This window comes from Tumebacillus permanentifrigoris (assembly GCF_003148565.1).
Lineage (GTDB): Bacteria > Bacillota > Bacilli > Tumebacillales > Tumebacillaceae > Tumebacillus > Tumebacillus permanentifrigoris.
The window spans coordinates 301463-416805 of sequence record NZ_QGGL01000001.1 but is presented as its reverse complement, the minus strand read 5'-3'; the positions used below and the strand labels follow the sequence as shown (position 1 = coordinate 416805).

The 115343-nt window shown below is 54.4% G+C and carries 106 protein-coding genes and 1 riboswitch (1 of these 107 cut by a window edge); of the genes, 79 read left to right on the top strand and 27 right to left on the bottom strand.

Annotated features, from left to right (window positions below):
• The first annotated feature begins 116 nt into the window (after positions 1 to 116).
• The 12 genes from C7459_RS01825 (at position 117) to C7459_RS01775 (ending at position 14389) form a co-directional block, all read left to right on the top strand.
• Positions 117 to 458 (top strand): zinc ribbon domain-containing protein YjdM, encoded by a 342-nt coding sequence (locus tag C7459_RS01825; protein WP_109685666.1) that lies wholly within the window; start codon positions 117 to 119, stop codon positions 456 to 458.
• A 141-nt stretch (positions 459 to 599) separates the two neighbouring features.
• Positions 600 to 2249, top strand: a complete 1650-nt coding sequence (locus tag C7459_RS01820) for a glutamine--tRNA ligase/YqeY domain fusion protein (protein WP_109685664.1) — start codon at positions 600 to 602, stop codon at positions 2247 to 2249.
• Between the two features lie 109 nt (positions 2250 to 2358).
• Positions 2359 to 3450, top strand: a complete 1092-nt coding sequence (locus C7459_RS01815) for an MBL fold metallo-hydrolase (protein ID WP_109685662.1) — start codon at positions 2359 to 2361, stop codon at positions 3448 to 3450.
• Between the two features lie 36 nt (positions 3451 to 3486).
• A complete protein-coding gene (locus C7459_RS01810) occupies positions 3487 to 5001 on the top strand; it encodes an SWIM zinc finger family protein (RefSeq protein ID WP_109685660.1) in 1515 nt (504 codons plus the stop codon).
• Entirely contained in the window at positions 4998 to 7892 is a 2895-nt protein-coding gene (locus C7459_RS01805; protein ID WP_109685657.1) for a DEAD/DEAH box helicase, read from the top strand. The genes C7459_RS01810 and C7459_RS01805 overlap by 4 nt, the downstream gene beginning before the upstream one ends.
• A 10-nt stretch (positions 7893 to 7902) precedes the next feature.
• A complete protein-coding gene (locus C7459_RS23080; protein WP_170119202.1) occupies positions 7903 to 8076 on the top strand; it encodes a hypothetical protein in 174 nt (57 codons plus the stop codon).
• 337 nt (positions 8077 to 8413) lie between these two features.
• Positions 8414 to 9001, top strand: a complete 588-nt coding sequence (locus tag C7459_RS01800; RefSeq protein ID WP_109685655.1) for a zinc metalloprotease — start codon at positions 8414 to 8416, stop codon at positions 8999 to 9001.
• Positions 9002 to 9022: 21 nt separating this feature from the next.
• Positions 9023 to 9646: a hypothetical protein gene (locus C7459_RS01795; RefSeq protein WP_146200923.1), complete on the top strand. Its 624-nt coding sequence runs from the start codon at positions 9023 to 9025 to the stop codon at positions 9644 to 9646.
• A gap of 214 nt (positions 9647 to 9860) precedes the next feature.
• Entirely contained in the window at positions 9861 to 11585 is a 1725-nt protein-coding gene (locus tag C7459_RS01790) for an ABC transporter ATP-binding protein (RefSeq protein ID WP_109685651.1), read from the top strand.
• On the top strand, positions 11578 to 13440 hold the full coding sequence (locus C7459_RS01785) for an ABC transporter ATP-binding protein (RefSeq protein WP_109685649.1): 1863 nt from the start codon (positions 11578 to 11580) through the stop codon (positions 13438 to 13440). The genes C7459_RS01790 and C7459_RS01785 overlap by 8 nt, the downstream gene beginning before the upstream one ends.
• Positions 13441 to 13597: 157 nt before the next feature.
• Positions 13598 to 14023, top strand: a complete 426-nt coding sequence (locus C7459_RS01780; RefSeq protein WP_425450704.1) for an SRPBCC family protein — start codon at positions 13598 to 13600, stop codon at positions 14021 to 14023.
• Positions 14024 to 14389: an ArsR/SmtB family transcription factor gene (locus C7459_RS01775; RefSeq protein WP_109685647.1), complete on the top strand. Its 366-nt coding sequence runs from the start codon at positions 14024 to 14026 to the stop codon at positions 14387 to 14389. It begins immediately after the preceding gene.
• 905 nt (positions 14390 to 15294) lie between these two features.
• Here the strand turns inward: C7459_RS01775 and C7459_RS22915 are convergent.
• The gene (locus C7459_RS22915) at positions 15295 to 15951 is read right to left on the bottom strand and encodes a hypothetical protein (RefSeq protein WP_146200922.1); all 657 of its coding nucleotides are present in this window, start codon (positions 15949 to 15951) and stop codon (positions 15295 to 15297) included.
• A 262-nt stretch (positions 15952 to 16213) separates the two neighbouring features.
• On the opposite strand from C7459_RS22915, the gene C7459_RS01765 reads away from it, so the two are divergent.
• The 6 genes from C7459_RS01765 to C7459_RS01745 all read left to right on the top strand — a co-directional run bounded on the left by C7459_RS01765 (position 16214) and on the right by C7459_RS01745 (position 21950).
• Entirely contained in the window at positions 16214 to 17281 is a 1068-nt protein-coding gene (locus C7459_RS01765; RefSeq protein ID WP_109685643.1) for a DNA sulfur modification protein DndB, read from the top strand.
• A gap of 1 nt (position 17282) precedes the next feature.
• Entirely contained in the window at positions 17283 to 18368 is a 1086-nt protein-coding gene (locus C7459_RS01760) for a DNA sulfur modification protein DndB (RefSeq protein ID WP_109685641.1), read from the top strand.
• Positions 18369 to 18501: 133 nt separating this feature from the next.
• On the top strand, positions 18502 to 19500 hold the full coding sequence (locus C7459_RS01755; RefSeq protein WP_109685639.1) for a glycosyltransferase: 999 nt from the start codon (positions 18502 to 18504) through the stop codon (positions 19498 to 19500).
• Positions 19501 to 19654: 154 nt separating this feature from the next.
• Positions 19655 to 20830: a hypothetical protein gene (locus C7459_RS01750; RefSeq protein WP_109685637.1), complete on the top strand. Its 1176-nt coding sequence runs from the start codon at positions 19655 to 19657 to the stop codon at positions 20828 to 20830.
• A gap of 379 nt (positions 20831 to 21209) precedes the next feature.
• Positions 21210 to 21353, top strand: a complete 144-nt coding sequence (locus C7459_RS23075) for a hypothetical protein (RefSeq protein ID WP_170119201.1) — start codon at positions 21210 to 21212, stop codon at positions 21351 to 21353.
• 18 nt (positions 21354 to 21371) lie between these two features.
• Positions 21372 to 21950, top strand: coding sequence for a hypothetical protein (locus C7459_RS01745; protein WP_109685635.1), 579 nt, complete (start codon positions 21372 to 21374; stop codon positions 21948 to 21950).
• Positions 21951 to 22106: 156 nt separating this feature from the next.
• Here C7459_RS01745 and C7459_RS01740 read toward each other — a convergent pair whose 3' ends face one another.
• On the bottom strand, positions 22107 to 22526 hold the full coding sequence (locus C7459_RS01740; RefSeq protein WP_109685633.1) for a hypothetical protein: 420 nt from the start codon (positions 22524 to 22526) through the stop codon (positions 22107 to 22109).
• Between the two features lie 16 nt (positions 22527 to 22542).
• The gene (locus tag C7459_RS01735) at positions 22543 to 23544 is read right to left on the bottom strand and encodes a hypothetical protein (RefSeq protein WP_245884360.1); all 1002 of its coding nucleotides are present in this window, start codon (positions 23542 to 23544) and stop codon (positions 22543 to 22545) included.
• 530 nt (positions 23545 to 24074) lie between these two features.
• Here C7459_RS01735 and C7459_RS01730 point away from each other — a divergent pair.
• The 3 genes from C7459_RS01730 to C7459_RS01720 all read left to right on the top strand — a co-directional run bounded on the left by C7459_RS01730 (position 24075) and on the right by C7459_RS01720 (position 26571).
• Positions 24075 to 24650 (top strand): hypothetical protein, encoded by a 576-nt coding sequence (locus C7459_RS01730; RefSeq protein WP_109685628.1) that lies wholly within the window; start codon positions 24075 to 24077, stop codon positions 24648 to 24650.
• A gap of 78 nt (positions 24651 to 24728) precedes the next feature.
• Positions 24729 to 25019, top strand: a complete 291-nt coding sequence (locus C7459_RS01725) for a YgiT-type zinc finger protein (RefSeq protein ID WP_109685626.1) — start codon at positions 24729 to 24731, stop codon at positions 25017 to 25019.
• Positions 25020 to 25443: 424 nt separating this feature from the next.
• Positions 25444 to 26571 (top strand): NADH-dependent flavin oxidoreductase, encoded by a 1128-nt coding sequence (locus C7459_RS01720; protein WP_109685624.1) that lies wholly within the window; start codon positions 25444 to 25446, stop codon positions 26569 to 26571.
• Between the two features lie 53 nt (positions 26572 to 26624).
• Here C7459_RS01720 and C7459_RS01715 read toward each other — a convergent pair whose 3' ends face one another.
• Positions 26625 to 27437, bottom strand: coding sequence for an alpha/beta hydrolase family protein (locus C7459_RS01715; RefSeq protein WP_109685622.1), 813 nt, complete (start codon positions 27435 to 27437; stop codon positions 26625 to 26627).
• Between the two features lie 171 nt (positions 27438 to 27608).
• On the opposite strand from C7459_RS01715, the gene C7459_RS01710 reads away from it, so the two are divergent.
• Positions 27609 to 29612, top strand: a complete 2004-nt coding sequence (locus tag C7459_RS01710; RefSeq protein ID WP_109685620.1) for a methyl-accepting chemotaxis protein — start codon at positions 27609 to 27611, stop codon at positions 29610 to 29612.
• Between the two features lie 151 nt (positions 29613 to 29763).
• Positions 29764 to 30309: a histidine phosphatase family protein gene (locus C7459_RS01705; RefSeq protein WP_109685618.1), complete on the top strand. Its 546-nt coding sequence runs from the start codon at positions 29764 to 29766 to the stop codon at positions 30307 to 30309.
• Positions 30310 to 30340: 31 nt separating this feature from the next.
• Here the strand turns inward: C7459_RS01705 and C7459_RS01700 are convergent, their stop codons facing one another.
• Positions 30341 to 31336, bottom strand: a complete 996-nt coding sequence (locus C7459_RS01700) for a metallophosphoesterase family protein (RefSeq protein ID WP_109685616.1) — start codon at positions 31334 to 31336, stop codon at positions 30341 to 30343.
• A 141-nt stretch (positions 31337 to 31477) separates the two neighbouring features.
• On the opposite strand from C7459_RS01700, the gene C7459_RS01695 reads away from it, so the two are divergent.
• Both C7459_RS01695 and C7459_RS01690 read left to right on the top strand, forming a co-directional pair.
• The gene (locus C7459_RS01695) at positions 31478 to 31939 is read left to right on the top strand and encodes a MarR family winged helix-turn-helix transcriptional regulator (protein WP_109685614.1); all 462 of its coding nucleotides are present in this window, start codon (positions 31478 to 31480) and stop codon (positions 31937 to 31939) included.
• Entirely contained in the window at positions 31936 to 35109 is a 3174-nt protein-coding gene (locus tag C7459_RS01690; protein ID WP_109685612.1) for an MMPL family transporter, read from the top strand. The genes C7459_RS01695 and C7459_RS01690 overlap by 4 nt, the downstream gene beginning before the upstream one ends.
• Before the next feature lie 27 nt (positions 35110 to 35136).
• Here the strand turns inward: C7459_RS01690 and C7459_RS01685 are convergent, their stop codons facing one another.
• Positions 35137 to 36498, bottom strand: coding sequence for an MFS transporter (locus C7459_RS01685; protein ID WP_109685610.1), 1362 nt, complete (start codon positions 36496 to 36498; stop codon positions 35137 to 35139).
• 84 nt (positions 36499 to 36582) lie between these two features.
• Complete coding sequence (locus tag C7459_RS01680) at positions 36583 to 37029, bottom strand: MarR family winged helix-turn-helix transcriptional regulator (RefSeq protein ID WP_109685608.1); 447 nt, start codon at positions 37027 to 37029, stop codon at positions 36583 to 36585.
• Between the two features lie 148 nt (positions 37030 to 37177).
• Here C7459_RS01680 and C7459_RS01675 point away from each other — a divergent pair, with 148 nt between their 5' ends.
• The 5 genes from C7459_RS01675 (at position 37178) to C7459_RS01655 (ending at position 44404) form a co-directional block, all read left to right on the top strand.
• On the top strand, positions 37178 to 38410 hold the full coding sequence (locus C7459_RS01675; RefSeq protein WP_146200921.1) for a C39 family peptidase: 1233 nt from the start codon (positions 37178 to 37180) through the stop codon (positions 38408 to 38410).
• A gap of 166 nt (positions 38411 to 38576) precedes the next feature.
• Positions 38577 to 40019, top strand: a complete 1443-nt coding sequence (locus C7459_RS01670; RefSeq protein WP_109685604.1) for an AAA family ATPase — start codon at positions 38577 to 38579, stop codon at positions 40017 to 40019.
• A 5-nt stretch (positions 40020 to 40024) separates the two neighbouring features.
• Positions 40025 to 40951 (top strand): hypothetical protein, encoded by a 927-nt coding sequence (locus tag C7459_RS01665; protein ID WP_109685602.1) that lies wholly within the window; start codon positions 40025 to 40027, stop codon positions 40949 to 40951.
• A gap of 111 nt (positions 40952 to 41062) precedes the next feature.
• Entirely contained in the window at positions 41063 to 41893 is an 831-nt protein-coding gene (kynA, locus tag C7459_RS01660) for a tryptophan 2,3-dioxygenase (protein ID WP_281272717.1), read from the top strand.
• A 99-nt stretch (positions 41894 to 41992) separates the two neighbouring features.
• On the top strand, positions 41993 to 44404 hold the full coding sequence (locus C7459_RS01655) for a penicillin acylase family protein (RefSeq protein ID WP_245884359.1): 2412 nt from the start codon (positions 41993 to 41995) through the stop codon (positions 44402 to 44404).
• Between the two features lie 47 nt (positions 44405 to 44451).
• Here the strand turns inward: C7459_RS01655 and C7459_RS01650 are convergent, their stop codons facing one another.
• Positions 44452 to 46356 carry a peptidoglycan recognition protein family protein gene (locus tag C7459_RS01650; protein WP_109685600.1) on the bottom strand — a complete coding sequence of 635 codons (1905 nt, stop codon included), beginning with the start codon at positions 46354 to 46356 and terminating at the stop codon, positions 44452 to 44454.
• A 129-nt stretch (positions 46357 to 46485) separates the two neighbouring features.
• Between C7459_RS01650 and C7459_RS01645 the strand changes: the two genes are divergently transcribed.
• From C7459_RS01645 to C7459_RS01635, 3 genes are all read left to right on the top strand, one after another.
• The gene (locus C7459_RS01645; protein WP_109685597.1) at positions 46486 to 47766 is read left to right on the top strand and encodes a cytochrome P450; all 1281 of its coding nucleotides are present in this window, start codon (positions 46486 to 46488) and stop codon (positions 47764 to 47766) included.
• Positions 47767 to 48067: 301 nt separating this feature from the next.
• Complete coding sequence (locus C7459_RS01640) at positions 48068 to 48544, top strand: hypothetical protein (RefSeq protein WP_109685595.1); 477 nt, start codon at positions 48068 to 48070, stop codon at positions 48542 to 48544.
• A gap of 56 nt (positions 48545 to 48600) precedes the next feature.
• Positions 48601 to 49716: a type II toxin-antitoxin system PemK/MazF family toxin gene (locus C7459_RS01635; protein ID WP_109685593.1), complete on the top strand. Its 1116-nt coding sequence runs from the start codon at positions 48601 to 48603 to the stop codon at positions 49714 to 49716.
• A gap of 164 nt (positions 49717 to 49880) precedes the next feature.
• On the opposite strand, the gene C7459_RS22910 is transcribed toward C7459_RS01635, so the two are convergent.
• From C7459_RS22910 to C7459_RS01615, 5 genes are all read right to left on the bottom strand, one after another.
• Entirely contained in the window at positions 49881 to 50072 is a 192-nt protein-coding gene (locus C7459_RS22910; protein WP_146200920.1) for a hypothetical protein, read from the bottom strand.
• A gap of 167 nt (positions 50073 to 50239) precedes the next feature.
• On the bottom strand, positions 50240 to 51214 hold the full coding sequence (locus C7459_RS01630; RefSeq protein WP_109685591.1) for an ABC transporter ATP-binding protein: 975 nt from the start codon (positions 51212 to 51214) through the stop codon (positions 50240 to 50242).
• Positions 51215 to 51227: 13 nt separating this feature from the next.
• Positions 51228 to 52013, bottom strand: coding sequence for an ABC transporter permease (locus C7459_RS01625; protein ID WP_109685589.1), 786 nt, complete (start codon positions 52011 to 52013; stop codon positions 51228 to 51230).
• 4 nt (positions 52014 to 52017) lie between these two features.
• Positions 52018 to 52800 carry an ABC transporter permease gene (locus tag C7459_RS01620; protein ID WP_109685587.1) on the bottom strand — a complete coding sequence of 261 codons (783 nt, stop codon included), beginning with the start codon at positions 52798 to 52800 and terminating at the stop codon, positions 52018 to 52020.
• A 98-nt stretch (positions 52801 to 52898) separates the two neighbouring features.
• On the bottom strand, positions 52899 to 54179 hold the full coding sequence (locus C7459_RS01615) for a sensor histidine kinase (RefSeq protein ID WP_109685585.1): 1281 nt from the start codon (positions 54177 to 54179) through the stop codon (positions 52899 to 52901).
• 218 nt (positions 54180 to 54397) lie between these two features.
• Between C7459_RS01615 and C7459_RS01610 the strand changes: the two genes are divergently transcribed.
• From C7459_RS01610 to C7459_RS01595, 4 genes are all read left to right on the top strand, one after another.
• The gene (locus tag C7459_RS01610; protein ID WP_109685583.1) at positions 54398 to 56095 is read left to right on the top strand and encodes a methyl-accepting chemotaxis protein; all 1698 of its coding nucleotides are present in this window, start codon (positions 54398 to 54400) and stop codon (positions 56093 to 56095) included.
• A gap of 268 nt (positions 56096 to 56363) precedes the next feature.
• Entirely contained in the window at positions 56364 to 57542 is a 1179-nt protein-coding gene (locus tag C7459_RS01605; RefSeq protein WP_109685581.1) for a hypothetical protein, read from the top strand.
• A 313-nt stretch (positions 57543 to 57855) separates the two neighbouring features.
• On the top strand, positions 57856 to 58416 hold the full coding sequence (locus C7459_RS01600) for a class I SAM-dependent methyltransferase (RefSeq protein WP_109685910.1): 561 nt from the start codon (positions 57856 to 57858) through the stop codon (positions 58414 to 58416).
• Between the two features lie 12 nt (positions 58417 to 58428).
• The gene (locus C7459_RS01595) at positions 58429 to 59859 is read left to right on the top strand and encodes a DUF4832 domain-containing protein (protein WP_109685579.1); all 1431 of its coding nucleotides are present in this window, start codon (positions 58429 to 58431) and stop codon (positions 59857 to 59859) included.
• Positions 59860 to 59938: 79 nt separating this feature from the next.
• Here the strand turns inward: C7459_RS01595 and C7459_RS01590 are convergent, their stop codons facing one another.
• Positions 59939 to 60433, bottom strand: coding sequence for a lecithin retinol acyltransferase family protein (locus C7459_RS01590; protein ID WP_146200919.1), 495 nt, complete (start codon positions 60431 to 60433; stop codon positions 59939 to 59941).
• Between the two features lie 114 nt (positions 60434 to 60547).
• Here C7459_RS01590 and C7459_RS01585 point away from each other — a divergent pair, with 114 nt between their 5' ends.
• The 7 genes from C7459_RS01585 (at position 60548) to C7459_RS01555 (ending at position 70521) form a co-directional block, all read left to right on the top strand.
• Positions 60548 to 61243, top strand: coding sequence for a DNA alkylation repair protein (locus C7459_RS01585; RefSeq protein WP_109685575.1), 696 nt, complete (start codon positions 60548 to 60550; stop codon positions 61241 to 61243).
• A 91-nt stretch (positions 61244 to 61334) separates the two neighbouring features.
• The gene (locus C7459_RS01580; RefSeq protein WP_109685573.1) at positions 61335 to 63218 is read left to right on the top strand and encodes a 3'-5' exonuclease; all 1884 of its coding nucleotides are present in this window, start codon (positions 61335 to 61337) and stop codon (positions 63216 to 63218) included.
• 99 nt (positions 63219 to 63317) lie between these two features.
• Positions 63318 to 65813, top strand: coding sequence for an ATP-dependent helicase HrpB (gene hrpB, locus C7459_RS01575; protein WP_109685572.1), 2496 nt, complete (start codon positions 63318 to 63320; stop codon positions 65811 to 65813).
• Between the two features lie 230 nt (positions 65814 to 66043).
• The gene (locus C7459_RS01570) at positions 66044 to 67414 is read left to right on the top strand and encodes an APC family permease (protein ID WP_245884358.1); all 1371 of its coding nucleotides are present in this window, start codon (positions 66044 to 66046) and stop codon (positions 67412 to 67414) included.
• 21 nt (positions 67415 to 67435) lie between these two features.
• Positions 67436 to 68194 (top strand): SDR family NAD(P)-dependent oxidoreductase, encoded by a 759-nt coding sequence (locus tag C7459_RS01565; protein ID WP_109685570.1) that lies wholly within the window; start codon positions 67436 to 67438, stop codon positions 68192 to 68194.
• A gap of 167 nt (positions 68195 to 68361) precedes the next feature.
• Positions 68362 to 69255: a C39 family peptidase gene (locus C7459_RS01560; protein ID WP_109685568.1), complete on the top strand. Its 894-nt coding sequence runs from the start codon at positions 68362 to 68364 to the stop codon at positions 69253 to 69255.
• A gap of 66 nt (positions 69256 to 69321) precedes the next feature.
• Positions 69322 to 70521 (top strand): hypothetical protein, encoded by a 1200-nt coding sequence (locus C7459_RS01555; RefSeq protein WP_109685566.1) that lies wholly within the window; start codon positions 69322 to 69324, stop codon positions 70519 to 70521.
• Positions 70522 to 70638: 117 nt separating this feature from the next.
• On the opposite strand, the gene C7459_RS01550 is transcribed toward C7459_RS01555, so the two are convergent.
• Positions 70639 to 72096: a SulP family inorganic anion transporter gene (locus C7459_RS01550; RefSeq protein ID WP_109685564.1), complete on the bottom strand. Its 1458-nt coding sequence runs from the start codon at positions 72094 to 72096 to the stop codon at positions 70639 to 70641.
• Positions 72097 to 72332: 236 nt separating this feature from the next.
• A riboswitch (purine riboswitch) is annotated at positions 72333 to 72430 on the top strand.
• A 14-nt stretch (positions 72431 to 72444) separates the two neighbouring features.
• On the opposite strand from C7459_RS01550, the gene C7459_RS01545 reads away from it, so the two are divergent.
• The 8 genes from C7459_RS01545 (at position 72445) to C7459_RS01510 (ending at position 80543) form a co-directional block, all read left to right on the top strand.
• Complete coding sequence (locus C7459_RS01545; protein ID WP_109685562.1) at positions 72445 to 73872, top strand: NAD(P)/FAD-dependent oxidoreductase; 1428 nt, start codon at positions 72445 to 72447, stop codon at positions 73870 to 73872.
• Between the two features lie 177 nt (positions 73873 to 74049).
• The gene (locus tag C7459_RS01540) at positions 74050 to 74895 is read left to right on the top strand and encodes an alpha/beta hydrolase family protein (protein WP_109685560.1); all 846 of its coding nucleotides are present in this window, start codon (positions 74050 to 74052) and stop codon (positions 74893 to 74895) included.
• 201 nt (positions 74896 to 75096) lie between these two features.
• Complete coding sequence (locus tag C7459_RS01535; protein WP_109685558.1) at positions 75097 to 75729, top strand: FMN-binding protein; 633 nt, start codon at positions 75097 to 75099, stop codon at positions 75727 to 75729.
• Between the two features lie 37 nt (positions 75730 to 75766).
• A complete protein-coding gene (locus C7459_RS01530; RefSeq protein ID WP_109685556.1) occupies positions 75767 to 76693 on the top strand; it encodes an FAD:protein FMN transferase in 927 nt (308 codons plus the stop codon).
• Positions 76690 to 77550 carry an RnfABCDGE type electron transport complex subunit D gene (locus C7459_RS01525; protein ID WP_109685554.1) on the top strand — a complete coding sequence of 287 codons (861 nt, stop codon included), beginning with the start codon at positions 76690 to 76692 and terminating at the stop codon, positions 77548 to 77550. Before C7459_RS01530 ends, C7459_RS01525 begins: the two co-directional genes overlap by 4 nt.
• 2 nt (positions 77551 to 77552) lie before the next feature.
• Positions 77553 to 78227 carry a response regulator transcription factor gene (locus tag C7459_RS01520; protein ID WP_109685906.1) on the top strand — a complete coding sequence of 225 codons (675 nt, stop codon included), beginning with the start codon at positions 77553 to 77555 and terminating at the stop codon, positions 78225 to 78227.
• Between the two features lie 5 nt (positions 78228 to 78232).
• The gene (locus C7459_RS01515; RefSeq protein WP_109685552.1) at positions 78233 to 79480 is read left to right on the top strand and encodes a sensor histidine kinase; all 1248 of its coding nucleotides are present in this window, start codon (positions 78233 to 78235) and stop codon (positions 79478 to 79480) included.
• A 115-nt stretch (positions 79481 to 79595) separates the two neighbouring features.
• Complete coding sequence (locus C7459_RS01510) at positions 79596 to 80543, top strand: ATP-grasp domain-containing protein (RefSeq protein WP_109685550.1); 948 nt, start codon at positions 79596 to 79598, stop codon at positions 80541 to 80543.
• Between the two features lie 53 nt (positions 80544 to 80596).
• Here C7459_RS01510 and C7459_RS01505 read toward each other — a convergent pair whose 3' ends face one another.
• Positions 80597 to 81550, bottom strand: coding sequence for an alpha/beta hydrolase (locus C7459_RS01505; protein ID WP_109685548.1), 954 nt, complete (start codon positions 81548 to 81550; stop codon positions 80597 to 80599).
• A 156-nt stretch (positions 81551 to 81706) separates the two neighbouring features.
• Between C7459_RS01505 and C7459_RS01500 the strand changes: the two genes are divergently transcribed.
• The 3 genes from C7459_RS01500 to C7459_RS01490 all read left to right on the top strand — a co-directional run bounded on the left by C7459_RS01500 (position 81707) and on the right by C7459_RS01490 (position 83961).
• Positions 81707 to 82501 carry a thymidylate synthase gene (locus C7459_RS01500; RefSeq protein ID WP_109685547.1) on the top strand — a complete coding sequence of 265 codons (795 nt, stop codon included), beginning with the start codon at positions 81707 to 81709 and terminating at the stop codon, positions 82499 to 82501.
• Positions 82498 to 82971, top strand: coding sequence for a dihydrofolate reductase (locus C7459_RS01495; protein WP_109685545.1), 474 nt, complete (start codon positions 82498 to 82500; stop codon positions 82969 to 82971). Before C7459_RS01500 ends, C7459_RS01495 begins: the two co-directional genes overlap by 4 nt.
• A gap of 72 nt (positions 82972 to 83043) precedes the next feature.
• Positions 83044 to 83961, top strand: coding sequence for a dCTP deaminase domain-containing protein (locus tag C7459_RS01490; protein WP_109685543.1), 918 nt, complete (start codon positions 83044 to 83046; stop codon positions 83959 to 83961).
• Positions 83962 to 84003: 42 nt separating this feature from the next.
• Here C7459_RS01490 and C7459_RS01485 read toward each other — a convergent pair whose 3' ends face one another.
• Both C7459_RS01485 and C7459_RS01480 read right to left on the bottom strand, forming a co-directional pair.
• Entirely contained in the window at positions 84004 to 84780 is a 777-nt protein-coding gene (locus C7459_RS01485; RefSeq protein ID WP_109685541.1) for an SDR family oxidoreductase, read from the bottom strand.
• Positions 84777 to 86201, bottom strand: coding sequence for a bifunctional metallophosphatase/5'-nucleotidase (locus C7459_RS01480; RefSeq protein WP_109685539.1), 1425 nt, complete (start codon positions 86199 to 86201; stop codon positions 84777 to 84779). The genes C7459_RS01485 and C7459_RS01480 overlap by 4 nt, the downstream gene beginning before the upstream one ends.
• Positions 86202 to 86361: 160 nt before the next feature.
• On the opposite strand from C7459_RS01480, the gene C7459_RS01475 reads away from it, so the two are divergent.
• Positions 86362 to 86841 (top strand): DUF3291 domain-containing protein, encoded by a 480-nt coding sequence (locus C7459_RS01475; RefSeq protein ID WP_109685537.1) that lies wholly within the window; start codon positions 86362 to 86364, stop codon positions 86839 to 86841.
• 60 nt (positions 86842 to 86901) lie between these two features.
• Here the strand turns inward: C7459_RS01475 and motB are convergent, their stop codons facing one another.
• Both motB and motA read right to left on the bottom strand, forming a co-directional pair.
• On the bottom strand, positions 86902 to 87684 hold the full coding sequence (motB, locus tag C7459_RS01470) for a flagellar motor protein MotB (RefSeq protein ID WP_109685535.1): 783 nt from the start codon (positions 87682 to 87684) through the stop codon (positions 86902 to 86904).
• 3 nt (positions 87685 to 87687) lie between these two features.
• Complete coding sequence (motA, locus tag C7459_RS01465; RefSeq protein ID WP_109685533.1) at positions 87688 to 88476, bottom strand: flagellar motor stator protein MotA; 789 nt, start codon at positions 88474 to 88476, stop codon at positions 87688 to 87690.
• 245 nt (positions 88477 to 88721) lie between these two features.
• On the opposite strand from motA, the gene C7459_RS01460 reads away from it, so the two are divergent.
• The 4 genes from C7459_RS01460 to C7459_RS23925 all read left to right on the top strand — a co-directional run bounded on the left by C7459_RS01460 (position 88722) and on the right by C7459_RS23925 (position 92263).
• The gene (locus C7459_RS01460) at positions 88722 to 90083 is read left to right on the top strand and encodes a cytochrome ubiquinol oxidase subunit I (RefSeq protein WP_109685531.1); all 1362 of its coding nucleotides are present in this window, start codon (positions 88722 to 88724) and stop codon (positions 90081 to 90083) included.
• Positions 90076 to 91110 (top strand): cytochrome d ubiquinol oxidase subunit II, encoded by a 1035-nt coding sequence (locus tag C7459_RS01455; RefSeq protein ID WP_109685529.1) that lies wholly within the window; start codon positions 90076 to 90078, stop codon positions 91108 to 91110. Before C7459_RS01460 ends, C7459_RS01455 begins: the two co-directional genes overlap by 8 nt.
• A gap of 119 nt (positions 91111 to 91229) precedes the next feature.
• Positions 91230 to 92051, top strand: coding sequence for a GNAT family N-acetyltransferase (locus tag C7459_RS01450; RefSeq protein ID WP_170119200.1), 822 nt, complete (start codon positions 91230 to 91232; stop codon positions 92049 to 92051).
• A 77-nt stretch (positions 92052 to 92128) separates the two neighbouring features.
• A complete protein-coding gene (locus tag C7459_RS23925; RefSeq protein WP_281272715.1) occupies positions 92129 to 92263 on the top strand; it encodes a hypothetical protein in 135 nt (44 codons plus the stop codon).
• 99 nt (positions 92264 to 92362) lie between these two features.
• Here C7459_RS23925 and bcbE read toward each other — a convergent pair whose 3' ends face one another.
• Entirely contained in the window at positions 92363 to 93628 is a 1266-nt protein-coding gene (gene bcbE, locus C7459_RS01445; RefSeq protein WP_109685525.1) for a bacillibactin exporter BcbE, read from the bottom strand.
• A gap of 114 nt (positions 93629 to 93742) precedes the next feature.
• On the opposite strand from bcbE, the gene deoD reads away from it, so the two are divergent.
• The 3 genes from deoD to C7459_RS01430 all read left to right on the top strand — a co-directional run bounded on the left by deoD (position 93743) and on the right by C7459_RS01430 (position 95895).
• Complete coding sequence (gene deoD / locus C7459_RS01440; protein WP_109685523.1) at positions 93743 to 94456, top strand: purine-nucleoside phosphorylase; 714 nt, start codon at positions 93743 to 93745, stop codon at positions 94454 to 94456.
• 4 nt (positions 94457 to 94460) lie between these two features.
• A complete protein-coding gene (locus C7459_RS01435; RefSeq protein WP_109685521.1) occupies positions 94461 to 95144 on the top strand; it encodes a YdeI/OmpD-associated family protein in 684 nt (227 codons plus the stop codon).
• A 361-nt stretch (positions 95145 to 95505) separates the two neighbouring features.
• Complete coding sequence (locus tag C7459_RS01430; RefSeq protein WP_109685519.1) at positions 95506 to 95895, top strand: VOC family protein; 390 nt, start codon at positions 95506 to 95508, stop codon at positions 95893 to 95895.
• A gap of 62 nt (positions 95896 to 95957) precedes the next feature.
• On the opposite strand, the gene C7459_RS01425 is transcribed toward C7459_RS01430, so the two are convergent.
• Positions 95958 to 96608: an NAD(P)-dependent oxidoreductase gene (locus C7459_RS01425; protein ID WP_109685517.1), complete on the bottom strand. Its 651-nt coding sequence runs from the start codon at positions 96606 to 96608 to the stop codon at positions 95958 to 95960.
• Between the two features lie 153 nt (positions 96609 to 96761).
• Between C7459_RS01425 and C7459_RS01420 the strand changes: the two genes are divergently transcribed.
• Both C7459_RS01420 and recQ read left to right on the top strand, forming a co-directional pair.
• Positions 96762 to 97580, top strand: coding sequence for an undecaprenyl-diphosphate phosphatase (locus tag C7459_RS01420; protein WP_109685515.1), 819 nt, complete (start codon positions 96762 to 96764; stop codon positions 97578 to 97580).
• A gap of 130 nt (positions 97581 to 97710) precedes the next feature.
• Complete coding sequence (gene recQ / locus C7459_RS01415) at positions 97711 to 99855, top strand: DNA helicase RecQ (protein WP_109685513.1); 2145 nt, start codon at positions 97711 to 97713, stop codon at positions 99853 to 99855.
• 35 nt (positions 99856 to 99890) lie between these two features.
• On the opposite strand, the gene C7459_RS23070 is transcribed toward recQ, so the two are convergent.
• From C7459_RS23070 to C7459_RS01400, 4 genes are all read right to left on the bottom strand, one after another.
• The gene (locus C7459_RS23070) at positions 99891 to 100034 is read right to left on the bottom strand and encodes a hypothetical protein (protein ID WP_170119199.1); all 144 of its coding nucleotides are present in this window, start codon (positions 100032 to 100034) and stop codon (positions 99891 to 99893) included.
• Between the two features lie 61 nt (positions 100035 to 100095).
• A complete protein-coding gene (locus C7459_RS01410; protein ID WP_109685510.1) occupies positions 100096 to 100641 on the bottom strand; it encodes an N-acetyltransferase in 546 nt (181 codons plus the stop codon).
• Between the two features lie 13 nt (positions 100642 to 100654).
• On the bottom strand, positions 100655 to 100879 hold the full coding sequence (locus C7459_RS01405; RefSeq protein WP_109685508.1) for a hypothetical protein: 225 nt from the start codon (positions 100877 to 100879) through the stop codon (positions 100655 to 100657).
• Between the two features lie 159 nt (positions 100880 to 101038).
• On the bottom strand, positions 101039 to 101800 hold the full coding sequence (locus C7459_RS01400) for a DUF4931 domain-containing protein (protein ID WP_109685904.1): 762 nt from the start codon (positions 101798 to 101800) through the stop codon (positions 101039 to 101041).
• Positions 101801 to 101921: 121 nt separating this feature from the next.
• On the opposite strand from C7459_RS01400, the gene C7459_RS01395 reads away from it, so the two are divergent.
• Positions 101922 to 102215 carry a hypothetical protein gene (locus C7459_RS01395; protein ID WP_109685902.1) on the top strand — a complete coding sequence of 98 codons (294 nt, stop codon included), beginning with the start codon at positions 101922 to 101924 and terminating at the stop codon, positions 102213 to 102215.
• Between the two features lie 51 nt (positions 102216 to 102266).
• Here C7459_RS01395 and C7459_RS01390 read toward each other — a convergent pair whose 3' ends face one another.
• Positions 102267 to 102842 (bottom strand): beta-class carbonic anhydrase, encoded by a 576-nt coding sequence (locus C7459_RS01390; RefSeq protein WP_109685506.1) that lies wholly within the window; start codon positions 102840 to 102842, stop codon positions 102267 to 102269.
• 222 nt (positions 102843 to 103064) lie between these two features.
• On the opposite strand from C7459_RS01390, the gene C7459_RS23065 reads away from it, so the two are divergent.
• The 13 genes from C7459_RS23065 to C7459_RS01330 all read left to right on the top strand — a co-directional run.
• The gene (locus tag C7459_RS23065; RefSeq protein WP_170119198.1) at positions 103065 to 103208 is read left to right on the top strand and encodes a hypothetical protein; all 144 of its coding nucleotides are present in this window, start codon (positions 103065 to 103067) and stop codon (positions 103206 to 103208) included.
• Positions 103209 to 103425: 217 nt separating this feature from the next.
• Positions 103426 to 104136, top strand: a complete 711-nt coding sequence (locus tag C7459_RS01385) for a gamma-glutamyl-gamma-aminobutyrate hydrolase family protein (protein ID WP_109685503.1) — start codon at positions 103426 to 103428, stop codon at positions 104134 to 104136.
• A gap of 34 nt (positions 104137 to 104170) precedes the next feature.
• The gene (locus C7459_RS01380) at positions 104171 to 105763 is read left to right on the top strand and encodes a glutathione ABC transporter substrate-binding protein (protein WP_109685501.1); all 1593 of its coding nucleotides are present in this window, start codon (positions 104171 to 104173) and stop codon (positions 105761 to 105763) included.
• Positions 105764 to 105839: 76 nt separating this feature from the next.
• On the top strand, positions 105840 to 106763 hold the full coding sequence (gene nikB / locus C7459_RS01375) for a nickel ABC transporter permease (protein ID WP_109685499.1): 924 nt from the start codon (positions 105840 to 105842) through the stop codon (positions 106761 to 106763).
• 14 nt (positions 106764 to 106777) lie between these two features.
• Positions 106778 to 107674 (top strand): ABC transporter permease subunit, encoded by an 897-nt coding sequence (locus C7459_RS01370; RefSeq protein ID WP_109685497.1) that lies wholly within the window; start codon positions 106778 to 106780, stop codon positions 107672 to 107674.
• Between the two features lie 13 nt (positions 107675 to 107687).
• Positions 107688 to 108677 carry an ABC transporter ATP-binding protein gene (locus C7459_RS01365; protein WP_109685495.1) on the top strand — a complete coding sequence of 330 codons (990 nt, stop codon included), beginning with the start codon at positions 107688 to 107690 and terminating at the stop codon, positions 108675 to 108677.
• A complete protein-coding gene (locus tag C7459_RS01360; RefSeq protein WP_109685494.1) occupies positions 108670 to 109644 on the top strand; it encodes an ABC transporter ATP-binding protein in 975 nt (324 codons plus the stop codon). The genes C7459_RS01365 and C7459_RS01360 overlap by 8 nt, the downstream gene beginning before the upstream one ends.
• A gap of 204 nt (positions 109645 to 109848) precedes the next feature.
• Complete coding sequence (locus tag C7459_RS01355; protein ID WP_170119197.1) at positions 109849 to 110334, top strand: helix-turn-helix domain-containing protein; 486 nt, start codon at positions 109849 to 109851, stop codon at positions 110332 to 110334.
• Between the two features lie 234 nt (positions 110335 to 110568).
• The gene (locus tag C7459_RS01350) at positions 110569 to 111738 is read left to right on the top strand and encodes an ROK family transcriptional regulator (protein WP_109685490.1); all 1170 of its coding nucleotides are present in this window, start codon (positions 110569 to 110571) and stop codon (positions 111736 to 111738) included.
• Between the two features lie 101 nt (positions 111739 to 111839).
• Positions 111840 to 113162, top strand: coding sequence for an extracellular solute-binding protein (locus C7459_RS01345; RefSeq protein ID WP_109685488.1), 1323 nt, complete (start codon positions 111840 to 111842; stop codon positions 113160 to 113162).
• Positions 113159 to 114040: a carbohydrate ABC transporter permease gene (locus tag C7459_RS01340; RefSeq protein ID WP_109685486.1), complete on the top strand. Its 882-nt coding sequence runs from the start codon at positions 113159 to 113161 to the stop codon at positions 114038 to 114040. Before C7459_RS01345 ends, C7459_RS01340 begins: the two co-directional genes overlap by 4 nt.
• On the top strand, positions 114027 to 114860 hold the full coding sequence (locus C7459_RS01335; RefSeq protein WP_109685484.1) for a carbohydrate ABC transporter permease: 834 nt from the start codon (positions 114027 to 114029) through the stop codon (positions 114858 to 114860). The genes C7459_RS01340 and C7459_RS01335 overlap by 14 nt, the downstream gene beginning before the upstream one ends.
• A 16-nt stretch (positions 114861 to 114876) precedes the next feature.
• A protein-coding gene (locus C7459_RS01330) for a glycoside hydrolase family 130 protein (protein WP_245884357.1) crosses the window boundary here: on the top strand, positions 114877 to 115343 show its beginning. The gene runs 496 nt beyond the window's last position; the window shows 467 of its 963 coding nt (coding positions 1-467); the start codon lies at positions 114877 to 114879; the stop codon falls past the right edge of the window.

Here is a 115343-nt window from a genome sequence, read left to right as displayed (position 1 = left end):
ACGTGGTTTTTTGTACTTTCAAGTTCACAATTGCTACTCTTACAAACTTGTAAAAAGCGAAATCAAAAATAGATTTCATATCGGATCGTATGATCTCGAGTGGGGGAAATAAAAGTATGTCTACGTTGCCAAATTGCCCAAGTTGTCATTCGGAATACACCTACGAGGATGGCGGAGTTTTTATCTGCCCAGAATGTGCGCATGAGTGGAGTTTAGAAGTAGAAACTCCGAATGGTGAAGAGGCAAAGGTTGTCAAAGATGCAAATGGCAATGTCCTGACCGACGGTGATTCGGTAACCGTCATCAAAGACCTGAAAGTAAAAGGCAGTTCGTCCACTCTGAAAATGGGCACAAAGGTAAAAAACATCCGTCTGGTGGATGGCGACCATGATATTGATTGCAAGATCGAGGGGTTCGGCGCGATGAAATTAAAGTCCGAATTCGTTAAGAAGGCCTAGCTTCGTTTTTGATACAAAGGAAACCGTTTGAACCGGTTCTGGAGAGGGGAGAGTACAAAAGGGGATGGCTAAAAAATGCCTTTCCCTTGCTCACCCTTTTTTTGTATGATAGAGGAAATACATTGCCGAGAGGTTGGTACTATGGAAACCACATCGAATTCTTCCGACTTCATTCGGGAGATTGTCAAAGAAGATCTGCAAGCGGGCAAGGTCCAACAGGTTGTGACCCGCTTCCCGCCAGAACCGAATGGGTACTTACATATCGGACATGCCAAATCGATCTGCATCAACTTTGAGATCGCCAAGGATTTCAACGGCAAAACCAACTTGCGCTTTGACGATACGAACCCGCTCAAAGAAGATGTCGAGTACGTGAATGCGATCAAAGAAGATGTCGCGTGGCTTGGGTTTACCTGGGACGGGCTGTTTTTTGCCTCCGACTATTTTGAGGAAATGTACGACCGCGCTGTGGTGCTGATCAAAAAGGGGAACGCATTTGTCGATGATCTGTCTGCCGAAGAGATCCGCCAAACGCGCGGAACCTTGACCGAACCAGGTCAGAACAGCCCATTCCGCGATCGCACGGTCGAGGAGAATCTCGATTTGTTTGCTCGTATGCGCGCGGGTGAATTCAAGGACGGCGAAAAAGTCCTGCGCGCCAAAATCGACATGTCCTCCCCGAACATCAACTTGCGCGACCCGGTCATCTACCGCATCGCGCACGCGACTCACCACAACACGGGTGACAAGTGGTGCATCTACCCGATGTACGCGTTTGCCCATCCGCTAGAGGACGCGATCGAGGGCGTCTCGCACTCGCTTTGCACGCTCGAATTCAAAGACCAACGCCCGCTGTACGATTGGGTGATCCGTGAATGCGAGATGCCGCATATCTCGCACCAATACGAATTCGGCAGATTGAGCCTCACCGATACGATCATGAGCAAGCGCTACCTGAAAAAACTGGTCGACGAAGGCGTCGTCGATGGGTGGGATGACCCGCGGATGCCGACGATCTCCGGCCTGCGCAGACGCGGATTCACGCCGGAGTCGATCCGCACGTTCGTGCGTGAACTGGGCGTGACGGTCGGCAGTGGCGAAGTCGATTACAAGATGCTCGAACATTACATCCGCGAAGACCTCAAGCTCAAAGCACCGCGCACGATGGGTGTGATCCGACCGCTGAAAGTCGTGATCACCAACTACCCGGAGGATCAAGTGGAACTGCTGGATGCCGAAGTGAATCCCGAAGTGCCGGAGATGGGCACGAAGCAGATCCCGTTCTCGCGTGAGATCTACATTGAACAGGACGACTTCATGGAAGTCCCAGCTGCGAAATACTTCCGCCTGTTCCCCGGCAACGAAGTCCGTTTGAAAAACGCCTACTTCATCAAGTGCCATGATGTGGTGAAGGATGAAAACGGCCAAGTCGTAGAACTGCATTGCACCTACGACGTGGAAACCAAGAGCGGCAGCGGCTTCACGGGCCGCAAAGTGAAGGGCACAATCCATTGGGTCGATGCCAAAAGCGCGGTTCCCGTTGAATTCCGCCTGTACGAATCCTTGCTGACCGGGAGCAAGGAGGACGGAGATTTCATCGACCGGATGAATCCGAACTCGCTGGAAGTGGTACACGGCTATGTCGGAGCAGACCTGCAAACGGCACAGCCGCAGGACAAGTTTCAATTTTTCCGTCATGGCTACTTCAATGTCGACCCGAAGGACAGCACGCCGGAGCACAAAGTGTTCAATCTAATCGTTTCCTTGAAAAGTTCGTTCCAGATCAAGTAGAGCGGACGGCGGGAAATAGGAAAAGACCTCGCCGCGTAACGGATCGCGGTAGAGGTCTTTTTTGTAAAAAACCAAGTACAAGATCCTAGTGGATGGAAGAGGTATCGGTATGATCGCGATCATCAGTACGGTTGTTGGGCTCGTGCTTGTCGTATGGCTCGTGTTGAACTATCATCCCGTTTTCGGAAGCAAAGTAACGAAGGCGAAGTTGCAGGCTTACGAGCAATCTGCGAACTTCCGCGCCAAGAAATTCATCAATCAAATTCCCACAGCGATGAACTCTGACTTCGAGACGACACGGACCATGCTGCGAGACTTGCTAAGAGGAAACCCCAACCGCAGACCGGCTAAGTCGTTCCCGCTGGGGTCTGTGGAGTTCCCACGCGCTCAAAGCCAGAACCAAACCAAGGTCACATGGTTCGGGCATTCCGCGCTCATGTTGGAAGTGGACGGGAAAACGCTCTTGCTCGACCCGATGTTTGGAAAAGCGCCGTCGCCCTTCCCGGTCATCGGCGGCAAACGGTATAGCCGCGAACTCCCTTTCAAAATTGACGAACTGCCGATGATCGATGCGGTCGTGCTCTCCCACGATCATTACGACCATTTGGATTACGGCTCGATCAAGAAAATCAAGGACAAAGTCAGGCAGTTCATCGTCCCACTAGGTGTGGGGGGTCACCTCGAACGATGGGGTGTCGACCCGAACCTGATCCAAGAGCATGATTGGTGGGACGAATTCGACTATGAAGGAATCCAACTCGCGTGTACCCCGGCAAGGCACTTTTCTGGCAGAAGTTTGAGCGACCGCAACGCCACACTTTGGTGTTCATGGGTCATTGCCGGCACGCAGACCAAGGTCTATTTCAGTGGAGACAGCGGCTATGGGCCGCATTTCCAAGAGATTGGCGACAAGTACGGACCCTTCGATCTGACCTTCATGGAATGCGGCCAATACGATGCACGCTGGGCGGCGATCCATATGATGCCGGAGGAGACGGTGCAAGCGCATCTCGATGTACGAGGGAACGTCATGATCCCGATCCATTGGGCCGCCTTCACGCTAGGATTTCACGAGTGGACAGACCCGGTGGAACGCGTCACGAAATCGGCACGGGAGCGAGACGTCGAGGTTGCGACACCGATGATTGGCGAAACCGTCACGTGGGGGGCGAAGTACCCGACCGCCACTTGGTGGAAATAACAGTATCACGTTCTTCCGCAGAAAGGGGCAAGTAGGGTGATCAGTTTAGACCACGTGGATTTCACCAGAATTCACGCTTCTTTCCCAGAGATGATCTTGAAACGCGGCTGGAACTACTATCTGGATCGTGTCGTGAGCGACCTGACCTTCGAAAACGCAACCCTGCGGGCCATCGTCGGGGAACGGGCTCGCTACCGGGTCGAGATTGAACTCCAGGACTTTCCCGCCAGCACCTGTACCTGCCACGATGGCGACTATTGCAAGCACATGGCGGCGGTGCTGTTCGAGGCCTTGGACCAAGGCGGACGCTCGCCAACTGAATTGTTACGACCTCTAGCGAAAAAACAACCGGCCCATTTCCCGAAAGAAAGCGATTCGGTTGCGGACTGGCCGCCTTTTTTTGCTTCCGTCATAAAAATGCCGGCCTATAACGGGCCCTATACGTTGGATACATACGTCAACAATGGGAAAGCCACACTGCTTCCACTCAGTCAAGGCTGGGACCTTGCCAAGAAATCGCTCTATCGCTTACATGTCTGGCTCTATCTGATGCAGGGCGTCGATGAGATCCACGAGCAAGCGAAGGGCCGCTACTTGCACTACGACAAGCGCTGGATGCTGGAAATCCAGCAACTGCTGGAGAACCTGAACCAACCGCGCATTCAGGAAAAGTACGAACCCGATCTGCTCAGCACGATTGAGTATCTGTCGCAACATGCGTTCCCTGCACACGATACGATCACCGATTGGTCTGCAATCTATGGCAGCGTCTGGGCGCATCTGCTTGCACACGAGCCTTGGCTCCAAGCGGAGCGACACCGCGTGCAAGCCGAACTGGAGCAGGAGTTGGGCTTCACAACCGCGCCACCCGAACCCATTCGCAAAAAATCGCTCCATCAGGCCCTGCTACATCTCGAAATCATCATGGGTGACGACCGCCACGCGATGGAACTGGCAGATGCGATCACACCTGCACTCCAGCCGTCGTGGTTTTTCCCCTACCTGCGATCCTTCGGTGCGCAGGAACGGTGGAGCAGACTGACCGAGTGGTTGAACTGGATGCAACCCAAGATGCAGAGCCTCCCGCCAATCGAGCAGGTCAGCTACCTGAGTTTCTGGCGACAACTCTACGAGCGCGGGGAGCTTGCGGGTCAGGCTTGGGAACAGATCTTGGTCGACCTGTTACCGAATAGCTTCACGGAGTACGCCCGAACGCTGCTCGAACATGAGCAGTATCAGGGGTGGGTGGACCTGCATCTATTCTATGAGGTAGAACTGACGGCCTTGAAATCAGAGGATGTAAAAAAAGTCGAGGCCGCCAACCTCGCCTACATGTTCCCGCTCTATCATCAGGCCGCCGAGCGCTACATTCTAGAAAAAAACCGACCGTCCTACAAGCGGTCCGTTCGGTATTTGAAAAAGCTGAAGACCCGCTACAAAAAACTCAAAGACCAACTGCGCTGGGATCGCTACATCGAAACGCTGAGCAACAAATACAAGCGGTATCGTGCGTTTCAGGAGGAACTGAGGAAGGGGAAATTGATTCCATGAGGGCACCGGGCACCATCGTCTTGCAGGGCAGGAGACAACCGACAGGCGAGCTGTTTCTCTGGGCAACGGGGGAATCCGGGGAGTACATCCCCCCACAGCGTTGCAAATCCCTCCTGTTCGCGTGGGACAAGCGCTCGTTTTACGGAACCCTGATCGAGATCGCGGACATAGGCGAGACGTCGGGTCTGCTCCTGCCGCCTTTTACAGCGGTGCTGTTCCTCGCACAGCCCCAACCTTCACGCCTCGCTGCGATCTCTTGGAGCCCAGAACTTCTGCACGAACAACAACTGGCGCGACTCTATGTGGAAGCGCTTGAGCAAGGCTGGTTTGTCCCTTCCTATGAGAGATGGCTGGCAGGAAGCAATGGGTGGAAGTTGCGAATTCCCGATGAGGTCGATCGATCCGCGCTCGATGCCGTCTCAGACGCCAACGAGTGGTTTCAGGCGGTCGTGCTGGATCTGGTGAGTCAGGATACAGCGGTGGCAGATTCATTTGCCGAACTGCTTCGCGCGTACAGCATCTTGGATCTCCAAGTCGAACCTGAGGTTGGGTGGGTGGACGAGGAGCAATGGCTGGTGGCGATCGGCTGGCAACGAGATGAAGTTCCCTTCCGCACCTCGATTCAATTGGTAGAACCGGAGGAGGGGCAGGAGTCGTGGCATCTGCGTCTGTTGCTCCAAGACGTGGACAATCAAGACCTGATCGTTGAAATGGATTTCCAAGGGAGACCGCTCGCCGGGCAACTGCCTGAGCATTGGCAGGCAGACCTCGAACCACGCATCGCGCTGGAAGCCGCCAAACTCAAGCAGATCGTGCCTTGGTTGCCAGAGGCAACGTTTACAGAGCAATCGCTGTGGGAACTCGACGACGAGCAGGCGTGGAGCTTCATGAACGAGGACAGTCTGCAGTTGATTCGGACGGGGAGCTCCGTTTTTTTACCCGCTTGGTGGGAAGACTTGCGATCGCGCAAACCACGGTTACGAGCAAAAATCACCTCCTCCGTAGGCACATCCGGCCGCACGCGCTTGGGGCTCCAGCAACTCGTCGACTTTGACTGGAAGCTGGCCGTCGGGGATCTCGAACTTTCTGAGGCCGAGTTTAGCCGCATCCTCGCGGAGAAAAAACGCTTGGCGTTCATCCGGGGCCAATGGATTCAACTGGACCGCGAATTTTTGCACCAAATGACGCAAACCTTCAACCGCGTGAACAAAAAAAAGGGACTCTCCCTGCGCGATGTGTTGGAGATGTACTGGCTTCAAGAGGGTCGCGAAGAGGGTCGAGCACGCGGACAGGCTGACCCTACAGCAACTGCCAACGAGGAGAGCGAATGGAACGAACTGCTACTTGAAGTCGAGCTCAACGCCCATCTCCAAGAGTTCGTCGACCAGTTGCAACAGGTCTCCTCGCTTCCGCTGGTCACACCGCCCGCTGAACTCCATGCGACGCTACGACACTACCAGCAAGAGGGTGTATCGTGGCTTTTGTTTCTGCGCAAGTACGGTCTCGGCTGTTGTCTCGCGGACGACATGGGACTTGGCAAAACCATTCAATTCATCACCTACTTGCTCTGTGCCAAACAAGAGGGGACGACAGGTCCGTCGCTGCTCGTGTGCCCGACATCGGTCATGGGCAACTGGGAAAAAGAACTGCATCGGTTCGCGCCAGGCCTCACCGTCCACGTCCACTATGGGGCACAGCGCGCCAAGGGGGAGGAGCTTCGGGAGCGGGCTGGGGCTGCCGATCTCGTGATCACCTCCTATACCTTGGCGCATCTCGATCAGGAGGAATTGTCGCAGATCCACTGGGATGCGCTCTGCCTCGATGAGGCGCAAAATATCAAAAACGCCTACACCAAGCAGCGCATCGCCATCCGCCAACTGGAGGCCAACCACCGCATCGCGTTGACGGGTACGCCGATTGAGAACCGACTGACTGAGCTGTGGTCGATCTATGATTTTCTCAACCCCGGCTTTCTCGGCAGTTTGAAGTCCTTCACCGAGACCTATGTCAACCAGATCGAGCGACATAACGACCCGCAGCTCATCGAACAGGTGCAGAAGCTCATCCGGCCCTTTTTGTTGCGACGGGTGAAAAAAGACCCGGCGATCCAGTTGGATCTCCCTGAGAAAAACGAGATGAAAGTCTACGTCTCCCTGACTGCTGAGCAGGGGGCGCTGTATGAAAATGTGGTACAGGATTTGTTTGAGAAACTCGACACCTTGAGCGGCATGGAGAAAAAAGGACTGATCCTCTCCTCGCTGACGAAGCTCAAACAACTCTGCGACCATCCCGCGCTTTTTCTAAAAGACGCCAGCGGCGGACTGCTCGACGAACGTTCCAACAAGCTCGACCGGCTCTTGGAGATGGTGGAGGAACTGCGCGAGGAGGGCGACCAGTGCTTGATCTTCACCCAATACGTGGAGATGGGGCATCTGTTGCAAAACGTGATCGAGGAGCGCATGGGGGAATCGGTGCTGTTCCTGCATGGAGGCGTGCCCAAAACCAAGCGCGACCAACTCGTGGCGCGTTTTCAAGATCCAGAGGTGGCGCGGCAGGAGCGACCTGGGATCTTCGTGTTGTCGCTGAAGGCGGGGGGCACGGGGTTGAACTTGACGGCGGCCACGCATGTGTTCCATTTTGACCGCTGGTGGAATCCGGCCGTCGAGGATCAGGCGACAGATCGTGCCTTCCGCATCGGGCAGACACGGGATGTGCAGGTCCATAAATTCGTGACGCTCGGGACACTGGAGGAGCGCATCGACGAAATGATCGAGCACAAGCAAGGGCTGAGCCGCCAGATCGTCGGTGGCAACGAACAGTGGATCACCGAGATGTCGACCCAAGAGTTGAAAGACCTGTTCGCACTGCGAACGGAGTGGATCGGGAAGTGAGGGGGAAGGGATGGCTACAACGAAAGCGAGCACAGCGGAACCGAAGCCCAAACGGTCTCGTAAGCAACCTAAACCAGCAGCAGCAGAACCGCTGATCGAGTTGAACCCTGCGTTTCAGAAGCAAGGGATGTCCACCGCTTGGCAACAGTTTTATGCCCAAGTGAAACAAGCGGTCACGGAATAGAAAGGAAGCCTGTCAGGAGCTGACAGGCTTCCTTTTTTTCGAGCGTCTCTGACCAAGAACAAAAACCATCAACACGCTCGTGACTCCGGTCGTCATCGCCGAGCTGGAATGCCTCCTGATCGAGTTAGGTCGGACGATAGAAACTCAACCGAAGATCATAGCGAATCAAAACATGTTCAGTGAACTGTCGATCTATAACGATAACGATATGGCAACGGCAATCACGAAATGGATCGAATTGGTGTATTTTATGAAATTAAAAAAATGTTGACAATTAAAATTATAATGGTAATATAGGGAAATCTGGTAAATTTTATTTAGAAATGGAGGGCTTATCGTGTTGCGAAAACGTAAGATGGCTACCTTGATCATTCTCAGTACAACGATGCTCCTCACCACAAGTTCTGCGAACGCTGTACTCGTAGACTCGGCTGCGTTTTTCTCGGGTAATGGGTTACCTGATTCAATCATTAACAATTGTCCTTACTATGAGGATCAAACAGCGATTGATTGGGGCTATAGTTGGTACGGATCTGAAACACGTTTTCGTTACGATATCATTGAAAACGCTGATATCGATTTTTATAAGGCGACAAGCAAGTCAGAAGCCAGAATTCGAGTCTATGCTTCCGACTATGGTGACCGTGTGGGGTGGTGGGGACACACTGAGCCCCATGCGCAGGATGGATCAAGTCGAACTGAATATGACGCTTGGTACTACGTAGATATTCTCTATAATGACGGAAAAATGGATCGAGAGAACTTCAGCAGTGCAAACCGGTTGTATAACACCTTACACGAATGGGGTCATGCATTGAGCCTTGCTCATCAAACAGACGATGCAATTTCTGTGATGACTCAGGGGCAAGGCACGCTGACTGAGCCCGCATTTCTGGACAAATCCAATCTGGCGTATATGTATTAAAGTCAGAGCGAGGAGAGAGATATGCTAATTAAGAAAGTACTAGTCGCATTGGGTGTGACCATTGCGATAACTGGAGTACTGGTTTTCTCAATCACAGGAAGCGCAGACCCGAACTTGGCGAAGACAAAAGTAGCTTCCTCAGAGGCGAACTATCCTCTTTATAAGGATCTCGAGGAAGTAGAAAAAGCCTCAAGTGTCGTTGTAGTTGCTCGATATCAAGGTGAACGTGAAAATTACGAAGTCAAACCAGCAGGTCTGCCAGGCGTCACGCTGTCCAAGACACAAGTGCATGTGGAACGAGTGATCAAGGGCGACCTTGAAAAAGGAAAAAAGCTGACCGTATATGAAGAAGGTGCGATTGTCAAAGGCACCTATGTCAACACGGAAGGCTATAAGTGGATGGATAAAAAAGGTGAGTATCTGTTGTTCCTACGGAAAATTTCCGATGAGCAAGCCTTTGCAATCGTTGGGATATATCAAGGTAAGTTTGATCTGAGTAACCATTCGAAAAAGCAGGCTGGTGAAACCATCACGCAATTGACTGCGGCCCTGTCTGATCAAGAGGTGGAGTTTCTCGGTGATGCACAGGATTTTGAACGTTTTACGAAGTTGAAGGATCAAGCAGTCAAGAAATATCAGGAATAGCAAAAAGCTCCGGAGCATGCTTCCGGAGCTTTTTTTTATCCAGATAGAGCGCACCCCGAAGCAACGACAGTACCCATAACACACCGATCACGCCAATATCAATTTGAAAAACAGGAGTCGTATTTAGGGACACGAAATTAAATCAGCCAAATCGAAAGGAAGTGACACCGGAGACCTCGAAAAGGGTAGGCTAGGAACGGAATGGAGGTACACGATGAACTTTCTCAAACCTTATATAAAAAAATATGCCAAGCCCTTCAGCGTGGGGGTGCTCTTTCTCACGTTTGAAGCGATTTGTGACCTCATGCAGCCGACGATCATGTCCAAGATCATCGATATCGGCGTGGCGAACCAAGACTTGAACTACGTGTTCAAAATGGGCGGGTTGATGCTGTTGATCACCGCGTTCGGAGCGCTCTCCGCTTCTGTGCGCAACGTGGTGGCCAGCAACGTGTCCCAAAACTTTGGGATGGGCTTGCGTTCCGATCTCTTTCGGAAAATCCAATCTCTCTCCGCACGCAACCTCGACAAATTCGACTCGGCGTCGCTGATCACCCGACTGACCAACGACGTGACCCAAGTCCAAGTGTTCACCAACGGTCTGATGCGGATCTTTGTAAAAGCGCCGTTGCTCTGTCTCGGCGGTCTGATCATGGCGACCCGCTTAAATTCGCAACTGGCTGTGGTGCTCGCCATCGTCGTCCCCATCGTGGCGTTGCTGATTGTCATCAACATGCGAGTTGGGTTCCCTTTTTTCAAAAAAGTCCAAAAAGCCCTCGACCGCGTCAACGGCGTGATGCGGGAGTATCTGTCGGGCGTGCGGGTGGTCAAAGCCTTCAACCGCTTCGATTACGAAGTGAACAAATTCAACGGAGCCAACGAAGAATTCCAAAGCACCTCGATTGCCGCCACGCGTGTCATGGCGGTTTTTAGCCCGGCGATCATGCTGACGGTCAACATCGGGATCGTGGTCGTGCTATGGGTAGGCGGCGTGCGCGTCAGTGAAGGTCACATGCAAGTTGGGCACATCATCGCCTTCACGAATTACATGACGCAGATCCTGTTCTCGCTGATGCTGATCTCGATGGTCTTCAATATGTTTGTACGCGCGCGCGCCTCCGCTGCCCGAATCGGGGAGGTATTTGCCGAGGAGAACCAGATGACGTGGAGCGACCAGCTCCCGGCAACCACCACGCGGGGGAGAATTGACTTCGAGCAGGTCTGCTTCTCCTACGACGGTGAACCCGTGCTGAAAAACATCACGCTCACCTGTCTCCCTGGCGAGACCGTCGGGATCATCGGCTCGACGGGTTCCGGGAAAAGCAGCATGGTCTCCTTGCTTCCACGCTTCTACGACGTGAATTCAGGCTCGATCCAAGTGGATGGGGTGAACATTCAACACCTCGACCCGAAAAAACTCCGCGAGAAGATCGCGATCGTTCCGCAGAAAACCACGCTGTTCACCGGCTCGATTTTGGAAAATATCAAATGGGGCAATGAAAACGCGACCCAAGCGGAGATCGAGCGAGCGGCGCAGATGGCGCAGGCGCATGACTTCATCGCCAACACGCCAGATGGCTACCACACGCGACTCGGACAGGGGGGCGTCAACCTCTCCGGCGGGCAAAAACAGCGCGTGTCGATCGCCCGCGCCTTGGTGCGCAATCCGGAGATCTTGATCTTGGACGACAGCACCAGCGCCGTGGATGTGGCGACAGAAGCTCGCATCAAGGAAGCGCTGAAAACCTACGCCCGAGGTCTCACCTGCCTCTTGATCGCGCAACGCATCACCTCCGTGATCGACGCGGACAAGATCGTGGTCTTGGACCAAGGCGAAATCGTCGGCACGGGGACACATGAAGAGCTGATGAAGACCTGTGACGTCTACCAGCAGATCTTCCAATCCCAAGTCGGAAAAGAGGTGCAAGCGGATGTCTAAATCCAAAGACCAAGCAGCACCGCCGCTCGTGTCGAGTGGCCCCGGACCTCGCGCCGGATTTGGTGGACAGGGTCGCGGCGGACCCGTCGTCAAACCGAAAAACTTCAAAGCCACGCTGCAACGACTCTGGCAGTACTTTGGGAAGGAGCGCAAGATCCTGACCTTGATCTTGCTGTTCATCGTGCTCGATTCGGTGCTGATGCTGTCTGCCCCGTATCTGCTCGGGAAATCGATTGATGCGATGTCGCTGACCCGCGGAACGGTCGATTTTGGCCTGCTGGAGCTGACGGTATTCGCTCTGCTGGTCGCGTATCTGACCGATGCGGTTTTGACGTTTTTACAGGGCTGGCTGATGGCGGGCGTCTCCCAGCGGATCGTGAAAAACCTGCGCAGGGCGCTGTTTGCAAAATTGCAGAAGCTGCCTGTCGCGTTTTTTGATACCCGCACGCACGGAGAATTGATGAGTCGCCTGTCCAACGACATCGACAACGTGAGCAATACGATCTCGCAATCGACGACCCAATTGATGTCCGGCGTGATCGTGATCCTCGGGACGCTGGTGATGATGATCGTGCTGAGCCCGATCCTGACGCTCGCGAGTCTGGTCACGATCCCGCTGGTTTTCCTGCTGACGCGCACGATTGCGCGCAAGACGTCGGTGTTGTTCAAAAACCAGCAGATTCAACTCGGCAAACTCAACGGGCACATCGAGGAGACGATCACCGGTCTGCACGTGGTCAAAGCGTTCAACCATGAGGAAAAAGTGATCGAACAGTTCGATCTCGTGAACAGCAAGCTCAGTGAAATCGGGGTGAAGGCCCAGATCTGGTCGGGATTCCTGATGCCGATCATGAACGTGATCAACAACATCGGGTTCACCGTGGTGGCCGTCGTCGGCGCGATGCTGGCGATCAAAAGCCTCGTCACGATCGGGGTCATCGCCAGTTTTTTGAGCTATTCGCGGCAATTCGTGCGCCCGCTCAACGACCTCGCGAATATCTTCAACGTCTTGCAGTCGGGTGTGGCGGGGGCGGAGCGCGTCTTTGAAATCTTGGATGAGCAGGAGGAGCCGACCGACCCACCGGGTGCGATCGAGTTGACTCAACCCAAAGGCCATGTCGTGTTCGAGGATGTCAGGTTTGGCTATCGACCGGACGTGTCGATTTTTGAAAACGTCAGCTTCGAATCGGAGCAGGGGAGCAGTACAGCGCTGGTCGGCCCGACGGGTGCTGGGAAGACGACGATCGTGAACCTGCTTACGCGGTTCTACGATGTGACCGGCGGCACGATCTATCTCGATGGGCGCGATATCCGGGATTATACGCGGGATAGCCTGCGGAGGAGTTTTGGGATCGTGTTGCAGGATACGTATTTGTTCTCAGGGACGATCAAGGAGAACATCAAGTACGGCAACCCCGAGGCGACAGATGCGGAAGTAGAGGCGGCTGCCGCGATGGCGAATGCGGACGTTTTTATCAAACGCTTGCCCAAGCAGTACGACACGCTGTTGTCGGAGAACGGTAGCAACTTGAGCCAAGGGCAACGACAATTGTTGGCGATCGCCCGCGTGATTCTCGCGAAACCGGCACTACTGATCTTGGATGAAGCGACGAGCAGTATCGATACGCGGACGGAGTTGCACATCCAAGAGGCGCTGTTGCAGATCATGAAGGGGCGCACGAGCTTCATCATCGCGCACCGACTGAACACGATTCGTGACGCGGATACGATTATGGTCGTCGACCAAGGCCAGATCGTCGAGCAGGGCAGTCATGATGACTTGATCGAGTTGCAGGGCAGGTATCACAGCATGTTCGTCAACCAGTTCAAGAACTTGGAGGGCGCGAACGAGTGAAAAAAGACACGGACTCTGAGGAGTCTGTGTCTTTTTTTGGGAACCCTAGTGTTGATCGGTCGATGGTGGACTTGCAGGGCTTGACATGCAACCAAATGGTGTCGTATCATGAATGCGAAACCAAACGGTGTCCTATTATTCAATTGGAGGTTTTACAGTGACTGCACACAACCAAGAAATGCTTCCAGATGTTCGTCATATGCAGGTATTCAACGCACCGATTCAAAAAGTGTGGGACGCGGTCTCCACGCCGGAGGGCATTGCTACGTGGTTTATGCCGACGAGCAATTTTGAGGCGGTTTTGGGCAATGAGTTTACGTTGCAATCTCCGTATGGAGTTTCGCCTTGCAAAGTGCGTGAAATCGACCCGCCGACTCGTCTGGTATTTAATTGGGGCGAGACGTGGATCGTTACATTTGAATTGAAGGAAGTGGAAGGCAAGACGGAATTCACGCTGACCCATGCAGGGTGGATTGCGGGCGTCATGGACAATGGGATGGAGAGTGCTGTGGCTCGCGAACGTATGGATCATGGCTGGCGGACGGGCGTATTGCCGAGACTTGCCGAGTACGTCGAGGCGTAAATGGCGGACTCCGCGCCGAAGCATGATGTTTTTCAGGCGATCGCCGATCCGACACGTCGGGAGTTGTTGAAACTGCTCGTGGACAAAGAGCTGCCGGTGACGGTGATCAGCGGGTATTTTCCGATGACCCGGACAGCGGTTTCCAAGCACCTGCGGATCTTGTCCGAGGCCGGGCTGGTTCGGGAGCAGAAGGTCGGGCGGGAGACGAGGTACAGCCTCCAAGCGGAGCCGCTGCTGGAATTGAAGCACTGGCTCTCTCCCTACGAGCGCTTCTGGGAGAACAAGTTGAATCTCCTGAAACAACTCGTCGAGTCTGATGATGCGGCAGGACCGAGTACGATGGGACCGAGGCGAGTGGAGGAGTAGTTGAGTTCGGGGAGTCCTCTGTGCTAGAATAATCCTACAAGCACTTCGTACACTAAAAAATGACCGCAGGTGCTGGTAACACCTACGGTCGTTTGCACAACTGACACCCTTCAAGGGTGTCGGCTCAATTTTGTGGTGGAAATAGATCGCCTGAGCTACCACAACTCAAGGGGCGATCTATTTCTTTTTGGTTTGAATGTCTATCAGGAAGTTCAGTATTCTCACAACCAGAGCAAGAACTGTGAGGAACAGTCCCACTTGGAGAATGAGCAAGAGAATTTCATGTTTCGACATGGCGTCACCCCCTTTCATGAGGGGATGAGCCGACCGCCCTTGAGGAGCCTATTCAATTGTGTTATCTGTATTCTATCATAGGAGAATCAAGAGAGGAACACCTGTTCTTGAGTTGGAGATCATGATATGAGTCAGGTTGCATGCGAGGCGTTATCGAACACATGATTGAGTTTGCACTCCCTCCTGTGCTAGAATAATCCTACAAGCACTACGTACACTAAAAAATGACCGCAGGTGCTGGTTACACCTACGGTCGTTTGCACAACTGATACCCTTCAAGGGTGTCGGCTCTATTTGGGGAAATAGATCGCCGAGTGGTCAACTCTAGGGGCGATCTATTTCTTTTTGGTTTGAATGTCTACCAAGAAGTTCAGTATTCTCACGACCAGAGCAAGAACTGTAAGGAACAGTCCCACTTGGAGAATGAGCAAGAGAATTTCATGTTTCGACATAGCGTCACCCCCTTTCATGAGGGGATGAGCCGACCGCCCTTGAGGAGCCTATTCAATTGTGTTATCTGTATTCTATCATAGGAGAATCGGGTGAGGAACACCTGTTCTAGAAGTTTGGGATACTAATTTTACTCTCTATCACGACGGAAAGTTATTGGACTATTCCTTACGCACAGTACCTTCTTTAGAGACCCAGTACACCTCGAAAGGTATTGTTTGTTTCAACCACTCTACTCTAGGCAATAGGTTACCATATGTAACGAATCCATCGGGGAAAGCAACAGCTAGATGCACTTTTGGGTTTTCTCCACGGTAGAGCACGAGGTCGAATATAGCTCCAGAAAACCAATGACGGGCTTGTGTGTTGGAGTTTTTTTCAGGGTAGCCCTTCACGCTTACCCAAAGTTCTTGACCAGTCGGTGTGACCGCCACGATGTCAATACCAGGTGCACGCGAAGCTGTGTCTGTTACACGACGGATCGTATAGCCGTTCTGGGTCAGGTAGCTCACTACTTTCTCCTGGACGTTGCCTTCCCAGAACCAAGGTGCTGTTCCGCCTGTTTCACTCGTTATGAAATGTGGTGAAGCTACTCCCTCCAAAGTGGAGGCCTGATCATCATAGTGACGACTTACAAGTTTGGATTTTAGGCAGTGGGTGCAAATCCCTTGTTGACGCAGAATGACAAAGGAGTCAGACAATGAGCGGCAAACTATATAGACTGTTTGTCTTGGAAGAACACCTGATAAGTGTGATAAGCAGTCGTCGCAAATCTCCGCGGTTGTAAGAACTGATAGAATTTTTTGTTTGTTGTTCACAATGTCCCCCCCTAAGAATGCAATGGTAAGTAATATTGTATACTAAGTTACAAGGGATTAGTGTGATTATATTTAAGTGTAGACTACGGGCACCCACCAGTTACTTTGGTGGGTGTTTTTTATCACCACGAACTGAGGAAAACCTCCTTTATATAACATGTCGAAGAATATGTTAAGTAGAATAAACTAATTAACCAATAACTAAAATGCAAAGATTACTTTATAATTATTTTAAATAGTGCCGTTAGGGGGAATATTGTAGATGTTCGGACAAAGCAAGCCAATTGGATTATCGATACCTGCAACGGAAGGGGTGCAATTCGGCAAGCGTGTAGTTTCATTGCAATGTAAGGTTGAGGACATCCTGAAAATCTATGGTTTAGATAAATCTGTACAGCGACAATTGGACAAGGATCGAGTTTCTGGTATAGCTCGTTATATTCAATACGGTCTGGAGGGCAACGACATATATTTCTCACCAATCCTATTTTCTGCACGATGCGTCGGTGAATTCTCAGACGAACAGTCTGCTTATATCATTAACATGTCAGATCAGCTTTTTTTATTGGATGGACAGCATCGAATAAGTGCCTTCGAAGAACTCAAGAGACAGTTACTTGAGGGCATTGATGAAAATCCTGATAATGGCGAGCTACTTGGTAGGCTCATGTCATTTCCCTTATCAGTTCAAATCTACCGAGATCTAAATCAGGATCAGGAGCGGCAATTGTTCACTGATATTAATCGGAACTCATTAAGGGTTCATAAGACTTTAGGAGTGCTTTATCGATCTAATGATTTATATAGCACGATGGTTCGTGAGATCATCGATTCACACCCAACCATCCCATCAAACTTGTTTGAAACAAGAGCAAAATATACTCGTAAGAAGCTAATGACGGCTGCAACTCTTTATGATATGGCCCAGATGCTCAACGAAGGTTTTGTGGATAAGCGTAAAGGGATAAAGAAAGGGAATTACAACAGATATAAAAGCAGGACTGAGGCATTTTTGAGTTCTTTTTTTAGGTATTCTCCTAAAGACGCAAGTGATCGTGAGAAGTATATTGTTTGGCAAGCGAAAACAATCGTTGCAATTGCTAAGTTCGTTTATGAAGTTAGGGAAGAAAACCAAAGTATTAAAGTTGATCATCTGTTTAGGGATGTCGTACATCAAGTCGATTGGACATACCATAATCAGGAATTTCTAAATGTTGCTGCAAAATATAACAAGCAAACCAAACGTTATACATTAGGCTCAACTGCCCGCGTACACAAACTACTTTCAGAATACCTAGTACAAAAATTTAATGAGAGAAGGCTAAGTTAGCATGTCTAATACGAACATACAGGGTTTTGTAGACTCGATCAATAACTCAGATAAAAAGGGGATGATGACTGCGAATATGAGTGTGAAAGAAGTTTTTGAAGTTTATGAATTGGATGATCAGGTGAACCGTGAACTCTCTAAAACACGGATTCCAAGTTTGGTGAAATATATCGAAGGGTGGAAAGATTCAATAGGGATATATTTCCCGGCATTGGTCTTTTCTTATCGTGGAGATTTCCGAAGTAATTTTCAAAATGAACATTCCCAATTGCACTTAGGGATAGACGACAAATTGACTGTATTGGACGGTCAACATCGCATTCATGCCATGGTGAAGTATTATTCAGGGGAACAGGATGAAAAACTTAGAGAAGAGTTTTTGCAAAATCATTTGACGGTTCAGATTTACATAGGGCTTACCATTGATGAAGAAAAAACATTGTTCTCTGACATAAACTCTCATGCGAAACGAGTACATGCATCATTGATCACACAGTATGATTCTAGAGACCCAATCAATGTCCTAGTACGCCATCTGTACAACGGGTCACCTGCTTTACAAAAAGCAGGTATTGAAATGAACAAAAAATTAGTGTTGCGCCCTAACAATACATACTTTTGCCATGTAACCAGATTAAAACAGATCGTGACCTACCTACTATTTAATAAACGAACGTTGCAAAAGAAAGAAGAGAAGTATTTGGAGTGTAAGCATGATAAGGTACTTAGCTTTTTAGTTCAGTTGTTTGATGTTTTCTTTCGCATTCTCCCAGAAACCCCAGGTGATGTGAATCACTACGTTTTAGGGCACGAAGCCATCCAATCTGCAATTGCCCAATTCTTGTTCAAAAAAATAATTGTTTTAGAAGATGGGCAGGTTGGATGGAAACGTAATTGGGAACGAGAAGTCTTATCTTTGCAGTCGGTGGACTGGTGTATTGAAAATCCAGACTGGGAGCGTTGGATGGTTGTAAGTAATGCGTTAAACGGAAGGGAACATAAGGAATTTCCTTATCCCCACATTCGAGGTCTTCTTGAATACATTGAATCAAAAGCTAGTCTCAGAACACAAAATAGACAATACTAGTGCTTTATGCGGTTTATTCAATGGAAAGATAGTTTGGTAATTACATACATTGAGTTTGAGTTCGAACTCCCTAATGTGCTAGAATCATTTGGATTGCGCTACCATGAGACAAATCCATCTGAGGTGCCTACCTATGACAAAAGTCGGCTTGGTCATGAGAAAGATCCAATTCACAGAGGCTCAGGGTCCCCGAGTCTTTGCCGATCGATTGCAACAAATCTCCCGTGAGTTAGGTGTGGAGATCGTGTTCATCTCGCCAGAACGCCATGTCAGCGGGTATGATTGGCTACCCGGCTATGAGCATGAAAAAGGCGATCTCGTCAACTATGACATCGTCCTCGACCAGATCTATAAGGAAAATATCGACCATGTCATCTATACAGTTTCTGGTTTCACGTATCTCAAAATGTTCCTCAAAAACAGCGTGCTGTTCCCACATAGCTTCCCCGACCCTGCACTGACCGGGTATGAGATGATGAAACCGTTCTATCAAATGGTCGACAAAGCCGTCGTCCAAACCGAGTTCCTCAAGCGCGAACTCAACCGCAACTTTGGCGTCACCGATGTTCGCGTGATCCCGATCGGTTTCAATGAAGGACTCGCAGAGCGGCACTTCGATCCTGCTCGTGTCGTCGAGAACCGCGTGCTGTGGATCGGGCGAGATGAGGAGAACCGCCGTCCTGATCTCGTGTTGGAGTATGCGCGGCAGAATCCGGACAAGGAAGTCTTTATGGTCTTCGGCGGGAAGCGCTATGAGGAGAGCATGAAGAAGTACGACATCCCGCACAATGTGCAGTTGAAATTCGCGTTGACGCAGGATGAGATTTTTGCCCTGATGAACTCGGCTAAGGTCTATTGGAGCTGTTCGAAGTTCGACACCTACGGCATGCCACTCACCGAAGCCTTGGCGATGGGCAAGATTGTCGTGAAGCCGGAGCATCCCTGTTATGACCACATCTCCTCCAGACACTCCTTCTCCGGCAACGAGCGGAATTGGTTTGAATTGGTCAACATGGCCGTCGCCTCCCCGCACCGTGTTTCGGCAGAGAACCGCGACTATGCATTTGAGATGTTTTCCAGCCATGTGATGAAACAAGGCTACCGGGCTTTTTATGAAGACTGGTTGCGGTAAAAGAGACCTCGCCCGCTTGGGCAGAGGTCTTTTTTTTCATCCCGTAACCATCAAGACACAACTCCGCCAATTTATTCAAATCGAATTCAAAGAGAGATCTTGCATAATGAAGTTGTAAAGAACAACCACCCCCTAAACGAGAGGATGACGGTACATGAAAAAGTACACGAAATATGCAGTCGCGTTGGCAACGGTAGTAGCACTCGGAGGTTCGGCAACCTTCGCAATGGCAGCGACGACCGACAAGTCGGCAACGACCACTACGCAAGGCACTCAACAAAACCAACAAGGCAAGGGCAAAGGCCACGGCGGCCCGCAACAAAAAGAGATGGTACAACAAAACACCGAGCTCCAGGCGCTCCTGAAACTCACCGCTGACGAACTGACCACGCAACTGAAAGCAGGCAAGTCGCTGGCTGACATCGCAACAGCACAAGGCGTCGACAAGCAACAAGTGATCGACCTGCTCGTCAAGCAAGACGCAGCTCGAATCGACCAAGATGTGAAGGACGGCAAGCTGACCGCCGACAAAGCAACGGAGATGAAGGCGAACAGCACGCAGCGCGCAACCGACCGGGTCGATGGCAAGGGCGGCTTCGGCGGCGGTCCGGGTGGAGACAAAGGCTTCCACGGTGGGGGTCACGGGTTCGATGTCGCGCAGAATACCGAACTCACCAGCCTCCTGAAACTCACTGCTGACGAACTGACCACGCAACTGAAAGCAGGCAAGTCGCTGGCTGACATCGCAGCCGCGCAAAGCGTTGACAAGCAACAAGTCATCGACCTGCTCGTGAAGCTAGAAGCGGCACACTTCGACCAAGAAGTGACGGATGGCAAAATGACCGCCGAACAAGCGGCGGCGTGCAAAGCCAACAGTGTTCAGCATGTGACCGATCAAGTGGATGGCAAGGGCGGCTTCGGCGGCGGTCCGGGTGCTCCGGGCGGCGAGCGCGGTGGGCGTGGAGGTCACGGATTCGGTGAGTTCGATCAAGCGACCGCAGACTTCTTGAAAGTGACCCAAGACGAGCTGAAAACGCAACTGCAAGCGGGCAAGTCCCTGCTCGAGATCGCAACGGCTCACAGCGTGACCAAGGAACAACTGACCAGCTTCCTCGTGGACAAACAAACCAAGCAACTGGACCAAGACCTGAAGGATCAAAAGATCACGCAAGCGCAATATGATGAGATGAAGACCCACATCGCTGATATGGTCGAGCACATGCTCGCTGGCAAACCGGCGAAGGGCGACCGTGGCCCGCGCGGCCAGAAGCAAGGCCAAGCACAAGATCAAACCCAACAACCGGCCCAACAACCGACAACCCAGCAATAGAAACTGGTAAGCCAAGCACCAGCCTAGCATCACCGTCCGATCTACCAGCCCCCCTACCTACACATAAAAAAGACAGGCAGCCACTGCCTGTCTTTTTGCGTGCTTGATTTGCTTGAACCCACCAAACCGCTAAGCTACAAGTAAGAGAAATGAACGAACAGTCTAGGGGGAACCTCCGATGGAATGGCAAGAAGCCTTGATGGAGCATCGGGATCTTGCTCTCGTATTACCGTATTTGTACTTGTAGCGGTTGTCTTGATCTGGAGAGACAGAGCTTCGTAAAAAAAGGGAGCCTTGGTGGCTCTCTTTTTTTGTTGCGGTCTCAAATTGGTTTCTAATCTTTCTGAGCTATACTAAGAGCACAAAGGAGTTGGCGCATATGAAAAAGCTCGTCAACACGGTGATCATCGCCGTCTGGGTCGTCGTCGTAGCCGGAGCCGGGTATCTGGCCGTCACGATCCAACCGCAACCGGATCAACATGGTCCTGGGCCGATGCACGATCGACCCCCCGCGAACAATTAAGGAAAGGAGGCGAACACCTTGAAATCAACAACTACACCCACACAGCTTCAAAAACAACCGTTGGTACTCCGCATCCTCCGGGCCCGTGCCCTTTATCTGATTCTTGCACTTATCTTCTTGACGTTCGGGTTGTGGTTCAACCCGTCGCAACTCACGGCGATGTGGTCGACTGACCGGATGGCCAAAGGCTTCTGGGATAACTTCGGCATCGTCTCGACGGTGGCGGGTGGGTTCTCGCTGATCCTCTACTTGTTCCGGCTGGTCTGGACCCGGTACAAACAAGGAGCCGCGCCTTCGACCAACCTCGTGGAAATTGGCCTGCATCTGTTGAAGTGGCTTCGGGCGCAGCATGTGTTTTTTGGTTGGTTGATGTTTGGTCTGGCGATGCTGCATTCGCTTTACTTCGTGGTCTTCCCCAAGGGAACATCGCTCAACATCTACACCGGACTGATCGCGACTGCCGTGATGTTTTTCCTCGTCGGCTTGGGGATCATGTATCAATACAAGACCGTCTCCGCCACCAAATCAGCCCGCAAGTGGCACCTGTACATCGGCCTCGCCTTTGCCGTGGCGGTTACGTTGCATATCTTGCTGTAGGAAAAACGTGGATCGCGCAGGAAAAAATGCGAAGGGCCGGGAGTTGGTCGAGAAGTTTTGAATCGAAGCGTATTCGATTGCGATACAGTCCAGCGACCGTCCTTTTTAGCGTGCGGAGGTATTTGAAGGCGTATTCTGATGGCTTGGTACTGTCTATCAGATCTCAATAATTCGATCGCTTTCAAGACACCTAGATAACTCCTGCATATTTGCGAAGGGGCTGCTGGAGACAATCTTGCTAAGGCTCTGCATGCCTAAACCGATCAGTTCACGATCACCTTCGAGGAGCCCTTTGTCGATGATTTCAAAAGATTTGTTGACCGCCGATTGACGTTCATCAAAAACGCGTTGGAAGATTGTGTGGTAGAGATCGTATTTGTTTTCGATCTCAGTTAAAAGAATTTCCTTCTGTGCTTCGATTGCAGCCATTTCTCGTGTAGTAATCAGAGACTCGCGATACGCATCCGAAAGCTTCCCAAAGAAGTCTAGAACATCGGGAGTTGGCATGATATGCTGGACGGTTTGCAATTTTGAGAGCCCTTTGGTGAGTTTGTTTTTATTGAAAAAAGATAACATTCGGGTGTCCTCCAATCTATTCAAAAACCTTGGTGTCAATTAGAGTGGCAAATTCATTTGCAATACTGCCTATGTAGGCGATATTTTGAAGATCCTGATTTGAGAAGTAGTTCCTTCGGAGGAGTCGTTTTCTCAGTGTTTTTGCTAACTTGGAGAAGAGTGGAATCGGGTAGACCTGTTTATATATCACAGCCAATTCGTGTGTAAAGGCCTCTTCAGCTTTTTTGATGGAAACAATGAGTTCCTGACTTCGCATCTCAATGACTTCTAATTTGAGAATATTGTCATTTAGTTGCTCGTTGATCTGCACTACTTGTAACATATTTTCCTCGATCTCTTTTATCTGTTTGTTGGCTTTGAGGTGACTGAATACACCTGCCAAGGCCAACGCTGGAAGAACAACTATACCCCCGAGAACAGCAGTTCCTGCCATCATGCCCCCGCCGCCAGCGGCGAGTGCACCACCACCAAACCACGCCAGCGTTGCATTGGTTGCTGCTGCGCCAGACAAGCCAGCGATGGCCGAACCGGTTGATGCGGTCCCAATACTGGAGACTAGTGCCCATGCACCTAGCGCAGTTCCTACTCCTGCAGACACACCCTTTGTGAGATTGATTGCTGCATCAGCTGCTGTAATGGTTTCTCCAATTCTCTCAAAGTGAACATCTTCTACATCGTTGCCGACTTTATGATCGGGCAATTCTCGGTCCTTAGTTTTTAGATTCTGGGAAATCTTATTGATTTCTTTTAGTGATTCTACGGCGGACAATTTGACTTTAATGACTTGTTCCAGAACAGAGTTGACGCTCGCTCTTTTCGATTCCGTTTTCATAAATAACTGTTCGTACTCGAATTGGAGGTCTTCAAATTCATGTAGCTTTTTTTCGATTCGGCCGGAAGCTCCGAACGTTACGATATTACGAAGCAAACTCATGTTGTAGTCACCACACCCTGTGTCGTTTGATAAAAAAGTTGACGGGAAAATACCATTATCTGAAGTGGCTAATTTGTGCTGCATTTCACTACGTTTCTCAACGTATCAACGGAAGTGCTTAGGTCTGAGCGCCGGGAATTTCTGTCAATTGGTGAGCTGTCTACTTGAAAGAGTCGTTATCAACTCGGATCATCACGTCCGTCACCAATCTGATGGATTCATTCGATAGTTTTGTAATTTTTTTGTACCACCTTCTTTCCAATTATACCTTTCTACACATGAGTAAAATCCACCTGCAAATGAGTTTAATTAATGAAAATGTGAGATTATCTCATGATGCATATGTATTTGCTCAGAAAGCAGCTCAGTCGAACTGAGACATTGCATATGTAATTTGAATGTAAGCGTTTTTTAGATCAGGTAAATGTAAGTTGGTTGATGTGATATTTTTCATCTAAATAAAGAGGCGATGAGCGAACAAAGTAGAATTATATGTAACAGAGGTAGTTAACCTTGATATTTCGTCATATTTCGCTATTTGCTAGTAGTTTATTCCATATGATAGAGTAAACCTCATTACTCCGTTACATAATGTCACCGCTGGAGGGTCGTCCATGGATACTAGCTCTGCTCCACAGGTCGGAAGTAAGCAGCACAGTTTCGTCTCAGCAGACAGCACGATATACAAGTGGTTTGAACGACAAGAGACAGCTATGACTCTTGAAGAAGAAGAGATCATCGATCTTCGCCAGGCGATTGAAAACATGTCTGACGAAGCAATTCAAAATGATGTATCTGGGAATGGCATGAAAATGGGGGTTCCTGTTCAGTTATCACGCGATCGTCTGGATGCGTTCCTCGAAGTTGTACTTAATGTCATTAAATTCAAGAAAATCAGACTTACATCTCATGCTTTAGATCGACTTCAAGACGACCTCGTGAATGGAGCAGAACACCCTAATTTTAGAGGTTGGCTTTCTGAAGAAGATGTACACCACTGTGTGTGCACAATCAATCGGGTAGACGGAGTAAGGTTAACTGTCAACAAAGCAACAATTAACAGCGCCGAGGTTCATTTCAATCAAAGTCTCGCGCTTGAAGTTCGCGGTCAACGTCCCGATGGAATAGAGGGGACGCTGGCGCTAGCTATTATAGAATCAAACAGAATTCGAATCATCACGTTGTTGTGATTTTTGACGGTTGGTTATAAACTTGTCGAAAAACGATAAATATGATAGAACAGCAAAGTACCTTAGGAGGAATGGATCATGATGGTGATGGATAGCAGAGATTCCACGAACAAGACTTGTATCTGCGCTTGTGGCGGAGTTATGCTTTATAAGGTGGGTACGATTACTCGTACGATCCGCAACACCGAGATCCGTATCCACAAGGTGCCTCACTTTGACTGTACTTCATGTGGAGAGTTAGAGTTTGATCTGGACACAAAGATCCCTACATTGACTGTTTATGCTTATCAAGCAGAGATTTCTGAGGCGGTCTGGAGTGAAGATCTCTTGGAGGACATGAAACAAGGAAACCCTTGGCTGCCTCGATAAACGAATTCAAAAAACCGAGAGAGGATGGACTCGCGCCCTCTATCTTTTTTGTCAAAAAAGATAGATACAATAGCCTAGCGTTGTCAGTGAGTATTACAATGATCTGTTTGTTCCCAAGTTGAAACTTAAGAGAGGCTGAAGATGATATCTTCGCCTCTCTTTTGTTGTGATTTTGATGAGCCGATCCCGTGCAGCAAGACCCGTTTATGAATCAACCCGAATTTTCATCCTGATTCCGATTGTCTCGAATAGGGAATCGTAGAAACAGTCCTGCATGGCCCGACGGTTGTTGGGGATGAGTAGGGTGCCAGACAGAACCCTTTTTTCCATTAGGTAAGCTCCATCACTTTCTTTTGACAAGGCGCTTTATAAAATGAAGCCTAAGCAGTCTGAATGAAAAGATGAACTGGAGGAACGACTACTCATGAATGAAAAGTACATACCGCTATTCGAGCGTTTCGCCCTGCGCTCGGGTGTTGAACTCAAAAACCGCATCGTCATGGCCCCGATGACCCATTTCTCTTCGAACCAAGACGGCACCGTCTCTGATGTGGAATTGGAATACTACCAACGCCGTTCGAACGGGGTCGGCCTCGTGATCACCGCTTGCACCTATGCAACCCCCAGCGGCAAAGGATTCCCCGGGGAATTCTCCGCCGAATCGGATGACATGATCCCCGGCTTGAAACGCCTCGCGAGCGCGATCCAATCGCGTGGGGCCAAAGCGGTGCTGCAAGTCTTCCACGGTGGAAGCCAGTGCCCGCCAGATTGTGTACCGAACGGCGAGACGGTCAGTGCAAGCGCTGTCGCTCCTGCGGCGGAGGGTGCTCCAACCCCACGCCCGTTGACCGATGCGGAAATTCTGGAGATCATCCGCGACTTTGGCGAAGCGACCCGCCGGGCGATCGAAGCTGGGTTTGACGGTGTCGAAATCCACGGAGCGAACGGCTACCTGCTCCAACAGTGCTTCTCCGCGCACACCAACCGTCGCGAAGATCGTTGGGGCGGCAGTCTGTCCAACCGCATGGCGTTCCCGCTGGCTGTGGTCGACGAAGTGCAAAAGGTCGTCGCCGCACATGCGAAAACGCCGTTCGTCGTCGGCTACCGCTTCTCCCCGGAGGAGCCGGAAACCCAAGGCATCACGATGGAAGATACGCTGGTGCTCGTCGACGCGCTCGCTGACAAGTCGCTCGATTATCTCCACGTCTCGCTGATGGACTTCTGGTCGGCCCCGCGCCGTGGTGTGGAGGAGGATTCCCGCACGCGTCTGGACTGGATTCAGGAGAAAGTAGGCGACCGCGTCCCCGTGATGGGCGTCGGATCGATTCAAACCGCAGACGATGCGCTGCGTGCGATCCAAACCGGTGTTCCGCTGATCGCCATCGGTCGCGAACTGATCATGGAACCGGACTGGGTGGAGAAAATCGTCGAAGGTCGCGAGTCGGAGATCAAGACGCAACTTTCCAAGCAAGAGCAGGAGCGTCTCGTGATTCCCGACCTGCTCTGGCAAGCGATCCTCAACTCGCCGGGCTGGTTCAAGGTCGCGGACTGATCGTCTGAGGAGAAAAAGAGAGAGTGCCGCGACGGCACTCTCTCTTTTTTTGCCTACAAAAAGCGGTCGAACCAGTCAAAAATTTCACGGTCGCGATCGGGCGCAACTTCCATCAGGTGATGGTCCGCCTCGGGGTAGCAGATGAACTTGTGCGTGTAGCCTCGCTCTTGTAGCGCGGCCGCTAACAACTCCGACTCTGCGGGATCGACGCGTCGATCGAGAGCGCCGACCTGTAGCAGCAGCGGTACTCGCAACTGCTCGGGCCAGCAGAGGGCGGAACGCTCGCGATAGTCGGTCGGGTTCTGCTCAGGGTCTCCGAAAAGGTCGTGGTAGAGATGCGCAATCGCCGGAGGGAGCGGTCGGCGGAACAGGTCGCTCGGAGCGCTCGTGGTGGCGGCGGCTCGGAGAGGCAGGCCGTGCCGGATGCAGAGATACGTCATCATGCCACCGCGCGAATGTCCAAACATCACCATGCGCGAAGCATCTGCCTGTGGCAAGGACTCGGCTAGCCAGGCGAGGGCAAATAGGTCTTTGAGATCAGCGCCGCCGTATTCATCCTGCCCTTCGCCACCGTCATTGCCACGGTATTGCGAGGCGAGCACCACATAGCCACGGGCGGCATAGCTGGCGAGGCGGGCGAGTGTTTCTTCCTTGATCTTGCTGAACGACCGGAATCCGCCGCGGTTGTAGATCAGGACGGGGAACTGTCGGGGTTCGGTCGAGGTCGGCGTGGCGATAAATCCAACGACTTGCAGGCCGTCGACCCGATAGCGGATGCGCTCGATCCGGACTTGCTCGCGATACGCAGGGGGGACGGTAAGCAGTTGTCGAGAAACGATCGTACCATCGTCGGGCAATCGTAGCATACCTAGCTCCTTTACTGTTGTAAATTTGCACTACAACATTTATAATAGATGCAATTTATTTTTTCGACAATCTGTGAAGGGAAAGTGTCGAACTCAATCGAATAATATGTATCAGTCACCTTTCAAAGGTGAATTGGAAAAATTGAATTAACTAATAATAGAGGTGTTCATGTGGGGAAATTATCGATCAAGTGGAAGTTGATCTTGCCGAGTTTATTGGTGATGACCTTGGTTGTCGCATGCATCGCGTTCCTGATCTACAAGGAGACGGAGAAAAGCCTAGAGCGGCAAGGTCTAGCCTTGACGGAAACGGTGCGCATGGGCATGGAAAATGCGATCGTCGCACGCGCCACGACGGAGCAAGTGTTGGAAAAGGAAATGATCGGGCAAGCGTCGATGTTGTCGCTGCTCGCTGCCAAGGGCACCACGTATGAGGAACTCGCGGCGTTGTCGAAGCGCTCCGGGATCGATGAATTCTGGATCACCGATGAGAAAGGCTACACCAAGCTGACGAACATGGCGCCCAAGGTTGATTTCAATTTTGGCGCGGATGCCAACTCGCAGGCGTATGCGTTCATGGATCTGGTCACCCAAAAGCGTGATGTCGTCACACAACCGGCGCAGGTCCGCACGCTCGACAACAAGATGTTCAAGTTCGTCGGCGTCACAGGTTGGAACAAGCCTGGCATCGTCCAAATCGGTCGCGATGGCAAGCAGTTGGCCGAACTGGAAAACAAAGTCGGGGCGAAACCGTTGATTGCCCAGATGAAAACGCATCTGAGCGACGAGGTGTTGCTCGCCGCCGTGCTGGAGCAGGACGGCAAGGCGATGGTCGCGACCGATGACAAGTTCAAAGCGTTGCCACTTGATTTGAAAGCTTCCTATCAAGCGGCCATCCAGAGCAAGCAAACGGTCACGCTCGGTGGCGATCTGAACGGAACGCCCGTCACCTACTACTTCACAGCCCTCACCAACGGGCAAGGGATGGTGCTGGCGCTCTCCACAGAAATTCTCACCAAACTGCGCAACATCACGATCATCGCGGCGGGGGTGGGGATTCTGATCATCACCGTGGTGACGATGCTCGTCATGGCCGCGATGTTCAAGCGCCTCAAGGAACTTCAGGACTCGCTGCAATCGATCTCTAGGGGCGATGGTGACCTGACGAGTCGCTTGCCGATCACCACGCAGGATGAATTCGGTCAGTTGGCGATGGCGGCGAACCAGATGCTGGAGCGTCTGCAAGAGACGATCTCCGATGTGGGTCGAGCTGTCGAAGGCTTCCACGGGGCTTCTGCACAACTGCGCGCCACCACGCAAGGGGTGCGGGATGCGTCCCACCAGATCGCCGAAGACGCGCAGATCGTCTCGCACGAAGCGCAAGAGTCTGACAGAGAGCTCGCCTCGATGGGCACGCAGATCGACACCATCGCGCACAAAGTCGATGACATCGCCGCCTCTGCCGAAGTCACGGCAGGCACGACGAAGCGCGCGGAAGAACTGGTCGAGGAAGGCCGTCAGACGATCTCCTCCGCGCAGCAGAAGCTGGAAGTGGTCAAACTCAACACCCTGTCGAACAACCAAGTGATCGATCAACTGGCGACCAAGTCCGATCAAGTGGAAGGCATTCTCGGCATCATCTCGCAGATTGCCACACAGACGAACTTGCTCGCTCTGAACGCTGCGATCGAAGCGGCACGAGCGGGTGAGTTGGGGCGCGGGTTCGCCGTGGTTGCCGATGAAGTTCGCAAACTCGCGGAACATGCGATGAACTCGACGAATGACATCACCGTGATTGTAGAGGATATCAAGCAGGAAATCCAACACATCGTGAAAAATCGGGACAAAAACAACCGGGACTTCGAAGTCGGCATGGAGGCTTTTGATACGGTGCAGCGCGTGTTTGACGACATCACCATCGCGTCACAAGAGATGGTGAACCATGTCGGAGCGATCACCAATGACAACCAAGACTTGGCTTCGCAGTGGGAGCACATCGTCTCGGGCACGCAGCGCGTCCAAGAAGCCTCGCGCCGCACCGTGGGCAATTCGGAGAACATCGCCGCTGTCGTCGAGGAACAGACGGCCGCATTTGACGAGATCGCCACCTCGGCGGAAGTGCTCGCGGAGACAGCAGAGCGACTGAAAGGCTCGATTGCCGGGTATCGCGTGTAAAAAAAGCGACCTTGCCACGTCTGCTCGTGGCGAGGTCGCTTTTTCGTTATCGATCCGCTCACCAAACGGATGGACTACCTGCAAAAGTGTTGGCATACGATCAAGTTACTGGTAGGATAATCCTAACGAAATTTGATAGGGGTCGAATCTCTTGAAGATAGGACTTGTGCGGCACTTCAAAGTCACGCGGGGGTTTCCAAAGGAGAAGCTGCTCAGCGCGCGCGAACTTGACCGCTGGCTCGACGAGTACGACCTGTCAGACGTGGAGATCGCGCCCGTCGACTTGGGCGATACGCAGTGGAAGCGTTGTTATGTCAGTCCCTTGTCCCGCGCTCGCACAACAGCGGAGACGATCTATAGCGGCGAACTCATCGAACTCGAAGGGTTGCGCGAGGTGCGCCCCGACCCGATTTTGCAAAGTGACGTCCGCTTGCCGTTCCTCGTCTGGCCGATCCTGTTGCGACTGGCGTGGTTCATCAACCACAATTCTCAGACCGAGGGCCAGGCCGATGTGGAGAAGCGGGCCTCCGATGTCCTCGACGAGATCCTCGCACGAGACGAACAGGAGGTGCTCATCGTGTCACATGGTGGGATCATGATGTTTCTGCGCAAGGAACTGCTGCGCCGTGGGTTCAGCGGGCCGAAGTTCGGATACGCGGAGAACGGCACGCTCTATACCTTTGAAAAAAAGCCCTGACAACAACGGTTGTCAGGGCTTTTTGCTGTCGTTACGGTTTCACGGTGTACGCCACGCCCTCGATCCACTTCTGCCCGAGGAAGTCGCGACCGCGGATCGTGACTTCCCGGTTGCGGACTTCGACGATCAGACCTTCGCTGTCCGGGCGCGTGTTGCGGTCCGGATTGTAGGGCCGACCGGCGGAGGAGTCGTTGACCATCAGAAAGGAATCCCGGACAAACGTCGTCGGGCGGTCGAGGTTGATATGCGTGTGCCCGGAGAAGAGGATCAGGTTTGGGTGTGCAGCCAAGAGTTTTTTCAGCGCTTCGTGCTGGATCACCGTGCGGTTCCAGCCGGCGCGCGCGGTGCCGGAGACGGTGTACGGCAACGGCTGGTGCAGAAACACAAAGGCAGGCTTGTCCGTAGGAAGCCCCTGCAATTTCTCCTTCAACCAAGCTAGTTGGGTGTCTGACAGGTAGGCATCATCGTTGTAGGACATGTCGCTCATTCGCGATTTCTCCGAGCCGAGGAACAGGAAGTGGTAGTCCTTGATCACTTTTTCCGTATAGACCTGCTGGCGTCCGGCGAAATCGAGGAAGCGCTGGAGCGCTTTTTCATCGGTGTCACCGTTGGGGAACGTGTCCTTGTTCATCGTGTTGCTTTTGTCATAGAAGGCGGCGTAGAACTCATGGTTGCCAATCGTCACTTCGGTCGGCGGGTGTGGCGTGCTGGAGAGCAGGTTGCGCAGGGCGCTGTAATCCTCCGGGGCTCCGTTGCTCAGGTCGCCGTTGATCACCAACAGGTCGCTCGCGGGTGCGGCTCGGTTGATGTCCTCCAGCACATGGGTAAACTTGCTCTGCGTTCCGCCATCGGACGTACTGATATGGATATCGCTGATCACTTCGAAGGTCAGCAGATCTGGGTTGGAATTGGGGGTCGTGACTTGTTGCGCGACCGGCTGTGGGTTCGGGTCCTTTTTCAGGTTCCAAACCAGTATCGCGATCGGCAATACAAGCAAGAGGGCAAGCAGCAGGCGTTGGATGCGCATCGAATTTTCACCTCATTCTGATTATACCACGGCAGCCTTCCCAACGAACGACCACGGCGCTTGACGAGACAAACTGCTCAGTGATATAGTTCACCTATCGAACTGTTTCACGATCGAACAACCTGTAGAGGAGGGAGACACATGGAGAAGCAACTGCTGAAGCAGATGATCGACCGGTTTGAAACTTCGACCTTCACCGTCAATCGCATCCTGCACGCCTGTATCCGAGAGTTGATGCCGGAGAACTTGACTGCTGATCAGCATTCCATCCTTCGATATATCCGGGAACGCGGACTGTGTACATCGTCTGAGCTGGCGGACTTTTTTTTCGTCGGCAAAAGTTCCATCACGGCCATTGTGAAACGCTTAGCAGACAAGAACTTGATCCAGCGCATCTTGGATGACAAGGATCGTCGTGTCATCTACTTGTCGTTGACCGCAGAGGGTGCAGAACTCGTGGAGACGATGCAAGAGAAGATCGCCGAACTGCTGACCAAGTTCATCAATCACTTCGACGAGCAGGAAGCCCACACGTTCATCGAGACGTATGAGAAACTGGCGCGCATCCTGATCGAAGAAGAGGGGGGTAAGGGACGAGAATGAAGACAATCATCAAAACGAAATGGCTCTGGCTGCTGCTGTGGCTGGTCGCAGCGGTCGGCTTGGCTCTGGTCGCTCCGAACATGGAGGCGCTCGTGCGCGACAAGGGTCAGATCCGCGTGCCAGACGGTTATTCGTCCTCGAAGGCAGCCGAGCTGGTCTCCGAGATGACGCAAGACCAACCCAAGGATGCCAATGAGGAAGCGGTCGTGCTGGTGTTCCACAACGACAACGGACTCAGCTCTAGCGATCTGGAGGAAGCCAAACACGGCTACCAAGAACTACATGACAACCAAGACAAGTACGGCATCACGTCGGTGATCTCGCACTTCGAGACGAAAGACTTGGAAAAGCAGATGGTCGCAAAGGACGGCAAGACCCTGCTGATGCTCGTCAACATCTCGATGGCAGATCGCACGCCCGCCGAAGCGAGCGACACGCTGTACAAGGCGATCTCCGATGTGAAACTTACGCACTACTACACGGGCAATATGATGATCAACGAAGATGTGGTGCAGAGCTCGCAAGAAGGGTTGAAAAAAACGGAATGGATCACGGTGGTGTTCATCCTCTCGATCCTGTTCGTGGTGTTCCGCTCGTTGGTGGCTCCGTTCATTCCGCTGCTGACGGTCGGGATCAGTTACGTCGTCGCACAGTCGATCGTCGCGTTTCTGGTCGACAAGTTCGGATTCCCGCTCTCGAACTTTACGCAGATCTTCATGGTCGCGATCATGTTCGGGATCGGGACCGACTATTGCATTCTGTTGATCTCCCGGTTCAAGGAAGAGTTGGCGCACGGTCATGACCGCATCACGGCGATTCTCAACACCTACCGCACGGCGGGCAAGACGGTGTTTTTCTCCGGCTTGGCGGTGTTGGTTGGATTTGCCTCGATCGGGTTCTCGACATTTTCGCTGTACCGCTCGGCGGTGGCCGTTGCCGTTGGGGTGGCTGTGTTGCTGCTCGCCTTGATCACGCTGGTGCCGTTCTTCATGGCGGCGCTTGGCAACGTGATTTTCTGGCCATCCAAAGGCTCGCTTGAACACAAAGAAAACCGACTCTGGGGCATCGTCGGCAACTTCTCGCTGACTCGCCCGCTGTGGGCGCTGGTCATCCTCGCGGTGATCATCGTCCCGTTCCTGAGCGCGTACCAAGGCGCAACGTCCTTCAACTCGATGGATGAGATCGGGGACAGATACAACTCCGTCAAAGCGTTTAACCAGATCGCGGAATCATTTGGCCCCGGCGAATCGATGCCTTCGAAAGTGGTCGTGAAAGTCGACAAGCCGCTGGATTCCTCCGCAGGTCTCGCCACGGTGGAGCAAGTTACCCGCGAACTGCTGAAAGTCGAGGGTGTCAAATCGGTGCGCAGTGCAACGCGCCCGGCAGGTGACACGATCGAGGATCTCACCGTCTCCAAGCAAGTGAACACGCTGGGGGATGGTCTCGGTCAAGGGGAGGACGCGCTCGGACAGATCGGCAAAGGCTTGAACGATGCCAGCAAGGGTCTGACGGAGAGCGCACCGAAGCTCAACCAAGCGGTGGACGGTGCCGGAAAACTGATCGACGGGACGATCGCGCTGAAGTCGGGCGTCGTGCAACTCGGTGCCGGTCTGAAACAGATCGAGAAAGGTCTGCGTGACGGTTCCGTCGGAGCTGCCGATCTCAGCAAGGGGCTGAAGCAGGCGAAGGACAGTGCCGATCAATTGGCAGCCGCGTCGCAGGAGCTGCTGCGCCACTACCAAGAGATGGGCAAGGGGCTCGGTGACCTGACGCAAGCCTATCAGGACGTATCCGCCAAAACTTCGGGTCTGGCAGAAGGTCTCTCTACTGTAGGAAAAGGTCTGACAGGTCTCGCGCAGAAGTACCCAGAACTGCAAAACGACCCTGACTTCAAATCGACCGTCGGTGCAGTCACGGCGTTGCAGACGGGTGCCACCCAACTGGGTGACGGCTTGAAGCAACTGAACGCCCAACTGGATCAGGTCGCCAAAGGTCTGGGTCAAGCGAACGGCGGGTTGGCCCAAGCGCAAGCCGGTCAAGTCCAATTGGCCGCTGGGCTGAGCGCACTGGCGCAAGGTCTTGACCAACTGCAAGCGGGCATCACGCAAGCGGCCAACGGGCAAGGTCAGATCGTATCGAAACTCCCGGCTGTCACGAGCGGGTTCGACAACGTCTCCTCCGGGCAAAAAGAACTGCAAAACGGCTTTGCACAACTCAATGGTCAATTGGGTCAACTGACCGACGGTCTGAACAAGAGCACCGACGGTCTGTCGAAAGTCTCAGGCGGTCTGCAAAGTGCCAACGACTACCTGAACAAACTCTCGACCGCACCCGACAAGCAGATGACCGGGTGGTACATCCCAGACGAAGCGCTCCAGAGCGCCGATTTCCAAAAAGCGCTCGACGTCTACATGTCCAAGGACCGCAAGATCACGACCTTCGACGTGGTGTTCGCCGGCAATCCGTATGATGTGGAGACGCTGAAAAAAGTCGACGGGCTGAATGAAGCCGTCGCACGCGGAATCAAAGGCACGGACTACGCGACCGCCACCTATGCGGTCAGCGGCGTGACCAGCATCAACAACGATCTGAAAAACATCTCCGCCGAAGACTATGCGCGCACGGTCATGCTGATGTTGATCGGGATCGCCGTGATCTTGGTTCTGATGTTCCGCTCGATCGTCCTGCCGATTTATATCATCCTGTCACTGCTGCTGACGTACTACACGTCGATGGCAATCTCCGAAGTGATCTTCGTGCGACTGCTCGGTCAGACGGGCATCTCGTGGGCGGTTCCGTTCTTTGGCTTCGTCCTGCTGATGGCGCTAGGTGTTGACTACAGCATCTTCCTGATGGATCGCTTCAAAGAATACCGTCACATGACGCCGCACGATGCGATCTTGTTGGCGATGAAAAAAATGGGCAGCGTCATCATCTCCGCTGCCGTCATCCTCGGGGGGACATTTGCCGCGATGCTGCCGTCTGGCGTGATGTCGCTGCTGCAAATTGCCACGATCCTGCTGTGCGGGCTGTTCCTGTACGCGTTCGTGATGCTGCCGCTGTTCATCCCGGTGATGGTCCGCACATTTGGCGCGGCGAACTGGTGGCCGTTTATGGGTCGTGCAGAACGACCGACACAGGAACAACGCCAACCGGTGAAGTCCCTGTAAGCAAAAAGAGCGTGGGTGCCGAGGCACCTACGCTCTTTTTTTGCCGAACTGGTAATAGAACAGGGTGGCGATGACGATCACGCCGACTGCGAGGAACAAAAAGATGTTGCTGTAGACCACGCCCTCGCCCTGCATCAGCAATGGATTCAGTTGAAGCGTGGGGCCAAAGTCCAAAACTTTGCCAATGATCGAGGTGGCCGTCGCTCCGGCGATGAAGTTGACCATCATCATCAAGCCCATCCCGACACCTGCATGTTGCTTGGAGAGTGTGCGCGAGATGAGGTTCGAGTTGGCAATCTGGATGAATGTCTGGCCGAGGTTGCCAAAAATCAGGAAGCACATGACGACCCACGGCGACAGGCCCGCGACGACAGACAGGAGACCGTAGGCGAGGAACAGCAGGGACAGCGCGATCGACCCGAGCGCGGTGTTCCCTTTTTCATCGGCCAATCGTCCGGCGCGTCGTGCCAGCAGCGCCGCGAGGATCGCGCCTGGGAACATGAAAAATCCGATGGTGGCAGGCGATACATGGTTGAGGGTGGTAAACATCATCGGGGTGAGGAACGGAATCCCGAAACTCAACCCGCTCGCTAGAAAGGAGATCACAATCCCCCATGTGTACTGGCGATTCTGGAACAGGGCGGGTTGGATGAACGGTTCGGCGGCGGTGCGAATGCGCAGGATGAACAGCACGAGCAACACGAGGCCGAGAATCAGGTCGAGCAGGGAGCCTTGGGTGATCGAGAGCAGGAGTGCGGCGATCGTCCCGCCGAGCAACGCGCCGCCCAAGAGGTCGGTTTTGGAGGCGGTGCCTTTTTCATCATCCAAGAATTTGCGGTAGAAGGGCAGGGTGATCAGCGAGAGGATCGAGAGCAGGAACAGAAACCGCCAACTGAACGTGCTCGTGACGAACCCGGCCACCACGGGGCCGATTGCCGTCCCTAGCGCCAAGCCGGAGGAGATGACGCCTAGAGCGCGACCGCGTTTCTCAGCGGGGAAGTAGCGCACGGGGATCAGCATCGCCGTCGCCGGGATGACCGAGGCGCCGGCTGCTTGCAACACGCGACCGACGATCAACATCCAGTAGTGCGTCGCCGCTAAACCAAGCGTGGAGCCGAGGGCGAAAAAGATCAGACCGAACGTCAGGAGGTCTTTTAAGCGATACTTGTCGGCTAATTTGCCAAATGTGACCGATCCGATCGCATAGACGACGATGTAGCCGGTCACCACCCAAGAGACTTGTGAGGCCGTCAGGGCGAATTCCTGCCGAATCGAGGGCAGGGCCACGTTGAACATCGTGGCATTCATCACGGAGATGATCAGCGTGAACACCAGCACCACGAGCAATTTCTCGCCGGTGTTCTCGCGACTGATACTTGCAGCTTGCATGAGGATACCCCTTCTCTCTTGAAACTGTGTGTTGAGGCTTGATCTGCGTACAGACCCTTGTTGGAACAAGTATGGGAGCGCTGCTTAGGAGGATTCCAAGTTTTTCACGATCTGATCCAACACGCGCAGGAAGACCTCCATCTCGGGCGGGTCGATCGACCGGGAAGCCTCTTGGATGTTTTGCATGGCTTGCGAGATCAGTCCCTTTTGCATGTCGCGGCCTGCTGCGGTCAAATAGATCAGATTGGCGCGGCGGTCGTCCGGGTGGAGGACGCGGTGTACGAGATTGCGCTTGATCATGTTGTCGACGAGGCGGGAGATGCTCGGTTGGTCCTTGTGCGTGGCACAGGCGAGTGCGTTCTGCGTCTGTCCGTCATGCGCCCAGAGTTGCATCAAAATCAACCATTGATCAACCGTCACCGGGTAGTCGTGCTCGCGAAACCGTTGATTGAGCCGATTGGTCATCAGCCGCGCTGCGTTGCTGAGTTTCGCACCGAGGGAGTTTTCTCCTTGATACTCATGGTAGTCCACCGAAATCCCCCTTCTTCTCAGGCTACCACCTAGCATACAAGTAGATAGTTGTTCATGCAAGTAGTTGCGGCAGGGCTTTCTATTCTTGTAATTTTCTTAATTTTCATATATCATGAAAATAATGTAAAACACAGGGAGGATGAGGTGAGTGACCCAGAGCACAGGACGGAAATCCAAGTGGCAGAGGCTGGTGGCAGTGGCGCTTGTAGGTCTAGCAATCTTGACTGTAAATGGGACAACGCATCAAGCAACAGCATCGGAGGGGAAGCAGGTGCCGAGGACGGTCAACAATGTGGATGTGAAAGCGTATCAAGCGATCAAGGACTTCACCACAGGCACGCGTGAAGGGACTGTGGCATCGAGCGCGGGACTGACGTTGGACAGTTCGGCGCTGCTCACGGGAACGGATACGACGGGCCGCTACAACAGTGGGGCTTATCTCTACGGACAATTCACCAGTGCGGAGATTCCGGTCAATTTCACGGAATCCATCGTCTCGATGGAAGCCAATACAGCGCCAGGGACATGGACGGAGGTGGAACTGAGCGCGCTCGTCGATGGGGTCTGGAGCAAGTGGTACAGCATGGGCGTGTGGTTGCAGCAGGATCTTCCGTTCAAGCGCCACTCCGTCAATGGACAAGGCGATCTCGTCGGAACGGTTGCGACCGACACCTTGGTTCTGAAAAAATCGGCAACGGCGGTGAAAGCTCGCGTTACGCTGTTCACGACCGATCCGACGAATACGCCAACGCTGCGAAGCTTAGGTCTGACGTTCTCGAACGGTATGGACACGGCCGGCACGGTGCCGAGCGCGGGTCTCGTGAGCGACCTGAATGTTCCGAAGCGCTCGCAGATGGTCTTCCCGAATGGCGGTGAAGTCTGGTGTTCCCCGACGTCTACCTCGATGGTGATGGCGTACTGGGCCACGGTCACTGGAAACGCGGCGCTCAACCAAACGGTGCCGACCGTGGTCAACGGCGTCTGGGATTACACCTACAATGGCGGCGGAAACTGGCCGTACAATACGAACTACGCGGCATCTTTTGACCTGCAAGCGAAAGTGGCGCGGATGAGCAGCCTCGCGGAGATTGAGCAATGGACGAAGGCGGGCGTTCCGGTGATTGTCAGCGTGGCGTATAAAAAAGGGCAGATGGACAACACGCCGATCCCGAGCACATCGGGGCATCTCTTGGTCGTGCGCGGGTTTGACGCGGCGGGCAACGTGCTGACCAACGACCCGGCGGCGGCCTCTGATGCGCAAGTGGGCATCACGTACAACCGCCTGCAATTCGAGCACGCGTGGCTCGACAAAGCCAACGGCACCACCTACCTGATGTACCCGCAAGGCTGGGCAGTCCCGGCAACGAACGGGCATTGGTAAGTCAAAAAACTCCTCCATGCAAGTGGGGGAGTTTTTTTTTTGCATAAAAGTGGTGCTCGGGGTCTGATCCTAGAGAGTGGGAAAAGGAATACTTAGGAGAAAGCCGAAATAGTGTTCTAGGTATGACAAGCGGATAGACACTGCAAAATTCTGGAGGAATCCATCTATGATAAAAGGCTTCGGTCTAGAGAATTTCAAGGCATTTCGAGATCCAGTCTTTCTAAACTTCAAGAAGATCAACGTCTTCGTCGGGCCGAACAGCTCGGGGAAATCGAGTTACATAAAAGGGTTGCTTGCGTTGCAGGAGACGCTGCGCACGCAAGAGGCGACTCCGGCGTTGCATCTATCGGAGCGGATCGGGGATTTCAGGAGCATCGTGTACGGGAAAAAACCGGATGGGAAGATTAAGATTTCGATGGAGTTTCGGGGAGGGAAAGGTTTTTCTCAATCGAACGAACGATTTGGTAACAGCGCGACTGATCCATACATAGAACTTATTGCTGAGTATTTGTACATGTTTTCAATTACACATTTCGCCACTAAATACGGAACGGAAAACCCAGCTCAGGAGATTAATGCAACCGGGCCAGTTATACCATTTTTAAATAACCCAGTTGTCGGGGTCGAAATTGTAGTAGGCGAAGAGGGCCCCAAAAAACCCAATCGCGTGGAAACTTTGGTGCTGAAGTTTAAAAGTCTAGACACGTGTAAAATTGCAAGGGGAATGAACGGGGTTGGGGTTTTTTTCAACGATAAATTAGAGATCTCGGACGCAACAAATTTTTTGGCTCCGTATAAGCTAATCTTCCGTCCAAACTTATCGAATATTGATAATCTAACTATAACAGAACGCAAGAAAATACTGCCTGCTTGGATTGGCTTAGCTATGCTTGAAAAACAAGTCGGGGAGTTTATCCAAAGCATCATCCACCTCGAACCCTTCCGAAATGAACCAAAGCGTTCTGAAATGGTGGCAAATTTCCAATTTGGCAGTGTAGGCTCCAAGGGAGAAGGCGTCCTGACGAATCTGATCGGCTTGCAGGAGACCGATGGCGAAGACACGCAACAGAAAACCCAATGGCGAGATGACATCAACCATTGGCTAAACGAATTCCACCTCGCCGAATCGGTCGACTTCACTGAACTCGGCAACAACAACTATTCCATGATGATCAAAAACAAGAACACGGGTATCCCCAGTAGTATTGTAGACGTAGGGGTTGGAACGTCTCAGTTGCTACCGATCATCGTAGAATCTGTCATCTCCCCCGCAGGCAGTCTCCTGCTCATCGAAGAACCAGAAACGCACATCCATCCAAATGCCCAATCCAAGCTGGGTGAACTCTTTGTAAAATGTAGTCAAAAGTATGAAAAGAGCTTCATCATCGAAACCCACAGCATGTACTTGGTGCGTCAGTTGCAAATTCTCGCGGCCAAGGGCGAACTCAAGCCCGAGGATGTCGGAATCTACTACTTCGAACAGAACCAAGACGGCACACACGTCAAAGACCTAGAGCTGATGGCGAACGGGCAATTCAAAGAGGAATTCCCCAAAGGCTTTTTCGATGTTCCACTCAGCCTCTCTCGAACTCTGATGGAGTTTATGTAAAAAGTATGAAATTGCACATCGTACTTGATCCAGCGTTTATCGTTGATCTATTCTTGCCTGCAACGGACCCAGAACGTATCCAACGCATCACTCGCATCCACCGTCATATCTTAGTTGGAAGCCGAGAGTTGCGCAAAGTATGGGATCGTCTGGTGGAGCAACCCCCATTTCGCGACAATGCATTTCTGCAAGAGGCGTTAGGCGATTGGTTTACCGACATCCTAACTAGCGCATCGAAATACCACTCTGTTACGGTCGATGAGCCTTCCAAAGTACAGGGAGAAGTGAATGCTTTCGAGAAAATACTCCTTGATACGGCCTACGCATCCCCCTCTAAAATCGTCGTCGCAGATATGAAATACGCCGTACGAGCAGCGAATCCTGAACTAACGTATGTTAGCAAGGATGCTTTTTCCAAGCCGGCTCCTCCGTCAATTACAATGTCACAGGTTCGAGACGTGTTGAAGGGAGAAAGCAATCTCAAGAAGGACTTGTTTGCTATTTTTGAAACTCCGATCCACTTACAGGTTTCGAAAAGCGATGATCCGGATGTACTTGCCCAGTACTTTGCCAATTTTTATGATCAAAAATTAGTCATTCAAGACAAATTCTTTATCGGAAATGAAAAGAACGAGGCGAATTTCAAGAAATACATCTTGCCTCACCTGAAGCCTGGATGTGACATTAAGATTCGTGCCATGATCAAGCAGAACGATCAAGCACAGCGCAAGAAGTGCAGTCTTACAAAACAAGCCTACGCAAAACAGAAAGATTTTAAGATCGATATTGATAGCATCGAAGAGACACGAGAAGACCTCCACGACGGATACATTGAATCCTCCGCGTATCGAATTGACATCCCTTATCGCATGTTTGTTTTTGGTGAAGGCGGGAAAACAACAGCTAACAGCATCAACATCCGTCGCAAATAAACAGCCTAAAAAGGGACTGTCCACCCAGACAGTCCCTTTTCCTTTGAGTCCTGCCCGAATTTGGTTTAGAATAGGCATTGTGAAGAAACAGACCAAGGGAGCGACGACAACGTGTCCAATCCGCATAACAACGAGCCTATACATACCGACTTCTCCAAGGATATGACCTACGGAGACTACCTCCACCTCGACAAGATCCTATCGGGTCAGCACCGTCTGTCTGAGCACCACGATGAGATGCTGTTCATCATCATCCACCAAGCCAGCGAACTCTGGATGAAGCTGATCCTGCACGAACTCGACGCCGCACGAACCTACATCCTACAAAACAACCTCGAACCCGCCTTCAAGATGCTCTCCCGCGTCTCGCGCATCCAGCAACAGTTGATCCAATCGTGGGATGTCCTGTCCACGCTGACCCCAGCCGAGTACATGGAGTTCCGCGAGTCCTTGGGCCGTTCCTCCGGCTTCCAGTCCTACCAGAACCGCATGATCGAGTTCATGTTCGGCCGCAAAAACGCCGCTGCGCTGTCGGTGTTCGAACACCAGCCTGAACTTCACCAACTCGTCCAAGGCGCGCTCCAAGAACGCAGTATCTATGATGCCGCCATTCTCTCGCTGTCCCAACACGGCCTCCCCATCGACGCTGTCTGTCTGGATCGCGACTGGTCACAGGACTACCAAGCCAATGAAAGCGTGACCAACGCATGGCTGACCGTCTACCGCAACGTCGATCAATACTGGGACCTCTACGAACTCGCCGAAAAACTCGTCGATGTCGACTCCCGCCAACAACAATGGCGCTTCAACCACATGATGACCGTCGAGCGCATCATCGGTTTCAAACACGGAACCGGCGGCTCCTCTGGCGTTGACTACCTGAGACGTGCGCTGGATCATCGCTTTTTCCCAGAACTCTGGAGCATCCGCACCCAACTGTAAGCAAAAAAAAGACCCACGCCAGCTGGCGTGGGTCTTTTCATTTGTCACTAAAAATTCAGACTGTTTGATATACTAGTCTAAGAAAAGGAGGGATTCCGTTTGCAACCGACAGTTCCTGTCACACGGAGTAAAAAAACGCGGCGCTTGTGGCCGAAGCGTCGTCTGTGGCGCGTCTTGGCAAGTCTAGGTCTCGTCGTGGTTTTGGCACTCGTCGCCACATCTGGCACTGGCTATTATCTTATGCAGAAAAGTCTTCCCGTCGTCGAGGGTCAACTGCAGTTGACCGGTCTGAGCGCCTCGGTCTCCGTATGGCGCGATGAGCACGGCGTGCCGCACATCGAGGCACAGAATGAACACGATCTCTACCTCGCCCAAGGCTTCGTCACCGCCCAAGACCGGATGTTCCAAATGGACCTCAGCCGCCGCCAAGCCTCTGGCGAACTGTCCGAAGTGGTCGGGGAGAAAGCGCTCAGTCGGGATAAATTCTTCCGAACGTTTGGTCTGCGCCGTGCGGCTGAGGCGAGTCTCAGCGCCTACTCTCCCGAGGCCAGATCAGCTCTCGATTGGTACGCCGAAGGAGTCAACGCCTACATCCAACAGGCCAAAGCCAACCACGCGCTGCCATTTGAATTCACGATCCTCGGCTATGAACCGCGCGATTGGCAGGCGCTGGACACGCTGACGATCGGCAAGTACATGGCGTTCGACCTCGGCGGACATTGGGAACAGCAGGTGTTCAACTACAGCCTCGCGCAAACCGTGTCTACGGAAAAAGCGCTCGACCTGTCTCCGTCCTACCCGGTCCACGCACCGACGATCATCCAAGCGATGAAGGACAATCCGCTCGACCTCCAGTCGCTTTTTGCGGAAGCGGTCAAGCCGAATCCGTTTAACGGGAGCAACAACTGGGTCGTCTCCGGTTCGAAGACCGCATCGGGCAAGCCGCTCCTCGCCAACGACCCGCATCTCTCGTTGAACACCCCGTCGATCTGGTACGAAACCAATTTGAAGACACCGACGATGAACGTTTCTGGTGTAATCTTTGCCGGTATCCCGGGTATCATCCTCGGACACAACGACAAAATCGCGTGGGGCGTGACCAACGTCGGACCGGACGTGCAGGATCTCTACATTGAGAAACGCAACCCGGCCAACCCGAACGAATTTGAATATCAAGGCAAGTGGGAACCTGCACAAGTGATCCACGAGGAGATCAAGATCAAGGGCAAGTCAGCCCTCGCCTACAACGTGACCATCACGCGTCACGGCCCGATCATCTCCGAATTCGCACACGACAATCATCCTGACACGGCGCTGGCGATGCGGTGGACGGCTCTACAGCCATCCACGGAACTCGAAGCGGTGCAACGGTTCGCCAAGGCCACGAACTGGGAGGAATTCAAGTCGGCGCTGACCTACTTCCAGACGCCGGCCCAGAACTTTGTGTTCGCCTCCCCAGACGGCACGATCGCCTACCGCGCCAACGGTCTGATCCCGATCCGACAAAAAGGCGACGCCTCCGCACCTGTACCCGGCTGGACGGGCGAGTACGAATGGCAAGGCTACATCCCGTGGGATCAACTGCCGACCACCGTCAATCCGCCCGCTGGCTTCATCGCCACCGCCAACAACAAAGTGGTGTCCGACTCGTACCCGTTCCACCTCTCCAACGTCTGGGCACAACCCTATCGCGAGCAACGCATCCACCAAGTGCTGTCGAGCGGCTCGAAACTTACGACAGACGATATGAAAAAACTCCAGTTCGACGCGACCAACCTGCAAGCGCAAGAGTTCGTGCCCCTGTTGCTTCAACAGCGCGAGGAGCCAGCTCTGCGTGACATCGACCGAAAAGCGCTGGACCTCTTGAGCGACTGGAAGTTCGAGGATCAGGTCAACCTCGGCGCACCGCTCGTCTTCAACCTGTGGGAGAGCGAACTGCCGAACGTCCTGTTCAAGCCGGATGTGTCGGATGAGATGTTCGATCTCTTTGAAGACAAGGCGAACACCGTCGATCAATTGCTACGCCACGCCGCCCAAGGCAGTCCGGGCCCGTGGGTTCAGGAAAAAGGCGGCCTGTCTGTCGTCGTCCGCACCGCATTGCAAAAAGCGGTCGACCGCGCCGTAGAAGTACAAGGCAACGACCCGAGCAAATGGCGTTGGGGCGACTACCACATGATCCCGTTCCACCACCCGTTGGCTTCCGTCAAACCGCTCAACCTGCTGTTCGACCCGGCCAAAACCGAGCTTCCGGGCTCCAAGACGACCGTCGAAGCCGCCGGTTGGAACACCAAAACAGGCGAAGTCGATCACGGTGCCGCTTGGCGTACAGTGGTCGATCTCGCAGACCTCAACCAAACGTTCAACGTGGTCGGCCCCGGGCAGTCCGGGAACCGACTCTCCCCGTGGTACGACGATCAGATTGTGGATTGGACGACCGGCGGGTATCACATCACCAGCACCGATCCCAAGCAATACAACCAGAATGGGCATCACCTGACATTGACGCCATGACACCTTGACGAAAAAAAGAGCCCCCTCGCAGGGGCTCTTTTTTCTACTTACGGGTTGACGACGTCGACATCGCTTTTTTTCAGGAAGGCGATGCGGTGGTTGAAGGTGATCGGGTAGTACTCATCGGCGCCCTTGACGACTTTGTACGTGGAGCGCTGGTTAAATAGCTTCGCGTAGAAGTAGTCGGACGGAATCGCACCTGCCGACACGTACACTTGTCCTGCCGGGATGCGGTACTGCAGGGCGTTGTTGACGACTTTCGGAATGCCTGCGCTGGCAAAGGCAGCCGCCTCAGGGTACGCACCTCCGTAGACGGGGATCGAGGTCATGCCGGCTTTCGGCGTGACGAGCGTTCCACTGCCTGGGACGGTGTGCTTGCTTTTCGGGTTGTAGAACCACGCTTTTTTCGCACCGTAGTAGATGGCGGTCCAGTCGCCGGAGGAATCTGCTTGGTAGAAGGTTTGGCCGAGCGTCACTTTGTCGCCCCAGTCGTTGATCTGGGTCGTGCCCGGAGATCCATCTGGATGCAGAGCCGGGTCGCTGATCAGCGGAGCGTCGAAGCTTGGCGCGGTGTACAGGTACAGCGCGTTGGCCGATTGCGGCTCCAGTACTTTGCTGCCGTAGTTCAGCACCGGTTGGTTTTGGGTGAAGTTGGCGTCGATCGTGATGATCTTGCTATCGCGTTTGCCGTTGCTCGGGTTGAAGGAGGCACCGAGCAGGGAAAAATAGTGAGACCAATCCCAGTACGCGCCCGGGTCCCAGTGCATGCCGCGCTGTGCCGTTTGGCTCAGACCGGGGAGGTCATCGTGTCCGAGGATGTGCTGTCTGTCCAGCGGGACGTTGTATTTGTCCGCGAGGTACTTCACCAGTTTCGCAGAGGCATGATACATCTGCTCGCTGTACCATTTGCCACCCTCTGCCGCAAAGCCGGAGTGCTCGATGCCGATCGAGTGCGAGTTGATGAACCAGTTGCCCGCGTGCCACGCGACATTTTCCGGGCGCACCATCTCGGTGACTTGGCCGTTGGCGGAGTTCACGACGTAGTGTGCGCTCACGGAGGAGTTGGATTGGAAGGTCTTGATCGCAGACTCATAGCTGCCTTCTACGTCATGGATGATGATGTAGCGGATGTCGAGGCCATCTGCCGGACGGTTCGCGAGGTCATAGTTGCCGTAGTTGGTCGCGCTGCTGGAAAATTGCTTGTAGGTCGCCGGCAGGAAGCGGCAAGCCAATCCGTTCGGGCAATCCGCGCCGGACTGGTCGGCGTTGCGCAGGTGCAAGGAGTTCGTGGTGGACTTGTCTGGTGTGACCGATTCGGCGGCGAGGACCGCGTGTTGACCGTTCGCGTTGGTGTGCTCCACGCCAGATTGGATCGTCGTGTATACGTCATCCGCAAATTCTGTGGCGACCTCTGCTTGGTCAGAGCCACTGTACTTGGCGACGGCTCCATACCAGTCGGCCGGGTTGTCGGAGAGTTGACCGACCGTCTCGCGCGCATACTGGGCGAGCAGGGCCGCGCCGCCACGGATGTTGGATTCGAGGTCTTGCTTGAGCTGGTCGGCGTCGACGCCGATCAATTGTGAGGCGTAGTCCAACGTGTGCAGGGTCGGGTCTTGGGCGAGTTCAGCGGTTTCGGTGTCTTCTTCCCCCGCTTTGCCTTGGTCTTCGAGATCGGAACTGGATTGGGTCAGGTGCATGACGCCATAACCGCCCGAGTGGCTAGGCTCGCTGCCATGTTGCTCCCAACGCGTTTCGTTGTAGGCGACCGACATCAGAACGTTTTGCGGAACTCCGAACTCGTGCGCCGCGTTTTCAAAGGCGGTTTGCAAGGTCGTGTCCAGCGTGCTCGTCTCGGCACGAGCTGGGGTGGAACTGGACGGTACAACCAACAGGCCCGTCATCAAAACGGCGATGGACGAAGCCCAGACGCGAGTGCGTCGGCGTTTGGTCATTGCGGTAGCCTCCCTGTTTCTCTAATTATTTTGAATTTCACTACACTTTACTAGTACGAGTTTTACATCGTGATTCCTGCCAAGGTATGGTACATTCTGAATAGTTCAGACAAAGGGGAGAGATGTCGCATGGTAAGGCTTGCCCAGATGCCAGGGAGTCGCTTGCAGAACTATCTCTGGTTCCAGCGTGACCCGCTGGGTTTTATCACGGCATCACGAGATTCTGGAGACATGGTGTCGCTGTACAACAGCAAACGCAGACCGACCTACATCATCCACCACCCGGAGCTGATTCAGCAGATCCTCGTCACCAAGGAGAGCAGCTTCGTCAAAGGGCGTTCCTCCGCGATCCTCCAGCGCACCGTCGGACAGGGCGTGCTGACCTCAGAGGGACAATCCCATGAGCGGCAAAAACGGACGATGATGTCCGCATTTACCAAACCCAATCTCGAAACCTACGCTCGCGATGTCGCCGCCTACACCCACACGATGATCGACGGATGGTCGAGCGGGCAGCAACTCTCCATCGCGCACGACATGATGTTGCTGACGCTGCGGATCATCTGCCAGACGATGCTCGGCGTCGACCTGCAAGCTGAGGCGGAAAAAATCGGCCGTTCCGTCGAGCAGTGCATCCAGTACAGCGCGGATCGCATCTACTCGCCGGTGCCGATTCCACTGGGATTGCCGACGCGGATGAACCGCACGTTCAAAGTCTCGCGCGCCGTGCTGGATCGGTTTGCCCAGCAGATGAAAGGCAATCGTGCGCCACTGCTCAGTCCCTTGCTGGCGAACGCGTGCCCGGACGAGGAGATGCGCGATCAGATCCTCACGATCCTGATCGCCGGGCATGAGACGACTGCGAATTTGCTGGGTTGGGTGTTCTATCTCGTGGCGCGACATCCAGAAGTCGGGGCGAAGTTGACGCAGGAAGTGACGGAGGTGGTTGGGGAGGAGGAGCTTACGTATGAGCATGTGGCGAAATTGCCATATGCGCAAGCGGTGATCCAAGAAACGCTCAGGCTGTACCCGCCCGCGTGGGCGATCCTGCGCGAGAACATCGAACCGGTGGAACTGTCGGGGCATCAGGTGGACGGGCATGGGACGTACATCATCTCGCCGTATGCGTTGCACCGCAACCCGGAGGTGTTTCCCGCGCCGGAGGAGTTCCAACCGGAGCGCTTTTTCCGACGCGAGCAAGAATGGCCGCGTTTTTCCTACCTGCCGTTCGGGGCGGGGTCGCGAGCGTGCATCGGCAGTCAGTATGCGATGATGGAAGCGACCCTGATCCTCGCCAGCATCTGGCGGCGCGGGGCCTTGCGACTGGCGGATGAGAGTTTCACAGCGGTGCCGGAACCTTCGATTTCCCTGCGGATCAAGGGCGGGTTGGAGATGATCTGGCATACGTAAAAAAGGGAGTCACCCCGGATGGGGGACTCCCTTTTTGGCGGCTTTCTTTTCTGCTCGTGTGCGTGTGACGTTGCGCCCGTAGCGAGTGGATCGAGCGGGATTTCCTGTGATGAACCGAACATCCAGCAAGTGTGAGAGTCGAACGAGAAGTGGGAGTCTGCTTATTCTCTGGAAAGTTTTTCAGTCAATCATCTTGACGAATCTTCTTGAGGGTTATATATTGTTCATAAGAACTTCATGAGAACATTTAAAAGCTTGTCTAATTTTGGACTAGATCAATATACTTTGGGGGTAATTGTAAATGAAACTCGAAAAGGTTACGTTGCATTTTGATATGTCGGATTCTAAAACCTCGACCCAAGACCTTCGAGCGCTGTTGGAATACCTCTCTGGAGAGGTAGAAAGCGTAGACGTTGAGATTGAGGAATCCAATGAACAGGCAGTAAAAGCTGAATACTATGAGCAAAATGGCGTGGTGGATTCCAAACAGGTTAGATTGTTGAAAGAACTGCAAGCAGGCTTAACGGAACGACAAGCTCCCGTCTTCGATTATTTCATCAAAAACCCGGGCATCCACTCGGCCGAAGAGTTGAAACGGGCATTTCCTGACCTGAGAGGACTTGGGAAGTTACCAGGGGTATTTAGAGCCAAACACCGCTATGTTGCTCTAGGAGGAAACGAGTTTGGTTGTCCCTTTGTTCAAGTATCTTGGAACCACGAATTAGGATGCGGGAACTACCGTGGACTCAGTAAAGCCGAGGCAAAGGCTCTACTTTAAGGTAAGTGTCCCACTAAGCCTTGCAGTGAAGAACACGGAAGAGGAGAGATCTTGAAATGTCGTCATTGGAAAACCTTTTAGCAAAGCTCTTTACCATGACAGAAGTTGATCGGAACCATTCTGCTAGGCAACTTCAGACGATTCTGTCCAATAACGATCTGGCGGGCTTTATCCACTTGTTGACTACAGAGGAAACTACACCACTCGATCCGGATAATACTCCTACACGATCAGAATTTATTGACGTTTTGAAAAAGGTGCTCACTCTACAGAATGAGCTAGACCCGAGAGACAATCGAGTGATTCGATCTAGAAAGGATACACTTGGCCGTATTGATACGTATCTGACGGCCGCGAACAAAAGGGTACCTACATATGTAGGATCGGATAACCGCATCGGGTACCTACCATATTTTACAAAAAACCAGATTGTGATGGTAAACTTTTCAGGCCTTGGAGCTGAGCTAAAAGGGAAGCACCCTGCTATTGTTTGGGAATCTGATACCTATCAGGATACCTTCACGGTCATACCTCTAAGCAGCTACAAGCCAAATAAGCACTCTGATTCGGCTACCTGTTTTGTGCTGGGTGTGGGGCTCCTGTACGGAATGAATCCACCAACAGGTAATCCGAGCGGCGAATTGACCAATGTTTCAGTTGCGGACCTCAGACAGCTAACAACGGTCAGCCATAAACGACTGAAGAAAGAGACCTTTCACAATGCGACCTCGAATCACGAGGAGTATGCGTTTCTAAGTGCTGAACAGTCGCAGCGTGTCAAGGAAGGTCTTCAAGCTTTTTTATTTCAAGAACCGACCTTATATGAGGCAGAAATTCAGAACTATCCGAACCGTATCCCTGTATTGTTGAACTCTAACGTTCAGTATCAACATATGTATCGTGTCTACAAGAAAGATCCAAGTAGCACGGAGGATAGGCTGATCTACACAGTCGAAGGTGATACAACGCTTTATTCAATTGAGAGAAAGCTTCCTCAATCTCAATTTAGCACAGAGGATATTGAGAAATCAGTTCAGAGATGGCTACACTCAAAGGCACACGTACAGGCTCGACGTAGTGCTGATGATGTTCGATTATTCAACTACGGCAAGCTTCAAAGTATGGCTCAAACCGTTCAACAGCCCTCACAAGTTGGAGCAAGAGCAAATTGATGACTGGAGTTGCTCAGGTTTCTGAATGCGCCCTTGACATGATCAGGAATCGGACATAAAATGAAAACACGATCCGCTCCTAAGGAGCGTAGCAACGCTACATATTTGTCCCAAGGCGGACAAGTGAACCTCACCTGGCCAGGTGAGGTTTTTTGCTTATCTGATTAGTAGTGGTGAGGGCAAAAATGCAAACTGTCTCCGCATTGATCGCATGTTAGCTCACGTTTATTGCCCAAATCTTGAACGGTTGCAAGGGAAGATGCACGACTCATTGCAGCAAGAATCAAGACGATTTCTCTAGACTTGCTACATTCCTCGTTGATGCAATAGCCCAGAATTTCGCTTTGCTTTTTCAAGACCTGTCACCTCCAAAATGCTACCTGTGGCTTGCGATAAGATATGTCATGTAGTCAGTGCCTGACAATAGTCTCGCCACGAGACAAACAATTTAGTGGTGGGGACAACTGTTCACGTCTACCGCAACAGCGAAAAAGCCACCGAAATCTAGATTTCGGTGGCTTTTTTATCGACTCGCGATGTACATCCCTTCAATAATATCCTCGATCTTCGGGGTCAGCACTTGGATGTCCCGCACTTCGCCACAGGCGCCGAGCGCGTCGATCAACGGCATCGGTGATGTGACTTGCTTGTCAAAAGACAACCGGGCCACCCGACGCTCCGGGTCGTACTGGGTGCCAGCTGGCAACAACAACTCTTGCACATCCCCGTGAAACTCCACCTCTAACACGCTCGGCAGTGGGTACGTCGCCCGGAGTTCCTCCAGCGTGCCGTCGTATACTTTTTTCCCGTGGTTGATGATGATCAATTGCTTGCACAACTGCTCGATGTCGTCCATGTCGTGCGTGGTCAGCAGGATCGTTTTCTGCTCCCGCTCGTTGAGATCTCGCAAAAAACCCCTGATCCGGTTCTTGGCCGTCACGTCCAGTCCAATCGTCGGCTCGTCGAGGAACAGCACATCCGGGTCGTGCAACAGCGCCGCACAGAGGTCGGCGCGCATCCGCTGGCCTAGCGAGAGTTTGCGCACCGGGGTATCGAGGAATTCATGCAGCCCGAGCAGTTCGGCGTAGACACCCATCGCTTTGTCATAGTCCGCAGCCTGCACGTTGTACATCGCGGCCAGCAACTCAAACGAATCCCGCGTCGGCAAGTCCCACCACAACTGTGTGCGCTGGCCGAACACGACGCCGATTTTGCGCGCGACTTCCTTGCGCTGGTTCTGCGGACTCATGCCCCCGACTTCGACCCGTCCCTCGTCTGGATGCAGGATGCCGGTCAGCATCTTGATCGTCGTCGACTTGCCCGCACCGTTGGGGCCGATGTAGCCGACGAAGCCACCTTTGGGAATCTCGAAGGACATCTCCTGCACCGCGGGCACTTTTTGCATCCGTCCCGCGACGAACGTGCGCAAGGTGGCGAAGCGGCCGCTTTTGCGCTCCGTAACGTGGTAGTACTTGGTCAAACCCTCTGCTCGAATCATGGAAAAACCCCCTTTAGCTGCCCGTACTGTGATAATGCTTGATGCCAAACTTCCAAAACCGCAGCGCAAGCCCAGCCACCACGAAGGCGATCAGCGGCGAGACCAGCAGATACCATAACGCTCCGCCCTTGTCGAACAGGTAGAGCGACGGGACATAGGCGATGAAGGCCACCGGGATCAGCGTGAACAGCACCCCGCGCAACCAGCCCGGATAGATGTGCATCGGGTAGCTCGCCGCATTGAGCGGCCCATAGTGTGTGAAGGCGAGCAGTTCGTTAATTTTCACCGTCCAAAACCCAATCGTCGCCGTCGCCAGCCCCAGCGAGAACACGATCAACGCACCGGAGAGGATCGAGACGGGCAGATAGAGCAGCGCAGCCCAGATCGACGCCCCCTGCTCATGCAAGCCCCACAGGGCGAACATGAGCATCAGGACCCCTTGGAGGAACCCGCCGATCTGGTTCCAGTTGATGCCGCGCGAGAACAGCAGCACCAGCGGGGAGACCGGGCGGGTCAGCAATTGGTCAAACTCCCCGTTCTTCGTGTACTTTTCAAAGGAATGAATCTCGTTGGCGAACACGCGATACAGCGAGCGCACCAAGGAGGCGATCGAAAACAGATAGCCGACTTCGTACAGATCCCAGCCGCCGACGGTGTCAAACTTCAACAGGATCGCCGCGACGAGCAGGAAGTCGAGCGCTTGCATGATCATGAACATCACGACCTCAAAAGCAAACGCCAGCTTGTACTGCAGCTGGGACTTGAGGCTTGCTTTTACCAACTTCCAATAGAGTGCCAACCGCTTACCCTCCTTGCACTTCGAGCTTGCGTCGTGCTGCCTGTGTCACCCGTAGCGCGACGATTGTCAGCGCTACACACCAAAAAAGCGGCACCAACACCCCAAGCAGCGTCGGACGTCCCAACAGCACCATCGCCGGGTAGTAGTTCATCCCTGCAAACGGGGAAACCAGACTCAGGGGTGCCAAAAAACCAGGCAGGATCGGCAGCGGAACGAGAAAGCCAGAGAACGTATTGATCAATGTGTACATGACGAGGAACGCCCAACGGGTCGAGTTCGTCCAAAACGCCACCACTCCGACAAAATAATTGCTGAGAAAACCGAGATATGCGCTGAACAGCAAGGAGAGCACCAAGAGAGGAAGGTTCGCCATGTCAAAGCTGGGGAAACCGACGAAGAGCGAGAGAATGAGGTAGACGGGGATGCTACGGAAAAGGAAATTGTACGCATGATACCCAAACCCATGTGCCAGATAGTAGCCGTAGAAACTCACCGGACGCATCATCTGCAACGAGATCGACCCGGTTCGGACACTTTCTTCAATCTCGAATCCACGCGGCAACGCCATGAACGAGAGGAAAAAGATCCCTTGCACAAACGCCATATACCAGCCCATCTCGTCTTGGCCAAACCCCAGCACGTGACGTTCAGGGCCCAGCGTTCCTTGCCAGATGGCGATGTACATGAAGCCAAACACCAGACTCCCTAAATTGTTCGCCATCGCGGCCATCCGGTACTGAAAATTGCGTACATACGTCTTGCGAAACAACATCAGATAGAACTGCACGCCCGATAGAACCTCCTCTCAAACAGACAGAAATTCATAATAGCATGACATGGAGGAAATTGGAATGCGAAAAACCGATCGGGTCAAACCCAGATCGGTTAGGTTTCCAAGACCACAGCGGGCAAGCGAATCGTCACTTCGGTGCCGCTGCCAAGTGTGCTGGCGAAGGAGAGTTCGCCGTCCATCGCTTCAATGAGGCGCAAGGTCACCATCGTGCCGAGACCAGTGCCTTTTTCCTTCGTGGAGTAGAACGGTTGACCTAGTCGTTGCAGCATATCAGGCGTCATGCCGACCCCGGTATCCTGCACCTGGATCACGATGTGTTGGGGGTCGTGATAGGCGCGCAGATGGACGACACTCCCTGTTGACTGTGAGGCTTCGATCGAATTTTTCAAGAGGTTGATCACCGCTTGCTTGAATTTATCTGGGTTGGCGCGCACCCAGAGGCCGCTTTCCAACTGCGGGTTGATCTGCACCCCATTGAGCAGGGCGAACGAGGTCATCAGCCCGACGACATCGTGCAGTTCGCGAGATGCATCGAAGACAGCGAGCGTCTCGACCTGCGGTTTGGCGAAATTCAGATAGTCGCTGATGATGAACACCGCACGATCCAACTCGGTGATCGCGGTGTCCATGTACTGTTTGTTTTTGGGATCGGCGTTGTGGCTGACCAACTGCAAGAACCCGCGCACGACCGTCAGCGGATTGCGAACCTCATGGGCGATCGAGGCGGCCAGCTCGCTGATGATGCCGAGCTTTTCCGCACGATGCATCTCGATGCGCAATTTGTTGGTGGCGATGAGGTTCTCGATCAACCAGATCGCCAGAGCCATCGTCATCGTCTGCAACGCCCCGATCAACAGCAAGAAGCAGATTTTCTCAGCCGCTTCGATTTGCAAGGAAAGTTGCGTATGGAGGCGGAGATTCAAGGCGGCGACGAACAATTGCATCAAGTACGCGGCGAGGGCCAAACTCGATCCGAGCACCAACCGACGTCGTGGACATCCTTGCGCGAAGCGTTTTTTTAAACCGAATGGGAGGCACATATAAACAAGCGTGAACACGATGGAATAGACCGCAGCATCCCCGCCCACATAGGCCCGGAACGCCACCTCTAGCAACAACGCCAACGCGCCGGCACGATACCCCGCGTACAGCAAGGTCAGCACCAACGGCAAGGCACGAAAATCCCAGAAGATATGATACCCGTCAACAAACGGATAGTGCAAACAAAAAACAGCGGACAAACCGCCCAAGAGCCCAGTGAACCACCAAGAGCGGTAGATCGCCTTCTGGGCCGAGCGATCATAGAAGATCTGGTACAGCAAGACCGGAAACAGGACGATCAAGACATTTAAAAACAGGTCCTTGCTTAACAATGAACTACCCCCACATCGAGACGTTCCTACACAACTTTATTAGTATGCCATGCTTTTGGCGTTCTGTCAGATCAACTAAGCTTTTAACTCGCGTACAAGAGAAGGTATTTACTAAAAGTTTTCGGGGGTAAAAAGGGATTTCATTGTAACTGGAGAAATACTTCATTTAACTGATTGGGGTCATCAGTGGCGAAAAAGCACACCGTGGGGGGAAGAAAATGAAGTTAGAAGTTCCAGTAGCGAGAAAAATATATATTGGCTTCCTGATCGTCCTCATCCTGCTGGCAACCGTAGCAGGAATTGGGTATTTCAGAATCTCTCTGATTGATAAGAACTATAGTGAACTGATTCAAGGCCGCCTCAACGATGTGATGATAACCAAGGACATCGTTTCAAACATTAGTGAACGGCAAAAGTATGCTCGTGGCTACTTGCTCGTTGGGGACGAGAGCTACATCACGGGCTATACCAAGGCCAACCAAAGTTATGTCGATTTGAGCAACCAACTTGAGAAAAGCCTAGAAACACCAGAAGAGAAAAAAATCTTCAATGAAATGAATGCGATCCACACCGAACACGAAAAAATCATTGATAACCTCGTCGCCTTGAAAAAGGAGAACAAGGTTGCGGAATACACGCAACTTGTCAAAACACAATGCACGCCCGTTGGGGAGGCCTTTATTCAAAAAGCCGAGGAACTGCTGGACTATCAGGCCAATGAAGCGAAAATGCAAAACGTTGATCTGAATAACGATGTGGCGTTTACCAAGAAACTTGTGCTGATCCTGAGTATTTCGTCGCTGTTGATCGGGCTCGGAGATGCCTTCCTCATCAGTCGGATGCTCTCCCGCCCTGTGCGCAAGATCACAGGTGCAGCGGAGCAGATCGCAGCCGGGGATCTAAGCGGTCCCGATCCTGTCATCAAAAACCGAGACGAGATCGGCGAATTGGCACATCACTTTAGTCAAATGAAGCAAAACATTCGCGTGCTTTTGGAACAGGTCACCCTGAATTCGCAACAGGTGGCCGCCACGTCCGAAGAGGTGACAGCCAGTTCCGAACTGACAAGTCAGGTCGCGGAGAATGTGGCACAATCGGTCCAAGAGATTGCGATCGGCGCGGACCGTCAAGTTGCGGATGTGACCCATGCGACAAACGTCGTGATCACGATCTCGGAAGCCATCGCAGAAGTATCGTCCGGGATGGAACATGTCACCACCTCTTCCGCCGATGCCAAACAAACAGCAGCCGACGGGAATCAGGTCATCGTCAAATCGATTGAACAGATGAATGTGATCAACCATAGAGTGAGCATCTCCTCCGACGTGGTCAACCAGCTTGGCGAGAAGTCGAAGGAAATCGGAGGCATCGTCTCGATCATCCGTGAGCTCGCGAATCAAACCAACTTGTTGGCTTTGAATGCGGCGATTGAAGCGGCGCGTGCGGGAGAACAAGGCAAGGGATTCGCCGTGGTCGCCGACGAGGTTCGCAAACTGGCGGAAGAGTCCGGCAGTGCAGCCACGCAGATCGCGACGATCATCGGAGAGATTCAACGCGATACAGAGAAAGCGATGCAAGCGATGAACCAAGGCGACGATGCTGTAAAAGAAGGTCTGGTGATGATTCAAAACGCCGGAGAGGCCTTCCACAATATTATGTTGGTCGTGGATGATGTATCTGCACAAACACAACGCGTGTCCGAACGCGTGCAAGAAGCCAACAAAGGGACGAAGTCTGTCGTCGAGCTGATGGAGGGAATCGCGCAGGTTTCCGAGTTAGCAGCCGAAAATACGCAAACCGTAGCTGCATCTGTACAGGAACAAACCGCTTCCATGGAAGAGATCTCAACCGCCTCGACCACGCTGTCCTCGATGGCAGAAGAGCTACAACAGTCGCTGAGCAAGTTTAAACTGTAGGGGAGCAGGCTCACTCTCTCAAAAAGCAACAGCACCCGCATGGGGGGCTGTTGCTTTTTTGTATGGTGGCCAATCGACCTGCTGATCAATCGCGATAAAAGCCCGCTCCACAGCCTTTCACAAATCAGTAAACAGAAGGGGCCATGCAGTTCAGAATGGTCAGGAAGTGTCTATGCAGGAACCGTGATTACGAATATAATTATTTAGTAGTAATAGTTGATTCGTAGTTTATGTTTACACATAGATGGTTCAATGGAGGTCTTTGCTAATGATTACAGTTGACCAGAAAACTCGTAGTCAAATACCACTAGGTAGACGTATTTCAGAAATCATGCAAGAGAAGGGCGATGCTTTCACCATCCGTGCTTTTGCGCAACGTCTAGGCATGAACCGAGAGTCCATGCGCAAATCCCTAGCTGGCGAACGCCCATTTTCTTCTGAAGAACTAGAACCGATCATCAACGGGTTGGGCATAACTCAAGACAGATTGAAGCAGATCGATACTTATGAAAAAGAGAGAGATTTGATTTCGACCCTAGAAGGCAAAACGCGAAACAAGGTTACGATGGAACGAGCCACCAGACTAGCGAACGAACTTGCAGAAGTGGCAATCGGAGCCACAGAGCGTGGATATTCTCTGAATAATCTTGGAAGGGTTCAGTTCCTACAGAGGGACTATGACGGGTCACACGAATCTTGGCTAAAAGCCATGACATATGCGAAAAAAGTACACGAAGAATATCAGGACAATCGACTTTTGGACTTTGTGACCGCAAATCTTATGTTGACGTACATTTCCCAAAAGGAATACAGCAATATCGAGGAAGTCCTGAATACCGTTGAAAAGGCTTTTCCTGAAAATCCGCGAGTGCTTGGTAATGTCTACTATGCACGGATGAGAGTCCAAGCAGATCGTGGGAACCTAGAAATAGCACGTAAATATGGATACCGTTCACAGGAACACTATGAACAAACCAACGATAGCAATGCAATTGGTAAGTCGCTTGTGAATTTAGTTTATATTGAGTATTTGAACGGAGAATATAAAATCTCTGCTAGGGCTTCCATGACAGCCATAAAACACCTTCAAGAAAACGACGACATTCTCGCAGTCGCGATTATGTACTGCGTCAAATCCTTGTTGAAGCTAGAGAAATACGAAACAGCGTTAACGTTACTTGAGCAGCATGCGTCACTCTTGGAGGAGTACCCCACGATCTCTAGCAAGGTACAAATCATCTATACGATCTTAAAAAATGACCCATTATATGCTATACGTGTAAGTGAGGATTCATCTCAGACCTTAAAAATACGCGCTTTCGCTTGTAAGTGCCTATTCGAATTTTACGCAAAACGAGATGACTCAGAATCTGCGATGCGATACTATAAACAGGAGCGCATCTATTCTCGCTCAAAACGTGAGTTTTTCGATGAGGAGGATTTCTAGGTGAGGAAGATCCTAATAGTCTTAACACTGGTTGCGGTAGCAAGTTTTGCAATCGGAAGCACAACGATAAGCAAGACTGCAGGGTGGGTTGACCCTGATCCTGTAGGTTTTGTAGCGATCAAGAAGTAAACCTCCTCCCCACCGCCCTCGTATACGTGTACGAGGGCTTTTTTTGTTGAACCTGTAGGCGTATTGGGGATGTAGGCGGCCTATGGTAAACTAGAGGGACAACAAGTGAACGGAGAAAGGGTGTGAGCGCGTGGAATGGACAGGGGAGCGCATCATTCCCAAACTGCTCAAGCCGACGAATGGGATGTTGCTGGAACATCTCGCCCGCTACTACTTTGCCACGCCCTATGTGCGAGGACGGGTGTTGGACATCGCCTGTGGCAGCGGCTACGGCTGTCACATGATCGCCAAGGATCGCAAGCGCGAACTGACCGAGTTGGTCGGCGTCGACAACGACGCAGAAGCCCTCGCCTATGCGAATCGGGAATACAACCATCAGAAAGTCACCTACCGCCAAGCAGACGCACTCGACCCGAAACTGCCGGAGGAACTCGGCGTTTTTGACGCGATCCTGAGCTTTGAAACGCTGGAACACGTCGCAGACGACCAGCTTTTTATGGACAACCTGTACCGCCTGCTCAAGCCGGGCGGCACGCTCGTCGTCTCGACTCCATTTGGACGCGGACGCGGGATGCCGACGAGCGAACCCTTCCACGTCCATCAACTGACCCCGGAGGAGTTTCACGAATTGTGCGGACGCTTTGATCGCGTGGAGATGTTCTATCAGCGCGGCCCGACCTTTGAGCGGGAACCGCGCACAGGAGTGCGGTACTTTATCGGAATTGCCGTCTGTACAAAAGCGTAGGGAGGCGAGCGCATGCGCACGTGGAAAGTCTGGCAGGTCTTGAGTGTGGCCGTGTTGGTGGGGATCAGCACAGATGTTTTTGCTTCAACGCCGTTGCGCGGATTGGCGCGCCCCGACTTTGTGCAGGTACAACCGCAAGGAAGCGAGGCCGTGCTGAACAACCCGTTCATGGGCTTGGTGCCAGCCGCGTCCGGCGGCCCGTATGTCCAGCCGCATCGACTGGTCTACATGGTGCTGAGCTGGCGGGACCTCGAACCGGAGAAGGGCCGATTTGCTTTTGAAGAGATCGAGCGCAAGTACAAGTTTGCCGAGTGGAACCAGCGGGGCGTGAAGGTGATCCTGCGCTTCGTCCTCGATTATGGAACGGAAACGAAGCATATGGACATCCCTGACTGGCTGTACCAAGAAATCCAAGGCGATGGGATCTGGTACGACGAGGATGTTGGCAAGGGCTTCAGCCCGAACTATGACAACCCGAAGCTGATCAACGCGCACCGCACGGTGATGCAAAAACTCGGGGAGCGCTACGACCATGACCCGCGCCTCGCCTATCTCGCGCTAGGCAGCCTCGGACATTGGGGGGAGTGGCACACCTACAGCGATGAAAAAATCAACATCCCCTTCCCAAAACTCGCCGTCTCCGATCAATACGTTCAACACTACCTCGACGCCTTCCCCGACAAAAAACTTCTGATGCGCCGCCCACACCCGATCGTTCAGGACAAGCAACTCGGTCTCTACAATGATATGTTCGGCAGTCCGCGCTCGACGAGCGACTTCAACGACTGGTTTGAAAACGGGTATACCTCCTCGCTCGCAGGTGCAGACATCCCGGCGATGCCTGATTTTTGGCGCGCAGGACCGAGTGGTGGTGAGTTTGGCAACGCGGGCAGTGTGCGCGGGCTGTTGCAGCCGCAAAACATCGGAGAGATTCTGGCGGAGGCCCAACGCAGTCACGTCAGTTGGATGGGGGCGACAGTGCTGTCCGAGGTGAAACTCGACCAGACGGAGCAGAGTAACCTGAACTCCTTTTTGAAAAAAATCGGCTATCGGTTCGTGATCCGCTCCGCTTCCTTCCCCGATAAAGTTCGGCAGGGCGGCCATGTACCGGTCACGCTGGTGGTCGACAACCAAGGGGTGGCCCCTTTTTACTACCCGTGGCCGTTGGAACTGTCGCTCGTCGACGAGGCGGGGGCCGTGGTCGCCAGCACCGTCACATCCGAAGACATTCGTCGCTGGCAACCGGGCCAGATCCAGACGATTCAATACCTGAGCGTCCCGCCGGGACTCGCACAGGGAAGTTACACCCTCCATGTCGCGATCCTCGACCCCGATACGAAACAGCCGGGCGTTGAGTTCGCGATCCAAGGCAAGCGGCAGGACGGCCGGTATCCGCTCGGGGAGTTGACCGTTACAGGGAAGCCACCGCTGCGCCTGCCGTGACGACGGCGATCACGTAAAAAGGAAGTTCCTCCGCACGCGGGGGAACTTCCTTTTTTCTGGAGGACGGGGGGGTGGGGAGTCAAGAACCGTTGCGACACCAGCTCGCAAAGTGTTCGCAGTTGTTGTGGAAGAGGTTGTACTTGTCCTCCCCGATCCGCGAGTAGGCACGGCGGACGGTTTCGCGATCGGAGTAGCGCTGGATGCTGTTTTTGCGCTGCACGTTCATGCCGCTCGCGAAATTTTCCAGCGAGTCTTCGAGGATGCCCTGATTCAAAAGATAATGAACCACGCGACCCCCTCCAACATAGATGCCGTGGTGGGTATACCCGACGCGTTGGACGTAGACATGGTCGCCGCGTTCCAGTTGGTGAGACTCGTCCACCAACAGACGTCGTGCCATCAAGCGAGGGTCGTTGGCATCGAGGAAGTTTTCCACCGTCTGTGAGAGATTGCGGACTTTTTCGACCGGGGAGTGTTTGCCGACGCGGACGGCGAGCGTGGTTGCTTCGCTGAGCAAGCCGATCAACCCGCCAAGGTTGGAGGAGGAGCGCATGTTTCTGCTGCGTCTGCTCAAGTTGGAAGCCCCCTTAATTTAGATGTCATCATATTTAATTATATTATACTGAATGATCTGATGAATTGTAATCCTGCATTTGTGCTATTCTCGTAGCAAGAGGAGGTTGTGTGAATGGACTTGCAAGCGGTACTACAGCGATTAGAAGGATATGGCTCGGAGCAGACGCGCAAGACTTATCGACGGCACGGTGCCAGCGCGAACCAGTACGGGGTGAGTTTTGCCAATCTGAAGCTGTTGAAAAAGGAGCTCAAGACCAACCAAGCCCTCGCGGAACAGCTCTGGGACACGGGCAATGAGGACGCGCGGATGCTGGCGACGATGATCGCGGACCCGAACAGCATCTCCGTGGAGGTCGTGGAGAAATGGATCGGGAATTGGCCGTATTACCCAGGGGTGGATGCGGTGGCTACGCTGGTCGGCAAGGCTCCGTTTGCAAGCGCATTGGTTCCGAAGTGGACGACGGTGGAGGACGAATGGGTGAGTTACGGAGGCTGGCAACTGGTGGCGCAGCTCGCGACACATGACAAGCAGTTGCCAGATGACTACTTCGCGGCGTATCTCACGGTGATCGAGACGTCGATCCACAGCCGTCCAAACCGGACGCGTCATGGGATGAACGGCGCCTTGATCGCGATCGGCCTGCGCAACGCGGACTTGGAAGAGGAGGCGCTGCGTATCGCGCGGGTGATCGGGAAGGTAGAAGTCGATCATGGCGACACGAGTTGCAAGACTCCAGATGCCACGACCTACATCGAGGACACCAAATTCAAACGGGATGCGATGGCGAAAAAGCGGGCGAAGAAATAGTGAAAAGTATAACTCTCAGATTGCGTGTGCACTTTAGTTAAATATCTAGTAAACTAAATGCAAATGGATAAACGCATAAGGAGAATGAGTCGTGGCATTTATGATCCCAGAAACGATACACAGTTCTGCCACAGCTGGAGAACGATTGTTTTTTCAAACCTTAAAGCGTGACCTACCCGAAGACTACCTCGTCTATTACGAGCCTGATATCAAGGGAAAACGACCTGATTTTGTTATCATCGGTCCAGATCTAGGAATCTTGGTCTTGGAAGTGAAGGACTATACAAAAAACACTTTGCATCAGCTCAATCGTGATGATTGGACGATTAAGACATCTGCGGGCGATATTCAAACGGTCAAAAGCCCTTTGCTTCAGGCGAGGCAATACGCGTTTCACCTCTGTGACTTATTAAAAAGAGACAAGAACTTGGTGCAACTTGCAGGTAAGTATCATGGCAGTTTAAAGTTTCCATACGGGTATGGCACTGTTTTTACCCGTTTGAAGCAGGAAGAGTTTATCCGTCATGACTTGTACTCTGTGATCGAGCCTAACCTCGTGTTGTGCCGCGATGAGATCGACTCAGATGAGGAAGGGTACTCACAGGAGCATCTGGTGGAGAAATTACAGGGGATGATGCCCGTCTTTTACCGTCGTTCGGAACGTTTGAGTGACGCGGAGATCCAAGCGATTCGCTATCACTTGTTCCCAGAAGTTCGTATCAGCGCCGAATTTGGCGAACCTGTTCCTTACCAAGATCAACTATTGCTCTCCTTACACAACATCAAGACGATGGACCTCTACCAAGAAAACTTGGCGAAGCAGATGGGGGATAAGCACCGTTTGATTCGAGGTGTGGCAGGGAGTGGCAAGACGTTGATTCTCGCCAGCCGCGCCAAATTGTTGTCCAAGGAGCATCCCGACTGGAAGATTCTCATCCTCTGTTACGGCGTGCCACTTGCCCGCCAATTACATAGTTTGATCGAGCAACGGGACAAATCAGATCTCAATTCCTATGTCAATATTCAGGTTTATAACTTCCACGCGTGGCTGCGCGATACATTTCGAATCGTCAACGATGACCAGATTCCGCTCTTGTTAGACAAGATTGAGAAAAAGGAAGCGATTCTGCCCAAGTACGAAGCGATCCTGATCGATGAAGGCCAGGACTTTGCGCCCGAGTGGTTGAAATTGGTGAGCAGCGTATTGAGTGAGGAAACGCAATCCTTGCTCTTAGTAGAAGACCGTGCGCAAAACATCTTCAAACGCAAAACCAGCCTCAACCAAAACATTGGGTTGGACTTTCGTGGACGCTCGAAAGTGTTGACGATCAACTATCGCAACACTGCACAGGTTGTCCAGTTTGCCTGGGACTTCTATCAGAAGCATTCGGTCCTCCAAAACAAAGTCAAGCAAGGAACCACGGAAGGTGTGGAAATCTTGCCCCCACAGAGCACCAAGCGGCGCGGTCCGGAACCGATGGTCAAACGCTTTGCGAATTTGCGAGAGGAGATGTCGTTGGTTTGTGCCAAAGTCTACGAATTGTATCACGAGGGGATTCCTTTATCGGAGATGGCGATCCTATACCGGATCAAAAATTCGTACCGTGAACCCTATATTGATACCATTAGGCAGCAACTTTCCAACTCCAACATCCCCTTTTACTGGGTGACAGAGAACGCAGCGAGCAAGCGCCAGTTTAACCGAAAGGACGAGTCGGTGAAGATCTCCACGTTCGATAGTGTGAAAGGGCTCGACTTCCGTGTCGTTTTTATCGTCAATTTGGAAAGCATGCCGTTCAAAATGGAAGAAAACGAAGAACGCGATGTGGCGTTGCTCTATATTGGAATGACTCGGTCGCTGCAATACTTGTTTCTGACGTATAGTGGAAATTCGTTGTTTACACGTTATCTGGACGAAGTGGAACTGCGTCGGCAGCAGGGTACAATTCTCGAACAAGCTCGGGATCAAGCATAGGCTTGGCCAGCACCGCTATGGTAAAATACAAGCACATAGCAAATCGGAAACTAGATCGCGTGGCGGTCTAGTTTTTTTGTCGGATGGAGGGTGAGAGATGTGCTGAGAGTGCCGATTGAAGAGGTGTTGCCTGCCCTGCAGGAGACGTTGCGCGGACAGGTACATGCCGTGCTGGTCGCCCCGCCCGGTGCAGGCAAGACGACGAGGGTGCCATTGGCCTTGTTGGATGCACCGTGGTTGCAAGGGCGCAAGATCCTGATGCTCGAACCTCGTCGGCTGGCCGCTCGTGCCGCCGCTGGCTTCATGGCGAAGTTGTTGGGGGAGTCGGTCGGAGAAACCGTAGGCTATCGAGTTCGGATGGACACCAAAGTTGGTCCGACGACGCAGATTGAAGTCGTCACCGAAGGCGTTTTGACCCGGCTGTTGCAGGCGGATCAGGCGTTGGAGGACTATGGCATCGTGATTTTCGACGAATTTCATGAGCGCAGTCTGCACGCCGACTTAGGTCTGGCGCTGTGCCTGCAATCACAATCCCTCCTGCGAGAAGACCTCCGCCTGCTCGTCATGTCGGCAACGCTGGAAGCAGAGCCGGTCGCGGCCTTGCTCGGAGATGCCCCCGTGCTGACAAGTGCAGGACGCGCGTATCCTGTCGAGACCCGGTTCGCCGCTCGCCGGATCGATGGGCGCATCGATCCTGTCGTGGTGCGCACGATCATGGAAGCTTTGGAACAGGAGGAGGGCGACATCCTCGTCTTTCTCCCCGGCACGGGTGAGATCCGCCGCGTGGAAAGCCAACTCCCACGTCGTGATGGCGTGCGCGTGACCACGCTCCACGGCGGCCTCTCCCGCGAAGCACAAGACCTCGCGATCACGCCCTGCCCGCCGGGGCAACGAAAAGTGGTGTTGGCCACCTCGATTGCCGAGACGAGTTTAACGGTGGAGGGCGTGCGCGTCGTGATCGACAGCGGGCAGATGCGGGTCCCGCGTTTTTCCCCGCGCACGGGCATGACCCGTCTGGAGACGGTCACCGTCTCGCGCCCCTCTGCCGATCAGCGCCGAGGTCGTGCGGGGCGACAGGCCCCCGGCATCTGTTACCGACTCTGGACGGAACAGGAAGACCAGCAACTCAAACTCCGCAGCACACCGGAAATCCAAGAGGCCGACCTCGCCCCGCTCGCCTTGGAACTCGCCACATGGGGGGTCACCGATCCAGCGGACTTGCTCTGGCTCGATCCACCGCCGGCCTCGTCCTATCAACAAGCGACCACACTGCTCCAACAGCTCGGCGCGCTCGACCCCAGCGGACAGATTACTCCCCACGGACGGCAGATGGCAGAACTCGGCTTGCATCCACGCCTCGCGCACATGATCTTGCAAGGAATTCCGCTCCAACACGGGCAGCTCGCCTGTGACCTCGCCGCGCTGCTCAGCGAGCGCGATCTGCTCCGTGGCGACCGCCTCGCAACCGCCGACCTGCGACTGCGAGTAGATGTCCTGCGCGCCATTCAGGAAAAAACGGAGCTGCCCAGCACCACCGTCGACCTCCACGCGGCCCGTCGTCTGCTCACCGAGGCGAAGCAATGGAAGCGTGCGCTCCAGATCCCGCCGCAGGAAAAAAGCGACCCAGAAGCCTGCGGGCTTCTGCTCGCTTTTGCCTACCCCGACCGGATCGCCCAGCGCCGCCCCAATGGACGCTACCTCCTGCGCAACGGACGCGGTGCTGCGCTGCCGGAACTGCAAGAGATCTCCAACGCGGCCTATCTCGTCGCCGCCGAACAGGACGACCAAGGCGTGGAGAGCCGCATCTACCTCGCCGCTCCCGTGGAACTTGAGGAGTTGAAAAAGCACCTGCACACCCAGATCCGCGAGGAACGCCTCGTCGAGTGGGATGCCTCGACACAGTCAGTCAAAGCCCGCAAGCGGGAGCGCCTCGGCGCGTTGATCTTGCGCGACACGCAACTGACCAACCCGAGCCCGGAGGAAACGTTGCAGGCGCTCCTCGAAGGCATCGCCGCCGCAGGTCTGGACAAAGCCTTGCCTTGGACGCGCAATGCCCGCCAACTGCAACAGCGCATGCACTTCCTGCACCAGTCGGACCCGACATGGCCCGATGTTTCAGAGCTTGCCTTGACGGAGACGCTTGCTGACTGGCTAGGACCGCATCTCTACGGGGCGAAAAATTTGAGCAGCGTCCAACGCCTGAACTTGACGCAACTGCTCGGATCGCGGCTGAGTTGGGAGCAGCAGCGCGAGTTGGAGACCAGCGCTCCGACGCACATGGTCGTGCCCAGCGGTTCGCGTGTGCCGATCGATTACAGCGATCCGCACGCACCCGTGCTCGCCGTCCGGTTGCAGGAAGTGTTCGGCCTGCCGGAGACGCCGCGCATCGCACGCGGGCGAGTGCCGCTGCTGATGCACTTGCTGTCACCTGCCCAACGTCCGGTGCAAGTGACCCGCGACCTCGCCAGCTTCTGGGCCAACGCCTACTTTGAGGTCAAAAAAGACTTGAAAGGCCGCTACCCCAAACACTACTGGCCCGACGACCCGTGGAACGCCACGCCGACCCATCGCGTCCGTCCACGGCCTACAAATTGAACCACCACATACAGAAAAAGACCGGAAGTGCGCCCGCACTCCCGGTCTTTTTTTCACTTGCGAACTTGAATAGTTTAGTCGTGGAGAATATATATACTACAGAAATAAATATTTCAGTAAATTTTCGATTTCGAGAAGGTTAACCTTTTTTGTACTAGAATATCATTCTATATATCAAAGAAGTGTGTTGTCTCCGTCAAATCAACCAGTACAGAGAAAGAAGGGATCACATGTCCAGCACCGAACTCTCGATTCAACGTTTTGGTTACCAACAAGAATTGCGTCGCACGTTGAGTCTCACAGATTTGGTCATTTATGGCATGGTGTTTATGGCACCGCTCGCGCCGATGCAGGTTTATGGCCTCGTTGCGCATCAGAGTTATGGCATGACCCCACTGGTGTACATCGTCGGCGTGCTCGCGATGTTGTTTACCGCCATGAGTTACGCGCACATGAGCCGGGAGTTTCCGATCGCCGGTTCGGTCTACTCGTACATCCAACGCGCGGTCAACCCGCACATCGGGTTCGTCGCGGGCTGGTTAATTCTGATCGATTACATCTTGATACCTGGACTGATGTATGCATTTTCCGCCGTGTGGATGGAGGGCATCGTGCCCGGTGTTCCGGCCCAAGCGTGGGGCGTGCTGTTCATCCTGATTAACACGTTTATCAGTGTCCGCGGCATCACCTTGACGGCAAGGGCGAACTTTTTCATGTTTTGGTTGCAAATCGCGACCTTGGTTGCGTTTTTCGCGTTGGGCGTGAAGTTTGTGTTCATCGATGGGCATGGCACCGGTGGGTTCTCGATGGCACCGCTGTTCCAAGCCGAGCACTTCAACGTCAACTTCATCGCGACGGCGACGACGATCGCCGTGCTGGGGTTCCTCGGGTTCGACGGCATCTCCACGCTGGCGGAGGAAGCCAAAGACCCGGTTCGCACAGTTGGCAAAGCGACGGTGCTCTCGCTGATCGTGATCGGGGTGTTGTTCCTCGGGCAGACCTACATGGCCGCGCTGGTGCATCCGGCGTATGAAGGGCTTGACCCGGACATGGGCTTTTTCGACATCGCTCGGGAGTCGGGCGGGGACGTGTTCTACGTCTTGCTGATCCTCGTCAACGTCATCGCGATGGGCGGAGCGGTCACGCTGAACGTGCAAGCGGCCACTTCACGCGTGCTGTACTCGATGAGCCGTGACAATCTGTTGCCTTTCTCCTCGTTCTTCCGCCGCGTGCATCCGAAGTACCAGACCCCGATTGGCGCGACGTTCTTCTCCGCGGGGGTGTCGTTGTTCATCCTGTTTGCGCTGCCGATTGAGACGATCATCAAGTTCGTCAACTTCGGGGCGACCACGTCCTTCATGATGCTGAACTTCAGCGTCTTCTACTACTTCTTCCTCAAGAAAAAGCGTCGCGATCTCAAGAGCATTTTCAAGTTCATGATCTTCCCGCTGGCCGGGCTGTTCATCGTCGGCTATGTCTGGTCGGGATTTGACCCGGTGACCTTCTATGTCGGGTTTGGTTGGATTGCAGTCGGGATCGTCTTCGGCGCGGTGAAGTCCAAGGGCTACCGCGAACTGCCGCCGACGTTGCAGGATCTCTAAGAGCAGAGGGAGGCAGAGCGTATGCGCCTGTCTGGAAAAGTAGCGATCGTCACCGGTGCCGCTCGTGGCATTGGGGCTGCGATCGCACAGCGGTTTGCAGAGGAGGGCGCGCAAGTCGTGCTCGCGGATCTGTTGGCGGAAGGTGCGGAGACAGCGCGCGCCATTCGCGAGTCGGGTGGACAAGCGGTATTTTGCCGGACGGACGTCTCCAAGTCGGAGGAGGTCCAAGCGCTGATCTCGACCGCTGTGGAAACGTATGGTGGGCTACATATCCTGTGTAACAATGCCGCTGTGAACATTCCAGGTTCGATCTTGGACATCAGCGAAGAGATCTGGGATCTCACCATGAACGTCAACCTCAAGGGGATGTTCCTCGTCTCCAAGTACGGAATTCCCGAGTTGAAAAAAGCGGGCGGCGGCTCGGTGGTGAACATCGGGTCTGCGAACTCGCTGGTGGCCGAACCGTTGCTGTCGGCGTATGTGACTTCCAAGGGTGGGGTGCTGATGCTGACCAAGTCGATGGCGCTGGACTTCGCGGCAGACAATATCCGCGTGAATTGCGTCTGCCCAGGCTGGGTGGACACGACGATCAACGATGCGCATGCCGAGTTGCTGGGCGGACGGGAGCACGTGTTGGCGGGCATTGCCGATTTCCAACCGATCGGGCGGATGATTCAACCGCGCGAGATCGCGAATGTCGCGCTGTTTCTCGCGTCAGACGAGTCTTCAGCGATGACGGGGAGCGCGATTGTCCCCGATGGCGGGATGACAGCCAAGTAGGCAAGAAGTTACGGAAAAAAGACCCAGTCGCGGGTGCGGCTGGGTCTTTTTTTACAAATAGGCTTGGCGGGGTCGACCCAATACAAATCGGTCCTTTGTGCCTATTTATGGAATTACATTAATATATTATCATTTGTAAAAGAAGTGAAAATCGGAGGAAGAACACAATGAAACAAAAAGCTTGGATTCAAACTCTTGCCGTGCTTGCAGTTGCGTCATCCATCACAAGCACCGCATATGCAGACACGACGAACCCAGATCGAGCACAAGACCTTACCCTTACGGTTTCAGGTACTATGAAAGAAAAGCTTGACGAGAAACACGCGTTGGCGAAACTGCATGAAAATGTAAGGGTTGGTAAGTCCACACAAGCAGAGGAAGATCAGGCATTTGAGAAATTCGTAGCCAAATGGGGAGGAATTGGCCTCACCGCGAGCGAAAAAAACAAAGCACTTAAGCGTGAAAACGGCATCACTTTTAACCCGCAAGCTCTATACGGTTCTCACTACGTTCCCGTCAGTCAACTGTCACAACCGAACAATTACTATTGTGGGCCAGCAAGTGCGACGGAAATCATCCGTCAGATCGGCGTAAACCCAAGCTTGGCGATGAGTGATGCAGCTAACTATCTCGGGACCAACACCGACGGTACAGTTTGGAGTAAACGCGCGATCACGGGTAGCTACTACTACCCGATGGCAGACACGCTTGACTACTACTCCAACTCGGCCAATAATTATGCGGCGGAAGCATCACCGAGCGCAGCAACCTTCAAGAGCGATGTAACGTACACGATTGACAAGGGTTATCCGGTTTCCGCCGACGTTGTGGAAAATGCCAATGGGACTCACTTGGTTGGACATCCGACTAACCTGACGATTTACCACTGGATTGCGATTGACGGCTACTCTGCCAGTGGTGACAATACGCAGTATGCAGATTCTGCATCGGGTGGTCAAGGATTTAGCACCGCATGGAATACGGCTTCGATACCGACGAAATCAACGCTCAACTCGAGCACGATTGCGGGCATGACAAGCGGTCGCGGCATCATCTGGTAAGCATACAGGAAAGTCGAGACGGGCGGGTAGCTACCGCCCGTCTTCTTGCAAAAGGAGGATCTCTCTGTGACTGTGACAATCAACCATTTGAAAACTTTTACTAAGGCAGTCGGAGCCTGCACGTTCTTGCTCGGTAGTTTAACGGTGTCTGGTTGTGACTTTTTTAGCGAAGCCTCTTCCACTTCACCAAGTGCAAATTCAAACGATGCACAAGATAAGTTCTTACCCATACCGACTAACCCACCGGAAGTTGAGCCTGTAGTGCAGGCAACAGGTTGGAATAGAGAAGCAATCCAAGCGTTTGCGAGTAGACTTCCGGATCAACGTATTTTTTCCTCGCTTAGTGTTGCCAATGATGGTCAGATCGTTGCCACGGTTCCCAAGCAAAATGAAAAGCCTTACGAAGTGGTTTTGTTCGATCCTAAAACAAAAAAAGTTGAAACGATTGCAGCTGTAGAAGGAAAGTATGCGCAGTGTGCTGTTGCCGACGTTAATGACCAATGGGTAGTTTGGAGCGAGGCGCTCGATCAGCAATTTTTAGATTGGAACATGCATGTGTATGATCGCAGAACACATCAAGACCGGATTGTATATTCTTCGCCAAAAGACAGTCAAGGACATGGCTATCCAGGAGTTTTATGGGCACCGCATCTGTTTGAAAATGAATTTGTTTTTAGCCCAACTGTCGGACCGGCTACAGCCACAGGTCCTGGTTTTGTCGCAAAAAAATACAACCTGCTCACGAATACGTTTACTGACCTCACTACGTCAGGATATAACCCTGTGCTAACAAAGGATTTTGATATGTGGGTTGGCTATGATTCGGAAGAGCAGGATGGTGAGCTGTTTTGGAATCGAGGAAAGGTAACTAAACAGGTTACGAAAGGCGTTCATCCTAAATATTTCTCTGTGGAAGGCGATAGTTATGCGTGGAGCAATCATCTGAATAGACAGTGGACCATTGGTATTTCTGAGAATGGGGAGCAAAAGACCCTAGTAAAGTCTGGGGAGGCAGATGCGTTGCAATTCCTGACGATGAGTCAGCGTATTTTGGCTTGGACTTCCTACGAAAAAACACAAGTCTACGACCGGAAGTTAGAAAAGTTGATCACATTGGATCAAAAGCCAGCAACAACTGTCACGACCAAAGGACATTATTTATATTGGGCGATTCCGAGCGGCACACCTGAACAACAGCAGCAAATCGCGAAGGATTCCGGAATCGTAGCGGCTGACATGTACCTCGTGGATTTGGATAAGATATGAGGCTAGTATCGTGAATCAGAGCCGTACCGTACCTCAACGAAAACGAACCAACCGCATTGGTGATGGGCCGTTTTTTTCGGAAAAAAAAGCCCTCGGCCGACAACCGAGGGCTTTTCCCTAATGAGCAGATGTCACCTGCAACCCCACGCGGTCGATCAGCGTCCGGCTCTCTTCATTGAGGCCAACGAGGGTGACGTTCTTTTGCGCCTCTTGGTACTTGGCGAGCACTTTGGAGATCGCGGTCACCGCCGAATGGTCCCAGACATGCGAGCCGCTCAGGTCGATGACGATCTGCGAGGGGTCATTCGCCACATCGAACAACTCGATGAAGTGACTCGATGTCCCGAAAAAGAGCTGACCGGTCACGTAGTACGTCTTGCGCGTGTTGTCCTGCTCACAGTGCGATGTGGCTTGCAGGCGGGAAATCTTCCAGCCAAAGACCAGTGCGGAGATGATCACACCCGCGATGACGCCTTTGGAGAGATCGTGTGTCGCGATGACGATCGCCATCGTCGTCAGCATCACGAGCGCTTCATTGATCGGCATCCGGCGGATGTGCAGGAACGAATTCCAGTCGAACGTCCCAATCGAGACCATGACCATCACACCCACCAGCGCGGCCATCGGGATGCGGGTGACCACATCGCCCAACACGAGAATGAGGAAGATGAGGAACATCCCGGCAACAAACGTGGCCAGTCGCCCGCGTCCACCTGATTTGATGTTGATGACCGACTGGCCGATCATCGCACAACCGGCCATCCCACCGAAAAAGCCGGTGATGACGTTGGCCAACCCTTGCCCGCGAATCTCGCGGTTTTTGTCACTGTGTGTCTGGGTCATCTCATCGAGGATCGTCGCCGTCAGCAAGGATTCAAAAATCCCGACGATCGCCAGCGAGACTGAGAAGGGCAGGATGATCTGGAACGTTTCCCACGTCAGCGGCAAGTTCGCGATGTGGAAACTCGGCAGCGCACGCGTGATCGTGCCCATGTCCCCGACCGTATGCAGGTCCGCATGTGTGAAGATAGCGAACACGGTCATCACGATGATCGCCAGCAGGGCGGACGGGAACGCTTTTGTGAGGTAAGGGAACAAATAGATGATGGCAAGCGTTCCGGCAACCATTGCATACATCTGCCAGCCAGCCCCGACAAAGTTCGGGAGCTGTGCCATGAAGATCAAGATCGCCAGCGCGTTGACGAAGCCGAGGACAACCGGATGTGGCAGGAACGTGATGAAACGTCCGAGCTTGAGCACGCCAAGCACGAATTGCAGGATGCCTGTCAGCACCGTAGCGGCAAACATGTACTCGATTCCATAGTCTGCCACCAAGTCGATCATCACCAAAGCCATCGCGCCAGTCGCCGCTGAGATCATGCCGGGTCGCCCTCCGGCAAACGAGACCACCACAGCGATGGCGAACGATGCATACAGCCCGACCATCGGGTCGACGCCAGCTAATATGGCGAACGCGATCGCCTCGGGAATCAAAGCAAATGCCACCGTCATGCCCGCGAGGATATCGCCGCGGATGTTAAAGAACCAAGACTCTTTATACGTGAGAGTTCGCATTGGATACCTCCTCCTATTACTAAGTCCTGAGAATAGCACAGGCGTGTGTCGACAGCAAGGTTAAGCACCTAGAGGAGGGGATGAAGTGCGAACGAGCGAGCCGAATCGTTGTACCCTAACAGAAGCACGTATAAAAAAAGGCTCCCTCGCCGAAGCAGATGAGCCTTTTCCCATTTCCACCGCACATTCTCCGAACGAAATATAATACTCATTGACTATTGTTCGTGTTTTCCCGTAGAATGGTCTTCGGAGAGACTCGTATACGCTGGGAATAGGGCTCAGTGTCTCTACCGGCACCCGTAAAGTGCCGACTACGCGTCCTGTGACCTTGAAAGGGGAGACCTATCGATGTCGTATGACGTGATTATTGTAGGAGCAGGTCCCAGTGGGATTTTTGCCGCCTATGAATTGACACACCTCGATCCGAACAAAAAAGTCCTGTTGATCGACAAAGGACTGGATATCCACCACCGCCGCTGCCCGATCTTGGAGGAAAAGTTGGTCAAGTGCCCGCCAGCCCATCAGAAAAAGGAATACGCCGGCTGCCTACCTGCCTGCTCGATCACCGCGGGTTGGGGGGGCGCAGGTGCTTACAGTGATGGCAAGTTCAACCTGACCACAGAGTTCGGCGGTTGGATGGGCGACTATCTCTCACCGTCCGAAGTGCTGAAATTAATTGAATACGCTGACGAAGTGAACCTCGCCCACGGTGGGACGACGACCATCACCGACCCGACAACACCAGAAGTGTCTGACATCGAGCGCAAGGCAGCCGCGGCTGGCCTCAAGCTGCTCAAAGCACGCGTGCGCCACTTGGGTACGGAGGAAAACTTGAAGATCCTCACGAACATCTTCCACACCCTGGAAAATCGAATTGAAACCCGCTTCAAAACGTTTGTCGAGGATATCCTCGTCGAGGACACCGGAGCAGGCAAGACCATCACCGGCGTTTTATTGAAAAACGGTGAAGAACTGCGCGCGAATAAAGTGATCATCGGCCCGGGCCGTGACGGTTCGCAGTGGTTGTCCGAAATCCTGAAAAACCACGGGTTGCGCATGTCGAACAACCAAGTCGATATTGGTGTGCGCGTCGAGACGTCCGATGTGATCATGGATGAGATCAACAAGCATCTCTATGAAGCGAAATTCGTCTACAGCACCAGCGTTGGCACACGTGTGCGCACCTTCTGCTCCAATCCGTCCGGGCATGTCGTCGTCGAGAACCACTCTGGCGTGATGACGGCGAACGGACACTCCTACAAAGACCCGAAGCTCGGCAGTAACAATACGAACTTCGCCTTGCTCGTCTCGCACACGTTCACCGATCCGTTCGATAAGCCGATTGAGTATGCCAAGGAAGTATCGAGTCGTGCCAATGACTTGTCTAACGGCTCCGTGATCGTGCAAAAGTACGGCGACATCCTCAAAGGACGCCGTTCCACGCCGAAGCGGATCGCAGAAGGCTTCCTCGAACCGACGTTAAAGGAAGCGATACCAGGCGACCTCGGGCTGGTCTTGCCGTACAACACGATGAAGTCGTTGATCGAGATGATGGACGCGCTGGACAAAGTCACGCCGGGAATCGCTTCGGAGCACACGCTGTTTTACGGTGTGGAAGCGAAATTCTACTCGGCGCGACCGAAGCTGACCGATACGTTCGAGACCGAAATCCACGGCCTGTTCGCCGTGGGCGACGGTGCAGGCATCACCCGTGGACTCGCCCAAGCCTCGGCTGCCGGAGTTCATGTCGCTCGCCACATTCATAAGACGATATAAAAAAAGGCGACCATTGGGTCGCCTTTTTGTAAATTCAATAGGTATGAATAATAGGTGGTTATTTCGTCTGATTCCACCTCCTCGCAACCATCACTTTTCCTTCACGATACACAAAAAGCTCTTAAATTGGTAGAATGTTAGCAACATACTTACAGTTTCAAGAGGGGGATCTTGCACATGTTGTCACTATTGAGAATTCCATCGGGGGATGCGATGATGGTCGGTCGCTTGTTCCACGCAACCGGAGCGGGGACACACCCGACGCTGTTGCTGCTCCACGGCTTTCCCGGCGTGCAACAAAACCACGACATCGCTTTTGCCCTGCAACGCGCGGGTTGGAACGTGTTGCTGATCAACTACCGGGGCGCGTGGGGAAGTCACGGGACGTTTTCCTTCGTGCATGCGCTGGAGGATGTCCAAGCAGCGCTCGCCTATCTGCGTCGCGACGATGTGACTCGCGAACACAACCTCGACCTGTCCACGCTCGTTCTCGTCGGGCACAGCATGGGTGGATTCCTCGCCTGCATGACCGCGGCCGACGATGAAGCGGTGACCGCGGTGGCGTCGATCTCCGGCTTTAACTTCGGGTTGGTGGCCGAGATCATCGGTGACCAGACCGAAGCGGTGGCGGAGTTGAATGAGATGTTTGGGGAGGCGGCGTTTTTCCTCAACGGGGCAGACGGCGACGTGCTGACCGCGCAAGCCAGAGCACACAGCATCGCATGGAACTTGTTGAAAAAAGCCCCGGCACTCGCTGCGCGACCGGTGCTGCTGCTCGGGGCTGACCGCGATCAAGTCGGCCCGGTCACGATCCATCACGACTCGCTGGTCGAAGCGTTTCAAAAGTCGGGAGCCAAGCGTCTGGAGCACCGCACGGTCGACACCGACCACAACTGGGTGACCGCCCGCGAGGAACTGGCCGTGATGCTACAGGAGTGGCTGGCAGCGATTAGGACTAAAACGCACCGAAGGGCGACTTTAGGAAGGAAGTCCACCGTTGACCCACACCCAGAGACTTCATGAGACGAATGTGCTTCTTCCGGGAAATTGACCGATTGGCGCGGGAGTTGCAGGAGTTAACCCAAGTGTTGTGAAAAAGAGACTTTACCGTCTGTGACGGTAAAGTCTCTTTTTGCCGGAACAGGTGGCGGATCAAAGGGAAATCAAATGTTCGCTCGCTATACTGTGTACAGAAGGCACGATACATTGGAGGGAGCGAGATTCATGGGAGCGAAGAAAGCAGACAAACTGGCAGCGCTGTGCTCGGCAGCGATTGGTGTGATCTACGTGACGGGGTACTTCGTGACCGATCCGGCCTTGGCAGCGTTGGCGACTCAGGACCGACCGGCCGCAGTAGCTCCGACCGATCCAAACGGTCAGAACCTGACCCCAGATCAGAACCTGAACCCGAACCAAACTCGCAAGCACGGCAATCGTGGTCAGAACTTCGGCGGGCAGATCCCGGAGCAAGGCCAATGGCAAGACGGCGCCGAATGGCCGGGTGCGGATTCAAACACCACCACGCCGAACCAAACCCCAAAACAACCCAGCACGAGCCAAGGGCAGACCACCAGCCCCGCAGCTCTGAGCGGCACATACAAGGACGGAACTTACACCGGCAGCGGCACCAACCGCATCGGAACGGTCGAAGTTGCCGTCACGATCGCCAGCGGCAAAATTACAGCGGTGGAAATTACCAACTGTAACACACACTATCCGCAGAGCCGGATCGACAAACTCCCGGCGCAGATCTTGAAAAACCAAAGCGACCAAGTCAACAACGTCAGCGGTGCCACGATGAGCACCACCGACTTCCGCACCGCCGTTCGCCAAGCCTTGCAACAGGCGCAGGCGTAACTTTTTTTCCAACAACAAGTAGACGGGAGGACATGAGATGTCAGCGTTCAGACCCAAGCCTACGTATTCCCGCACAGCCCTGCACATGGACACGGTCGTCTCCCTGCATGTCGTGTCCTCCCGTTCAGAGGACGATGTGCAGGCGCGTATCCGGCGAGCGTTCGAGGCATTCCTAGCCGTCGAGCGGGTGTGCAGCCGCTTCGATGCGGAGAGTGAACTTCGGCGCTTGTGTACACACGTCGGGGAGGCGGTACAGGTGAGTCCGCTTTTGTTTGAAGCGACCCGAATTGCGTGGGAGATGGCGGAGTTGACAGACGGCGTGTTCGACCCGACGGTCGGGCACCGCATGGCAGCCCACGGCTTCAACATCAACTACCTCACCGGGGAAAAAGCGCTCCCGCCCGCTCAAGCGACCGCGAGCGCAACCGTGACCTACCGCGACCTCATCCTCGACGAACAGCACCGCACGGTCACGCTGCAAAAACCGCTCCAACTCGATCTTGGAGCGGTTGCCAAGGGGATGGCGGTCGATCTCGCGGCACGCGAACTGCGCGAGTTCGAAGGATTTCTCATCAACGCCGGGGGCGACATCTACGCCGGAGGTCTCAACGACCATGACGAACCGTGGGTCATCGGCATCCAACACCCGACCCAGCCTGATCAGACGATCACCACCCTGCGGATCTCAGACGCAGCGGTTTGCACATCAGGTAGTTACGAGCGGGTCAGCCCAGAACAGACCGGGATTCACCATCTGCTCGACCCGCGCACGGGCCGCTCTCCGTCGCAACTCGTGAGCTGTACGGTCGTCGCACCTCAGGCGATGTTGGCAGATGCTTTCTCGACGGCGGCATTTCTCTTGGGTCCGGAAAAAGGGCAAGAACTCGTAGCAGAGGCCGGGTTGACAGGCGTCTATGTGACACCTGACCTCAAGGTCTATCAGGGAGAGGAGGAACCATCATGAACGCAGAGTCCATAATCATTGAAGGAGTAGCGACTGAAGTTGCCTCCACGACCGAAGTTTCAACAGCAGAATCGGTACGCCGTGGCGCGTCGTACTGGGCCACACCCAAGGCATTTGTGATGCTCGTCCTGCTGGCGCTGGTCGCCATCGGGCTTGGTTTTACACACAACACCTCGGGGTTGATCAACGCGGGAGCTGCAGTTGCATCCGGTGTGCTGATCGATCTGATCTTTGGCGCGATTCAAAAGCGCAAACGCGCATTTCCAGACGGAGCGCTCCTGACGGGGCTGATCGTCACGATGGTCCTGAGTGCCACCACACCGTGGTACATGGCGGCCGGAGCGACCGCCGTCGGCGTGCTCGCGAAACATTTGTTAAAGGTGAAAAAGAAACCGATCCTCAATCCGGCAGCCGTCGGCCTCCTGTTGGCCTTGTTGTTGCTGCAAACCGACCAAGATTGGTGGGGTGGCATGTCGGAGATGCCCGCTTGGTGTACAGGGTTCCTCGTCGTCGGCGGGTTGATGGTGACGCGCCGTGTACACAAGTACGCATCGGTGCTGACCTTCCTCGGCGTGTATGTGCTCAGTTTCCTCGGACTGGCATTGGCGGGCATCCACAGTGATCTGGCGGCGGATGCGTTGCGCTTGCCGTTCATCAACTCGGCGCTGTTCCTGTCCTTCCTCATGCTGACCGACCCGCCGACCTCGCCTGCCAAAGGAAAAGACCAAGTGCTGTTCGGCCTGATTGCGGCGGTCGTCAGCATCGGGATCTACCTGATCTGGGGCGGTCTGAGCTATCTGCTGATCGGCTTGCTGGTTGCAAACCTCTGGAACGCATGGAGGCTGGTGAGACGATGACGATGCGCGTGTTGGTGGTGGAGGATGACCGCGCGCTACGCAAAGCGGTCGTGAACATCCTGCAGGACGAAGACTATCTGACCGAAGAGGCGGAGGCGGGCGACGAAGGACTGTTGCTCGCGGAAACCCATACTTACGACCTGCTCGTGCTGGACATCATGCTTCCCGGCATGGACGGTCTGTCGCTGATCAAGCGCTTGCGGACAAAAGGGGTCAAGACCCCGGCGCTGTTTCTCACGGCGAAGGACAGCGTCGATGCCCGCGTGCGAGGTCTGGATGCCGGAGCGGACGATTACCTCGTCAAACCGTTTGCCGTCGAAGAACTGCTGGCGCGCATCCGGGCACTGTTGCGGCGCGATGGGAAGTTGGCACCAGAGGGAGAGCTGTCCTACGGACCGATCTCCTTTTTGCCTAAGGAACATGATGGGTGTGTGCAAGGGACGGCGTTGAAACTGACGAGCACCGAATACGAGCTGTTGCAATACTTGGTGCAGAACCGCGAACAGATCCTCAGTCGCAGTCAGATCTTCGACCGCATCTGGGGCTTGGACTCGGAGGCGAACGATTCGATCGTCGACCTCTACATCCACTACCTGCGCAAAAAACTGACCCCGTTTGGCTGCGAGCAGATGATTCGCACCGTGCGAGGCATCGGCTATATGCTCAAGGAGGTCTAAGGCGCATGTTTAAAAAAACCAAGCTGCGCCTGGTTGTGCTCAACACGATTGTGTTTTTCCTGCTCCTCAATGGGTTTGGGGCCACGCTGTACCTCTATACGAAGGAACGCTTGTACAGCCAGATGGATGTGATGTTGCAGGAGCAAGCCCAACACTTCCTACATGAGAAAAACGGAGACCGTCGCCCGCCCGGTGGTGAGCGTGAAGCGGAGCGGCGCGTCGTGTATGTGTTTTGGGACGAGCAAGGCCAGATGCAACTGCAAGTGCCGGAGGGGGCGCTTTTCGCAGAGGACATGGAGAAGTTGCGACCCGAAGGCAAAGCTGAGCAGAAGCGAACGGTCTCGATCGGCGGGAACGACTACCGCGTGTACGATCTGCCGGTCAATGTCGCGATCCGCGGTGCGGCGAAACAGACGCGCACCATGTCGGTGCTGGCGAGCTCGCAACCGACCCAAGAGATGTTGCACAGCCTGTTCTGGGTGATCCTCGTCGGCGGGTCGATCTCGTCGCTGCTGGCGCTCGGGGTCGGGATCTACCTCGCCACCAAAGCCTTGCGCCCGATTCAACAGGCGTGGAACAAGCAGCAAGAGTTCGTCGCCGATGCCTCTCATGAATTGCGCACGCCGTTGACGGTGATGAAGACTTCGCTGGAGCGGCTGTTCCGTCACCCTGACCACACCGTGCTGCAGGAGGGCGAGAGCATCTCGGACGCGATTGATGAGACGAATCGGATGAGCAAGTTGGTTTCGCAGTTGCTGACGCTGGCGAGGTCCGACTCGAACGAAGTGGAGATTCTGCGTCAACCGATGCAACTCGATGCACTGGTCGAGCGCACGGCAGAACGGTTCCGGGAGCTGGCGATGCTCAAGGAGATTCAGATCGAGTCGCAGGTGGAGAGCTCGCTCGAGGTGAATGGGGATCAGGAGCGGCTGCAGCAGTTGTTGGTGATCCTGCTGGACAATGCCTTGAAGTACACCGAGGACGGGGGCCGCGTGACGGTGTCGTGCCGACGGGTGTCCCACGCGGTGCAACTCGAAGTCGCGGATACGGGGATCGGCATCGCTGCGGAGGACTTGCCCCGCGTGTTTGACCGCTTTTTCCGTGGAGACAAGATGCGGGCGCGGACACATCCCGGCACGGGGTTGGGCCTCTCGATCGCCCAATGGATCGTCGAGGCACACGGCGGCAAGATCCGGGTCGAGAGTGAAGGGGGCAAGGGGACGAGAGTCGTTGTAAGGCTTCCGAGTAAGTGAGTTCTGCTCCGACCTGCCCGCCACCAACTGTGGAGGGTGGGTTTTCTCTGTTTTCCGGGCGGGATACCTGTGATATAATGAAGCCAAATTCTGAGCAGAAAAGGAACGATGCCCGATGGCGAAAATTTATGTGATCCATGAAAACAGCGAGTGGACGGTGCATCTGACCCGCCGTCTCGAAGAACTGGGCCTCCCCTATGAAGAATGGCACCTCGACCAAGGGACCGTCGATTTGAACCAAGCACCGCCAGTAGGTGTTTTTTATAGCCGGATGAGTGCGTCGGCGCATACGCGCGACCACCGTTTTGCACCGGAATTCACATCCAACGTGCTCGCGTGGTTGGAAGCGCATGGGCGCCAAGTCTTCAACGGCACCCGTGCGCTGGAGTTGGAAGTCAGCAAGGTCAAGCAATACCTCGCGCTGAACGCCCAAGGTGTGCGCACGCCGAAGACGACAGCCGCGATCGGCAAGCAGCACATCGTGGAGGCGGCGCGTCCGTTTGCAGGGCAGCCGTTTATCACGAAGCACAACCGGGCGGGCAAGGGTCTGGGCGTGCAACTGTTCCAGACCCTTGAAGGGCTGGAAAGCTACCTGAACTCCCCGGAGTTCGAGGAGCCGGTCGATGGCATCACGCTGATTCAGGAGTACATCCAAGCGCCAGAGCCGTACATCACCCGCTGTGAGTTCGTCGGTGGCAAGTTCGTGTATGCGGTGCGCGTGGATACGTCTGGCGGTTTCGAGCTCTGCCCGGCGGATGCCTGCAACATCGGGGACCTGTTCTGCCCGGTGGGCGAGCAAGTCGAGGAGAAACCGAAGTTCCAGATCGTCGAGGGCTTCGACGACCCGATCCTGCGTCAGTACGAGCAAGTGCTGGCGGTGAACAACATCCAAGTCGCGGGCATCGAATTCATTCGCAACGCGGACGGCGAGATCTTCACCTACGACATCAATACCAACACCAACTACAATTCGGATGCGGAGGCAGCCGCTGGCAAGTTCGGGATGTTGGAAGTCGCGAAGTTCCTCGGCGCGGAGTTGGCGAAAGTACACGTACACGCGTAACAATCGATCTAGCAAAAAGCCAATGGAGCCGCACCCGGCCCATTGGCTTTTTTTTACTTCGCAAATGCGGAGTTCAGTGCCGCCGCGCAATCGGACAGCGCGACGTACGCTTTTTCCAAGAAGGCGGACATGCCGAGGAATCCGTGAATCATCCCCTCATAGCGGGTGAGCGTGACGGGTACGCCCGCTTGTTCCAGCCGCTGTGCGTAGGCTTCGGCCTCATCGCGCAAGGGATCGCACTCGGCGGTCAGGAGGAAGGCAGGTGGGAGACCTGTCAGGTCTGCACGCAGATACGGCGAAACCAGCGGGTTGGTGAACTCCTCTGGGGTGTGGGTGTAATGCTCACCGAAGTAGCGCAGTTGGCCTTGAGTCAGGTAGTAGCCCGTTGCGTATTGTTGAGACGATTCGTTGTCGCGGGACATGAGGGTGGAGGGGTAGGCGAGAAGTTGCAGGCAGGGGCGGAAATCGCCGGAGTCGTGGGCGAGGTGGGTAATCACGGTGGCGAGGTTGCCGCCCGCACTGTCACCGCCGATGGCGATGCGCGTCGGGTCGAGGGACAGGTCGTGCGCGTTGTTAAACACCCAACGGGTTGCGGCATAGGCATCATGAAGGCCGGTCGGAAACTTGTGTTCTGGAGCGAGCCGGTAGTTGACGGCGATCACGACGCAGGGGGTCAGGTTGGTCAGCGCCCGACAGATGTCGTCGTGGGATTCCAGACCTCCGAGCACAAACCCACCCCCATGCAAAAAGACGAGCGCTGGATGCGGGCCATCGCCCTCAGGTGTATAGATGCGGATCTGAATCTCCCCATCGGGCACCGGAATCGTGCGGTCCTCCACGCGGTGTACCGGTTCGGGCGGGACGAGCTTGCCCACCGCTTGCCGAGCGCGCAGGAAGCGAGTGGTCAGCGCTTTGCGTGCCGCCGGGGGACGCAGGGTTTCCATTTCGGGCAGTTTGCTTTTGGCGAGCAGGTCCAAAAGTGTGCGGACTTGCGGGTCGAGGGTCATGAATGCGAGCCTCCTTTCGTCAATTTTCTATTTACTAGTATAGCAGAGACGCGGGGGAACGCATGTAGGGATTTGGTGTTGGGCTTGGGACTCCTGCAGGTGTCCTGTTGCAAGAAAAACTGGTATGATGTTGCTGACAAAAGGAGGTCGGACATCATGAGACAATACCTCGAACTCTGCCAACACATCCTCACACACGGCACCACCAAAACAGACCGCACCGGAACCGGCACGATCTCGGTGTTTGGCTACCAGATGCGCTTCAACCTCGCGGAGGGTTTTCCGCTGGTCACGACCAAGAAAGTCCACCTGAAGTCGATCCTCCACGAACTGCTCTGGTTCTTGAAGGGCGACACCAACATCGCCTACCTCAAGGAACACGGCGTTTCGATCTGGGATGAGTGGGCCGATGACAGCGGCGACCTCGGGCCGGTCTACGGCAAGCAGTGGGTGCGCTGGGAGACCCCAGAGGGCAAGGTGATCAACCAGATTCAAAACATCGTTGACGAGATCAAGCGCAACCCAGACTCCCGCCGCCTCGTCGTCAGTGCTTGGAACGCGGGCGAACTCGACCAGATGGCGCTGCAACCGTGCCACACGATGTTTCAGTTCTACGTGCTCGACGGCAAACTGTCCTGCCAACTCTACCAACGCTCGGGCGACGTATTTCTCGGCGTCCCGTTCAATATCGCGTCCTATGCGCTGCTCACGATGATGGTCGCCCAAGTCTGTGGCCTCGAATTGGGCGATTTCGTCCACACGCTCGGGGATGCCCACATCTACCTGAACCACCTCGAACAGGTCAAGCTGCAACTTTCCCGCACACCACGCCCGTTGCCACAGATGAAGATCAACCCGGATGTGCAGGATATCTTCCAGTTCTCCTACGACGATTTCGAGTTGGTCGGCTACGACCCACACCCGGCGATCCGTGGGGCGGTGTCCGTATGATCTCGATGATCGTGGCGATGGATGAAAATCGGGTGATCGGTCTGGACAACGACATGCCGTGGAAACGCAACCTCCCCGCTGACCTCCAACATTTCAAGCGCACCACGATGGGTCACACCGTCGTCATGGGTCGCAAAACGTTCGAATCGATCGGTCGCCCCCTGCCTGGACGCCGCAATGTCGTGCTGACTCGGCAGACAGACTGGCATGCGGCGGGAGTCGACGTCATCCACTCGCTGGATGAGATTGACGATGAAGTGATGATCATCGGCGGGGCGGAATTGTTTCGTGAAATGTTGTCTCGCGCCGAACGACTGTATATCACGGTGATCCATCACCGCTTTGATGGCGATACGTTTTTCCCAGAGATCGATCGCGCGGATTGGCAACTCGTCCACGAACAACCGGGCACCGTCGATGACCAAAACCAGTACCCGCACACCTTCACCACCTACGTTCTGAAAAAATAAAACGGAGCCCACCTGCGGCTCCGTTTTTTTCTACGCAGATATGGCAAAACCGTTACCAAGAGGTGAGTTGCGATGAACGCAGAACTGGACGCGCACTCCACGCTGGGCGTGCTGACCGAGACGGAGATTCGCGAAGGGCTGACCAGCGGCGATGTGGTGATCTGGCCGTTTGAAGAACACAAACTGACCCCCGCTGGCTACGACCTGACCCCGTCGGAATGGGTCTATTCGCTGAACGCTCGCCTGCTGGTTCCGGTGCAGCACGAAGGCGGGGAGAAGTACTGCTGGATCGAGCCGCAGGACACGGTGCTCCTGCTCACCCGCGAGGCTGTGCGCATCCCGCGCTACATCGCGGGGACGTTGCTGTCCAAGACGAGCATCACCGGACTCGGATTCAGCACCACGACGATGTCGCTCGACTCTGATTGGCAAGGCCCGCTGGTGCTGTCCTTGCACAATCCGACCGCACATCGGCTGAAGTTTCCACTGGCAACGCTAGGGGAGGAGGGGGCAGTGGTGGAGCATACGTTGGTTTCGTTGCGCCTCGATCTGATTCGCTCGTTTATGGGGATGCCCTCTGTGCGGCAGGTCGCACGCTTGCAGCAACTGGACGTGGTGCTGAGACCATTTCCCCGGAAATTAAATGGCTTTCGTAAAAAACAAGCCGCACTCAACGCCTGTCTGCGCGAGATCGCCGCAATCGATTTCCAAGCGGGACAACCGGAGGCGGGATTCGACGCGGAGGTCTTCAAACGCCATTATGAAGAGTCTTGGAAAAAAATCCGTTTCCACACGGAGCAAGCCCGCAAACTGTCAGACCAAATACACGCCCAACGCCGCTTGCTCACAGGACTCAGGCAGACAGCCTTCGGGGTGTGCATGGTTGCCTTTCTCTCGTATCTAGGCTATCAAGCGGTGATGTTCGGGGACTATACGTTCCTGACGTTTGGGTTGCTGCTGCTCGGCATCCTGACTTTTTGGCGAAAATAAAAAGAGGACCCGCCCTCCGCTTGGGAGGACGGGTCCTTTTTGCTACCTCTGAAAAGCACCCTCGGAGTGGATGACTTGTCCGGTGATCCACTGGGCTTCGTCGCTGGCGAGAAACGCGATCAGTCGGGCCGCATCCTCGGGTTTGCCGATCCGTCCGAAGGGGAAACGGGGAAGCAATTCGCGTTCCAGATTCGCGTCCATCCAGCCGGTGTCGGTCGGGCCCGGGTTGACCGCGTTGATCGTGATCCCGCGTGCGGCCAGCACTGGGGCGAGCGTTGTAGTTAGCGTCTCCACAGTTCCCTTCGTCAAGGCGTAGGCGATCTCGTCTTGCATAGCACCGAGCGACTGCCCGGATGTCAGCGAGATCACCCGCCCACCACTTTCTCCACGGAACCGGCGGGCAAATTCTGTGGTCAGCATCGTCGTCGCCCGCACGTTGATCGCATAGTGACGGTCGAGGAGATCCGCATCGAGCGCATCCAGCCCGTCATTCGCGGAGTAGCACGCGTTGTTGACGAGAATCGAGGGGGAGCCGAGCGCAACGGCGGCGCTCATGACCTCGAGATAGGCGGTCGACTGTGACAGATCGACTTCGAGACGCTCGCAGCGCACACCGAGCGCTTGCAATTCTTGTTGGAGCGCCAGAGGCTCTAGAGTTCGGGCTTCCGCTGCGGACAACTGGTCATACGCGCTCCAATACACCATCAAAATGTCTGCACCCTCTGCGGCGAGCGCACGACAGGTCGCGGCCCCGATGCCGATCCGGCGGGAGGCACCGGTGACGATCGCGAGACGACCTTGGAGTTTTCTCTGCGTCATGAGCTGACCTCCTGCTCCGTCTGCACGTTGGACTGGCGCAGATACGCGACAAATGCATCCTTCACATAGTAGTAATCATCCACATGCAGAAGCTTTGCACCTGCAAGCGAGGGGTAGTACAGCGTCTCGACATGTGCCAAATGCTCGCCACCGCCGACGGTGTACCAACGATCGTGCTCCAAAGGTTCACCGTTGACGCGGACATTCGTGATCGCCCCCTCCTGCTCATCCCAAGTCAGACCGTCAAAGAAGATGCGCCCGACGGGCACGCCGCTTTTCGGTCGGATGCCGTTGCCAAACTTGATGCGGGCGTAGTACGCCGGGTCGTTGCGTTCATACAAGAGGCCGAGCAGTTGCTGGCCTTGGAACTCGATCTTGGAGACGTTGACCAAGCTCTGCAAGTTGCGCAACACATCGCCAACCGTGACAGGTCCCGCCGGGAACCCCTCGACCGCGACGGCGCCAAACATCATCCCCAACTCCACACCGTAGAATTCGCGCATCGTCGTCGCCAGCTCTTGAATCAAGCGGTCATGTGACAGGGGAGCTTCGAGCGTGGTGAGGACTTCGGACATTTTTTTTTCAACGTGCGCAACAGCAAGCTGGTAGATCGCCGCAAGTTCAGCGTCTGGTGCTTCGTCCGCTTCAACGGGTAGCAGTTGGCCTGTAGCGGTCACGATTTTCTGCCCCGCAGGTGCATCGAGATCGAGTTCTAGATGCAATTCGCCCAGCAGTCGAGCATATGCGCCCGCTTGGACGATCCACACGCCCGATTCGAGCTGCGGCTCATGCAACGCGTCATGCGTATGTGCGCCGACGATCACATCGACGAGTCCGGTCCACTGCGGGGCGAGAGCAAGGTCTTGATTCAACCCTGCGTGAGAGAGCACGACGATCAGATCAGCTCCTGCGGCGCGGAGGTTGGTGGCAATCTCGCGAACGGTGGTGACGGTGTCGGTATTTTGCAACCCGACGAATTCTTCATAGGTCGTGCCTACTTGGTCCGTGATGCCGACGAATCCGACCTGCACCCCGCCCGCGTCGAGCAGCAGGGACTCCCGCATCCCGCCGATCAACGACCCGTCCTGTTCGCGCAGGTTCGCCAGCAACCACGGCACCTGTGAACTCAGGCTCAATTCCCGCACACGCTCCAGCGAAAAGCGCATCAGTTCGTTGTTGCCAACGCCTGCTGCGTCATACGCGAGCGCCGCGTGTAGGTCGAGATTCAACTGGCCATCGGTCGCCATGCATTCCAATACGGACATGTCCACATGATCTCCGCCATCGACCAACAGCACCGGAACACCCTCGGCGCGAAGTTCTGCCCTCCGGCGGCGGATCAAACTTCCCAAGCGCAACTCCTGCTCGAAGGAAGAGTGACTGTCATTGGTATGTAAAAACGTTAGTCGTTGTTGTTTCATCTAGATGAATCGCCTCCAAAGGGATAGTCCTATCTACTTCGACAATTTCAAATTATTTCCTACTAGGTACAGGAGGTCGGTTTTTTGCTGTTCTCAGGGAAATTTTACTAACCCTGTGATAAAATAAATATTATTCATCTAGTTGAAAGTAGGTGGCGTGATGAGCAGGAGAAAATGGGTACATCACCCCGGCCCGCGCGTGACATATGGCGAGCGCGACCTCTCGCAGCTCGGTCCGGACGCACTGGTCACGATCACGCGCTCGGAGCAGTTGGGGATGTTTCGCTTGCTGGTGGCGGCGGTGGTCAATCAGTTCATCATGAGTCAGATGGTCAAGCGCGACGACGTGCTGTTCGCAGAGATCGCCTCCGATCTGAAATCGAGCTGGGCGCAGACGATGACCGTCTGGAAAAACGGCCGCGAGATGACCGACTTCCGCAACTCCGGGGCGCATGCGAAGGCGATCAAGTTTTTCCATTGGGTGTTCTATGGAGGGCGCGTGCAATCCTATGTGCTCTCCTACCAAGCCAAGGGACAGATCCCCACCGTCGAGGAGGCCGCCCAGATCGTCATGCAGTACGGTCGCTACGCAGACGGTGGCGACATCCAACGCCCCGCGAGAAATCCTCATGCTTCCTGAGCCGCACCTGCACGAAAAAAGCAACGAGCCCGCACAGGATGCGGCTCGTTGCTTTTTTGCTCACTGCTTTTTCTCCTTGTAGATAAAAATCTCGACACGGCGGTTGGCCGAGCGATTCTCTTCGCTGTTGTTGGGCACGGCCGGACGAAACTCCCCGTATCCGACGGCGCTGAACAGCGACGGATCTAACTTTTGATTGTCCAATAGAATTTTCAAAAAATTGACGGCGCGTTTGGCGCTCAGATCCCAGTTCGAATCGTAGGCCGAGCTGTGAATCGGGCGATCGTCGGTGTGACCGGATACCACCACTTGGCGCGGGAACAGCGAGAGGACGGTTGCCATCTGGCGGATCATCGCTTTTTTCTCCTCGTGTATGTCAGCACTGCCCGACTTGAAAAACGTCACGTCGGGAATCACGATGCGCAAGCCATCCGGGAGCAAGTCGGTGATGATCTCGTCTTGGAGACCGTTCTCCTGTAGGTACTTGTCGATTTTTTTCTTGAGTTCCTTGAAGTTTTCTTGCTCGGTTTGGTTGGGTTGCTCGTTGGGCGTTTGGACTTGCTCATTCTGTTCTTGCTCGTCGCTGGAAGGGTTTTTTTTGGAATCGCTTTTGGGATCGATCGTTTCGACCGGTGCGGAGTGGTCTAACACGCCTGTACCGCCATGAAACGCTTCATTGAACGCTTTGCCCATCGCTTCAAACTTTTTGGCGTCCATCGTGCTCTGGGCAAACAGCACGATGAAGAGGGCTAGGAGCAACGTCAGCAAGTCCGCGTAGGGAATCAACCACGATTCGTCCATGTGCTCTTCGTGCTCATCGTGATGTTTCTTTTTTCTGCTCATCGCTTAGACACCCGCCTCCGGGGTTTCTTCCAGACCGTTTCGGTCTTGCTCTTCCAAGTAGATCGCCAATTTCTCGGTCAGGAATTTCGGGTTTTGCCCCGATTGGATCGACAGGATGCCTTCGAGGATCATCGTCTTCATCTCCGCTTCCCGCTTCGTGCGGCGTTTCAATTTGTTGGCAAAGGGGTGGAAGATGACGTAGCCAAAGAAAATCCCAAACAAAGTTGCAATAAAAGCGGCGGAGATCGAATGTCCGAGCTTCTCAATGTCGCTCATGTTCCCAAGCGCTGCGACCAAGCCGATGACCGCACCGAGTACGCCGAGCGTCGGGGAATACGTACCTGCTTGGCTAAAAATCAATGCGCCGACAGCATGGCGTTCCTTCATCGCGGCAATATCGTCTTCGAGCATCGCTTGAATGTCTTCGGCTTGAATGCCATCGACGACCATGCCCATTCCTTTTTTTAGGAAGCGATCATCTACGGTTTCAATCTCGCCTTCGAGGGTCAGGATGCCTTCACGACGTGCCAGCATCGCCCACTTGGTGAGGATTATGATCGTTGCTTTTTTGTCCTGCATGTCTTGTCCCTTGAAGATCAGGCGGAGCAACTTCGGGACTTTCTTGAGCTCCTTCATCGGGAACGCGAGGCAGACAGCAGCTGTCGTACCTCCGAGGATGATCAACAACGCGGCTGGATTTAACAGAGCAGCCGGACTAGCGCCTTTTAGAAACATCCCACCGAGGATCGAAACGAGTGCGAGGCCTAGCCCAATAAGCGTTGACAATTCCAAAAGTGTTCACCTCTTCGAATTAATAGGAAGATATCTGGTTTCCAAGTATCTGATCATAGATGTTCATAGGTCATTATCCCATCTCATTTAATGATGTTCAATGACAATAACTTCCATGTAAACGATTTCTGGTATGCGTTTAATCAAGAGTGTATGATTTCGTGGTAAGGCTTGTTATGCGAATGAACAAGGATCAAATTTTGGAGGGTGGGGGACATTATGGAGGACAAAAAGGAGGTGCGCAGATGGATCAAGTGGTGTTGGCGCGGTCGTTGTTCGGGACGACGATGGCATTTCATATCATCTTCGCAACGATTGGGGTAGGCTTGCCGTTGATGATCTTGATCGTGGAGATTCTCTATCAGTTCACTGGTGACAGCGACTATGCGCTGATGGCGAAGCGCTGGACGCGTGGGTTTGCCGTGTTGCTAGGTGTGGCGATCCCCTCGGGGACGATTGCCGGGGTGCAACTGTCGCTGCTCTGGCCGGAGTTTATGAAGGTCGTCGGCAAGGTGATCGCGTTGCCTTTTCAGATTGAAATCTTTGCTTTCTTATTGGAAGCGTTGTTCATGTCGATCTATGTGTACGCGGCAGATCGCCTGTCGCGAGGCATGCGCATCATCAGCGTGGCCCTCGTCGCATTTGGCGCGGTGATGTCCGCAATTCTGATCACCAACGTGCATGCGTTTGAAGGCACGCCGACCGGGTTTCGGCTGGTGAATGGCGAGATCGTGGATGTACACCCGTGGCAGGCGTTTTTCAACCCGAGCTTTGCCGTGTCGGCCGGGCATGTTACGGTCTCGGCGTACATGACGGGTGCGTTTGTCGTCGCCTCGATGGCGGCCTTCAAGATGCTCAAGCGCGGGCTGGTGGAAAAAGAGTACGTGTTCCACCGCAAGGCCCTGCTCTGCGGCCTCGTCGTCGGCGGGCTGTTCTCCGTGCTGACAGCGGTCAATGGACATGCGTCCGCCCAGCACTTGTACCGTGAGCAACCGGAGAAATTGGCGGCGGCAGAAGGGTTATTTGAAACGCAAAGATATGCGCCGCTCGCGATTGGCGGGGTTACCGACCGCGAGACGCATGAGGTGAAGTATGCGCTGGAGATTCCGTGGGCGCTGAGTTTTTTGGCAGACAATCGGTTTGACACGGAGGTCAAGGGGCTGAACGAGTGGCCGGAGGAGGATTGGCCACCGCTGTTCGTACATACGCTGTTCAATCTGATGGTGGGATTTGGATTTCTGCTGCTCGCGATGTCGATCGTCGGCTTTACGTGGCGCCGGTTGCTCAAGCGGGACTCCTTCCCACGCTGGATGATCTGGGGGTTTCTGTTCTCCGGGCCATTCTCGATGCTGGCGATTGAATTCGGGTGGATCTTCTCCTGCACAGGGCGGCAACCGTGGATTTTGTACCACATGATGCGCACGGCGGAAGCGGCGACGCGCACGGGGAATTTGGGGATGCTGTTCCTCCTGTTCACGGGTGTCTACCTGTTGCTCGCGGTGGCGACGATTGTGGTGTTGCGCGCGTACTTCAAGCGCCATCCGTTGGGCGACGATCTGGTCGGAGGCGATCTGATCGGGGGGGAGGAGGCCGACCTGCATGTCTGATCAATTGATTGCGGTCAGTCTGCTCTGGCTGTTCGTGTTCGTCTACGCGATTGCGGCGTCGGTGGATTTCGGGGCGGGGTTCTGGGCGTTGGTCTACCTCTATCGCAAGGAGAACAACATGACGACGATCGCCAATCGCTACCTCTCCCCCTCGTGGGAAGTGACGAACGTGTTTATCGTCTTGATCGTCGTCGGGATGGTCAGCTTCTTCCCCGGTGCGACGGCTGCGCTGGGGACGGTGTTGCTCTTGCCCGTCTCGATTGCGCTGTTGCTGCTCGCGGTGCGCAGTGCGTTTCTGGTGTATTCACATGCCGCCGAGAGCAAGTACCGTCGAGCGCTGATCATCATCTCGGGCGCGACGGGGGTGTTTTTGCCGCTCTTGTTAATTCTCGTGCTGCCGATTACGTATGGCGGTGTGATCGGGGTCAGCGAGGGGACGGAGCACTTGTTGTGGGGCGAATTGCTGACGAGTCCGAGCACCTATGCCTACCTCGCGTTTGCCGGGCTGTCCACGCTGTTTCTGTCCTCGCTGTTGCTGGCGGATTACTCGCACGTCTCGGAGGACTGGCGGGCCTATCGCGAGTACCGCAAGGACGCGATCCTGATCGGGCCGTTTGCCTTGATCGCGGCGATCCTGATCCTCGTGACGATGCAAGAAGATGCGCCGTGGATGTATGAGAATCTGCTGGCACACAAGGGCTGGATTCTCGCCTCGGGGGTGTTCTACTTTCTCGGCTACCTCGTGCTGTTCGCTCCGAAAAAAGCGGGCGCACCCTCGCCGGGTCGCCCGCGTCTCGCCGTGATCGCGACGGTTTTGCAATACTTGCTCGCCGCCACGGGGTACGGAGCGGCACACTTGCCGTACATCGTGTATCCCACGGTGACGATTGAGTCTGGGTTTACGGATGAGACGACGTTCCATGCATTGTTCGCCTCCTACATCGTCGGGTTCGCCGTGCTGACCCCAGGGTTCTGGCTGTTCTGGCGGATGTTCATGCGGGACAAAAAGTACCTGCGGCAGAAGTGAAGAAAAAGGCTCGTTGCGCAGTCGCGCAGCGGGCCTTTTTTACCTCCCTTCGTTTGAATCTTGCAAAAATTGGTATGCCCGAGTATGCTGGGAAGAACAGAGTTGGAGGTGTTTCGGAGATGACCGAACGAAGGATGCCGCTGTTGACAGCGGAGTTGGCCGATCGCATCGAGCAATCAGATTGTGATGTGATGCGCGAGCGGATGGTGGCGATTCGCCAGCATGAAGGCAACCCCTATGGGGTGGAGATTCGGCAGTTTGGGCGGGCGACTGCCTTGCTGGCGCGCAACTTCCCGGTGATCGATTTCAACCGCGTGTATGGAATCGGCCCGGAGGAGATCGGATTGTTGGACGAGATTGTGGAGTTTTACGCGCAGGGCGGGCGGGACTTCATGATCGATGTCGTGCCACAGCGCACGACTCCCGAGTTGTTGCAGGCGTTACAGGAACGCGGGTTTCAACAGTCCGGGTTCCACACCGCGCTCTATGGCGTTCCTGACCTGAGTCGCGTGTCCGCAGTCGCGGGTTTGGACGTGCGGCTTTTGCAGGAGCAGGATGTCGACTTATATGGAAGCATTTTTACCAGCGCGCTCGAAATTCCGGCGGACATTCCCGAGCGCCGGGAGAGCAATTTGCTTTTGCTGGGCGACCCGCAGTGGCATCTCTACCTCTGCTGGCAAGGTGAGATCCCGGTGGGGTTTGCGATGATGCAGATCGTGGACGGTGTTGCCGGATTCGCCCTCGCCGCGACCTTGCCGGAGTATCGAGGGCAAGGGGTGCAGACCGCCCTGCTTCACCAACGAATGGTGGACGCAGAGCAAGCGGGAGCCCGCCTGATCGTCGCCCAGTGTGAATTCGCCAGCGTGTCGCAGCGCAATCTGCAACGAGCAGGCTTTCAAGTCGCCTACACCAAGGCGACGTGGAAACGACCGGAGGCCTAACCTGCGGCTCGTCAACTCAACTTTGCAGGGTTGAAAGTCGAACAACCTGCAAACACTCCCTGTAAGGGGGTGAGTGCATGAACAACAATCTGGCCCAACTCAGCGACGAACAAACCCGTCGCATCGACCAATTGGAAGCGGAACTCGGCGTGGTCTTGATCGCCTACGATGGCTACAAACAAGAGAACGAGCAAGGGGAACCCCGCGCCTAACGCCACACCTAACGCCGCACATGAAAAATGCCTCTGTCCGTTTCCACGGGCAGAGGCATTTTTTGAACAGGCGCACGGCCTTGTGGTGCAGCCCAACAGTCAGCTCCGGGATTTGCGACGGACCATGACTTTGTGCAAGCGTTCCGGCGAGAGCAGCTCCTCGGGGGTGTTGCTGAGTGGTTTGATCACAAACAGGGCCAGCACGGCGGCGACCGCACAGACGCCGCTGATCGTGAAAAACAACACGCGGTGCGAGATCGCTTCTAGAATCGAGACCACAGGTGGCCCCGCAGATACGCCGATGAAGCGCATCGAACTGTACAGCGAGGAGATCGTGCCGCGCTCTTGCTTGGAGATGCCTTCGGTGATGAACGTGTCAAGGCAGGGCAGGCACAGCCCGATCCCGATCCCACCGACGAACAGCGCCGCCAGCAGATAGTAGATGTTCGTAAACATCGCCGCGAAGGAGATCGCGACGGTCACGAGCAAGCATCCGCCAAAGGAGATCCATTTCATCAGCATCTTGTTGCTCCCGATCGACTTGCCTGTGGCGTAGGAGGCGATGCAGAGGGCGAGCAGCGGGATCGCGAGGATCAGTCCCTTGATCACACCTTCTAGCCCGTAGCGGTCCTCCAACAGCGACGAGAGGTAAAAAAGCGAGCCAAACACCACAAACATCGCGATCCCACCCACCGCGAAGATCGCGTACAGCCACCGCCCTTTTTGAGCAAAAATGTTGCGGATCGAGCGGATGAACAGCGAGAACGGTTGTTTTTTCTGATCCTGCTTGCTGGGCGTCTTCACGAAGAACAGCACCATCAGGAGCGAGATCATGCAGAACACCGGGATCGTCAGAAAGGGCAGATACCACACGACCATCGCCAGCGCTGCCCCGACGATCGGACTGAGGACTTTGCCGAACGTGTTGGCCGTCTCGATGAGGCCAAGCCCTGTGCTGACATCCTCGTCGCTGTTGAACATATCCCCGACCAGCGGCATGACGATGGGAGCAGCGCCGGCAGCGCCGATGCCTTGGAACAGCCGACCGACGAGGATCAGCCAGTAGGAGTTCGTCAGCCACCACGCGGCGAGGCCGGAGATCAGTCCGCCGATCGCCGCGATGATCAGGGCGGGGATGATGACTTTTTTCCGGCCGTATTGATCAGAGAGGTAGCCTGCGAGCGGGATGAAGAGGATGGCTACGATGGAGTAGACGGTGATGATCATGCTGACTTGAAACGACGTGACGCCGAGCGTTTTTTTGATCGTCGGCAGCGTCGGAATCAGCATGGAATTGCCGAGCGTCATGATCAGCGGGATCGAGGCCACAGAGGCGAGATCCCAGTTCTTTTTTTCTGCGTCCATTTTGCGCGTCACCTCAACAGATAAGATTCCCGATTGCAGGCAAAAGAAACGGTATCGCAACGTTCGCTCTAGAGGTATACTAGTGCCGATAGCAATCAAGAGGAGGAATTTGACATGAGTGTACATATTGGAGCGACACAAGGACAGATTGCAGAAACCATCCTGCTGCCGGGCGACCCGTTGCGGGCACAATACATAGCGGAAACCTTCTTGGAAGGCGCAGAGAAGTACAACGACGTGCGCGGCATGTACGGTTTCACCGGCACTTATAAAGGAAAGCGCGTGTCTGTACAAGGCACCGGCATGGGCATTCCGTCGATGTCGATCTATGCGCATGAGCTGATGTCCCAATACGGCGTGAAAAATCTCATCCGCGTGGGCACCTGTGGGGCGTATCAAAAGGACGTAAAAGTTCGTGACATCATCCTCGCCCAAGCCGCGACGACCGATTCCGCGATCAACCGTCACCGCTTTGGCAACAACATTGATTTTGCGCCTGTCGCCAACTTCCAGCTGTTGAAAAACGCCTACGACGTCGCGACGGAGCGCAACATGCCGGTTCACGTCGGCAACGTGTTCACCAGCGATACGTTCTACAACGACCGTGGCGCGGAATTGGTGCCGTTGCTCGCTTCCTATCAAGTGCTGGCAGTCGAGATGGAAGCTGCAGCTCTCTATTCGTTGGCTGCCAAGTTCGGCGTGAACGCACTGGCGATCATGACGGTCAGCGACCACCTCGTGACTGGCGAAGAGACCACATCCGAAGAGCGTCAGACGACCTTCAATCAGATGATCGAAGTCGCGCTGGATGCGGCTTTGATGAAATAGTCACATGGCTTCCGAGCTCGCGGTAAAAAAACTGCGCATGCGGGAAGACGGGAAATCGTTGTTGCTGCATCTGCCAGAGGGGTACGTCGACTTGCTCGGCGACCTCGCTGGTTTCGATGTGCGATCCGCAGTGGACGAGCCGGGGACGTTTGACTTCGTGCAGGTCTTTGTGCAAAGTGTGGCGGAGTTGGAGCAGCATGCTCCGCAAGCGATTGGCGCGGTCAAGCCCGATGGTCTGCTCTGGATCTGCTACCCGAAGAAAAGCGGCAAGATCAAGACGGACATCACCCGCGATCAGGGTTGGCAGGTGGTGGAGGCACTCGGGTATGACGGGGTGTCGATCGTTTCGCTAGACGAGACATGGTCGGCGTTGCGCTTCCGTCCGATGGCGCAGATCAAGACGCGCACCGACGGCGAAGGGGCTCCGCAAACCCGCAAGGAACGTGCGGCGGCCCGTGAAAAAGCACCCGCCGATCCGAATCGCACGGTCGAGGTGCCAGCGGATCTGCAAATGGCGCTCGAAGGTCATGAAGCGGCCCAGGCGCTTTTTGACACCCTCTCGTACTCGCAGCGCAAGGAGTACGTCGAATGGATCACATCGGCCAAGCGTGAGGAGACGCGCACACGTCGCGTCGGGCAAGCGATTGAGAAGCTCGAGGAAGGCAAAAAGCGTCCGTCAGGGATGTGACATTTTTACAACTGTGTGATAAAATAAAAAAAGACCGCAGATGTTGTCGCATCTACGGTCGGCACAACCCAGGATGCCCGCAAGGGCGTCGGCTCCAAGAAGAAACTAAAAATGATAGACCTCCTGGCGCCTCTGACAGCACATAGGGAGGTCTATTTTTTTCGAATAACCGTCAGTCGAATTTCTACGTTGACAAACAGTACGCGAAATAGACTCACGAGTTCGAATTTTTTCTGATTTGCTAGATTAATATGTAAAAAGAATTCGTAGTGAAACTTAACAGACTCCCCGCGTTGTGATTACACAGTTGAGCATGGTATACTTTACCTGTCTTATCAAAACGTAAAAGGGGGTTTTATTCGTGATTACAGAACTGACACACGCGAAGATCTTGGTCAAGGACTACGAAGAAGCGATCCAATGGTATCAGGACAAGCTCGGATTTGAACTGAGGGATAACTTCGAGTTCGCTGAAGGCCAGCGTTGGGTAACGATGGGTCTCCCAGGCCAAAAACTCGAATTCAATCTCTTCCCCACCTCGCAAGGCACGCATGACGCTCGTCTGCAAACCACTGGCGAAATCATCGGTTGGGTTTTCCACTCCACCGATGCACGCAAGGACATCGAAGACCTGCGCGCCAAGGGCGTTGAGATCACCCTCGAACCGGAAGATCAGATGTGGGGCACGCAAGCGGGTTTCAAAGACCTCTACGGCAATGATTTCATGCTCGTTCAACCGCCGCAACAATAAGTTCGTACATTTCGTACATATAGAAAAGACCGTCAGGCGTGGGCCTGTACGGTCTTTTTTTGCTACTCAGCGATTCCGACGCGGCACTTGGAGAAGTCGTCGCGAGTGAGTTGTCGGTAGGTAAATTCGGCCGTATCGCCCGTCGTAATCCGCGAACCGCCTTCTGGCAGTACTTCGCGTTCGACGCGGTACTGTCCGGTGGCGGGGCCTTCGGGGAGGTAGGTGGGGCAGACGAGCGTCCAATCGAGGCTGGATGCAGCCAGCAGATGGTAGGTGCGTTCATGATCTTCAGCGGCGGCGGTCGAGGTGCGGCGCGTTTCGCTGGAACGGTAGCGGAGGAGATGCGGTTCGAGGCGGCTCTGCAAGATCCCTGCGGTGCCGACCGTCACGATCCGTCGCACCCCGAGTTCTTGCATCGCGTCCACGATCACGGTCATGCTCGCGGAGAGGGCGGTTCCACCGTCTGTGTTCAGCGAACAGAGCACGGCGTCCACACCGAGCAAGGCGCGCCCGACGTCCTCGCGAGAACGGGCATCGCCTTGGCGGATCGTGAGCGAGGCGTTGCTTCGAGCATCGCGTTCCAGTTCGCGGCATACCGACTCCATTTTTTCCAACGAACGCACGAGCGCGACTACATCATGCCCATCCGCCAGCGCCAATCGGAGCAGTTCCCGTCCTACGCGCCCGGTAGCGCCCAACAGCAGCAGTTTCATACAGGCACGCTCCTTTCGGTTTCTCGTACCTTATGATTGCGTAAATGAGCAATTCCGGCAACTCAAACGCCTAAACTTTTCGTAGCGGGTGACGACCGACACGAGACTCGTTATAATTGAGGGGGTCATAGATTTGAACTTGGAGGCTCACAGATGGATCATTATGTGGTTTCAGTGATTGAGGGCATCATCGAAGGATTGACTGAGTTTTTACCAGTCTCTTCAACGGGTCATATGATTTTGGCAGGCGATCTGATGAATTTCACAGGGGAGAAAGCGGAGACCTTCGAAGTTGTGATCCAGCTCGGGGCGATTCTCGCGATCGTGATCCTCTATTGGAGTCGGTTGATCGGCCTGTTCAATCTAGACGAGTTGAAAAAGCTCAAGAATGCGCGCAGTCAGCAGACGCGCAAACTGAATCTCGTACACATCTTCCTCGGCATCGTCCCGGCGATGGGGATCGGATTTGTCATCCATGACTTCATCAAGGAATACCTGTTCTCAGCGGGCACCGTCGTGGCGGCGCTAGTGGCAGGCGGGTTGCTGATGATCTATGCGGAAAAGCGCCAACCGCGCGTCACGGCCGACACGGTCGATGACCTGTCCTACGGACAAGCGCTGAAAATCGGTCTGTTCCAGATGCTCTCGCTGTGGCCGGGCTTCTCGCGCTCGGGTTCCACGATCGCCGGCGGGTTGCTGACCGGGGCCTCGCACAAAGCGGCGGCCGACTTCTCGTTCCTGATGGCGGTGCCGATCATGGTGATGGCGAGCGCCTACTCGCTGTACAAATCGTACAAGGTGTTGTCGATGGACGACATCGGGTACTTCGCTGTCGGATTCTTCGTCGCGTTCGTCGTGGCGTGGGTCGCGGTGGTCTCGTTCTTGAAGTTGCTGAACAAAGTCAAACTCTCGCCATTTGCGTACTACCGATTTGTACTGGCGGCGGTGTTCTGGTTTTTCATCTTGAGATAGCAGGGTCTGTCCCTCCACAACTGACTGTGGAGGGATTTTTTTTATGGAAAAAAGCCGGTTGTCATAACTTCACTCTAGCATCCTTCTTAAAAAAGTCATAGAATAAAACCAACAAAGCGAGGTGTTTCTGTTGCTTTCCCATGCAACGCAGTTACTCAAGAAATACTACGGCTACGATTCGTTTCGCAAAGGCCAAGAATCGATCATCCAAAGCATCCTCTCCGGCCACGACACCCTCGGCATCATGCCGACCGGCGGCGGGAAGTCGATCTGTTACCAGATCCCCGCGATGTGTCTCCCTGGCATCACACTGGTCATCTCCCCGCTGATCTCCCTCATGAAGGACCAAGTCGATGCGCTGCACAGCATCGGAATCCCCGCAGCCTTCATCAATTCCTCTCTCTCCCAAGCAGAAGCAGATGACACCCTGCGCGCCGCACACCAAGGAGCCTACAAACTGCTCTACATCGCGCCGGAGCGCCTCGACACCGAACGCTTCCGCTCTGCTGTGCAGACGTTGCCCGTCTCGATGCTCGCGATCGACGAGGCGCACTGCATCTCGCAATGGGGTCACGACTTCCGCCCGAGCTATCTCGCCGTCCCGCAGATTCTCAACCTGCTCCCGGAACGCCCGCTCGTCACCGCGTTCACGGCGACGGCAACACCAGAGGTCACCCGTGACATCACCCGACTGCTGCAGATCGCGCCGGAAAGCACCTACGTCACCGGGTTTAACCGCGAGAACTTGCGCTTTGCGATTCTGCGCGGGGAGAACAAGCGCGACTTCACGCTGGATTACCTGCGCCGCAACCGCGACCAGTCGGGCGTGATCTACGCCGCCACGCGCAAGGAAGTCGACCAACTCCACGATCTGCTGTGCGGCCAAGGCTTCACGGTCGGCAAGTACCACGCCGGACTGACCGATGAGGAAAAAACGCGCTGGCAAGAGCAATTCCTCTACGACGATGTGCGGATCATGGTCGCGACCAACGCATTTGGCATGGGGATCGACAAGTCGAACGTCCGTTACGTTCTGCACGTCAACATGCCGAAAAACATGGAGTCCTACTACCAAGAGGCCGGACGCGCCGGGCGTGACGGCGAGCCTTCGGAGTGCATCCTGCTCTATCATGCGCAGGACGTCCAATTGCAGAAATTCCTGATCGAGCAGGGCAACACCGCCCCGGAGCGCAAGGCAGGCGAGTACAAAAAGCTCCAAGGCATGGTCGACTTCTGCCACACCGCCCAATGCCTGCGCAATGCCATCCTCGAGTACTTCGAGGACCAGATTCCCGAGCCGTGCGGCATCTGTTCAAACTGCAAGGACGAGCGCGAACTGCGCGACATGACGCGCGAGGCGCAGATGATTTTCTCCTGCATCCGCCGCATGCGCGAACGCTTCGGGGCCTCGCTGGTCGCCCAAGTTTTGAAGGGCTCTGCGAACAAAAAAGTCAAACAGTTCGGCTTCGACGAACTCCCGACCTACGGCTTGATGAAGCAGTACAAGGAGAAGGAGATCGCTGACATCATCCACGTCCTGACCGCCGAGGGCTATCTGGCGTTGAGCGACGGACAATTCCCCGTGGTGCGACTGGAAGCGAAGGCACTCGCCGTCCTACAAGGACAGGAGCAAGTCTTCCAACGCGTCACCCCGCGCTCCGAGACCTCCTACGAGCGCGACGACAACCTGTTCGAGCGCCTGCGCAACCTGCGCAAGGAGATCTCGCAGCATGAGAAAGTGCCGCCGTACATCATCTTTGCCGACAGCACCCTGCGCGAGATGGCGGATACTTGTCCGACAGAGGAGGACCAACTGCTCCGCATCAAGGGGGTGGGGGAAGCGAAGTTCACGCGCTACGGCGAACTCTTCCTCGAACTCCTGCGCACCTATGCGCGGGAAAAGGGTCTCCAGCCGCGAGCGGTGTCGACCTCCACAACCGGAGCGGACGGGGGGCGATCGAGCGCATCGGTGGCTTCTGATGAGACCCCGAGTTACTTTCTCTCCTACGAACTCTTCCAAGCGGGGCGCACCTTCGAAGACATCTGCACGGAGCGCAGTCTCAAGGCGCAGACCGTCCAAGACCACATCATCCGCGCCGCCGTCGAAGGGCATCCGCTCGACTGGGCGCGCATCGTCGCCCCTGAGCACGAACCGCTGATCCACGCCGCGATCGAAGAACACGGTGCCGAGAAACTCCGCCCGCTGAAGGACGCCCTCCCCGAGGAAGTCGATTACTTCGCGATCAAGGCGGTCATTTGTAAACGCAGTATGTAAGAAGAAAGAGGAGGGTCGGCTGACCCTCCTCTTTCTTATGTTCTGCGTTCTTTTCTTGAAGCAATCGCCTTGCGCACAGCCCTGAGCTCTTTTTCAGAGGCGGGCGTTTGTAAGTCTTGTAGAATTTTTTTTGCCAGTGCACCTGTTGCAACATACTTAGGTTCTGAGGGTTTTTTCATATGTCCTCCTGATGACCGATCTGATCTAGCCTACGATCATTCTGGTCAGAAAGAACCTACTCTAGAACAAAGATTCAAACTCTTCTTCAGACAACTCTTGAACAGTCGGTAACTTAAAAGACATCGGCTGCGTAAACTCATCGATCACTTCGAACGGGATTTCCTTGAATCCGAAATCTTTATACCAACGGATCAACCACTCCAATTTGATGGCTCGTAAGAACAGATAGCGGCAACCGACCAATTGAGAGATCGTTACGCTCTGATACAAGATCTCTTGAAGAAGTTCTTCGCCAATCCCTTGTCGGTGGAGACGCTGATCCACGGCAAGCATCGGAATCTCAATCGCAGGTACTGTTTTTTCCTTGGAGCCGATTCCAGATTGTTCGGTATCGTCAATTTGCAGTTTGGTGCATTTCGCGGTGTAGTATGCGAGGATGTGCTTGCCGTTCGTGAAAACCCTCGTTTGGGAGAGTCCGTTCGACTGTTGAAGAATCGCGTCAATACGAATATGTTCATCAAAAACGGAGAAACCAGAAGAAAAGTCTTGGACATCGTGTTTACGACGGTCCAAGACTTCCCAATCAAAATCATTGAATGTACGCATCCGATCTGTCGCCTCAATCCTCACGACTCGCCGCAACTTCCGAAAAAGTAGCCCATGCAGTAGTGCGTGTGATCTGTTCATTTCTCTGAGCGCGCTTTTTCAAAATTTCGCGAATGACTTCCGCTTCACGGGTTGCCGGTTCGGCAAGGTCATCAATGAAAAACTTAGCAAGTTCACCTGTTACCTTCGAAGGAACGAAAACATCAGAAGGGTTGTACGAAAGAGGTTTCATCGACATCGTTCGATCATCTCCTTCATGTGACTAGAAACTAGCCCAAGTGGAGAATGGAATAGTTCCTAGAATAAGTATAGCATATTGATTTGTTAATGGACAGGAATAGGTCTCTATTTAAAAAGTGAATTAGAAAAAATCAGGTCCGCAGACCTGCTCACTTTCTTATCCAAAATACCGCTCCTGCATCGCCTGCACATGATCGCCCAAATTCTGCGGAACCTGCGGGAGACCGTACCCGACGTAGAGTGGGGAAGTCGGGAATCGCGGCACGATCTTGGCATACAGCGCCCCGTCCAACTCGTAGAAAAACAGGTTGTAGCTGGTACAGTTTTTGTTAAAATGGTTCATCATATAGTCCACCGTGAGCTGGATGTACACCGCCCATGCGTCGAGCTGCTCCCGGTCGCGCAGGATCACATTCCACTCAAAGAAACCAACCCGCGGCTTCGTGGAGATGTTCAGCTCTACGCCAGGCTTGGCGTCGATCACCGCGCCCTCAAACTGATCCAAGGTCACCGTCGCCCGGTAGTCCATATGCTTCAACCCGACGATCTGCATGTGCGGGTGGCGCAGCGAACCGCCGGAGAGCGGCCCGTGGTTTTTGTAAAAAATCACCGAGCGATACGCTCCGCTCGCCTCCATCGCCATCCACTGTTCCACACCGAAGCGAATCAGGGCGAGCAGATGATCTCGGTCATACTCCCACAGATCGGATTCGCATTGATCGGTCTCGATCAGCACCGTCTGAAAGGTATCTTGCAACACAGGGAATTTATTTTTCAACAGCACGATCGTGCCTTGCTCTGCCAGAATGTCTTCCAAACTGTCACGGACGCAGAACGGGCAAGCTGTGGCGCGGTTGCGAATGCTTTCCGGCTTTTGTCGACTGAGATGCGCGTCGAATTGCAGATGCGTTTGGTGGATCATACACGTCACCTTTCCGTCAGCAGAATTGATAGACTTTATCCCTACTATCATAGCATAATCAGAAGTGAACAGAGCACGGATCACATCGACAAAGGAGAACCGACCCCTCATGAGTTCCTTGCATTACTACGGTAACGAAACGATCATGTCGCTCGACCAAGTGATTCACTTGCGCCCGAACGAAGTCCGCGTCTTGGACTGGGTGCGCACCTATGAGTTTCTGGAAAACAGCGCCGGCGAGGACGACCCCGTGCAGTGCTTTCTGGAGATCAAGATCGAGGACGCTGGCGTTCGCATCCGCCGCAACCGCATCACGGAGTTCCCGGCGTTTACCACCGAGCAGGAGGAGGTCCATCCAGATGTGGAGACCGCTCTGCCGGTGTTTCTCAGGTGGGCGCACGAGCTGCTCTAACAAAAGCGGTTATAAAAAAAGCAGACCTCCGCGTAGGAGGTCTGCTTTTGATTAGGCTTGCTCAAGGGCTTGATACCCGTCGACCACCAAGTCAAGCTTGCCCGTTTCCGGGTCGATGACGAGGCCGTGGACTGGGATGTTTTTGGGAATCAGCGGGTGATTGCGAACGATATCGACGGAGCCGCGCACCGATTCTTCGACGTTGTCAAAGCCGTGCAGCCAGCGTTCGAGGTCGACGCCAGAGTATTCCAACGTGGAGAGCACTTCCCTTTGGACGCCGTTTGCTTTCATTTTCTCAATGGTGTTGACCGGGTTGATACTGCCCATGCCGCACCCGTGGTGTCCGATGATGCAGACCTCGTTGGCGTTCAGTTCATAGATCGCCACGATGATCGAGCGCATGATCCCACCAAATGGATGGGTGAGCATGCCACCGGCATTTTTGATGATCTTGGCATCGCCGTTGCGGAGGTTCAGCGCACGTTGCAACATGTCGCTGAGCCGTGTGTCCATGCAGGAGAGGATCACGAGCCGCTTGTCTGGGAATTTTGTGGTCTTGTACTTTTCGTACTCCTTGTGTTCCACGAAATCTTTGTTGAACTCGAGAATCTCATTCATAATACGCATCCTGTAGCTCCACTCCCTCACTCTAAGGTATTCTGTTGGTCTTTGGGTGTTGTCGTGGTCGTATCGACCTTATTGTACCATAAGCAAGTCGAAAGTTTGGATGGCGACGTGCCTTTTTTACGAATTTTCCCTACCGCCCCCTCGGGGAATTCCCTTGCTCTTATCAGGGGATTCCCTTACAATCTAGCATAGAGAGCTATTGAAGAGAGGGGGCGCACAGGAATGGCACATGTTCCGATGAACCCGAACCACAAGTTTGACAACAACCAACCGGTGAGCAATTCGCTGATGGATGTTGTGATCTACCCGGTTCTGATTGTCCTGCTTGCACTTGGCACGCTGGCTGTCGTGAAAAACCTGATCTAATCCATACGATCGACCAAAGTCCCTGTGCAGCTCCACCGTGCAGGGACTTTTTTGTACAACGAAGACCTCAGGTGAAAATCGCCTACGCCCTCCTCCGCTTCCTGCGGGGGAGGGCTTTTTTTTCCTAGCAGGAAAAGATATAATGATCGCGAAACAATATACAAACTACATTTAATTTATCCCGTTGTAATTTTTATAAAGTAGAAGAGGTGAAAACATGAGACCGATTATCGGGTTGACGAGCACACTCGTCAAACTCAGCGAATTGAGCGAGGGTGTTTATGTCCATCAGGACTACTACCGTGGCATCGAGAAGTGCGGAGGGTTGCCGTTGGTTTTGCCGCTGACGGAGCCAGAATTGTTTCAACGCTATCTGGATTTCTGCGATGGGGTGATTTTTACCGGGGGCGAGGACGTCGACCCGCAACACTACGGAGCCGAACCGCATCCCCAACTGGGGCCGATCCTGCCGCATCGCGATCGCGTTGAAGTGGAGGCGGCACGCTATGTGCATCAGTTGGACAAGCCGTTGCTGGCGATCTGTCGCGGTGCGCAAGTGCTGAACGTCGCCCTCGGCGGCACGCTCTACCAAGACCTGCCGAGCGAACTTCCACATGCGTTGCAACATCTACAAAAAGCCGCACGCGGCGTGGACTCGCACTTCATCCACGTCGAACCGAACTCGCGCCTGCACCGCGTCTTTGGCCACGACAAAGTCCGCGTCAACTCGTTCCACCACCAAGCGGTCCGCGACCTAGCCCCAGGGCTTGTCGTCTCGGCCAAGGCTTCCGACGGTGTGATCGAGGCGATCGAGGACCCGAATTCCACGTACACGCTCGGTGTGCAATGGCACCCGGAATCGATGTGGGACAGCGATGACAACATGCTCAAGCTGTTCCAAGACTTCGTGGACCAATGCCGTCGCTAACCTTGCCAGATCGAAAAAGGGGGAACCACCACTCATGACTTCCAAACAAACCGTCAAACTCGCACTCACCAGCCTGCTCGCAGCAAGCGTCGTACTCGCCGGATGCTCGACCAAAACGACCGAGTCGAGCACCAGCAGCACGACCAGCACGACCACAGAGAAAAAAAGCATGGACCTCACCGTCGCACAAGCGGCGAACCCGACGACGATGGACCCGCAGGATGCGCAGGACACGCTGTCCTTCTCGATCATGAAAACCATGTACGAAGGCTTGCTCGGTTTTGACAAAGACATGAAAGTCATCCCGGTGCTGGCCGAATCGCTGCCGACGCTCTCCAGCGATGCCAAGGAAGTGACGTTCAAACTCAAGCAAGGCATCAAGTTCCAAGACGGCACCGATTTTAACGCCGAAGCTGTCAAAGCCAATCTCGACCGCGTCACCGACCCGAACAACAAACTCAAGCGTGCCTCGCTGTTCGCCGTCGTCGATCACACGGTCGTCGTCGATCCGAACACCGTCAAGATCGTGCTGAACAAACCGTTTGCCGCGATCGTGGAAACTTTCGCCCATCCGGCGGCGATGATGATCTCGCCAAAAGCGATCAAAGACTTTGGCAAGGACGTTCAGCGCAATCCAGTCGGCACCGGCCCGTTCCAATTCGTGGAATGGAAGGACGCTGACCACCTGATCGTCAAAAAATTCGCGGACTACCATGACAAAAACAACGTCGCCAAGCTGGAGACGATCAATTTCAAACCGGTCACCGAAGCCTCCTCGCGCGTCTCGATGCTCAAAGCGGGCGATGCACAATACGTCTACCCGTACCCGTCTGACCAAGCGGATGCTGTCAAGGATGACAAAAACATCGTCCTCGACAAATCTTCGTCGATCGTCGAGCGCTACATCGCGTTCAACACGACCAAAAAGCCATTTGACGACAAGCGCGTTCGCCAAGCGCTGAACTACGCGGTCAACAAGGAAGCGCTGATCAAAGTCGTCGCCAAAGGATACGCCCAAGAAGCGAAGTCCGCGATCGCGCCGAACGTCTGGGGCTACCAAGAACAAGCGACCTACAAATACGACCCGGAAAAAGCGAAAAAGCTCCTCGCCGATGCGGGCCTCACCAACGGATTCGAAACCACGATCTGGACGGCCAACCAGTCCGAATCGGTCAAAGTCGCGGAGTTCATCCAGCAGCAATGGAAGCTGATCGGTGTCACCGCCAACGTGCAACAGATGGAGTCGGGCACGCTCACGAACCAGATGTACGTCAAACCGGAAGAGTCGAAGATGATGGCCTACTCCGGTGGCTGGTCGCCGTCGACAGGTGAGGCTGACTGGGGCCTGCGTCCGCTGCTGACCAAGGACCTGTTCCCGCCGGCGGGCTTTAACGTCGGGTACTATGTCAACGACACCGTCGAGCAAGCGATCGCCAAAGGCTTGTCCGCCTCTGACAAAAACGTCCGTCTGCAAGCCTACGCAGACGCACAGAAGCAGATCATGGAGGATGCACCGTGGCTGTTCCTCTACGTTTCGGACAACCTCGCTGGCAAACGCAAAAACGTCGAAGGAGCGTTCGTCCTCCCCGACGGTGCGCTCGATCTGACGCACGCAGAGATCAAGTAAGCACAGTTGAGTTTGAAAAAAGAGGTCCAAGGTGCATGGCACTTGGACCTTTTTTCTCACAAAAGGAGGGGTGGATGTGCTCGTCTACATAGGCAGGCGGTTGGTGGGAATGGTGCCGATCTTGCTGGTGGTGGCGGTCGTGATCTTCATGTTCTTGCACTTGATTCCGGGTGATCCCGCGCGCTTGATCGCCGGAACGGAAGCATCCTTGCAGGATGTGGAGAACGTCCGGCAATCGCTGGGGCTCGACCTCCCGATCTGGAAGCAGTTCTGGCTGTTTTTCTCGCGAGCGATTCAGGGCGATTTTGGCATGTCGTATCGCACGCACCAGCCGGTGTTCGCGATGATCTCGGAACGGTTCTGGCCGACGCTGGAATTGGCGTTTTGGTCGATGATCTGGGCGATCGTCGCCGGTCTGGCGCTCGGTGTCGTCGCCGCGACACGGCGTGGCAAGTGGGCGGACAACCTCGCGATGTTCGGCTCGGTGACCGGGATCTCGATGCCGTCGTTTTGGCTCGGGTTGCTGTTGATTGAACTGTTCGCCGTGCAGCTCGGTTGGTTGCCGTCTGGCGGAAGCGGCGGATTCAAGTATGTGATCCTGCCCGCGATCACGCTGGGTTCTGGCGTGGCGGCGGTGATTGCACGGTTCACGCGAAACTCGCTGCTGGAGACGTTGCGCGAGGACTACGTGCGCACGGCGCGGGCGAAGGGAGCACGGGAGCGAGTCGTGGTCTGGTCGCATGCCTTGCGCAACGCGCTGATCCCGGTGGTCACGATGACCGGCCTGCAGTTCGGGTTCCTGCTCGGCGGGTCTGTTGTGGTCGAAGCGGTCTTTACATGGCCGGGCATGGGTCGCTTGCTGATCGATGCGGTCAACTTCCGAGATTATCCGGTGATTCAGGCGGAGATGTTGCTGTTCGCCCTCGAATTTATGGTGATCAACATGGTGGTCGATGTGTTGTACGCGGTGCTCAACCCGCAGATTAGACTGGATCGATGAGAGGGGGAGACGACATGTCACAGACTCAAGTCCCCGTGGGGACGGCAAGTGTTTCGAAAAAAGCCTCGGTCGACTCCCCGTGGCGTCGGTTCATTCGAAGATTCCGACGCCAGCGTCTCGGGATGGTAGCGCTGGGCGTCGTCGCGTTGTTGCTGTTGCTGATGGCGATTGGCCCAGCGATCTCACCTTTTGACCCGACGGAGCCGGATTACGACGCAGTGATGGAGGTTCCGTCCGCGAAGCATTGGTTCGGGACGGATGATTTTGGACGGGATATCTTCTCCCGCGTCTTGAACGGGACGCGGATCTCGCTGGCGGTGGGCTTGTGCTCCGTGTTCGGCGGGGCGTTGATCGGGATGTTTTTCGGATTGACAGCCGGGTATTACGGCGGCAAGTATGACGGGTTGGTGATGCGGGCGTGTGATGTGCTGTTTGCCTTTCCCGGCATCCTGCTCGCCATCGCAATCATTGCCATACTAGGTCCGGGCCTGCCGAACGTCGTGATCGCGGTGGCGGTGTTCTCGGTGCCGATCTTCATCCGCATCGTGCGCGGGGAGACGTTGGCCTTGAAAAACAAAACCTACATCGAAGCGGCCCGCGCGACGGGATTGCGCGACCGCGAGATCATCTGGCGGCATCTGTTCCCGGGCACGATCTCGGTCGTGCTGGTGTACCTGACGATGCGGATCGGTTCTGCGATTCTGATCGCCGCCTCGCTGTCGTTTCTCGGCATGGGTGCGCAACCGCCGACGCCAGAGTGGGGGGCGATGCTGTCCAGCGGTCGCGATTACCTGACGACGGCACCGCATGTGGCGATGTTTCCGGGGTTGGCGATTCTGGTCACCTGTCTCGGATTTAATTTGCTCGGCGATGCGTTGCGCGACGCGCTCGACCGCAAGCTGACCGATTGAGGGAGGGTAGAGCATGACACAGAATTTGTTGAACGTATCAGAACTAGAGATCTCCTTCAAGACGGAGAGCGGCACCGTCACGGCGGTGGCGGGCGTGTCATTTGCCTTGCAACAAGGCGAGACGCTCGGCATCGTCGGCGAGTCGGGCTGTGGCAAGTCGGTCACGTCGCTCTCGCTCATGCGCTTGCTGCCCAATCCGCCGGGGCGCATCTCCGGCGGTCGCATCGAGTTGAACGGACGCAACCTGTTGGAGTTGAGTGAACGCGAGATGCGCGACGTGCGTGGCAACGCGATCTCGATGATCTTCCAAGAACCGATGACGTCGCTGAACCCGGTCTTCACGATCGGGCGGCAGATCGACGAAGCGATCCTCCTGCACAAAAGCGTCAGCAAGCGCGAAGCCCGCGCCCTGACGATTGAAATTTTGAAAAAAGTCGGCATCCCGCGCCCTGAGCAGATCGCCAAGGACTATCCGCATCAGTTGAGCGGCGGCATGCGCCAACGCGTGATGATCGCGATGGCGCTGGTCTGCGAACCGCAGTTGCTGATCGCGGACGAGCCGACGACAGCACTTGACGTGACGATCCAAGCGCAGATCCTCGACTTGATGGATCGCTTAAAGCGGGAGACGGGGACTTCGATCCTGCTGATCACACACGATCTAGGGGTCGTGGCCGAGATGTGCGACCGCGTGTTGGTGATGTATGCCGGGCAGGTGGTGGAAGAGGCGAGTGCGGAAGCGCTTTTTGCAGAACCCAAGCATCCGTACACCGTGGGGCTGCTGAACTCGATCCCACATGCTGACCGCAAAGCAGACCGCCTGCCGTCGATCGCCGGAAGTGTGCCCTCGCTCACCGAGATGCCAAACGGCTGTCGATTCGCCCCGCGCTGTCCGGTGGCGATCGCGAAGTGCCACCAGCAGAACCCCGCATTGGTACAGGTGACGGAGCAGCATAAAGCCCGTTGCTGGCTGGCACAGGAAGGAGGGGAGGCGCGTGTCTGATGTACTGCTCGACGTGCGTCATTTGAAAAAATACTTCGAACTCCGCGGCGGCCTCCTCCACCGCGTGACCGGTCATGTCAAAGCGGTCGACGATGTGTCCTTCTCCGTTCGTCGAGGCGAGACCTTTGGCATCGTCGGGGAGTCGGGTTGTGGGAAGTCGACCACCGGGCGCACGCTGTTGCGGCTGTTGGAGCCGACGGAGGGTCAGGTTGTTTTTGACGGCGTGGACTTGGCCAAGCTGGGGCGCGAGGAGATGCGGCAGAAGCGCCGGGAGATCCAGATGGTGTTCCAAGACCCCTATGCCTCCCTGAACCCGCGCATGACCGTCGCGGACATCCTCGCTGAACCGTTGCGCGCACACGGCATCACCGACCGAGCGGAGGTGGACAGGCGTGTGAGTCAGATCCTCACCGCCTGTGGACTTTCCGCCGAACAAGCCCGTCGCTATCCGCATGAGTTCTCCGGCGGACAACGCCAGCGCGTCGGCATCGCGCGGGCGCTGGTGCTGAATCCGAAACTGATCGTCGCCGACGAGCCGGTCTCCGCGCTCGATGTCTCGATCCAGTCGCAGATTCTCAACCTCCTGCAAGACTTGCAGGGCGAGTTCGGGCTGACGTATGTGTTCATCTCGCACGACCTCTCCGTCGTCCGGCACATCTCAGATCGCGTAGGTGTGATGTACCTGGGACGGATGGTAGAAGTTGGCGATGCGGAGACGCTCTACAACCGACCGCTCCATCCCTATACGCAATCCTTGCTCGCCGCCGTGCCGATCCCTGATCCGACGCAACGACGCCAACGGGTCCTGCTCCAAGGCGATGTTCCCTCACCGGCGAACCCGCCGAAGGGATGTGCCTTTGCACAGCGTTGCCCACAAGCGACCGACCATTGCCATCAGGTGCGGCCGGAGTTGCAAGAGATCGAACCGGATCGCCAAGTTGCGTGTCACCTCTACGAGGTATCGTGACGAATTTGTGAAGAAAAAACCGCCGAGTACGTTCGGCGGCTTTTTTTTTATGAGTGGATCGGAAAAAAAGACACTCGATCCGAGTATACTAGAAGTACTACGTACTAGTTGCCAAGGATGTTGAGGATGACTCTGTACGTCTCTCACTTTTCTGTGTACGCTCAAGGTAGGGTATACGGTGACTATTTTGATGGAGGGTTTACCATGATCACTTCCTTGTCTTTTATCTCGCTCTCGATCGCGGAAGAATTCACTTTGACACCTCGGCAGTCTGAGATCCTCGAATTGATCCTGAAGGGTTACTCCAACGGGACGATCTCAAGCCAACTCGGAATCGCCTACAATACAGCGAAAAACACGATCTCCAACCTCAAACTCCGCGTCAGGATGAAGACGCGCTATGAGATCCTCTCCTATGCGTTTCGGTTGCTCGCAGGAGATCGAGCGGAGCAGTCGATTTCGTATATCTCGGAGAAATTCGCGCTCTCCCCGCGTGAAAGTGAAGTGCTGCTCTGCCTGATGGATGGAGATGAGGTCGAAGCGATCGGCAAGCGCTTGTACATCTCCGATGAAACCGTCAACGGCCACATCAGCCAGATTCTGCAAAAAATGATTGTCGCATCCCGAGCTCAAGTGATGTCCACCGTCCTGCAATTCGTCCAAACTCAAGTGGAAACTGAAAAAAGCTGACGTCTGCTCACCAGACGTCAGCTTTTTTTCAGGTCTTTTTAAAATACTTATAATAAGCAGGAGATAGGACCCGCGTAAAACCGGCAGGCAGCACCCAGATCTTGCATCGGGTGTTGTTTTTCGTATAAAAAAGAAAATCTGAAAGAGGGGTTTAAAAATAAAAACCGAGAGTATATAATTAACTTATCAAAAGTATTTTAATAACATAGGCGATACTCATGAGGTGAAGATGGAGTGAATGCACAAATCGGGGGAAACCCCGTGATGCTCAAGCAGATGAACAAGTCTCAAATCTTGCAAGTGCTTTTCAAAAAGTCCCCGTTGACCAAGGCGGATGTCGCCACACAAACACAGTTGACCTTCGTCACCGTCTCGAATTTAATCACGGAATTGCAAAACGATGGATTCGTTCGCGAAATGGGCTTGGCTGTTTCGACGGGCGGTCGCAAGCCTTTGCTGTATGGTATCAATCCAGACGCGTTTGTTTTTGCCGGAATTGAGGTGCAAGTGGAGCGGTTGGTCTGTGTGCTGACCGACTTTGAGAATCGCGTGTTGAACTCGCGAATCGTGGCGGTGGACAGTCTGGAGGGGCCGGTGTTCGTCGCCCGCAAGAGCCGGGAGATCGTCGTGGAGATGCTCGAAGAATCCAACCTCTCGATGGACCTGTTGGCGCGGGTCAGCGTCTCCACACCGGGGCCGATCGATCGAGAACAGGGTGTGATCGTCTCCCCTCCGAACATGCCAAACTGGCGCAATGTTCCGTTTCGAGACATGATCCAAGCGGAATTTTCCGTGCCGTGTGATCTGGAGAAGGACGCAAACGCCGCCGCACTCGGAGAAAGCCGCTACGGGGCGGGCCGAGGCGTGGAGAATTTGATTTACATCATCGTCGATGTCGGGATCGGCGGCGGGATCGTGTTGGGGGGGGAGGTCTATCGTGGCCAATTGAACGGCGCCGGCGAAGTGGGGCATACCCTGATCGATCTCAACGGACCGCTGTGCAACTGCGGCAGCCACGGGTGTCTGGAGTCGATGGCGTCCAAAAGTGCCATCGAACGCGAATTGTCTGGACCGTTCGGGAACGAACTGGTCTTCGAGGAACTGATCCAACGCACAGACGACAAACGGGTCCGCGAGTCGCTGCTTCGCTCCGGTACGTACCTCGGAGCGGCATTGGCCAATTTGGGGAACATTTTCAACCCGGAGATGATCATCCTCGGAGGTGAGCTGGCAACGGGCTGTACCCTGTATTTTGAGCGGGCGGAAGCGATCGCGAGGCGGCGGATGTTGCCGCACTTCGTCCACCGCGTGCAGATCAAGCCCGCCGAACTCGGGAAGTTGTCGGGTGCGATCGGGGCGGCCACCATCGCCTGGCAGACGATGGTGCAGTCCCTTACGTTTTGACGTAGATCCAGATGAGGAGGTGATGTTCCGTTCACAGGGGGCTGGGACAGCTCTTGCTTTAGAAAGGATGTAAGCGCATACACGAAAGGGAGGCATTTACAATGTACAAATGTAAAAAGGTGATGGCGGTCGTTCTGACGGCCGGACTGGCCAGCGCATTCTTGATGGGTTGTAGCCAAGAGACGACGAAGACGACGACCCAACCCGACGGGACGGTAACGATTGATTTTTGGGCCGCTCCGAACCCGCCGCAACAGAAATACTGGCAGCAGATGGCCGATGAATTTGCCAAGGAGAACCCGAAAGTCAAAGTGAATGTCTCTCCGATGCCAGAATCACCGTCATCGGAAGCGGGCATCCAAGCAGCGCTGGCAGGCGGCAGCGCGCCGACGATCTCGGAGAATATCTCACGCGGTTTTGCGGCACAGTTGAGCGACAGCAAGGCGTTGGTTCCACTAGACACGCTGTCTGACTGGGGCGAGATCATCAAGAACCGCCAGATGAACAACACGATCTCCTCTTGGAAATTTGCAGACAACCATCAATACGTCCTGCCGATCTACTCGAACGCGATGCTGTTCGCGTGGCGGATCGACATGCTGAAGCAACTCGGCTACAACGAACCGCCCAAGACGTATGGCGACGTGATGGCCCTTGGCAAAAAGCTCAAGGACAAGTACCCCGACAAGTACGTCTGGGCCAACCCGGACTTAACCGATCCCACGTGGTGGAAACGCTGGTTTGACTTCTTTATGCTCTACGACGCCGCCTCGAACGGAAACAAGTTCATCGAAGGCAACAAGCTCACCGCAGACGACACCTCCGGCGTGAAGACGCTGACTTTCCTCCAAGACCTCGGCAAAAACAACCTCCTGCTCACCAACCAATCCACCGATCCCTTTGAAAAAGGCACGAGCGTTTGGACAACGATCGGCCCTTGGACCTTCTCCACTTGGAAAGAAAAATACCCAGAATTGAAATTCAATGAATCCTATGTGTTATCCCCGCCACCTGTGCCGGACGGCATGAGCACTGAGAATGTCAAAACGTTCTCCGACACCAAAGGTCTCGTCATCTACGCCCAAGCTGCACCAGAGAAGCAAAAAGCGGCGATGCAGTTTATCAAATGGGTCTACTCAAAGCCGGAGCATGACCAGAAGTGGCTGGAGATCACCAACCTGCCACCTGCTCGTGACGACATGAACACGAACGACTCGTTCAAATCGTACTTGAGCCAGCACCCGGAACTGCAACCCTTTGCCGCTTCGATTCCCAACGGTGTCCCGCCAGTCGACAACGCGAAATTCAATGATTTGCAGACGACGATCGGCAAACAGGCGGTCAATCCAGTGGTCACAGGCAAATCTGATCCTGCCGCGGCTTGGAACGCGATGAAGAAAGAACTGCAAGGAGCATTAAAATGAGTCGGCGTGAACATAGAGTGCTGGGATGGCTTTTTACCAGCCCATACCTCCTCTATAGTTTGGTGTTTTTCCTCATCCCGCTGTGCTGGGCGATGTATCTCGCCTTCAGCGACTGGAACTTGATCTCGCCGGTGTACAACATGGTCGGGCTTGGCAACTTCAAAAAAGCGCTGGAGAATCCCGGCGTGCGCTCGGCGTTCTGGGTCACCTATAAGTTCATGGCGTTTTTTGTCCCCATCGTCGTGACCGGTTCGCTGTTGGTGTCTCTGCTCGTAAACAGTTTGCCACGGTATAAAAGTCTGTTTCTCGTCGGGTACTTTCTGCCCTATCTCGCCTCGGGTGTCGCCACATCGTTGGTCGTAAAAGGCGTTCTGTCCTACAACAGTCCACTCAACGAATGGCTGCGCGGCAGTTGGAACCTCACCATCGATTGGTTGGGCAGTCCAGTGTCCGCCCTGTTGATTGTCGCGGTGATCATCGCTTGGAAATTTATCGGCTACTACTCCCTGATCTTGACCTCTGGGTTGGAGAGTATCCCCACAGAAGTGTATGAAGCGGCAGCGATCGACGGCGTGACGGGGTGGTCGCGGTTTTGGAGGATCACTTTGCCGATGTTGTACCCTGCGTTGTTCACGGTCTTGATCCTTTCTGCAGGGGTAACTTTCGGAATTTTCACAGAAGTCTACATCCTCACCAAAGGGGGCCCTGACAACGCGACCAACACCTGGCAGATGGAGATCTTCACCCAAGCCTTCAGCAAGTTGGACGCCGGGTACGGGTCGGCGATCGCGATCTTGGCATCTGTGGTCACGTTTGCCTCGATCTATGTCATTCGCAAGCTGATGGAGAAGTGGGGGGACCGCTATGGTTGGGAATAGAAAGCGCTGGCACAATCCGGTGCTCTATACGTTGGCCTCGATCACACTGTTGATCATGATCTACCCGTACCTACACATGGTCATGCACTCGCTCGCGGTCTGGGATCAGGTGGACCGGAATTTTTTCCCAACCAAGTTCACGTTGCGATCCTACCAATGGTTGTTGCTCGGGGCGGAAGATGTGCAGCCACGTCCGTGGTTGCGGGCGTTTCTGAACAGCATGTTTGTGACGATTTCGTCGACGCTGTTGATGATGCTGACCGCCGTGCTCGCGGGGTACGCGCTCTCCAAGTTCGTCTTCAAAGGCAAGAAAGCAGTCAACAATGTGATTTTGTTCCAGATGTTTTTTCCCTCGATCATTCTGTTGATCCCATCGTTTCTGATCGTGAAGCAGTTGGGACTGTATGACACCTACTGGGGTATGATCCTGCCGAAGTCGGTCAGTTTGTGGGCGATCTTCATGTACACAAACTTTTTCAAAGTCATCCCCAATGACCTGATCGAAGCCGCCAAACTGGACGGCGCCTCGGAGTTTCATATCTTGTTTCGCATCGTGCTCCCGATGTCGCGGTCGATTACGACCATCGTGTTTTTGTTCCTGTTCATGGAGCGCTGGGTGGAGTTGCTCTGGGACATGCTGATCGTCAAAGGGCAACAGCATCTGACCTTGAACGTGCTGTTGGCCCAGATGTTCGGACCCTATGGGGCCTATCCCGGACCGATGTATGCAGCTTCAGTCATCCTGACTGTGCCGATCATCCTGCTCTTCCTCGCTTGCAGTAAGTATTTCAAAGAAGGCATTCAGTTTGCGCTCAAATAAGGGAGGCACGACCCTCGTGGAAAACTTCAAACTCGGAGATCGTTCGTTTTTAGGACCTTTTGAAAAATATGAAAAGAACCCGATCATGGGCCCGCAAGGCGATTCGTGGGAATCGAAAGACCTGTTTAACCCTGCGGCGATCGTCAAGGACGACAAGATCTATATGCTTTACCGCGCGGAGGACCACACCGGTGAAGGGATCTGGAACGGAACTTCGCGCATCGGTCTCGCGATCAGTGAGGATGGCATCCACTTCCACCGCGAACCGGAGCCGGTGCTGTCGCCAACGGAATCCTATGAGCTGCCGGGCGGGTGCGAAGACCCTCGCGTCACGCAGGTAGGCGATACCTACTACATGACGTACACCGCGTATGACGGCAAGCATGCGCGTCTGTGCTTGGCAACTTCAAAAGACCTGTACAACTGGGAGAAGCACGGCATCCTCTTTCCAGAGTGGTCGCAAGGCTATGATCTGGTCTGGTC

Coding starts and splice junctions, on each gene's coding strand:
- C7459_RS01670 (WP_109685604.1), top strand. CDS start 38,577: ATGATAAAAGGCTTCGGTCTAGAGAATTTCAAGGCATTTCGAGATCCA.
- C7459_RS23925 (WP_281272715.1), top strand. CDS start 92,129: ATGAACAACAATCTGGCCCAACTCAGCGACGAACAAACCCGTCGCATC.
- C7459_RS01755 (WP_109685639.1), top strand. CDS start 18,502: ATGACAAAAGTCGGCTTGGTCATGAGAAAGATCCAATTCACAGAGGCT.
- C7459_RS01345 (WP_109685488.1), top strand. CDS start 111,840: ATGTACAAATGTAAAAAGGTGATGGCGGTCGTTCTGACGGCCGGACTG.
- C7459_RS01530 (WP_109685556.1), top strand. CDS start 75,767: ATGTCAGCGTTCAGACCCAAGCCTACGTATTCCCGCACAGCCCTGCAC.
- C7459_RS01630 (WP_109685591.1), bottom strand. CDS start 51,214: ATGATTCGAGCAGAGGGTTTGACCAAGTACTACCACGTTACGGAGCGC.
- C7459_RS01785 (WP_109685649.1), top strand. CDS start 11,578: ATGTCTAAATCCAAAGACCAAGCAGCACCGCCGCTCGTGTCGAGTGGC.
- C7459_RS01480 (WP_109685539.1), bottom strand. CDS start 86,201: ATGAAACAACAACGACTAACGTTTTTACATACCAATGACAGTCACTCT.
- C7459_RS01775 (WP_109685647.1), top strand. CDS start 14,024: ATGGCGGACTCCGCGCCGAAGCATGATGTTTTTCAGGCGATCGCCGAT.
- C7459_RS01510 (WP_109685550.1), top strand. CDS start 79,596: ATGGCGAAAATTTATGTGATCCATGAAAACAGCGAGTGGACGGTGCAT.
- C7459_RS01355 (WP_170119197.1), top strand. CDS start 109,849: ATGATCACTTCCTTGTCTTTTATCTCGCTCTCGATCGCGGAAGAATTC.
- C7459_RS01610 (WP_109685583.1), top strand. CDS start 54,398: ATGAAGTTAGAAGTTCCAGTAGCGAGAAAAATATATATTGGCTTCCTG.
- C7459_RS01385 (WP_109685503.1), top strand. CDS start 103,426: ATGAGACCGATTATCGGGTTGACGAGCACACTCGTCAAACTCAGCGAA.
- C7459_RS01635 (WP_109685593.1), top strand. CDS start 48,601: ATGTCGTCATTGGAAAACCTTTTAGCAAAGCTCTTTACCATGACAGAA.
- C7459_RS01500 (WP_109685547.1), top strand. CDS start 81,707: ATGAGACAATACCTCGAACTCTGCCAACACATCCTCACACACGGCACC.
- C7459_RS01390 (WP_109685506.1), bottom strand. CDS start 102,842: ATGCGTATTATGAATGAGATTCTCGAGTTCAACAAAGATTTCGTGGAA.
- C7459_RS01550 (WP_109685564.1), bottom strand. CDS start 72,096: ATGCGAACTCTCACGTATAAAGAGTCTTGGTTCTTTAACATCCGCGGC.
- C7459_RS23070 (WP_170119199.1), bottom strand. CDS start 100,034: ATGAAAAAACCCTCAGAACCTAAGTATGTTGCAACAGGTGCACTGGCA.
- C7459_RS23080 (WP_170119202.1), top strand. CDS start 7,903: ATGGCTACAACGAAAGCGAGCACAGCGGAACCGAAGCCCAAACGGTCT.
- C7459_RS01545 (WP_109685562.1), top strand. CDS start 72,445: ATGTCGTATGACGTGATTATTGTAGGAGCAGGTCCCAGTGGGATTTTT.
- deoD (WP_109685523.1), top strand. CDS start 93,743: ATGAGTGTACATATTGGAGCGACACAAGGACAGATTGCAGAAACCATC.
- C7459_RS01475 (WP_109685537.1), top strand. CDS start 86,362: ATGAGCAGGAGAAAATGGGTACATCACCCCGGCCCGCGCGTGACATAT.
- C7459_RS01505 (WP_109685548.1), bottom strand. CDS start 81,550: ATGACCCTCGACCCGCAAGTCCGCACACTTTTGGACCTGCTCGCCAAA.
- C7459_RS01735 (WP_245884360.1), bottom strand. CDS start 23,544: ATGCAGCACAAATTAGCCACTTCAGATAATGGTATTTTCCCGTCAACT.
- C7459_RS01455 (WP_109685529.1), top strand. CDS start 90,076: ATGTCTGATCAATTGATTGCGGTCAGTCTGCTCTGGCTGTTCGTGTTC.
- C7459_RS01825 (WP_109685666.1), top strand. CDS start 117: ATGTCTACGTTGCCAAATTGCCCAAGTTGTCATTCGGAATACACCTAC.
- C7459_RS01525 (WP_109685554.1), top strand. CDS start 76,690: ATGAACGCAGAGTCCATAATCATTGAAGGAGTAGCGACTGAAGTTGCC.
- C7459_RS01560 (WP_109685568.1), top strand. CDS start 68,362: ATGAAACAAAAAGCTTGGATTCAAACTCTTGCCGTGCTTGCAGTTGCG.
- C7459_RS01600 (WP_109685910.1), top strand. CDS start 57,856: ATGTTGCTGGAACATCTCGCCCGCTACTACTTTGCCACGCCCTATGTG.
- C7459_RS01690 (WP_109685612.1), top strand. CDS start 31,936: ATGAAGACAATCATCAAAACGAAATGGCTCTGGCTGCTGCTGTGGCTG.
- C7459_RS01410 (WP_109685510.1), bottom strand. CDS start 100,641: ATGCGTACATTCAATGATTTTGATTGGGAAGTCTTGGACCGTCGTAAA.
- C7459_RS01760 (WP_109685641.1), top strand. CDS start 17,283: ATGTCTAATACGAACATACAGGGTTTTGTAGACTCGATCAATAACTCA.
- C7459_RS01340 (WP_109685486.1), top strand. CDS start 113,159: ATGAGTCGGCGTGAACATAGAGTGCTGGGATGGCTTTTTACCAGCCCA.
- C7459_RS01460 (WP_109685531.1), top strand. CDS start 88,722: ATGGATCAAGTGGTGTTGGCGCGGTCGTTGTTCGGGACGACGATGGCA.
- C7459_RS01540 (WP_109685560.1), top strand. CDS start 74,050: ATGTTGTCACTATTGAGAATTCCATCGGGGGATGCGATGATGGTCGGT.
- C7459_RS01450 (WP_170119200.1), top strand. CDS start 91,230: ATGACCGAACGAAGGATGCCGCTGTTGACAGCGGAGTTGGCCGATCGC.
- C7459_RS01405 (WP_109685508.1), bottom strand. CDS start 100,879: ATGTCGATGAAACCTCTTTCGTACAACCCTTCTGATGTTTTCGTTCCT.
- C7459_RS01730 (WP_109685628.1), top strand. CDS start 24,075: ATGGATACTAGCTCTGCTCCACAGGTCGGAAGTAAGCAGCACAGTTTC.
- C7459_RS01715 (WP_109685622.1), bottom strand. CDS start 27,437: ATGCTACGATTGCCCGACGATGGTACGATCGTTTCTCGACAACTGCTT.
- C7459_RS01695 (WP_109685614.1), top strand. CDS start 31,478: ATGGAGAAGCAACTGCTGAAGCAGATGATCGACCGGTTTGAAACTTCG.
- C7459_RS01790 (WP_109685651.1), top strand. CDS start 9,861: ATGAACTTTCTCAAACCTTATATAAAAAAATATGCCAAGCCCTTCAGC.
- C7459_RS01425 (WP_109685517.1), bottom strand. CDS start 96,608: ATGAAACTGCTGCTGTTGGGCGCTACCGGGCGCGTAGGACGGGAACTG.
- C7459_RS01435 (WP_109685521.1), top strand. CDS start 94,461: ATGGCTTCCGAGCTCGCGGTAAAAAAACTGCGCATGCGGGAAGACGGG.
- C7459_RS01650 (WP_109685600.1), bottom strand. CDS start 46,356: ATGACCAAACGCCGACGCACTCGCGTCTGGGCTTCGTCCATCGCCGTT.
- C7459_RS01535 (WP_109685558.1), top strand. CDS start 75,097: ATGGGAGCGAAGAAAGCAGACAAACTGGCAGCGCTGTGCTCGGCAGCG.
- C7459_RS01700 (WP_109685616.1), bottom strand. CDS start 31,336: ATGCGCATCCAACGCCTGCTGCTTGCCCTCTTGCTTGTATTGCCGATC.
- C7459_RS01485 (WP_109685541.1), bottom strand. CDS start 84,780: ATGACGCAGAGAAAACTCCAAGGTCGTCTCGCGATCGTCACCGGTGCC.
- C7459_RS23075 (WP_170119201.1), top strand. CDS start 21,210: ATGAAAAAGCTCGTCAACACGGTGATCATCGCCGTCTGGGTCGTCGTC.
- C7459_RS01820 (WP_109685664.1), top strand. CDS start 600: ATGGAAACCACATCGAATTCTTCCGACTTCATTCGGGAGATTGTCAAA.
- C7459_RS01335 (WP_109685484.1), top strand. CDS start 114,027: ATGGTTGGGAATAGAAAGCGCTGGCACAATCCGGTGCTCTATACGTTG.
- C7459_RS01490 (WP_109685543.1), top strand. CDS start 83,044: ATGAACGCAGAACTGGACGCGCACTCCACGCTGGGCGTGCTGACCGAG.
- C7459_RS01565 (WP_109685570.1), top strand. CDS start 67,436: ATGCGCCTGTCTGGAAAAGTAGCGATCGTCACCGGTGCCGCTCGTGGC.
- C7459_RS01740 (WP_109685633.1), bottom strand. CDS start 22,526: ATGTTATCTTTTTTCAATAAAAACAAACTCACCAAAGGGCTCTCAAAA.
- C7459_RS23065 (WP_170119198.1), top strand. CDS start 103,065: ATGGCACATGTTCCGATGAACCCGAACCACAAGTTTGACAACAACCAA.
- C7459_RS01750 (WP_109685637.1), top strand. CDS start 19,655: ATGAAAAAGTACACGAAATATGCAGTCGCGTTGGCAACGGTAGTAGCA.
- C7459_RS01805 (WP_109685657.1), top strand. CDS start 4,998: ATGAGGGCACCGGGCACCATCGTCTTGCAGGGCAGGAGACAACCGACA.
- C7459_RS01595 (WP_109685579.1), top strand. CDS start 58,429: ATGCGCACGTGGAAAGTCTGGCAGGTCTTGAGTGTGGCCGTGTTGGTG.
- C7459_RS01585 (WP_109685575.1), top strand. CDS start 60,548: ATGGACTTGCAAGCGGTACTACAGCGATTAGAAGGATATGGCTCGGAG.
- C7459_RS01815 (WP_109685662.1), top strand. CDS start 2,359: ATGATCGCGATCATCAGTACGGTTGTTGGGCTCGTGCTTGTCGTATGG.
- C7459_RS01640 (WP_109685595.1), top strand. CDS start 48,068: ATGAAACTCGAAAAGGTTACGTTGCATTTTGATATGTCGGATTCTAAA.
- C7459_RS01370 (WP_109685497.1), top strand. CDS start 106,778: ATGTCACAGACTCAAGTCCCCGTGGGGACGGCAAGTGTTTCGAAAAAA.
- C7459_RS01605 (WP_109685581.1), top strand. CDS start 56,364: ATGATTACAGTTGACCAGAAAACTCGTAGTCAAATACCACTAGGTAGA.
- C7459_RS01515 (WP_109685552.1), top strand. CDS start 78,233: ATGTTTAAAAAAACCAAGCTGCGCCTGGTTGTGCTCAACACGATTGTG.
- C7459_RS01725 (WP_109685626.1), top strand. CDS start 24,729: ATGATGGTGATGGATAGCAGAGATTCCACGAACAAGACTTGTATCTGC.
- bcbE (WP_109685525.1), bottom strand. CDS start 93,628: ATGGACGCAGAAAAAAAGAACTGGGATCTCGCCTCTGTGGCCTCGATC.
- C7459_RS01765 (WP_109685643.1), top strand. CDS start 16,214: ATGTTCGGACAAAGCAAGCCAATTGGATTATCGATACCTGCAACGGAA.
- C7459_RS01495 (WP_109685545.1), top strand. CDS start 82,498: ATGATCTCGATGATCGTGGCGATGGATGAAAATCGGGTGATCGGTCTG.
- C7459_RS01685 (WP_109685610.1), bottom strand. CDS start 36,498: ATGCAAGCTGCAAGTATCAGTCGCGAGAACACCGGCGAGAAATTGCTC.
- C7459_RS01420 (WP_109685515.1), top strand. CDS start 96,762: ATGGATCATTATGTGGTTTCAGTGATTGAGGGCATCATCGAAGGATTG.
- C7459_RS01365 (WP_109685495.1), top strand. CDS start 107,688: ATGACACAGAATTTGTTGAACGTATCAGAACTAGAGATCTCCTTCAAG.
- C7459_RS01665 (WP_109685602.1), top strand. CDS start 40,025: ATGAAATTGCACATCGTACTTGATCCAGCGTTTATCGTTGATCTATTC.
- C7459_RS01795 (WP_146200923.1), top strand. CDS start 9,023: ATGCTAATTAAGAAAGTACTAGTCGCATTGGGTGTGACCATTGCGATA.
- C7459_RS01520 (WP_109685906.1), top strand. CDS start 77,553: ATGCGCGTGTTGGTGGTGGAGGATGACCGCGCGCTACGCAAAGCGGTC.
- motB (WP_109685535.1), bottom strand. CDS start 87,684: ATGAGCAGAAAAAAGAAACATCACGATGAGCACGAAGAGCACATGGAC.
- C7459_RS01570 (WP_245884358.1), top strand. CDS start 66,044: ATGTCCAGCACCGAACTCTCGATTCAACGTTTTGGTTACCAACAAGAA.
- C7459_RS01380 (WP_109685501.1), top strand. CDS start 104,171: ATGACTTCCAAACAAACCGTCAAACTCGCACTCACCAGCCTGCTCGCA.
- C7459_RS01645 (WP_109685597.1), top strand. CDS start 46,486: ATGGTAAGGCTTGCCCAGATGCCAGGGAGTCGCTTGCAGAACTATCTC.
- C7459_RS01720 (WP_109685624.1), top strand. CDS start 25,444: ATGAATGAAAAGTACATACCGCTATTCGAGCGTTTCGCCCTGCGCTCG.